Raw genomic sequence first — 108,373 nt, forward strand, 5'->3', positions numbered from 1 at the left:
GGCGGTGTCGAAGAAGTTCACCCCGAGTTCGAGCGCGCGCTCGACGATCGCTTTCCCCTCCTCCTCGTCGAGGACCCACTCGCGCCAATCCGAGTCGCCGAAGCTCATACAGCCGAGACAGATCTTCGAGACCGTCGTCCCGGTGCTTCCGAGCGTCGTGTACTCCATATGGCGAGCAGACAGAGGGGAAATAAAAAGGTACCCGCACCGGGCGGGTTCGCCGCGAGGGCGGCCTAGGCGTTCCGGAACGACGCGGTGTACACGAGGAACGCGCCCGTCAGAAGCACGAACGCGAGGAACGTCACGAGCGCGAGCACGTTCGCGACCGGAGCGAGCGGGTCGAGGAACGACTGCCCGGTCGAGCCGAGCACGAGCACGGCGAGGAGGGCGGCGATCAGACCGAGGAGCCAGTTCGTGAGGATATCGTCCATACCACTCCACTCACCGAGGCCGAGTAAAAAGGAGCGGGTGTTCCGGACGGCAGTCGAAACCGGCGTCCCCGTAGAGCTACGTCGGTCGCGTCCGTGTGGCATCCATGAGCGACGACTCCGTCCTCTGGTTGCTAGGAGACCAGCTCAACCCCGATCTCGACGCGCTCGCCAACGCCGACGAGGTGCTGCTGATCGAGGCGCACGGCTTCGCCGACCGGAAACCGTACCACACCCACAAGCTGACGCTCGTGTTCTCGGCGATGCGACACGCCCGCGACGCGCTCCGCGAGCGCGGCCACGACGTGACGTACCTGCGGGCCGAATCGTTCGGCGACGGGCTGGACACGTTCTTCGACGAGGAGTTCGCTGGCGAGCCGGGCGACGCCGACCTCCGGCTCATGCGCCCCGCGAGCCACGGCGCGGGCGACCGACTGCGCGAGGTCGTTGCCGAGCGCGGCGGAGCGTTGGAGCTACTGGACAACGAGCTGTTCTGGACGACGCCCGACGACTGGCGTGAGTGGACGGGTGAGTCGACGGGTGAGTCGGACGGGGAGGAGACGGAACCGGATCGTCGGCGAGGACGGGAGCGCCGACAGACGCTACCGACAGGAGAACTGGTACCGCCACGTCCGCCGCGAGACGGGCGTGCTGATGGACGGCGACGAGCCGGTCGGCGGCGAGCGGAACTACGACGACCTCAATCAGGAGACGCCGCCGGACGGCTGGGAACCACCCGAGCCGCCGCGGTTCGACCCCGACGAACTCACCCGCGAGACTCACGCGTGGGTCCGCGAGCGGTTCGACACGTGGGGAACCGACTCTCTCGACGAGTTCGCCTGGCCGGTCACCCGCGAGGAGGCGCAGACGGCGCTCGACGCGTTCGTCCGCGACCGGCTCCCGTCGTTCGGGCGGTACGAGGACGCGATGGTGACGGACGAGCCGTTCCTCTCGCATTCGCTGCTGTCGCCCGCGATCAACCTCGGACTGCTCGACCCGCGCGAGCCGGTCCGGGCAGTGGAGGCGGCATACACCGAGCGCGGCGTCGAACCGGGCGCGTACGATCCCGACGAGGACCCCGCCGCCAGCGATTCTGGGACGACGCTGGACGCGTTCGGTAAGGAGGATCCGGGCGACGGAGCCGACGACCGCGGACCCGCTCCCGTCCCCCTCAACGCGGTCGAGGGATTCGTCAGCAGGTGATCGGCTGGCGGGAGTTCACCCGACACGTCTACCGCGAGGCGATGCCGGAGCTGGCGGCGGCCAACCAACTGGACCAGTCGCGGGAGCTCCCGCCGGCCTACCGAGACGGCGACACGGACATGCGGTGTCTCTCCGAGACGGTCGGTCACGTCCGGAAGTACGGCTACGCCCACCACATCGAGCGGCTGATGGTGCTCTCGAACATGGCGCTGCTCTACGGCACCGATCCCGCCGAGCTGAACGAGTGGTTTCACCTCGGGTTCGTCGACGCCTACCACTGGGTGACGACGCCGAACGTCGTCGCGATGGGGTCGTTCGGGACGGACGTGCTCTCCTCGAAGCCGTACGCCGCATCGGGGAGCTACGTGAACCGCATGAGCGACTACTGCGCGACCTGCCCGTACGCGGTCTCACGGACCACGGGCGAGGGCGCGTGCCCGCTCAACGCGCTCTACTGAGACTTCTAAGGGAGAACGGGGAGACGCTCCGCGGAACCGGTCGGATGGGACTGATGTACTCGCACCTCGACAACAAAGCCGAGTCGGAACTGGCCGCGATCCGCGAGCGGGCGGCAGCGATCAGAGAAATGGCGGCGGATGGAGATTTATAAACGCGATTCGCCTTCGACACCCGTGTCGGATCCGCTCACTCGCCGGCGGCGATACGCTGGATCCGGGGGAGCGCCTGCTCGTAGCCGAGCGCAACGACCCCGACGTACAGCGCGAGCAGACCCATTCCGACCGCCCACGCGCCGAGCGCGAGATCGCCGGCGGTGACTGCGGTGAGCCCGAAGCGTTCCAGCACGACGCCGATCGCCGAGGCGGCGCCGGCGCCGACGACGACGGCGAGGAGTTCGATCAGTTCGACGGCGACCGCGGGTACGTCGACCATACCGGTCCGGGGTGGCCGCGAAGTATCACTCTTTCGGGAGCGGGGCCGAGGAACATTCGTCCGTCAGAGACCACAAAACGGACGGTAGCACCTACTTGAGCCCGAACGCCCGCATCGTCGAGTCGGCGACCCCCTTTGCAATCAGCGCGAGCCCGGCTAACAGAACCATGACGCCCGCACCGACGATCGGATCGTGGACGGTTAGAACCCCGACCGCGATGAGGACGATCACGACGCCGGCGATGCCTTCGGACCCGAGGGTGTCGCGCATGTCTCCGATCGCCGCCGTCGAGATTTAAAAAGGGTGTTTCCGTGCGGAGAGCGGCCCTTTTATTTCCGGGAGCGCGTATCACCGCGTACGCATGAGCAATGGAGACGGCGGCGGTCGAAACGATCTCCGGATGCCCGACGAGGACGAGGTGTTCGCGGAGGTCGTCGAGATGCTCGGCGCAAACCGGGTCCGCGTGCGCTGTGCGGACGGGAAAGAGCGGACCGCGCGCATCCCCGGGCGGATGCAGAAGCGCGTCTGGATCCGCGAGGACGACATCGTCCTCGTCGAGCCGTGGGACTGGCAAGACGAGAAGGGCGACATCGCGTGGCGCTACGAGAAGAGCGAGGCCGAACAGCTCCGGGAGGAAGGCCACCTCCAGTGAATCGGGTGCGGCGCGCCCCTCGCGATTTTTAAGTCCGAACGGTCCCGAACAGACGTATGCTCCGGCTCGCGATGACGACGGACGCCGAGACGTTCGAACGCGTGCGCGGGCCGCTCGCCGACCGCGGGATCGCGATCGATCACGTGCAGGCGAAAGAGCGGGCGCTCCGCGTCTCCGGGGGTAGGGAGCGTGAGGGTCCGTCGGACGCTGACGACGAGTTCGACGGCTTCGACGCCGGCTTCGTCTACCCCTCGCGACTTATGGAGGGCGTCGTGGTCGACGCACGGCTGTCGGTCCCGTGGGTGAACGACCGGGAGGCCGTCCTCACCTCCCGGAACAAGGCGGGCGTGCTCGCCGCGCTCGACGCCGCCGGAATTCCGACGCCGCGGACGACGCTGGTGTCGAACCCCGTCGACGAGGCGGTCGTCACCGAGGCCGTCGCGCCGTTCTCTTACCCCGTCGTCGTCAAGCCGAACTCCGCCACTCGGGGCGTGGGTGTCGCGACCGCGACCGATCTCGACTCGCTTCTGGGCGTCGTCGACTATCTCAACCTCGTCCACGACTACCGCGCGACCGGCGACAAGTCGTACCTGATTCAGGAGTTCCTCCCCGACGCGCGCGACTACCGGGCGATGGTCGTCGACGGCGCGTACGTCGGCGCGGTCGAGCGGGAACTCCCTCCGGACGCGGTCGAGGAGGGGCGGTGGAAACACAACGTCCACCGCGGCGCGGCGGCCACCGGTGTCGACCTCCCGGACCGCGCCCGCGAGTTGGCCGAGCGGACCGCGGAGGCACTCGGGATCGACTACCTCGGCGTCGACCTGCTGGAGACGGACGGACGGCTGGTCGTCAACGAGACGAACGCGCGGCCGACCGTCGACGCGGCGACGAAGTACAAGCCCGACTTCTATGACCGGCTCGCAGGGCTGATCGAGCGGACCGCCGCGGGAGAATAAAAAGGAGGCTGCGGCTACTCCAGATCGATCGAGGCGGAGTCGTCGTCGCGGTCGAACACGACCTCCAACACGCCGTTGTTGAACGTCGCGTCCGCCGAGTGCTCGTCGACCGGGACGGGCAGTTCGACGGTTTCGTCGTACTCCCGCCGATCGGACGCCGCAGAGATGGTGAGCGCCTCCCCGTCGCACTGCAGGGAGAGCTCATCCTTCGAGACGGCCGGGAGGTCGGCGACGAGTCGCACGCCGTCGTCGGTGGTGTACGCGTCCACGTGCGTCGCCGAGCCGAAGCCGGCGTCCTCGCTTCCGGGGTTCCCGTTGGCCATCTCGTTCATCATCCGTTCGATCTCCTCGAAGAAGTCGCCGAACGGATCGTCACGGTCGTCTCTATCCATACCTCACGTGAGGTCGCTGACCCCGATAAGCCTTCTGTCCACGACCGTCTTCGCCGCCGTTCGGGGTCGTGCAGGCGGTACGCGGCGACTTTGTCGATTGGCCGACACCTCCGGGATCCGCTCGGCTAGCATGTCCAGACATTGGCAAATCTGCTCGAACAAGACCAAGCCGGACGTAACGAAAACAAACGATAGTGACTGTCTCGCGTTGACTCGGTCGGATTTAAGTATCTGGGCTCGCTTTTTTCGAACATGAGTAAATCATATCTCACCGCGGATGACGACGTGAGCGACGACGAGGTCGTCCGGGTGGGCCTCAACGGCTTCGGTCGGATCGGGCGAAACGTGTTCCGTGCGGTGCTGGAGTCGCCGCGCATCGATCTCGTCGGCATCAACGACGTGATGGACTTCGACGACATGGCGTACCTCGCGAAGTACGACACCGTCATGGGGCGGCTCGACGGCGTCGAGCGCGACGGCGACGCGCTGACGATCGGCGACACCTCAGTTCCGCTGTACAACGTGCAGGACCCCGCGGACCTCCCGTGGGACGAGCTCGACGTGGACGTGGCCTTAGAGTGTACGGGCGTCTTCCGTACCCGCGAGGACGCGAGCGCGCACCTCGACGGCGGCGCAGACACCGTGATCATCTCGGCGCCCCCGAAAGGCGAGGAGCCGGTCAAACAGCTCGTCTACGGCGTCAACCACGACGAATACGAGGGCGACGACGTGATCTCGAACGCCTCCTGTACGACTAACTCCATCACGCCGGTCGCGAAGGTGCTCGACGCGGAGTTCGGCATCGACGCCGGCACCCTCACCACGGTTCACGCGTACACCGGCTCCCAGAGCCTGATCGACGGGCCGAAGGCGAAGACCCGCCGCGGTCGCGCGGCCGCCGAGAACATCGTACCGACCTCGACGGGCGCCGCGGGCGCCGCACAGGAGGTTCTCCCGCAGCTTGAGGGGAAGATCGACGGGATGGCGATGCGTGTTCCCGTCCCGTCCGGCTCGATCACCGAGTTCGTCGTCAGCCTCGATGAGAACGTCACCGCGGACGAGGTCAACGCCGCCTTCCGCGACGCCGCCGACTCCGGGCCGCTCGCGGGCGTGCTCGGCTACACCGACGACGAGGTCGTCTCCAGCGACATCGTCGGCCTCCCGTTCTCCAGCTACGTCGACCTGCAGTCGACGAACGTCATCGCCGGTGGGAAGCTCCTGAAGATCCTCACCTGGTACGACAACGAGTACGGCTTCTCGAACCGGATGCTCGACATGGCCGCGTACGTTCAGGACGAAGCGTAAGCGACTGATCGCAGCTGCGGACGGCTGGTCTGACACCCCCGGCGGCAACGTTGCCCCGGAGAACCACCGCTTAAATATCTCATCGACGACAAGTACCCATGGCCGCTTTCGACACCATCGACGACCTTCCGGCAGACTCGCGCGTCCTCGTTCGGCTCGACCTCAACTCCCCGATCGAAGACGGAAAACCGCAGGACAACCGCCGGTTCGAGCGCCACGCGGAGACGGTCCGCGAGCTCGCCGATGCGGGTCACCGCGTCGTACTCATGGCCCACCAGGGCCGTCCCGGCCGCGACGACTTCACGTCGCTTTCGGGCCACGCCGACATCCTCGCCGACCACGTCGGCCGGGACGTGGCGTTCGTGGCAGACACCTTCGGCGACGAGGCGCTGGACGCCATCGACGCGCTCGGCGCGGGCGAGGTGCTCCTCCTTGAGAACACCCGAATGTGCGACGACGAGCTTCCCGAGGCGGATCCCGAGGAGAAGGCTGAAACGGAGTTCGTTCAGACGCTCGCGCCGCAGTTCGACGCGTACGTCAACGACGCGTACTCGGCGGCCCACCGCAAGCACGCCTCGCTCGTCGGGTTTCCGCTCGTGCTCCCCGCGTACGCGGGGCGCGTGATGGAGACGGAGTACGAGGCCAACACCGCCATCGCGACCCGCGAGTTCGACGGGCCGGTGACGATGGTCGTCGGCGGGACGAAAGCGACCGACGTGATCGGCGTGATGGACGCCTTGGACGACCGGGTCGATCGCTTCCTGCTCGGCGGCGTCGCCGGCGAACTGTTCTTGCGCGCTGCCGGTCACCCGGTCGGTCACGATCTGGAGGGGACGGACCTGTTCGACGAGCAGTGGGAGGAGAATCGCGAGCTGATCGAGTCGGTGCTCGACGAGCGCGGCGACGCGATCCGGCTCGCGACCGACCTCGCGTACGAGGGTCCCGACGGCGACCGCGCGGAGGTCGCCGTCGACGACATCGACGAGAAGACGGACGGGTACCTCGATGTCGGCTCGGAGACGATCGCGGCGTACGAACCGCCGATCCACGAGTCCGACGCGGTGTTCGTGAAGGGTGCTCTCGGCGTCTTCGAGGACGAGCGGTTCGCGGACGGAACGGTGGGCGTGCTCGAAGCGATCGCCGAGACCGACTGCTTCTCGGTGGTCGGCGGCGGCGACACCTCGCGGGCGATCGAGATGTACGGGCTCGACGAGGACGACTTCTCGCACGTCTCCATCGCGGGCGGGGCGTACATCCGCGCGCTGACGGGCGAGCCGCTGCCGGCCGTGGAAGTCTTGGAGGCGGCGGCCGGACGGCAGTAGGGCGTCGGCGGGCCAGTAGACGGAACTGGAGGCGCGCGCGAGCGCAGACAGAGAGGGCAAAGCGAAAGCGCGCGCGGGCTCGAAGGAGCTACTCCTCGTTGAGGTCGAGGTCGAACTGCTCGTTTTCGGTGACGGCGTTGAGGACGACGCTGGTGTTCGACTCGCGGATGTCGGCGTCGGTGAGGATCGACTTGATCTGGGCGTTCATCCCGTCCGTGTCAGTGAACTTCCCGATGGCGATCACGTCGTAATCGCCCGTGACCTCGTAGACGCTCACCATCTGTTTCTCCTGGCGGAGCTTCTCGGTCACGTCGGGGAGCGCGCTCCCCTCGACTTTGAGCTGGAGCACCGCGGTCACGTCGTAGCCGAGCTTGTCGTAGTCGACGATCGGCGTGTACCCTCGGATCACACCCTCTTCTTCGAGATCACGGAGGTGGTTCGACACCGTCGTCACCGATACGTCGAGCTCGTCGCCGAGACTCCTGAGGCTCGCCCGTCCGTTGCTGAGAAGGGAGTTGACGAGTTTCGCGTCGAGGTTTTCGTACGTCATCACACCAATCCACGTCTTCAGGGGTTTATAATTTTACGAACGTCCAGCATTCTTGCGCGACTGGCGGTTCATGCACCAAGCGATAAGGCCTTTATACTGGCAGATAACGAATGATACGTCCAGAACATGACGGACGAACACGCGAAACCGGACGGCGGCCTCACGGCCAAAGAACAGGCGGTACTCGACGAGATCGAAGAAGAGAACGTCGATTTCCTGCGGCTCCAGTTTACCGACATCCTCGGCGTCGTGAAGAACGTCTCCGTGCCCGCTCATCAGGCGGAGAAGGCGTTCACCGAGGGGATCTACTTCGACGGCTCCTCCATCGAGGGGTTCGTGCGAATTCAGGAGTCGGACATGCGGCTCGTCCCCGACCCCGACACGTTCGCGGTGCTCCCGTGGCGCAGCGACGGCGAGGACGGCTCCGCGGCCGCTCGGATCATCTGTGACATCGTCACCACGGAAGGGGAACCGTTCGAGGGCGGCCCGCGCCAGGTGCTGAAGCGCGTCCTCTCGAAGGCCGACGACATGGGGTACACGGTCTCCATCGGACCGGAGCCGGAGTTCTTCCTCTTCAAGACGGACGACGACGGCAACGCGACGACGATCCCCCACGACAACGGCGGCTACTTCGACCTCGCGCCCAAGGATCTCGCGAGCGACGTTCGCAAGGAGATCATCTTCACGTTAGAGGAGATGGGCTTCGAGATCGAGGCGTCCCACCACGAGGTCGCGGAGGGGCAACACGAGATCAACTTCAAGTACGACGACGCGCTCACGGCCGCGGACAACATCGCGACGTTCCGCGCCGTCGTCCGCGCGGTCGCGAGCCAGCACGACCTGCACGCGACGTTCATGCCCAAGCCGATCGCCGACATCAACGGCTCTGGCATGCACAGTCACATCTCGCTGTTCGACGAGGACGGCAACGCCTTCGCCGACGACTCGGACGAGTTCAACCTGAGCGAGACCGCCTACCAGTTCATGGGCGGCATCCTGAACCACGCGAAGGCGTTCACGGCGGTCACCAACCCGACCGTGAACTCCTACAAGCGGCTGGTGCCCGGCTACGAGGCGCCCATCTACGTCGCGTGGTCCGACACGAACCGCTCGGCGCTCGTCCGCGTGCCCGACGCCGCGGGCGTCTCCGCGCGCTTCGAGGTCCGCAGCCCGGACCCGTCGTGTAACCCCTACCTCGGACTGGCGTCGATGATCGCGGCCGGCCTCCACGGCATCGAGACGGAGGCCGACCCGGGCGACCCGGTCCGCGAGGACATCTACGAGTTCGACGACGAGAAACGCCAGGAGTACGGCATCGAGACGCTACCGCCGAACCTCGGCGCCGCCGTCGAGGAGCTGGAGACTGACGAGGTCCTCCAGGACGCGCTCGGCCCGCACACCTCCGAGAAGTTCGCCGAGGCGAAGTCCCAAGAGTTCAGCGAGTACCTCACCCAGGTGTCGCAGTGGGAGGAGGACCGCTACCTGGAGACGTTCTAAGGCGACCGCGCGGTCTCGGTTCTCTCGTCCGATTTCGCTTTTCCACTCATCTCTCCGGCATCGACGTCGCGATCTGCGACGACTGTGTGAACCCGAACGAGCGATAGCGGGAGTAGATAAAACAGAGTTATCGCGCGGTCGATTATAAGTCAAGTTGCGGTGTTGCTGACGGGTATTTCTCGGTGATGCGAGAGCAAAACTCTCGCTTACAGCCGGCGCTTTGCGCCGGCGACGCCACCGCATCGTTTCTTTATAAGTATCTACTGCAGTCGCTCACGGTTTTTTAAATACTACATCGCCAGCGACGAACGTAACACTCACTCTCGCTCTCGATCGCGTTCGGACAAATCGCTATAAAAATCGCACCGCCGACCGCTCGTTACCGACGCCGGCTCGATCCGTCTAACACTCCGACCAGCCGCACGACTCGCACGTCTTGCAGCCCTCGGAGTAGTAGAGGTTCATGCCGCCGCACTCGGGACACTCGGGCGATTCGCCCGCCGCGATGAGTTCTTGCATCGCGTCGTCGGCGCCAGCCGTGTCGTCCGCGGCGTCGGGGGCGTCTGCGGTGGGAGCGTCGGCCGGACCGTCGACCGGAGCGTCGGTCTCGGTTCCGGCGTCGACCGCGCCGCCGTCGGTCTGGCTCGGCGACTCGACGGTGCTCTCCACGTCGTCGAGACTCTGCTGTTGGGGGATCCCCTTATCGACATCGTCGTCGAGGTAGCGCCGAAGCGCGGTGCCGATCGCGTCCGGGATCGACTGGATCTGCTCGCCTTTGTCCCACGCGACTTTCGGGCTCCGGGTACCCTGTAGCTCGTCGACGATCTCCTCGGGATCGACGCCCGAGCGGAGCGCCGTCGAGATGACTTTCGCGAGCGCCTCCGTGAAGGAGTTGGTGTAGCCGCCGGAGTGACCGATGTTCGCGAACAGCTCGAACGGCAGCCCGTTCTCGTCCTCGTTGATGGTGACGTACAGCTTGCCGTAGCCCGTCTCGACCCGCTGGGTGACGCCGTTCAGGGAGTCGGGGCGCGGGCTGCGCTCGCTGTAGTCGATCCGAGGCTGCTCGGTGGCTTCGAGGAGATCCGAAATCTCCGCGTCGATCGCCTGCTGGACGTCCTCGTTGTCGAGGAACGCCTCGACGCCGCCGAACACTTCGCCGATCTGCTCGACGATCGCCTCGGCCGCCTCGCTCTCGTCGGCGAACTCCGCGTTCTTCGCGCGCGTCGTGAGCACCTGCTTCGAGCGGGTTCCGTCGCGGTAGACGGTGACGCCCTTCCCGCCGTGGTCGTAGATGTAGCGGTACACCTCTTCCATCTCCTCGGCGGTGGCATCGTTCGGGAAGTTACACGTCTTCGAGATGGCGGAGTCGACGCCCTCCTGGCAGGCGCACTGGACCGACGCGTGCTGCTTGCCCGAGAGGTCGCCGGTGACGACGAACAACTCGCCGATCGCGTCCGGAACCGTCTCTAGCCCGTCTACGCCGTCGAACTCGTTCGTCGCCATCTGCTCTTGGGCCTCCTGCTTGACGGCGTCGACGTCGACGTCGTTCTCCTCTAAGGTGCGCAGGAAGTAGTCGTCGAACTCGACGAGCATCTCGTCGCCCTGCACGTCGTCGGAGACGTTCTTGTAGTAGGCGACGTTGTAGATGGGCTCACACCCGCCGGTGGTGTTGCCGATCATCGACGTCGTGCCCGTGGGCGCGATCGTCGTCGTGTTGTGGTTGCGGATCGGGAACCCGTCCTCCCACTCGTCCGCGTCGAGCCCGGTATAGTGCTCGAACCAGTCGCGGTACTCGGTGGGGTTCGCGTACTTCGACTCCTCCCAGTCGTTGAACGTCCCGCGCTCCGTCGCGAGCTCGTGGGAGGTCTGCTTCGACGCGTGGTTGATGTGCGTCATCAGCTGGCGGGCGACCTCGTTACCCGGCTCGGTGCCGTACTGGATCCCCAGCTGAATGTACAGCTGCGCGAGCCCCATGACGCCCAGTCCGATCTTCCGCATGTCGCGGACCTTCTGTTCGATCTTCTCGACCGGGAAATCCGACATCGTGACCACGTTCTCTAAGAAGCGGGTGCCGTAGTCGATCCGCTCGTCGAACTCCTCGAAGTCGATCGCCTCCTCTAAGAACGCCGACATGGCGGCCTCCTCGGTGTCGTACTCGTCGGCGTGTTCGTCGGACCAGACGCGCCAGTCCGGCGCGTCCTGCGCCGCGAGCGTCGAGAGGTTGATGTGTCCGAGGTTACAGGCCTCGTACTCCTCCAGCGGCTGCTCGCCGCAGGGGTTCGTCGCGAGGATCCGGTGGTCCGGGTGTTCTTTGGTGTCGAAGGAGTGCTCCTTGTTCACGCGTTCGAGGTAGATGACGCCCGGTTCACCGTTCTCGTGGGCACCCTCGATCATGTCGTCCCAGAGCTCGTCGGCCGGGATCGAGAGGACCTCGCCGACCTCGACGTGCTCGCCGAGGCCGAACATGTCGTAGATCTCCTTCGTCTCGGGGGTCGCGATGTGCGGCTCCTCCGTGCGCGGGTTGGTGAAGGTGAACTCCTCGTCGTTGTACAGCGCCTCCATGAAGTCGTCGGTGACGCCGACGCTGATGTTGAAGTTCGAGAGGTGGCCCTCGACCGCGTTTCGGAGGTGTTCGGGCACCTTTCCATCCTCGTCGATCAGCTCACGCGCCTCCTCCAAGGCGTCCGCGAAGGAGTTGTGCGTGAAGTCGTCGGGGTCGTTCAGGCGCAGCGAGTGAGCAAGGGAGACGTCCTTGTTCTTCGAGTGGATGAACTGGATGACGTCCGGGTGCGAGACGCGCATGACGCCCATCTGGGCCCCGCGGCGCGCGCCGCCCTGCGCGATCGTCTCGCACATCTGGTCGAACGTCCGCATGAACGTGATCGGGCCGGAGGCGATCCCGCCGGTCGAGCCGACCGCGTCGCCGTAGGGGCGGAGCTTCCAGAACGCGTACCCCATGCCGCCGCCGGACTGGAATACCTCGGCCGCCTCCTTGGCGGTCTGGTGGATGTCGGTGATGTCGTCTGCGGGAGAGTCGACGAAGCAGGCGGAGAGCTGCTGGAGCTCGTCGCCCGCGTTCATCAGCGTCGGCGAGTTCGGCATGAAGGAGAGCGACTCCATCCCGTCGCGGAACCGGTCCGCGGTCGCTTCGACGTGCTCGCGCACGCCCTCGGGCAGCTCGGGGACGACGGTGGAGTACGCGAACTTATTGACGTTGTGTGCGGTGAGCGTCGTCTCCACGTCGTCGGTCGCGGTGGTCCCGGTCCCGAACACGTCGGCGGCGAGCTCGTCGCGACGCGGGTGGTCGGGCTTCAGCTGGTCGGGCGTGACGGTGACCTCGACGCCCTGCTTCTCGGCTTCGAAGACGGCCTCCGCGAGCGCGACGTTGCGCGCGACGCGGTCGAACAGCCCCTCGGGATTCTCGATCGGCTCCCCGTCCGCGTTCTTCCGGAGGTAGCGCGCGGGCAGGATGTTGTGATAGGCGTTGGCCGTGAGACGGTCCTCTAGCGTCTCGCCCGTGGTTCGTTTGATCGGCAGTTCGACTTCGTCGGTGGCGACGTCGTCGCTGCTCATTCGACGGCCACCCCGCTCGGTTGGCGTGAGATACGGATCATCTGTAGTGTTGGTGTACTGGCGAGGCGGGCCCTTGTACGTTCGGATATTCGGACCCGACAACATCTATATGTACGATTCGTTATGCAACTTCGTTCCGCACGTCTGACGCTGAATTCGGTACGTCGGTACCGAACGGGTTCCGGACACATAAGCGTAGCCAGACCGGAGTGAAACTGATCAGCGATCGAAAAAACCGCATCAAGGAAGCTCCTCCCCACCGGAACAGAAGGGGGGGTTGTTTGATGAGACTTTTCAGGGGATGGCAGGTGTCGTCACGCTCACAGCCGCCACATCGATGCTCGATCGTCGGAGTCCGTCACAGTTCTTGCCACAGACTTGTCAGAATTCGATAACTGATCGGTCGACCGGCCGACCTCGTCCCCACAAGCTTATGCCCGACCTCACCGTGGGCCCGGACATGACCGCTTCGCTCGCCGCCTTTGCATCGTCGCTGCCGCTTCAGGCCGGACTCCTTGCCAGTCAGGCGGGACAGTTGCTCGTCGCGCTCGTCGCCGTCGCGATCATCATCGTCGTCGGCAAGTTCGTGCTGAAGCTCGCGTGGCGACTGGTCACAATCGGGATCGTCCTCGTCGCCGCGTTCTTCCTGCTGTCGACGGCGGGACTGGTTTAAAAACGACGACGACTGTTCAAAGATTCCCGAGCCGGAACCTTACTGGAACGCGGTGCCGGGTTCGGTCTCCTCGCGATTGACCTCCGACCGCCGGAACTGCTTTTCGATCTCCTCGTAGCGCTCGCGCGTCTCGGGAGTGACGCTCGGGTTCACCTCGTCTAAGGCGTCCTCGAAGTGCTGCATCGTCACGCGGACGTTGCCCACGGACTCGCCCACTTCCTCGCGCGAGACACTGCCGATGAGCTCTCGGGAGGCGTTCATCGACGCCTCGCGGGTCACCGCTTCGATGTCGGCGCCGACGTAGCCCTCGGTCTTCCGGGCGATGGCGTCCAAGTCGACGTCGTCGGCCAGCGGCTTGTTCCGGGTGTGGACTTCCAGGATCTTCCGGCGGGCCTCCTCGTCCGGCACGGGCACGTGCACGTGGCGGTCGAGCCGGCCGGGCCGGAGTAGCGCCGAGTCGATCAGGTCCGGACGGTTCGTCGTCGCGATGACGACCACATCCTCCAGCGATTCGAGCCCATCGAGCTCCGTCAGCAGCTGGGAGACGACGCGCTCGCCGACGCCGGAGTCGCCGGAGTTCTTGCCGCGCTCAGTCGCGATCGAATCGATCTCGTCGAAGAACACGATCGTCGGCGCGTTCTCGCGAGCCTTGCTGAACACCTCGCGGACACCCTTCTCGGACTCGCCCACGAACTTGTTCAACAGCTCGGGCCCCTTGATCGAGATGAAGTTCGACTCGCTCTCGTTGGCGACCGCCTTCGCGAGCAGGGTCTTCCCCGTGCCCGGCGGGCCGTACATCAGCACGCCCTTGGCGGCCTGCATGTCGAGTTCCTCGAACACCTCGGGGTACTCGAGCGGCCACTGGATCGTCTCGCGGAGCCGCTCTTTGGTGTCCTCCAAGCCCCCGACCTGGTCCCAGCTGACGTCGGGGACCTCAACGAACACCTCGCGCAGCGCGGAGGGTTCGATCCCCTTCATCGCCTCCTTGAAGTCGGACTCCGTGACCTGGATGGAGTTCAGCACGTCGGCGTCGATCTCGTCGCTTTCGAGGTCGAGTTCGGGACGGATGCGCCGCAGCGCGTGCATCGCGGACTCTTTCGCCAGCGACTCCAGATCCGCGCCGACGAAGCCGTGGGTGTTCTCCGCGTACTCGTCGAGGTCGATCCCGTCCACGAGCGGCATGTTCCGCGTGTGGACCTGCAGGATCTCCTTGCGCCCGTCGCGGTCGGGGACGCCGACCTCGATCTCGCGGTCGAACCGGCCACCGCGCCGGAGCGCGGGGTCGATGGCGTCGACGCGGTTCGTCGCCCCGATGACGACGACCTCGCCGCGCTCTTCGAGCCCGTCCATCAGCGAGAGCAGCTGGGCCACGACGCGGCGCTCCACGTCGCCGCCGGCCTCCTCGCGTTTGGGCGCGATGGAGTCAAGCTCGTCCATGAAGATGATCGCGGGTGCCTCCTCGGACGCCTCCTCGAACACCTCACGGAGCTTCTCCTCCGACTCGCCGTAGTACTTCGACATGATCTCCGGGCCGGAGATTGTGTGGAAGTTCGCGTCGATCTCGTTGGCGACGGCCTTGGCGATCAGGGTCTTCCCCGTGCCCGGCGGGCCGTGCAGGAGGACGCCCTTCGGCGGGTCGATGCCGAGCCGCTTGAACAGCTCCGGGTGCCGCATCGGCAGCTCGATCATCTCTCGGACCTGTTCGAGTTCGTTGTCGAGGCCGCCAATATCCTCGTAGGTCACGTCCGGTCCATCGCCGGAGCCGCCGGCCTCGCTCGGCCCGGTCAGCTCCTCTGCGGGGACCTCCGAGATTTCGATCTCGGTGTCGTCGGTGATGACGACGGTTCCCGAGGGGGTCGTCGAGGCGACCTTCATCGGCACCGCCTGCGACTGGCCGCCCATCAGCCCGAAGCCGAGCGACGTGCGGATCGTCTGCCCCTCAGTCACCGGCTGACCGGAGAGCTTGTCGCGGATGAACGGAGATATCTGTCCACGCACGCGGAGCTGGCTCGGGAACGCGATCGTCACCGACTCCGCCCGTGAGACGTCGACCGACTCGACGGTCACGCGGTCGTCGATCCCGACGTCGGCCTCCTGGCGAAGCCGACCGTCGATGCGCACAACGCCGGTCCCGTCGTCCTCGGGGTAACCGGGCCAGACGCGGGCGATCGCGGCGCCGTCCGGTCCCTCGACGCGGATGATGTCCCCGCCGGAGAGTCCGAGCTCCTCGGCGGCGATGCGGTCGATCGCCGCGAGGCGGCGCCCGGCGTCCTTCTGTTTTAAGGGCCTGACGGTGAGATTCATCGCTCGCCCTCCACCGTAACCACGCCGTTCGCGACCGCGGTCGACGCGGCCGCCCCCGGCAGTTCGAACTCCGACTCGATCGGCTCACCGTCGCCCTCTATCACGACGATAGCGGTCTCGCCGACGGTGTCGACGGAGACGTTCTCGGCGTCGGCACCAAGATCGGCGGCGACGATCCACCCATCCTCGTACTCGAACCGGCGGAGCAGCGGGCCGTCGCCGGTCGATCGGGTCTGTTGGGGATTCATGCTAACTACAAGTTAGGTGCGAGAGTATATAAACTTATCGCTGAAAATCGCATGACGTGAGATAGCATCGGCGTAGCGGTAGTGTTGCGGTTCGGGGTAATCGCGCCGGCGCCGGGGCGGTTCGGGGTAATCGCGCCGGCGCCGGGGCGCTTCGGGCCGGCAAATTCGCTCAGATCTGACGCCGCGATCAGGAACCCGGAACCGTCGACGACCTTTATAAGCAACGCGCGGGAGCAACGACCATGGAGCGGGTCACGCACCACGACCGCGACACTGCCTACCGAGTCTCCGACCGCGGCGGCGACGGACCGACAGTCTGTTTTATCCACGGGAGCGGGGGGAGCAAAGACGTCTGGAAGGCGCAGGCGCGCGTGAGCGACCGATTCCCGGTCGTCGCGCTCGACCTGTCTGGCCACGGCGACAGCGGCGACATCGACGCCTCCGCCGGTCCCGAGGCGCTCGACGCGTACGCGGACGACGTGGTCGCCGTCGCGGAGGCGACGGGAGCGACCGTCCTCTGTGGCAACTCGCTAGGCGGAGCCGTCGCGCTGCGGGTCGCCTTGGAGCGCGACCTGCCGCTCGACGGGCTCGTACTCGCCGGGACGGGTGCGAAGCTCGCCGTCGCTGAACCCCTCCGCGATGCGCTCGCGACCGACTTCGACCGGGTGATCGAGCTGCTCCACGAGCCCGATCGGCTGTTCCACGACGCGCCACCGGAGTACGTCGAACTGTCGCGCGCCGGGATGCGTGAGTGCGGGCGCGCCGTCACCGAACGCGACTTCCGCACCTGCCACGCCTTCGACGTCCGCGACCGGCTCGACGAGATCGCGGTGCCGTCGCTCGCGGTCGTCGGCGAGCATGACGCGCTCACGCCCGTCGAGTACCACGATTACCTCGCAGACCGGATCGACGACTGCGAGCGCGCAGTGATCGAGGGTGCCGCACATCTCGCGATGCTCGAACAACCGGACGCGTTCAACACGGCGCTGGCGGCGTTTTGCTCGCGGCTCTCGCGAGCGTCGACGTAGCGACGGCTGAGTCAGCTCTCGTCGGCGTCGAGGGTCTTAAAAGGATACGGCGAGCGAAGCGACCGTCCGGGCCGCGCTCTCCTCCGGAGACGCGGCCCGCGTCCGGAGACGCGACCCGCGTCTGGAAGCCGGCTGGACAGAACTCGATGCGGTACCTCCCGATCGTCGATCGCTGTCGGTTTCGGTCTCCGATATCTTCCGTACTCACCTCGTGTTACAAGTTAGCACTCGACACTATTTAAATCGTTCGCCGGGATGCTTCGCCGGTCGCCGGCATACTTTTTAAACGGCAGCCTCGATGGGCGTGCAATGGACGGATCCGGTTTCGACCGCAGCGCCGGTGAAGGCTCCCGCGGCAGCTCCGATCGCTCCGGTTCCCGCGAGGGCGACGCCGCTTCCGACGCCTCACACGATCCCGACGCCTCGACGCACGGCCCCACAGACCCGGACATCAACGACCTGCTCGCGAAACTCGACGCTCTGAGCGACACCGTCGACGGGGACCACGAACGCGAGAAGGTGCGCCAGACCATCTCGCTCGTCGAGCGCATGCCCGGCAGCGCCGCGTTCACCACCCGTATCACGAAGTACACCTCCCGCGACATGGCCGAGTCGTTCGTCGGGGCGGTCCTCTTTTCGCTCCCCCTGCTCGTCGAAGGCGGCGTCTTCGAAATCGCCGGCTGGCTCGCCGGGACCTCCGTCGCGGGCGTCCCCGTCTTCCTGCTCGCGCACGTGGCGTTCGTGCTCGTCATGACCGCCGGCCTGCTCTACGCCGCCGACTTCCGACAGATCGAGATCAGGCACCCGATTTTGGGCGTCATCCCGCGCCGGTACGCCGGGGTGTTGCTCGTCTCGCTTTTCACCTCGGCGTTCATGCTGCTCCTGTGGGGTCGACTCCACGAGGGCGATCCGACGGGCCCCGAGCGAGGGGCCCGCGTGCTCGTCGTCTGGGCCGTGGCCGCGTTCGGCGCCGGGCTCGGTGACATCCTCCCGGGCGAGTCGCAGGGCGAGGACATCGGCGAGATCGACCTCGACTTCGACGACTGATCGAGAACTGTGGCGACCGCCCGCGACGACCGCCCGCACCGACGACTCTAGCCCGAGCGGAACCGTCCCCCCTTTCCACACCTTTTTCGCCGCGGCGACCGTACCCGTGTACATGTCAGCGTTACGCGACGCGCTCCGGGACCTCCCGGACGCGGTGTTTGCGGACCTGCTTGAATCCGACGAGGGCTACGTGCTCGTCGTCGACCTCCCTGGCGCCACCGCCGAGACCACCGAGGTCCTCGCGGAGGACGGCCGAATCGTCATCGAGGGACGCCGTGAGAAGGAGGTCCCCGACGGGTTCCGCTACGTGCGCGAGGACCGACCGCTGTTTCTCGACGCGGAACTTCCCCTCCCGAGCGACGCGGACGGCAGCGGCGCCGACGCTGAGATGGACCGCGGGGTTCTCGAAATGACGATCCCCAAGCGGACCGATGGCGCCTCCCGTACGATCCCGGTCGACGAGGCCGGCGACGACGAAGCCGACGCCTGAGGGGTGGTTACGCTGGTCAATCTCCGTGCCTACTGGCGGTTTTTCGTGGTCATGCGGCGCTTCTCGCCGCTGATCGTCGCCTACTGGCGAGACCGGAAGCGGTACTTCCTGTTCGGCGGGGGCCGCGAGGTCGACGCCGAGACCCAGCGAGAGCGCGCCGCTATTCTCCTCGACATCCTGCTCACGCTCGGCCCCACGTTCATCAAGCTCGGGCAGATCCTCTCGACGCGGCCGGACATCCTCCCGCCAGCCTACATCGACGTGTTGGAGGGGCTCCAAGACGACGTACCGCCGGCTCCGTGGGAGGAGTCGAAGATCGTCCTCGAAGATGAGCTCGGACCGGTCGACGAGACGTTCGACGACTTCGACCGGGAGCCGATAAGCGGCGCGAGCCTCGGGCAGGTGTACACCGCCCGCTACGAGGGGAGCGACGTGGCCGTCAAGGTCCGCCGTCCGAAGATCGAGTCGCTCGTCGAGGCCGACCTCCGGACGATCCGGTGGTCGATCCCGCTGGTCAGGAAGTTCACCGGCAGCGGGCGGGCGTTCTCCTTGGAGAACCTCGCCGACGAGTTCGCGAAGACGATCCGCGAGGAGATGGACTACAACCGCGAACGGGCGATGCTCGAAGAGATCCGCGCCAACTTCGCCGACGAAGACCGGATCCGGATCCCGACCGCCTTCGAGGCAGTCTCCGGCCCGCGCGTGCTCACGATGGAGTATATCCCCGGAACCAAGATCAGCGACGTCGACGCGCTCGACGACGCAGGGCACGACCGGAACGCCATCGCCGAGACGCTCCAGGACGTGTACCTCCAGATGATCATCGATGACGGCGTATTCCACGCCGACCCCCATCCCGGGAACCTCGCCGTCGACGACGACGGTGCCGTGATCTTCTACGACTTCGGGATGGCCGGACGGGTGGACCCGTTCATTCAGGAGAAGATCGTCGACTTCTACGTCGCGGTCGCCCGCCAGGACATCGACGGCATCCTCGACACGCTGATCGCGATGGGCACCCTCTCGCCGGAGGCCGACCGCGAGGTGATGGGGAACGTGATGGAGCTTGCCATCGCGGACGCCAGCGGCGAGGACATCGAGCAGTACCAGGTGAACCAGATCATCGAACAGGTGGAGTCGACCATCTACGAGTTCCCCCTCCGACTCCCGCCGGACCTCGCGCTCGTGTTGCGCGTCGCCACCGTCGTCGAGGGGGTCTGTGTCACCCTCGATCCCGAGTTCGACTTCATCTCGACCGCGACGGAGTATCTCAAAGAAGAGGGGTACTACGAGCAGACCGCCCGAAACCTCGCCGAGGGCGCCGGACAACAGGCCCAGAAAACGGCTGAGGCGCTGTTTACGGTCCCGCCGAAGGCAGACGACTTTCTCGACCGGGCGAACCGCGGTGACCTCCACATCGACGTCACGATCGACGACGGCTCGAACGTCCTCGACAAGCTCGCGATGCGGATCGCTTACTCGGTGCTGCTCGCCGTCGGCGTGCTCTCCTCGACAATCCTCTACTCGTTCGCTCAGTCGTGGCGGCTCGCGGCGGTCGTACTCCTGCTCGCCGCCCCGCTCGCCGTCGCGCTCTACCGCTCGTTCCGGAAGAAGCGCGGGATCCGGACGACGCCTCAGTTTACCAGACAGGGGATGAAAAAGCGGCGCGACGACTGACCGTCAGTCGCACTGAGACCGTCCGGTCTGCCTCCCACGCTGAGACCGTCCGGTCTGTTTCCCACGTCGAGACTGCGTAATGTGGGCCGTTCACGCCGTGATGACTTCGATCGGAACGAGAAGGAAACAGAGCGCCCCGACCGCGAATGTTCCGATCCCAACGGCGAGTCGCGGCCAGCCGAGCCGCTCCTCGTCGGTCGGGTTGGCGGGGCCGTTGAACGCGATCACGAGCGAGAACACGCCCCAAAACGTCCACAGCCCTACCGACTGGTCGAGCCCGAAGCCGCGCCAGAAGTAGAGGTACGCGGCGATCGAAAAGAGGGCACCGGGAACCAGCGCCGCGACCGTCTCCTGTCGCGGGCCGAGCATCGCCCGGACCATGTGCCCTCCGTCGAGCTGGCCGACCGGCAGGAGGTTGAGTAGGGTGAAGAACATCCCAACCCAGCCGCCGATCACTACCGGGTGTGCGGTGAGTCCCGGATCCTCGTACGCCGTCGGCTGCCCGATAAGATCGGCAATAATACCCAAAAGTGGTGGGTTATTGAACCGGATCACCGTCCCCGACGCGTTGGCGATCTCGGCCGGAACGCGGAGCGGGTCGAGAGAGAGCCCGATCGCAGTGACGACGACAGTCGCGATCAGCCCGGCGATCGGGCCGGCGACCCCGATGTCGAACAGGGCCCTCCGTGAGGGCATCCGACCTCGCATCCGGATGATCGCTCCGAGAGTCCCGAACGGGAACACGAACGGGATGACGTACGGCAGCGAGACGTCGACGCCGTGGTACCGCCCGGCGACGTAGTGGCCGAGCTCGTGGGTCATCAAGACGCCGAGCACCGCGGCCGTGAACGGCCACGCCCGCAGCATGGTCAGGGGGTTCGCGGCGATCTCCTCCCATCCGATGTAGTACCACCCGTACGCGCCCACGAACAGCGTCGACAGAACTGTCGCCGCGAACATGCCGATGTTCATCCACGGGATTCCGGCTCGTCCGTGGTCGAACGGAGTTGCGACGACGGTGTGGCCCCCCTCAACCGTCTCTACGTCGACATCGTAGCCGGCGTCTCGGAACTCCGGGACCAGCTTCCGCAACAGCGTGCGCTCCGGAATGTACGACTCTCCGACGTACCGAACGCGGCCGTCCTCCCGGCAGATCTCGTCGACCCGGAAGAACGTCCGGAGCGGCTCCGGACGCGGAACGTCGGACGCCTCCGACGGCTCCACGTCCTCGTGTTCTGGCATCGTCGGTGGTAGCTGGTCGGCGAGTATAAACCCCGCGTCGGGCGAGGCGTCCGGATCGATCGAGAGCGGGGAGAAAGGTTGCGGAACGACGGCTGGTAGGGAAGCCGTCAGAGTGTCAGTGCGAGTGACAGTGTGCGATTGTCAGCGTGGGTGCGGGGACGCGTGTGAACGCGCCGTTCGGTAGTACTTCCAGCGATCAGGCGGGCTCGACGCGCCAGGTCGTCGCGCCCGTGTACGACCACTTCTCGACGGTGAGCTCCGTGGCCGAGTCTCGGAGCTTCAGCATCAGGGCGCCGATCTCCTTCGGCGAGAGATCGACATCCTGGGAGATGAACTTCCCTTTGAAGTACATCTCACCGTCCTCCGCGCGGTCGAGTAGGTACCGCTTCAGCCGCTCTTCCTTGCTGAGGTCGTCGGTCGAGGTCCCGGTCGTGGAGGGGTTTGCAGTCGCGCTCATGGTACACTCTCCGCTTATTCCCGGAGGGTGTTATAAAGGGAAGACCGTTAGAGGGTGTTCAGTGGCTTTCAGGGCGTTTCAGGCCGACCCAACGAGCTAAAAGGTGTCAGACAAACGCTTCATAACCGTTTGATATCCACTTAGACGTTTTATAATATCCTTAAAACGGTTTACTACACCAGCCGGGAACCTCGCCTTCGCCTCACCTCGTCGATGCACGATGCCGCCATTTGTCGGCAACAATCTCTGGATAATTCCGCCCGGGGCGCTCGCTCGCGTCCGGTCGAGGCCCGCGTTCGACAGTTTCTGCGCGCTCCCGTCCGGCTACTCTCTCCGGTGGACCCAGAACTCCTCGGCCTCCGTGGACTCCTTTTTGAATATCGGTACCTCGTCTTTCAGTCGGTCAATCCCGTCCTCGACCGTTCGGAACGCCTCCCCGCGGTGGCCCGCGAGAACGACGATAAACACGATATCTTCGCCCGCCTCGATCACGCCCGTCCGGTGGTGCATCCGAACTTCAAATACTCCGTCGCGCTCGGTCAGCTCGGCGGCGATGGCGTCCATCTGCTCCGCAGCGACCCCCTCGTACTTCTCGAACGCGAGGTGGGTCGTCCGGTCGTCGTTCGGAGCGTCTCGCGCGCGAACTCGCCCGGTGAACGTCGCGATGGCACCGGCGCGGTCTGCGTCCGCTGACGCCTCCACCTGACGCACGAGCGCCTCCCGGGTGACCCACGGCTCCGCGTCGGCCAGATCCGTGACGAGCCCGTCGAGGTCGATCTGGTCGGGTGCGTCGGCGGCGGCGACGACCGATCCGGGAACGTCCGCCGGCTCCGCGTCCGCACCGAGCAGGACCGTCGGGACGCGCAGGCGGGACTCGCCGACCGCGACGAGGTAGTCGTGATCGGGCGCGAGTCCGTCGAGGAGGTCATCGAGTCCCTCGACGCGCCCGCGTCCCGCCCACGAGCCGTCTGCATCGAGCGCGATCGCCGTGTCGGCGGCCCTCTCCGCCGCTCCCTCGTCATCGGAGTCGTCTCGTCTCACCGCGACGCCGCCGTCAGTCACCTCGGACTCGGCGGCTCGACCGGGGGCTTCGCCTCGTTCTCCGTCCTCCCCACCGCAGTCGACGACCGCCACTCGCCCATCGAGCCGGTCTGCGAGCGTCCCCGCGAGGTCGGTCGCTCCGGGGCCGACGATCGATATCGGTTGCATACTCGAAGGCGGACTGCGAGCGGCTTAGGCGTTTCCCGGCGCGGTCGGGATCAACCACCGCTGTTCGAGCTGTCCCGCCTGTGTCGGAACAAACGTTCGCCTGCACCGCTGTCTCCGCCTGTCCCGCTTGATAATCCTTAAGACCGCGACAGGGATATTCGACAGTAATGAGAGTCGTCGTTTCTATCGGCGGGAGCGTGCTCGCGCCCGATCTGGACCCCGACCGGGTGGCCGCGTACGCCGAGGCGATCGAGCGACTGGCGGCCGACGGCTGCGAAGTCGGCGTCGTCGTCGGCGGGGGCGGCGTCGCGCGCGAGTACATCGAGACGGCGCGCGAATTGGGCGCCAACGAGGTCGAACTCGACCAGCTGGGCATCGGGACGACCCGGCTCAACGCCCGCCTGCTTATCGCCGCGCTCGCCGGCGGCGCGAACCTCTCGCCGGCGACGGGGTACGACGAGGCGGCCGCCGCCCTCCGCCGCGGGGAGGTGTCGGTGATGGGCGGCGTGACCCCCGGACAGACTACCGACGCGGTCGCCGCCGCCTTCGCGGAGTCGGTCGACGCCGACCTGCTCGTGTACGCGACGAGCGCGAACGGCGTGTACGATGCCGACCCCAACGTCGACGACGACGCGACCCAGTTCGGGTCGATGTCGCCGGCGGAGCTCGTCGACATCGTCCTTCCGATGAGCCGGAACGCGGGGGCGTCTGCTCCCGTCGACCTGCTCGCGGCCAAGCTGATCGACCGCGCGGGCATCCGCTCGATCGTCCTCGACGGGACGAATCCCGAGGTTGTCGTCGACGCCGTCCTCCGCGGCGACCACACCGGCACCGACGTGATTCCGACTGGGAGCGAGGAGCCGATCTACTGGACGGGGTCGAGCGACGCATGAGCGCCGACGACTCCCCGCACATCCTCTCGGAACAGGCGCGAGACACGGACGGATCGGCGGGCGACGACGACGAGGGGGACGACGGCAAGGGGTTCCGCGCCTTCTGGGCTGACGTGGTCGCCGACGAGATCGAGGCGCGCGACCCGGACGAGCCGATCGTGATCAAGGGCGGCGTCTCTCCTTCGGGGGTCGCACACCTCGGCAACTTCAACGAGATCATGCGAGGGTACTTCGTCGCGGCGGTGTTGCGCGAGCGCGGCCACGAAGTCCGGCAGGTGTTCACCTCCGACGACAAGGACCCGCTCCGCAAGATCCCGCGGAAGCTGGCGAACCCCGACGGGGAGATCGTGGGGCTCGGCGAGGTCGACGCGGGCGCGCTCGGCCGGAACCTCGGGAAGCCGTACACCGCGATTCCGGACCCGTTCGGCGAGCGCGACTCGTACGCCGCCCACTTCGCCGCCCTGTTGAAGGCCGATGCCGACCGATTGGAGATTCCGGTCGAGATGGTCTCGAACACGGAGCTGTACGCCGACGGCGCCTTCGACGACGTGACTCGGAGGGTCCTCTCTGACCTTGACGGCGTTCGCGAGGTGCTCTCGCAGTATCAGGACAAGGTCGACGGCGAGTACGTCCCGTTCAATCCGGTGTGTGGCGAGTGCGGGAAGATCACGGAGACGGTCACGAGCGTCGACCTCGACGCCGAGACTGTCGAGTACGTCTGTACCGACATGGACGTCGGCGACAATACCATCGAAGGGTGCGGCCACGAGGGGACTGCCACGTTCCGCGAGGGGAAGCTCCCGTGGCGGCTGGAGTGGCCCGGCCAATGGGACGTGCTCGGCGTCGACTTCGAGCCGTTCGGCAAGGACCACGCGGAGGGGTCATGGCCCTCCGGCGTCGACGTGGCGCGGAACGTCCTCGGAATCGAGCCGCCGGTGCCGATGGTGTACGAGTGGTTCACGCTCAACGGCGAGCCGCTCTCCTCGTCGGCCGGCAACATCGTCACCGTCTCGGAACTGCTCGACCTGCTCGAACCCGCGGTGCTCCGGTACTTCTTCGCGCTCCACCCGAAGAAGGCACGCGACCTCGACATCGAACGACTCGACCAGCTCGTCGACCGGTTCGACCGGTTCGAGCGCGCGTACTTCGGCGAGGTCGACGACGAGGATCTGACCGCCTTCGCCGAGCGCGCCTACCCGTTCGTCGTTAGGCGCGCGGACGACCCGCCCACCGAGAAGCCCGTGCGGCTCCCGTACACCTTCGCGGCGGTCCTCGGGATGGTCGACGACCCAGCGTTCCGGGAGCGACTCGCCCGTGACGAGGGACACATCCCCGACGACGCCTCCGACGAGACCGTCGAAGCCGCGCTAGCCCGCGTCGAGAAGGCGCGCAACTGGGCGGAGCGCACCGCTAACGAGTACGACTACCGGCTCCAGACGGAGTTGCCCGACGCCGACTTCGACGACGATGTTGCGGCTGCGCTCGACGACCTCGCGGAGTTCGTCGCGGCCGGCCACGACGGCGAGGCGATCCAAGCGGAGATATACGAGACGGCGCGCGCACACGACGTTGAGGTGAGCGACTTCTTCGCCGCGGGCTACCGGCTCTTCTTCGACGACACGCAGGGGCCGCGGCTCGGCGAGTTCCTCGGCGAGTTGGAGCGTGACTACGTCGTGGCACGGCTCCGCCGGGAGGCGTAGATGCCCGAGGACCGCTCGCTCGACGAGTTCGAGGGCTCGGACGATGACTCCGAGGACACCGACGACACCGCGGGCGCTGACGCGTCAGCCGCAGAACCGGATGATACCGTGATCGACGACGACCCGTCCCCCGCGACGGCGACATCAACGTGGACTACCGGCGGCGCCGACTGCGAGCGGTGCGGTGAGCGCGTTGAGCGCCGCTGGCTCGACGACGGAGACCGCGTCTGTCCCGATTGTAAACTCTGGTAGTTCAGTCAAGGTTTAATACGTCTCGGAGACAGCCGTTGCTTACGGCAAAAATCGGCTGAGGTTTAGTGAAATATATATGAAATTAGAATCTGATTTCATCTTCGGCCGGTCTCCGCGGGGGCTCACCGTCGCGTACCTTTGTCTTGGAGCGCTGTTCGTCCTCGCAACCGACCTCGCAGTCGTGTCCATGGTCGGATCGCTTTCGACGTGGACGCCGGTTCACGCCGTTGACGGGTGGCTGTTCGTCAGCATCTCGTCGCTGGTCTTCTACGGCGCGACGGCGTATCAGAAGCGCCGGGCGGCCGCCGCCCGGCGCGAGCTAGAGACGTCGAACCAGCAGCTCCAGGTATTGAGTCGGGTTTTCCGACACAACGTGCGAAACGATCTCAATGTCATTCAGGGGTACACAGACCTACTCGCCGAGCGGGTCGACGACGAACGGAGCCGGGAATGCCTAGAAACGATCCGGGAGACGACCGACGACGTGGTGGAGATTAGCGAGAAGCTGCGCGTCATCGAGGATGCATCACCGACTCCTCCGAGTGGGCGAGTCGACCTCGTCGAGGCGGTTCGCGAGGCTGCCACGGGTGTCGACCGCACAGACGTCTCACTCACCCTCGACGCACCCGCCGAGGCGTGGGTCCATGCGGACGAGTCGATCGAGTATCCGATCCAAGAGGTGTTCGAGAACGCCGTCACCCATAACGACGAGTCGGTGCGCCGGATCGACGCCCGCGTCACGGAGAACGGGTCGACGGCCTGTCTGGAAGTCAGTGACAACGGGCCGGGGATCCCCGCCGACGAGCGAGCAGTGTTGCGCGCCGAAGAGGAGACGCCGCTGTCGCACGCAAGCAGCATCGGGCTGTGGCTCGTCAAGTGGATGTGCGAGACGCAAGGCGGAACGGTCAGGTTCGAGACGACCGACGACGGGACGACGGTCCGGCTTCGATTCGACTCGGTCGACAACAGCTGAACGCGAATCAGACGACAGAGAGGGGAGGACCGATCCGGTGTGCGGACCTACTCGAGTTCTGTGATCGTCACGGCGTACACCGCGCCGCAGTTCCCGCATTCGACGTGGACTCCGCGGCTCGTCTCGCCGCGAGTGAACTCGGATATCTCCTCCGAGCACGAACACTCGAACTGGACTCTCATTGCTTTCGATACGCCGTTCTGATATTTAAAAGAATCCGTCCCAAAACCGCGTTTGAGAACTGGGACGCTTCGCAGTCGATCGTCGCCGACGGTCAATCATCGCTGACGGTCGGTCGTTGTTGACGGTCGGTCGTTGTTGACGATCAGTCGTCGTCGACGATCACTTCGACCGGTTCGTCGCTCGCGTCCGCGTCGTCGTCGTCAGCCGCCCCAGCGTCACCGCCCGACTGCGTCTGTTGATAGTAGAGCCCGCCGGCGATCCCGAGGACGATCCACGACCGCCAGTTCGCGAGGTTCAGCGTGTAGCCGATGCCGAACGGTTTCTCCACTAACATTCCCTTGCCGGGCTGCCAATACGACGAGAGCAGCCGTCCGAGGCTCGGCCGCTCGAAGTTGTACGGGATCCCGAGTATCTCTCCCGAGGACGGTTTGTCTGCCATACCAGTATATCTCACTCCGGGCATATAAAGCGTGGCGCAACTCGGCGTCGTGCGCGAGCCGCCGACAACTCATCAGTCCCGATGCAGACGGCTCACCGGTACCGCCCGCGGCCCTCTACGTCGCGGAGCCGGTCGAGAACGTCGTCGTCGCCGACCGTCGCGTATCCGTCCTCGAACGCCTCGATCAGCGGATCCGGATCGATCGCGGTCGCCCGGACGGACCCCTCGAACACGTGGAGATCCATCGCGTGGTCCTCAACGTGGCCGGTGTGATAGGCGAGCCCGAAGTCGATGAGTGCGGTCCGATCGTCGACGGCCGTCGTACCGTTCGCTTCGCCATCCCCTGTTTGTGTATCGGAATCTCCCACGCCCACCCGCACGTTCCGCGTAGTCGGATCGCCGTGAACGATCCCCGCGTCGTGGAGCCGCGCGAGGTATCGCCCGACTGCCGCCACGCGCTCGGTTCCCCCGTCAAGGGCGGCGGCAAGGTCGCGGTCGCCGACGTACTGGAGCGTCAGCGTCGCATTCGGCACGTCGGCGTCGTACACCAACGGGGTCGTCACCCCCGCCTGCCGGGCCTCGCTCGTCAGCCGGGCCTCCGCGACGGTCCGGTCACGCCTGAGCGTCCGGTCGAGGCCGGGGTGACGGTACTCCTTCGGAACCCGGCGTTTGATCACCCGACGGTCGGCGGCGTCGGGCTCGCCGCTCGGGACAATCTCTACCGTCGCTTCGGCGCCTCGCCGATCCGCGTCCGTCTTGTCGTCGCTCCCGGGAGCACGGCCGCGAGCGACCGACTCACCGCTCCGCCACGTCACGGGCACCTGATCCGGGCGAAAGTTGGGATCGATCGCGGACTCCGAGATGGGGACTGTGTCGCCAGCCTGTGCCATCTTCGCGCCCAACACGGCGATCATCCCGGCGTTGTCGCGGAGGAACCGCGAGTCTGGGGCGTGGAAGCGTGCGCCGCGGGCCGCACACATCGACGCCAGCATCTCGCGAAGCCGATCGTTCTGTGCGACCCCCCCACCCAACACGAGCTCGTCGGCGCCGGTCAGTGAGAGGGCACGCTCCGAAACCTCCGTCAGCATCGCGAACACGTGCTCTTGGAGCGAAAAACAGATTTCCTCGACTGGGACTCCGTCGTCGTACGCGTCGTTGGCGGCGGAGCTGATCCCGGAGAAGGAGAAGTCCATCCCTTTGACGACGTACGGGAGGTCGAGGAGGTCCTCCGGGCCGTCGTTTCCCTCGGCGTACCGCCGCGCCGCCGCCTCGACCTTCGGGCCGCCGGGGTGGTCCCAGCCGACGTGGCGGGTGAACTTATCGATCGCGTTGCCGACGCCGGCGTCCATCGTCTCCCCGAGCACGCGGTAGCGCCCGTCGTGGTAGCCGAGCAGGTGGGCGTTCGCGCCGGAGGTGTTCAGACACACCGGGTTTTCGAAGCCGGACTGATGGCGACCGATCTCTAAGTGCGCCACCATGTGATTGACGCCGACGAGGGGTACGTCGAGCGTCCCCGCGAGCGACCGAGCGGCGGTCCCGACGATGCGGAGACACGGGCCGAGTCCCGGCCCTCGCGAGAACGCGACCGCATCGATTGCGTCGGGACCATGCTCGGCCTCAGCCGTGGTGAGAACCGCGTCGACAACCTCGGGGATCGCCTCGGACATGTGCTCGGCAGCCTCGCGAGGGTGAATGCCGCCGCTGTCCGGCTCGTACGGGTTCGATTCGATGAGAACGGAGTCGGTCTCGGCGTCGTACAGGGCGGCGCTCGCGCACCACGCGGTTCCCTCGATGCCGAGAACGCGCATTCGGCTGGCGTTAGGCTTCCTCGGCGTCCGCCTCGACCTCGCCGCCGATCTTGTTGCGTTCGAGCATGTACTCCTGCTCGACGTCGAGCGCGTCCTCTGCGGTGTCGTACACCTTCGCGTAGCCGATCGTCTTGCGCATGCCGAACTTCGTGTCCAGCTCGTGGACGACGACCTCCTCAGAGGCCTTGTCGAGCTTGGCCGCGAGCGAGTCGCGGACCGACAGACGGGAGGGCGTTGCCTCCTCGTGGGTCGTCTCGAAACGAATGTCCGTGCGGTGCAACATCGGGTTCTCCTCTTCGGAGATGATATCGACGTCCATGGTTCAGTTAGGCGTATATCTCCTCGAAAGCTGTAAAAGGATTTCGAAGCGGGGGTGTCGCCGGCGTCGATCGTTCGGCGGTCTCCGCCCGTATATCACCGATCTCCGTCGGGAACGCGACCGAGCGCCTTGTAGGCCGCCTCGACGTCGCCGTCGAGCGCCTCGAACAGCTCTCGTGCCTCTGTTCGGGACTCCGGCGTAACCGCGACTCGGACCATCCCCTCGCCCGGCTGGCCGTAGACGACGCTCGCGCCGTCGGGCGCGGCGAGGATCGCTGGCAGGGCGGCCAGATCCTCCTCACCGGTTACCTCGATGATGACCGGGTCGGCGTCGGAGAGCGCCTCACTAAGCGCCTCGAGTAGCTCTGCCGACAGCGACGCGGCGGGGTTCTCCACGGAGAGACGGCGGTCGTCCGCGGCCGCAAGCGCGGAGCCGATCTCCGCGTCGACCGTCTCACGCTCGGTCTTTCCGTCAATCAGCGCGACATCGGGGACGCGGCCCGCCTCTCGCAGATGGTACGTGACCACGTCGCCTACCGCGATGATCGGGGCATCGGGCGCGGCCCGCTCACCGCGGGTCTCCGCCGCGGCCGCGAGCAGTTCGTCGGCGTCGATCGTCACTGGGCCCAGTGGCTCCTTGAACGCGTCGCGCAGGGATTCGGGGAGTGTAAGCATGGTAAGGTAGTGGTTGAAACCGGAAACCGTTACGCGAACCGCCGCCCTACCGGACCTTCAGCGCGTACGACCCGGCCTTCGTGACGTTCATCTCCTCCGCAATCTGACTCTCCTCGGGCTGGGTGATGATGACGTAGCCCGCCCAGTCCTCGGTGAGCGACGACGACCCGCAGTGCTCGCACGTCTGGGAGTCCGGGTCGTTGACGTGGTGGCACTCACGGCACGCCAGGCGGTCCTCGGCCATCAGTCGGCCTCCTCACCGGTTTGTTCGCGGTGTTGTCGCTGGCCCTCCAGCCACTCGTGTTTCCCGAGGCCGGGCTGTTTCGCAGTGAGCCCGATCTTCGAGTCGCGCGGGTTGCGCTCGTCAATACTCTTGGTCACCACGCGCACCCGGACAGCGTCGTCGACGCCGAGGGTCTTATCGGAGTCCGAGGAGGCGAGCTGCTGGTTCACCCCGTCGAATGTAAGGTACTCGTCGGTGATCTGCGAGACGTGCAGCAGGCCGTCGACCGGGCCGATACCGACGAAAGCACCGAACTCGACCGTCTCGACGACCGTGCCGTCGGCGACCTCCTGCATGTCGGGATCGTACGTCAGCGCGTCGAACTCTGCCTCGTAGTAGACGCCGGGGCGGTTGTGCAACACCGCTCCGTCGCCGATGTCGTGGACCTCGATGACGCTCACGACGCTACCCACGTCTTCGTCCATTCGTCCTTCCAGTTTGTCTTGGAGCAGGGCTTTCACCCGCTCGTCGGTGACGTCCGCCAGGTGTTTTGGCGGCACCTCGACCGTATCCTTGAGTCGAACTCGTTTGTACATATTCGTTGGTTGTCCGCGTCCGCTAGGGTTCCGTTATCGCCAGTGTGTTCCGACCCCTTAAACCGATTACTGGTGCGCCCGCCTCCAGTACCCGGTTCGCCAGCGGTCGATCGTTGGTGACGACGCCGTCGACCCGGCCCTCGGTGACCAGTTCGACGAGCGCGTCGTCGGCGTACGATTCCTCCGTCTCCACCGTCTCCGCCCGCGTCGCGAGGTCCGAACCCACGCTCGCCGCGGTCGCCTCCTTGCCGTTCCCGCCCTGCAGTCGGTCTAACTCCGACACGACCGCAGCCGGGACGACGGCCTCGTAGCCTCCGAGGAGCCGATCGAGCTCCTCAAACAGCCGCAAGTCCGCCTCGACCGGCGCCATCAGCGCGCTCGCGTCGAGCGCGACGACCGGGGCGTCGTCTCCCGCGAGGTCCTCGGGACGGGCGTCGCCCGCAGAGGTCGACTCCGGGCCATCCGCGCGGGCGTCGTCGGCCACGCTACGACAGCGTTCCGACGCCGATGAGTCGCCAGCGCGCGCCGACGCGCCGGTTGATCGCGATCTGTGCGCCCTTCTCGGCGCAGACTGGCCGCTTGAGGCTCACCTCGCACTCGCCCTCGCGTGCGCTCGTTACCGCGCCGACCGTCGTCGCGGTTCCGACCGTGAGCATCAGCGGCTCGCCCGTGTTGATATCCTCGACGTCGCCGTCGTCACCCTCCTCACTGCCGATGACGCGGTCGAGGAGATCGACTTGCATCTCGAACTCGTTGCGCGTCGGCGGGAGCGTGCCGGGCTCGCCGGCGACCTGTCCCGCGAGCGCGTCGCCCTTCGTCAGACTCGGATCGAGCCCGGTTCCGACGCCGAGCAGCCCGCCCGGTCGGGCGCTCTCGACATCGTTGCTGCCGGCCTGCAGCGATCGCACCGTCGTTTCGAGGGGGCGCCACTCCGTTTGCCCCTCCTCGTCGACCTCGCGACCCGGCCGGATCTCCAGCCCGTCGCCGACGGACAGCTCGCCGCTGACCAGCGAGCCGCCCACGACGCCGCCCTTGAGTTCGGCTGCGGTCGCGCCCGGTCGATTGATGTCGAACGAGCGGGCCGCGTACATGCGGGCGCTCTCGCCGGGATCGCGATCCGGGGTCGGGATCTCCGATTCGATCGCGTCGATGAGGAGGTCCATATTGACCTCCTGTTGTGCGGAGACGGGGACGATCGGCGCGTCCTCCGCAACCGTGCCCTCGACAAACTCCTGAATCTGGCGGTAGTTGTCGACGGCGCGGTCGCGGTCGACCAAATCGACCTTGTTCTGTGCGATGACGATGTTCTCGATCCCGATGAGATCGAGCGCCATCAAGTGCTCTTCCGTCTGCGCCTGCGGGACGTCCTCGGTTGCGCTCACGACGAGCACGGCTCCGTCCATGATCGAGGCTCCCGAGAGCATCGTTGCCATCAGCGTCTCGTGGCCCGGCGCGTCAACGAACGAGACCGTCCGGATCGGCTCGCTCTCTGAACCGTCCTCGCACTCCTCGTCGACGGTGTAACACTCGGGCGCGTCGACGCCGGGACAGCGCCGGAACGTTGCGTCCGCGTACCCCAGCCGGATGGAGATACCGCGTTTCATTTCCTCGCTGTGCTGGTCGGTCCACGAGCCGGACAACGCCTGCACGAGCGTCGTCTTCCCGTGGTCGACGTGACCGACGAGACCGATGTTCACCTCCGGTTGTGTGTTGACTTCAGTCACTGTTGGACCTCCTAACGGAGTAGTCTTACCGAAATTTGCTCCGTGCGAGTGATAAAGTTGCTGTTATACTGGCGGGAGGCGTCCGCGGGCGAGGCGGCGATGCCGGCGACGTGCCGAGAGTGGTGCCCGGTCCGACGCCGCTTTAGGGTTCACTGCCGTAGGTCGCGTCATCATGGGATACGCGTGCCCGGTGTGCGAGACGCCCCAGCGCGACGGTGAACACCTCGCGCATCACCTCGCGTTCACGGCGATGTTACACGGCGGCGACCACGAGGTATGGCTCGACGACCGCGTCACTGACTGGAGCGACCGGGAGCCCGCGGGGCTCGCGGCCGAGGTGACGCCCCACGCCGAGGACGCCGAGTACCACGAGGTGTTCGAGGATACTGTCGGCCACGGGCGGCCCGACGTCGACCTTGGAGCGCACGACCACGCCGGCCACGACCACAGCACCGGCCGCAACCGTGCCGCGTCGGATAGGCCGGGCGCGGGCGATGCAGCCGGCGAGACCGATCCGGAGGTGGCCGCCGCGATCCGCGAGGCCCGAGAGATGGCGCGGGAGGTGGGCGACGGCGACGATGGCACGAGCGTCGAAAGCGACGCGGGCGGCAACGACGGCGAGACCGATTCCGCCGCCAGCGACGACCCCGAGAACCCGTCCGCGTAACGGAACGCCCTTTTTAGTCGACGGCGAACGACGGGTATGGAGACCAGAGGGACGTTCGCCCCGGAGACCCGCGCCGACGCGCTCGAGTACTACGAGGAGGTCGGGCCGGTCGCGCAGGTCGTCGTCCGCGAGGCGACGAAGGCGATGTCGTTCGGCGCTGACGAGTACGACGAGCGGGTCACGCCCGAGGTGATCCGGACCGCGCGCGACGCGACCTTCGCCGAGATGCTCGTGGTCCACGTCGGCGAGGAAGGGGAGTTCGACGACTGGCTCGCCGAAAGCGAATTCGACGAGGACGATGTCGTCCGGATCGGGTCCGACAACGTCGACAACGTGGTGTGGCACCCGATCCCCTTCGCCGACACCGTTATCGCAGCGACGTATCAGGAGGAGCCCGACGCGGCTGCCAGCACCCTCCGCCGGAACGCGTTCGGCCGAGTGTACCGCGAAGAGTTCTACGAGTCCGGCCGGTAGTCAGTTATAGCGGAACGGCTGCCGCTTTCAGGTGAGAAAACGAGAGAAGTCGAAGCCGCGGAGGGGTTATCGCCAGCTCCCGCGAAATCGTCGGCGTCCTCTGGGCTCACCGGCGCGTGCTCCTCGTAGTTCGCGCCGCCCGAGAGCGGTACCCCGCCGAGCGCCTGCGCGCGCCCGGCGATCACGTCGGCGCCCTCCTCGAGGTCAATCGCAATTCAATATACTGAAAATACTTTTTGTATATTTAAAATAGACCAGTGACATCACCGTCGGCTCCGCCTGCGAAGGGAAACGTCTTAATGGACTACGCGCGCAGTTCATGGTGTATGAGCAACGGCGACGACGACCCGGCCGACGCCTCCGGAGAGGCCGACGCCGCGGACGACGCGGAGGAGGCGGGCGGCGCCGGCGAGTCGACGGATGCGGCCGCCGCGCCCACGCTTCCCGACGAAGCGACCGAGGAGTCCTTGAACGAGTACCTCGACGAGATCGCGGAGCGCCTCGACGACGCCGAGACCGAAGCGGACCTCGACGATATCGACGCGCTCCTCGACGACGCCGAAGACGGGCTCGACGAGGCCGACCTCCCCGAGCCGGACGAGGACGACGAGGACGCCGACGACCCGCGCGGCGACCTCGAAGACCGGATCGCGGAGCTCCGTGACGGCGTCGAGGAGGCCCGTGGCCCCTACGCCGAGGACGTGATCGATGCGATCGAGGCCGCCGCGTCGACGCTCGAAGACACCGAATGGACCGCAGACGGGCGCGACGACGCCGCCGACGCTGTCGACGCCTTCGTCGAGGAGGCGTCCGAGTCGGTCGCGGTCGACGCGTTCCCCGAACACGACGACCTCGACGAGCTGATCGCCGCGCTCGACGCGGTCGCCGAAGCGGTCGCTGACGCGGATCTCGATCCCGACGCCGACGCCGAGACGATCGCAGCCCTGATCGACGCGACGGACGGGCTCGAAGCGGGCCTCGACGACGCCGAGGAGTGGGACGACCTCGAGACTCACGAGCAGCTCCGCGCGCAGGGGTACTACGACGTGCTCGGCCACTACAAGGACTTCCCGGTCGAGTGGTCCGCGCTGAAGGAACACGAGGCGCGCGGCAACGTCGACATGATCCTGCTCGCGCTCAACTCGCTGGAATCCGACTTCATGGAGCGCCACTGCCTCGAAGCGTTCGAACGCATGGGCAAACGCGGAAAGACCGAGGCCTCCCTGGAGGAGCTTCTCGGCCGCGCGGAGAAGCGTGATCAGTTCGCGATCCGTATCCTCGGCAAGATGGCGGCCGAAGAGGCGACCGAGACGCTCGTCGAGTTCGTCTCGGAGGACTCGAACCCGCAGCTCCAGAAGATCGTGTTCAAGGCTCTCGGCGAGATCGGCGCCGCGGAGGCGGTCCAGCCGCTCGCGGACCAGCTCGATCCCGAGGGGGACACCGAGGACCTCGTGCGCCCCCACGCCGCCCGTGCGCTCGGACTCATTGGCGACACCCGCGCGATCGACCCCCTCGCCGACGCGCTCGCCGAGGACGATTCCGACGACGTCCGCGCCGCCGCCGGCTGGGCGCTCCGCCAGATCGGCACGCGCGAAGCGATCGAAACGGTCGCCGAGTACGCGGACGAGCACTCCTTCATCGTCTCCACCGAGGCCGAGAAGGCCGAGCAGTCCCTCGACGCGGCGTCGGCGACCGCCTGACGCCGACCGCGGTTCGACCGACCATTCTTATCTAATGCCGCGGGCACGGTCCCCCGTGTCGCCCGCATCCTCCCGTGCCGCAAGCGACTCGACCGCGAGCGTCACCGCCGTCGCGCTCGGGCTGCTCGTCCTAACGACCGTCGCGCCGGTCGCAGCCGTGGGTGACGCCGGGACCGGCTCAGGGGTCGCTGGGGTCGACCCGGAAGGCGCCGTCGCGCAGTCGAACGACGGGACGGAGAACCGGACGCTCGTGGCGGAGCAGCCGCGGATCCTCGAGCTGTTCCCGAACCCGACGGCGGCGGAGAACCGCGGCGAGTACCTCGTCGTCCGGCTCCCCGAGCGCGGGAATTGGTCGCTCTCCGACGGCTACTACGAGGCGGCGGTCCCAGCGAACGCGAGCGGTGTCGTCGCGCTCTCGATGGATCCCGCGAACACGACGCCACTGCTCGACGACGAGACTGCGGTCGCCGGCAGCGGCGGCACCGGCGAACCGGAGCTCCGCGTGCTCGACGGCTACTTCCCGCTTGCCGCCTCCGGCGACCGGATCGAGCTTCGCCGAAATGGGACGGCAGTCGCCGTGGTCGACTACGACCGCGCGCCCGAGGGGCATCGCTGGCGCGCGGACTGGGGCGAGTGGCGACCGCGAGGGTACGACCCGCGGCCCGTGGTCAGAACGGAGAACGCGACCGTGACGCCGTTCGTGCTGCCGGACAGTCCAGAGATTCCGGTCGAGCCGCTCCGCGCGGCCGACGACCGCCTGCTGCTCGCCGGTTATACGCTCGGATCGGAGCGTGTCGCTGACTTGCTGGTCGCGGCCGCCGACCGCGGCGTCGAGGTGCGGGTCCTCATCGAGGGCTCACCGGTCGGTGGGTTCTCCGCGCGGAGCGCCCGGCTCCTTGATCGGATCGTGGCCGCCGGCGTCGAGGTTCGCGTGCTCGACGGCAACCCTGAACGGTTCCGCTTTCACCACGCGAAGTATGCCGTCGCCGACGACCGCGCGATTGTGCTCACGGAGAACTGGAAGGCGTCCGGGACGGGCGGGCGAACCAACCGCGGGTGGGGCGTCGTCACCGGAACATCGCGATCCTCGACCGACGACGGAGCGGTCGCGAACGACCTCGCCGCCCTCTTCCGCGAGGACGCCGCGGCGTCCGACGCTCGGTCGTGGTCGTCGTTCCGGAACGACACCGAGTTCCACGAATCGGGGACGGCGAACGAGTCGTACCCGACGCGATTCGAGCCGCCGGCGGCGACGACGGCGGATGTCGAACTCCTGACGACCCCAGGCAACGCCGCCGATCGCTTGGTCGCGCGGATCGACGCCGCCGACGACCGCGTGCTGGGCGTGGTCCCACGGACCGGCGGGCCGGATAACCGGATCGTCCGCGCACTCCGGCGGGCCGCCGAGCGCGGCGTCGACGTTCATCTCCTGTTGTCCAGCGCGTGGTACGACCGCGAGGAGAACCGCGCGCTGGTCGACGAGCTCGCCGACGAGCCGATTGAGGTGGCCGTCTCCCAACCGCGAGGCCGATTCGGGAAGATTCACGCGAAGGGGCTCGTCGTCGACGACACAGCCGTCGTCGGAAGCCTCAACTGGAACGAGGGCGCGGCGACGGAGAACAGAGAGGTATTGCTCGCGGTCGAGGACGGATCGGTGGCGGACTTCTACGCCCGCGCGTACGCGGCGGACTGGCGCGGTGGCGGGGTCCACCTGCCGATCGGGTTGCTCGGCGGATTAGGAGTCGCTCTCGCGGGAGCGGGGGTCATCGCGCGCCGGGAGGTGGCGTTCGTGTGAGGCGACGCGGCGACCGAACGGGCGTTCGGGTCCGCGTCAGTCGTCGATCGCGACCGTCGACGAGAGCGCCTCGTCGATCTCCGCGTCGGCCATCTTCTCGACGAGCGTCTCGATAACGGCGCTACGGCGGCCCTTCACGAACTTGATCGAACCGACGACGAGGTGACCGCCGCCCGAGACGCCCGCTTCGGGAAGTTCCTCGTTCAGTTCGGTCACCATGTTCGGGATGTCGAGCCGAACGCCATCGGAGCGAAGCACGCAGAAATCGGGACCGTAGCCGATGGTGATGACGGGGTCACCGGTTTCCTTGACGCGAGTGTCGTGGAGCTCGCCGGTCGTCTTCCCGGGCGCGGGGTAGGTGAACCGGTGGGCGTACTCGTCGAGGTCGATGCGGTAGAGGTGCGCGCCGGAGGCGAGCCGCTCGTGTTCGACGTGGTCGTCGACGGCGTCGAGCTGGCGTTGCACGTCGCGGTCGGCTCGCTCGGAGAGGAACTCGACCAGCTCCTCGTGGCGTGCTTCGTCCTCACAGCCCACGTTGAGGGCGTCGTTGACGAGGGTCTTCCCCTCGGAGTAGCGCAGCCAGTGGGCGGCGTAGTCGAGCGCTTCGCCGATGTCGAGCAGGTCGGACTCGTCGTAGCCGGCGCCCTCGGCGAGCGCGACGTAGTCGTCCATCGTCTCCGCCTTCGAGCGGTCGGAGAGCCCGGCGACCGCCGGGACGTGTTCGAGTTCGCCCGTGATCGACGGGTCGATCAGCCGGGCGAGTTCGACGCACATCATCCCCGTGGTGACTCGGTAATCCTCGTCGTGGAGGTACGGGTTGACGTGGGCGTCGAGGAGCGGTTCGACGGCCTCGGGATCGGGGTGGTGGTGGTCGACGACTGCGATGGGGATGTCGTAGTGCGCGAGGTTCTCGTAGGCGGGCACGTCCTCCTCGGTCGAACCGTTGTCGAGCATCAGTAGGAAGGGGAGCTTCTGGCCGTGGCGGGCACGCCCCTCCAGCGCGAAGTTCAGATCGCGGGTCACGTCCTCCATCTCGTAGTACGGCGCCTTGCTCGGGAGCCGCTTGAACAGGTGTTGGGCCGCGTCCGGGTCCTCGTGGACATCGCAGACGAAGTTCTCCAAGGCGAGCTGGACTGGGATCGCGGCACACATCCCGTCGCCGTCGGCGTGGTGTCGGACGCGGATCGGACGGCCGGCGAGCACGGTGCGGCGGAGCAGCCGCGCCAGTTCCCGGAGGTCGTCGTGGATCGGCTCGAACGCCTCCCACTCGACGAGCGGGTCGACGTCGGCGGGCTCGGCGCGCTCGTCGAGAGCCGCCTCGAAGCGCTCGCGGGCTTCGGCCGCTCGCCCCTCGGGGAGCCGCTTCAGCGAGTCGACCTCCAGCTGGAGAGCGTTCTCGCGGGTCTCAACCGTCCCGCTGACGTGGACCATGTCGCCGACCTCGACCTCGGGGTACGCGCGGACGCCGGCCTCCTCGAAGGCGGCACACGAGACGACGCCGGAGGCGTCCGCGACGGCGAAGATCGTCGGCCCACCTGTCTGTTTCGCCTGCACGACCTCTCCTTCGACGGTGACCTCGTCGCCGGGCGTGAGCCCGCGGACGCGGGAGACGGTCGGCTCGTGGACGACCGTCTCCGTGCGGTAGTCGTCGAGGTTCTCGTCGTCGAACGCCACGTCGCCGTTCTCCTTCACCTCGGTCAGCCGGACCACCAGTCGGTCGCCGACGGCGTAGTCACCGTCGAGATTCGACTCGTGGACGAGCCCCGAGAGGGCGTCCGAGACGTCGACGAAGATGCCGTAGTCGACGACGCAGTTGACTTCAGCGTGGTACAGCGCATCGACTTCGGCGTCTTCAAGGGTGCAGTCCGATGCCAGATCGTAGACAGTCGGCCGGTCGTCAGCCGCCCCCTCCGCCGTGTCGGCGTCGGGTTCGGGGCTCGAATCGCCCCGCGTGCCGGAATCCCCGGCGGTGTTATCGCTCATGGACGCTCATCGGGAACGGCCGGTGTTAAGCTTGTTCTCTCGCGTCTCCGGCGCCGACGGGAGCGTGGCTCCGGCGGCGTTTCCAGCGGAGCGACGGGGCCTTCTCCGCGGTCCGGAATCCATATGGGGCGACGGCACCTCCGCTCGCGTATGCGACTGTTCCGCTCGGACGAACTCCTCGGGATCGCCCGGGAGACCATGGAGTTCGTCCTCGAGGCGAGCGAGGAGAGCCACCCCGACGAGTACATGGGGTTCCTCCGCACGGACGACGCCCGGAAGCTCGACCTCGACCGGGACGGGCAGGTGATAACCGATGTGCTCGTCATCCCGGGTACGGAATCGAACCCGACGAGTGCCAGCGTCCGCACCCACATGAAGCCGAACGACATGCGGGCGGTCGGCTCGGTCCACTCCCATCCGAACGGTGCGCTCCGGCCGAGCGACGCTGACCTCGCGACGTTTGGACAGGGACAGATCCATATCATCGTCGGCGCTCCGTACGGGTGGGGCGACTGGAAGGCATTCGACAACGAGGGCCGACAGACGACCCTCGACGTGCTCGACGTGGAAGTGCCCGACGAGCACTTCTTCGATTTTACCCAGGAGGACATCGATCGCGAGATCGGCGAGGAACGACGCGATGACGGTGGCTTCCTCTCGTGGTTCCGATGACGCGGGTCGTTGCACAGGGGACCTTCGACCTACTCCATCCCGGCCACGTCCATTATCTGGAAGACGCGGCGACGTACGGCGACGAGCTTCACGCCATCGTCGCCCGCCGCACCAACGTCACCCACAAGCCGGCACCGATCCTCTGTGCCGAACAGCGCCGCGACATGGTCGCGGCGCTCACCGCGGTCGACGAGGCCCATCTCGGCCACCCCGAGGACGTGTTCGTCCCCATCCAGCGGCTCGACCCCGACGTGATCGTGTTGGGATTCGACCAGCACCACGACGAGGCCGACATCGCCGCCGCGCTCGCAGAGCGCGGTATCGACTGCCGGGTTGAGCGCGCCTCGGGCCGCGATCCACGGTACGAGGACGAACTGCTCTCCAGCGGCGACATCGTCGATCGGATCCTGAAACAGCGCGGATCCGACTGCGACGGCGCCCGCGAGGGACAACGATAGTGATCCCACAGAGCGACGAACGCCACAATACGCCGAAGCGCGGAACCTATATGGGTCGGTTCCTAAAACCGTCCAAGTGACGATACCTGACCGATTCCCCGCGGTTCTCGCGGCGGCGGCGATGGGCGTGTACCTCCTGATCGTCGTCGGCGCTACCACCTCGCTCACGGAGGCGGCCGCGGCCTGCGGCGGCTGGCCCGCCTGTGGGAACGGCGCCGAGCTCCCGACGGCGACCGAGGGCTGGATCGCCCTCGGCCACCGGCTGCTCGCGGTCGTCGTGGGGGCCCTCGTTGCCCTCTCCGCCGTCCTTGCATGGCGCGACGGCGCGAGCCGTCGAATCCGGGCTGCGCTCACCGCCGCGCTGCTCGTGTACCCCGCGCAAGCCGGCGTGGGCGCGCTCGTCGCGGTGGGCAGCCTCCCGGCCGCGCTCGGCTCTCTTCACCTTCTCCTCGGCGTGGCCATCTTCGCGGCCGTGCTCGCCGGGCTCGCGTGGTGGCTGGAAGCCGAGACCGGCGACCCGGACGACGTTCCGGTCGACTTCCAGCCCGGGACTGACGACCTTCCGCCGGTCGAGGACGCCCCCGAACCGGATGTACCGACCGCAACGGTCCCCCGGCTGCGGGCGACTGCGGCGGCGTACTTCCGGCTGATGAAGCCGCGGCTGATGTGGCTGCTCTGTCTGGTCGCCGCCGCCGCGATGGCGCTGGCCGGCGGTTCCGGATTTACCCCCCGCATTGTGGCCGCGACGCTCGTCGGCGGCGCGCTCTCTATCGGCGCCTCCGGCACGTTCAACCACGTGCTCGAACGCGACGTGGACAAGCGGATGCAGCGCACGAACGACCGCCCGCTGGCGACCGACCTCGTGCCGGTGTCCCACGCGCTCGCGTTCGGGGGAACTCTCACGCTCGTCTCGGTCGGTCTGTTCTGGACGGTAAATCCGCTGACAGCGGCGCTCGGACTGATCGCTATCGTGTTCTACAGCGTCGTGTACACCCTCATTCTGAAGCCGAACACGGTGCAAAACACCGTGATCGGCGGGGCCGCCGGCGCGCTCCCCGCCCTCATCGGCTGGGCCGCGGTGACCGGCGAAATCGGCGGCGGCGGGCTGTTGCTCGCACTGGTCATCTTCCTGTGGACGCCCGCGCACTTCTACAATCTCGCGTTGGCCTACAAGGACGACTACGAGCGCGGCGGCTTCCCGATGATGCCCGTGGTTCGCGGGGAGACGACGACGCGCCGGCACATCGTCTGGTACCTCGGAGCGACGCTCGTCGCGGCGGTCGCACTCGCGGCGGTCGCAGAGCCGCTCGGCGCACTCTACGCCGTCGTGGGTGTCGCCGTCGGCGCCCTGTTCCTCTGGATGGTCGTCCGGCTCCACTACGAGCAGACTGAGGACGCGGCGTTCCGGGCGTTCCACGCGTCGAACGCCTACCTCGGCCTCCTGCTGTTCGCCGTCGTGTTCGACGCGCTCGTGGTCTGAGCGCGGTGGTCCAGGAGAGACGTCCCGCCAGACGCCTCTTTTAAGACCGCTCGCGCCCCAACGTTTCTCGTATGACCCGCATCGAAGTCGAGTACTGCGTCCCGTGCGGCATGTTGAACCGCGCCCGAGATGTCTCGGAGGCGATCCTCAAGCAGTTCGGCGAGGAGATCGACGAAGTCGCGTTAGTGACCGGCGACGACGGTGTGTTCGTCGTGCGCGCCGACGGCGAGGTCGTCTTCGACAAGACGGAAGACGAGTACGACGTGGACGCCATCGTGCGCGCGGTGAAACCGTATGTCGGCGCGGCGGCGTAACGGCGTGACCGGCTGACAGCCTCGCAGTCGCCTCCTTCCGCTACTCGCCTTTATAAACGGCTCGCGCGGAGTTCGACACCACGAGGAGGCTGCTCGTCCCCATCGCGACCGCGGCGAAAAGTGGATTGAGGACCCCCGAGACGGCCATAGGGATCGCGACCGCGTTGTAGACGAACGCCCACCCGAGGTTCTGCTTGAGCCGGCGGTTCGTCCCGCGGGTGACTGCGAACAGTTCCGGAATTGCCGACAGGCGGTCCTCCAGCAGGACGGCGTCGGCAGCGTCGGCGGCCAGATCGGTCCCGCTCGCGACGGAGATACCGATGTCGGCCGCCGCGAGCGCGGGCGCGTCGTTGCTCCCGTCGCCGACCATCGCGACGCGCTCGGTCGCGGTCAGGCGCCGAACCGTCTCGGCTTTCGCCTCCGGCGGGACCTCCGCGAACGTCTCGTCGATCGCGGGATGCTCCTCGAACCGGCGGGCCGCGGCCGGGGAGTCGCCGGTGAGCACGACCACCCGGCGCCCGTCCGCCGCGAGGTCCTCGACGACCGCCTCCCAGCCCTCGCGCACCTCGTCGCCGACGACGAGAACGCCTCTGACGGCCCCGTCCCAGCCGACGTACACGGGGACGCGACCCGCCTCGCGAGCGTCCGCGCCGACCGCGTCAAGCGACTCGGACACGGCCCACGCGTCGCCCTCGAACAGCGACCGGTGACCGACGACGACCTCGTCGCCGTCGATCCGTCCGGAGACGCCCCTGTCCGTGACCGTCACGTCCGCGGCCGCGGGCGACGGTTCGGTCGCGGCCCCCGTGCCGTCGTCCCTCGCCGCGCTGCCGTCGATCGCCGTGCCGCCGTCAGTCGCCGCGGCCGGGCGAGCGGCGATCCCGTCGCCTTCCGTCTCTTCTCCGCGCACCCCCGCGACGATCGCCTCCGCGATCGGGTGGACCGAGGCGCGCTCCAGCGCCGCGGCCCGTTTCCGAACGGTCGCCGGGTCCGTTCCGTCCGTCTCGGCCCCGAGCAGCCGCATCTGCCCGTCGGTGAGGGTCCCGGTCTTGTCGAGCACGACCGTGTCGATGTCGGCCGCCTCCTCGAAGACGGCGTCGGAGACGATCACGATCCCGCGCCGGGCCGCGTCGCGGATCCCGGCCGCGACCGCTAGCGGGGTTGCGAGTCCGAGCGCGCAGGGACACGAGACGATGAGCACCGTGAGTCCGACCAGCGCCGCCTCGGTCGGCGAGGCACCGAACGCGAGGGTCGCGCCGGCCGCGAGGACCGCGACCGCGACGACGAGGGGGACGAACACCGTCGCCAGCTTGTCGACGAGCCGCTGGATCCCCGACCGCGAGCTCTGGATCTCCCACAGCATCCGTACGAGCGTGTCGAGGGTACTCTCTGCGTCCTCGCCCACCTCGACGACAATCGGGGCGTCGGTGACGACGGTGCCACCACGGACCGCGTCACCCTCGCGTTTCGTCGCCGGGAGCGACTCGCCGGTGACCAGGGCCTCGTCGACCGCGGCAGCCCCCTCGGCGACGATCCCGTCGAACGGCACGCGCTCGCTGGGACGTACGAGCAGGCGATCGCCGGGGGCGACCGCGTCCGTCGCGACCGTCTCGCCCGCCTCGGTTCGGACCTCGCGGTCGGTCACAGTCGTGAGCTCCGAGAGTGCACCGGTCGCGCGCCGCTTGATCAGCGACTCGTAGTGGTTGCCGGCGGTGACCACCAGGATGACGGCGATCGTCACGTCGAAGTAGAGGTCGGTCCGGCCGAGGAACATCGCGAGGGTGCTGTACGCGTACGAGCTCACCGCCGCGATCGACACCAAGAGATCCATGTTCGGCTGGCGAGCGCGAAGGCTCACGTAGGCGCCACGCAGGATGGGGTATCCCGTATAAAACAGGACAATGGAGGCGAACACCCACACCTGCGTGAACAGGTACAGCCCCGAGACCCCGCCCAGATCGAGGAAGGGCTCGTAGCCGAAGTAGGTGGGATACAGGAAAACGACGTACCACAGCATCGCCATCATCCCGAAGAAGCCGCCGCCGATCAGGAACCGGACGACCGCGTCGTCGCCCTCGGCGTCTGGGTCGGCGCGGTTACTTGCCGAGTACCCCGCGACCGAGAGGCGCTCGGGGAGCTCGTCGGCGCCGACGGCGTCAGGGTCGTAGTCGACCCGGATCGTGTCGGTGGCGTAGCTCGCCTCCGCGGCCGCGACGCCCGCCTGCTCGCCCGCGGTCATTTCTAGGAATGACTCGCAGGTCGCACAGTGCATCCCATCGACGTGGAGGAACGTCGTCTCACCCTCGAAGTCGTCGTCCGGCTCCGCGTCCGGGCGCCGTTCCTCGACCTCGTCGAGCCCGTCGAGCCCTTCCGCGTCACCGAGCGATCTCGCGACGGCGAGACAGCCCCGACAGCAGAACTCGCCGTCGACGTCCGGGGCCGTATGGGGATCGTCCCCGGTCGGCAGGTCACAGAGTGTACAGGGTGGCATGTGTGTTCGCTTCAGAGGGTCCACAGGAGTGGTTCGTGGCTCGGATACGCCGAGTCCTGCTCGGCGCGATCTGGTCGCCGACTACGTCCGGTCCAGTCGACTACGCCTGTTTCGGGTCCGCCGCGCCGTCGTCACCACCGCCGATCCCCGGCAGGCTCCCGCCGGTCGCCACTCGGAGGCTCGCCCAGATGAGCAGCACATTCACCAGCGTGATCGCGACGAAGATCTCCGATCGGTCCGCGATGAACACCGCCGCGGGGACGAGCCCGCCGAGCACTAAGAGTACGGCCTGTTGGAGCGAGAAGTTCATGCCGTAACCAACGGCCGGCCGAACATATATAACACCCGTGTTTTCAGGGTCCGAGAACGGATAGACGTTATATGGTTCCTTATCAATAACGGGGCCCATGGGCCGAAACGAGGCCGCACACGCGCCCGCAGACGACGTGAGCGGTGACACAGTGAGCGGTGACACAGTGAGCGGTGACACAGAGGAGTTCGATCCGATCGGAACCCTCACTCTCATCGGGATATATTTCGTTATCCTGGTGCTTTCGTGGGTGTACATCTACTACATCGAGTTCCTCGGCCGCGATCTGGTCGTTGTGGGGTGATCATTGTATGCACATTCACGCCTACGAGAAGATCTGGCTCGCGGTATCGGTGCTCCTGATACTGTTCCTCATCGGGTCGGTCACGTACGGCGCCGTCGGTCCCGGCGTCGCGATGGTGAGCGACACCGAACCGGCGATCGATTCCGGCGGGCTCGACGAGGACGAGCGGTTCTCGGAGCCCCGTGTCGAACAGGTCGGTGAAAACGAGTACGCGGCGTACGTCGTCGCCCGTCAGTTCACCTTCCAGCCCGACCCGATCGTCGTGCCAGCGAACAGCACCGTGACGTTCTACGTCACCTCCGCGGACGTGATCCACGGCTTCGAGGTCGTCGGAACGAACGCCAACGCGATGGTCGTTCCCGGCGAAGTCTCTGAGCTCACCGTCAAAGTCGAAGAACCGCAGGAGTACGGCCTCATCTGCAACGAGTACTGCGGCGCCGGTCACCACGTTATGGAAGGAAAAGTCAACGTCGTCAGTCAGGCGGAGTACGAGGATCGAACCAGCGGAGGTGATGGCGAATGAGCGAGGCGATCGAAGGCGATCGGACGTTCGTCGACAAGTTCCCCGAAGAGGCGCGGATCGTTCGTGCCGCTCTTCTCAGCTCCTTCTTCGCGCTCACGCTCGGCGCGATCTTCGGGATCATCCAGACGCTCCATCGCACCGACGTCTTCCGGGGAATCATCTCCTCCACCGACTACTACACATCGCTCACCGCGCACGGTGTGTTCCTCGCGCTCAGCTTCACGACGTTCTTCCTCGTCGGGCTGTTCACATGGGCGGTCGTGCGGAGCCTTGATCGGCCGCTGATCAACACCAAAATCACCTGGACGTGGTACGGACTCATGGCTGTCGGGATGACGATGACCGGTATCTCGATCCTCGCCGGATTCGTCGATTCGATCGACATGAGCGCGGACGTGCTGTTCACCTTCTACGCACCGCTACAGGCACACCCCATGTTCTACGCGGGGCTCGCCGTGTTCATCGTCGGGTCGTGGATCGCCGGCGCCGACTTCTTCCGGACGTGGCTCGCGTGGAAGCGTGAGAATCCCGACGAGCGGATCCCGCTGCAGACGTTCATGGTGCTGACGACGATGGCGATGTGGTACATCGCGTCGTCGGCTGTGGCGGCATCGGTGCTCATCTTCCTGCTGCCATGGTCGCTCGGACTGATCGATCAGGTGAACCCGACGCTGACCCGGACGCTGTTCTGGTTCTTCGGCCACCCGGTCGTGTACTTCTGGCTGATGCCGGCGTACCTGCTGTGGTACACCGTTCTCCCGAAGATCGCCGGCGGGCGGCTGTTCAGTGACCCGCTCGCCCGCGTCGTGTTCGTGCTGTTCCTCCTGCTGTCGACTCCGGTCGGGATTCACCACCAGTACCTCGACCCCGGAATCGCGGAGGGGTTCAAGTTCATCTCGATGACGAACACGATGTTCCTCCTGTTGCCGAGCCTGCTCACCGCGTTCACGGTCGTGGCGAGCGTGGAGTACGGCGCCCGCCAGCGCGGTGGGACCGGCCTCCTCGGCTGGCTCACCGACCTCCCGTGGCGGAAGCCCGAGTTCACCGGGATGATGCTGGCGGGCCTGATGTTCGCCGCCGGCGGCTTCTCCGGGATGGTGAACGCCGGGATGAACATCAACTACATGATCCACAACACGATCTGGGTCCCGGGCCACTTCCACCTCACCGTGGGGACCGCGGTCGCGCTCACCTTCATGGCGGCCACCTACTGGATCTGGCCGCAGATCACTAACAAGCCGATCTACAGCCGGTCGATCGGGCTGTTCCAGGTCGTACTCTGGTTTATCGGCATGGCACTGATGTCGAACGCGATGCACGCGCAGGGGATCTTGGGCGCCCCGCGGCGGACCGCAGAGCCGGAGTACTCCGGGTTCGACTACCCGACGATGTTCGGCGGGTTCGAGGAGCTCAATATCCAGATCGCGATCGGCGGGACGCTGCTTTTCGTCTCGACGGTCCTGTTCATCGGGAACCTCGTGCTCACGATGGGGAACCCGAAGGTCTCCGGGCTCGCGGAGTCGCTGCCGCCGGCGCTGTCCGGTCCCGACGACGCGCCGCAGGTGCTTGACAACCTCCGGCTGTGGTTCGGAATCGCGCTCACGCTCGTCGTGCTCGCGTACGCGCTCCCGCTTGCAGCGATCATCAACCGCGGCGGGCTCCTCGGGCCGGGTGTCGGCACGTACCCGGTGTGGCTTGTGCCCGCGCTCGACGCGCTCGCAAACGCGGTGACGCCACTACTCGGCGCAATCGGCGACGCGTCGACCTCGCTCGTCGAGGTGGTTCGATGACCGTCGACGTGAGCCGCGGCGGGCTCTTAGTGACACTCGCGATCTTCAGTGTGATCATCTACGAGCTCCGGACAGTGCTCGACTTCATCGGCATCGAGCTGCCGCTGATTCCGTACATGGCCGGTGTCTTCATCCTCGCCGGCGTGACGGTCTGGTTCATCACGCTCAAGGGAGGCTGGCGAACTGATACCGAGAGCGACGAGCCGACGTAGCGACGCGTCGATACCGCTTCGCTCTATTTCGAGACGGCAATCGGCCGTTTTTTGCGCTTCCGCTGACCTCACCGGTGACCACGGTAGTTATGTATATATAGCGCAAGACACATGCATGGACGGAACACGCGTCACGGTTCAGTGTCGCAACTGTTCGCTCGCGGCGACGTACGACAGGCTCCGAGACGCCCGAACAGCTGTGGACGACCATGAGTCGACGACCGGTCACGACGTCCGGTGGGAGATCGAGTCGCTCGATGCAGGCGTCTCGCAGGCGGGCGCAGACGCAGGCGTCTGCGGTCGTCCGGGGTGCGCGAACGAGGACTCGCCGCTCGTCGACCCGGAACCGCCGGAACCCGAGTCGTAGCCGAAACACCGTCGGAACCGTCGTCAGAGCCGTCGTTAGGATTGTCGACGACCTCACCGCCGAACCCGTGAGTCGATTGTGGTATAAATATGTTCTGAGCATTTCTTTATATTGGAACCACCACACAATATTAACTCCGCGGAGAGCAAAGGATCGCCTGTAACCCATGTCCGATATCGACATCGAACCCACAGACACCGTCGACGCCCGCGGAGCCGCCTGTCCCGGACCGCTCATGGACCTCATCGGTCGAGTCCGATCCGCCAGCTCCGGGGACGTCATCTTGCTCTTGAGCGACAACGATCAGTCGTTGACCGACGTCTCCGAGTGGGTCGACGAGACCGACAACGAACTGCTCGCGGTCGACGAATCGGGCGACGACTACGGCTTCTACGTGGAGGTCGCGTGAGATGACCGACCGTATCGCCATCCTCGGGGGTGGCACGGGCGGAACGGTGCTCGCGAACAACCTCGCGGACCGGCTCGCCCTGGAGATTGACGCCGGCGACGTCGAGGTGACGCTGATCAACGACGACCCGGACCACGTGTACAAGCCGGTGTGGCTGTACGTCCCGTTCGGCCAGCGCGAGCCCGCCGACGGGCGCCGACCCCTCCGCGACCTCGTCGACGACCGGGTCGACGTCGCGATCGACCGGGTGACCGAGATCGACACAGACGCAAAGGAACTCGCGCTCCGTGACGGCTCCGGACCGCTCGGCTACGACCACCTCGTCGTCGCGACGGGCTCGACGCTCGCCGACGACGAGATTCCGGGGCTCGCAGCGGGCGGCCACGACTACTACTCGGAGTCCGGCGCACTGGCGCTCAGAGACGAACTCCTCTCGATGACCGAGGGCCACCTCGTGTTGAGTGTCGTCGGCACGCCGCACATGTGCCCGGCGGCGCCGCTGGAGTTCGTCTTCATGGCGGACAGCTGGTTCCGTCAGCGTGGGCTCCGCGACGACATCGAGATCACGTACACGTACCCGATCAACCGCGTCCACGGCAACCCCCAGATCGGCGAGTGGGCGGACCCGATAATGGCGGAGCGGGACATCAACACGGAGACGTTCTTCAACGCCGAGTCGGTCGACCCGGACGCGAAGACGATCACCTCCATGGAGGGGACGGAACTCGACTACGACCTGTTGGCCGCGATCCCGCCACACCGCGGCGTCGACGTGGTCGACGAGGCAGGGCTGGGCGATCGTGGCTGGGTCGACGTGGATAAACACACCTTAGAGGCCGAGACGGCAGACAACGTGTACGCGCTCGGCGACGCCGCGACGACCGGCGTCCCGAAGGCGGGAAGCGTCGCCCACTATCAGGCAGGCGTCGTGGCACAGCGGCTTGAAAGCGAGATCCGCGGTCGGCCCGCAACCGCGACGTACGACGGAAAGACGCTCTGTTTCATCGAGACGGGGATGGACGCCGCCTCGTTCGTCGAGTTCGACTACGAGAACCCGCCGTCGCCGGCGCCCCCCCTCCGAGAAGCTCCACTGGTCGAAGCTGGCGTACAACGAGTCCTACTGGCTCACCGCACGGGGGTTGCTCTGAGATGACGGGTGACGACCCCGAAAGCGGAGGAGAGGATCTCGACCGCGACGACCTCGAATCGATCGTCGCCGAGAATCCAGAGGCGGTCGCGACGTTCATCGACCGGCTCGATGCGGTCAACGAGTTCCTCGACGTGGTTGCACTCGGTGAGGGCGCGCTCACCGACGAGATGGTCGTCGAACTCGCGGGCACGGCCTCGACGCTCGCGGAATCGGCGGACGGGCTCGCGACCGACGAGACCGTGGCACTCGCCGAGACCGTCGGCGGGAACGGCGCGGAGCTTCGCGAGGCGATGGAGACGCTGATCGCGCTTCAGCGAAGCGGGACGCTGGACGAGCTCGCGGAGGTCGCGGAAGTGGGATCGCTCGCAACCGCCGCGCTCGACGACGAGATGGTCCGCTCGCTGGCCGGAACGGGCTCCGCGCTCGGCGAGGTGGCAGACACCGCCGCGGACGACGACACCCGCGATGGGCTGAAGACGCTGTTGGCGGGGGTCGGCGCCGCCCAACGGAGCGATCCGGAATCAGTGGGCGCACTTGGGCTCGCGCGGGGGATCCGCGATCCGGAGGTCCAGTACGGGCTCGGCTACGTGCTCGCGATCTCGAAGGCGATCGGGCGAGAACGCGCGGAGACCGACGACGACGTGTGAGATCGCTGGTAGCGTCCGCACCGGTCGCCGCACCTCTTTCATCGTTCTCCCTGCTACGCCCGTCACACCGGGTCCGAGCCGTCGACCGCCGCAGTCGAACCACCTGACTTTTTGATCGCTCGGAGCGTCGGCAGAGGCATGACAACTCCAGACAGTCGGCTCACCTTCGGCATCCTCGGGACGGCGGGGATCGCGCGGAAAGCCGTCGTCCCGGCGATCGCGGCGAGCGACCACGCGCTCGGTGCGGTCGCGTCCCGGGACGGCGAGCGCGCCGAGCGGTTCGCCGAGGAACACGCGATTCCGCGGAGCTACGACTCGTACGAGGCGCTGCTCGAAGACGATGAGATCGACGCGGTGTACGTCCCGCTCCCGAACGGGCTCCACGCCGAGTGGACGAAGCGGGCAGCCGACGCCGGACATCACGTGCTCTGCGAGAAGCCGCTCGCGGTCGACGCGGCGGAAGCGCGCGAGGTGACCGATCACTGCGCGGAGCGGGGCATCACCCTGATGGAGGGGTTTATGTACCGATATCACCCGCGCACCGAGCGCGCGCTTGAACTGGTCGAACGGGAGTTAGACGACGTGCGCACCGTGACCGCAACGTTCCGGTTCCCGCTGTACGACCGCCCGAACGACGTGCGGCTGGACCCCGACCTCGCCGGCGGGTCGCTGATGGACGTTGGATGTTACCCCGTTTCAATCGCCAGGGCGGTACTCGGGACGCCTGACCGGGCGTACGCGCACACGCACGACACCCGTGATGCCGGCGTCGACACGGAGCTCGCGGGCGTGCTAGAGTACGAGGACGGCCGGTCGGCGCGCGTCGCCTCCGGCTTCGACACGCAATTGGTCCAGCGCTACCGGATCGACGCGACCAACGGCTGGGTCGCGGTCAAGCAAGCGTTCGACACACCCGCCGACGAACCGGTGGAGCTGACCTACAAGATCGACGGACGGCACGGCGTCGAGACGTTCGATCCCGTTGACCACTACCGGCTGCAGGTAGAGCACTTCGCTGATCGCGTCGCCGACGGCGCTCGCCCGTTGACCGACGGAAAAGAAGCGGTCGCGAGTATGCGAGTTATCGACGCGTTATACGAGAGTGCCGCCGGAAACGGGTCGGTCGCGGTCGAGTAAGAGGGGAATCGGGTCCGCCGTCAGACGAGTAGCTGGATGTCCGCGTCGACCATGTCCTGGAACGCGGAGGCAGCGCCGACGCCGGTCGTGACGCCGTCGTAGAAGTCGTCCTCGTCGTAGCCGAGCAGGTCGATCGTCATCTGACACGCCTGCAGTTCGACGCCGCTCGCGAGCGAGGTCTCGATGAGCTCCTCCACCGTCGCGACGTCGTTGTCGTCGATTTTGTTGCGCATCATGCGCGTCGTCATCCGGTCCATGCCCGGGAGCGCGGCGATCATGTTCGGGACCGGCATGTTCGGGTTCCCCACGGAGCTGAGCTGGAGGTTCTTCGAGTTCTCCTCGTGGAGGATCTCGAGACCCCAGAACGTGTGGAAGATGGTGACGTCGTAGCCGAAGGCGGCCGCGGTGCTCGCGAGGATGAGCGGCGGGTACGCCATATCGAGCGTCCCCTTCGTCGCGATGATGACCATCTTCTGGGGACCGTCGTCGTCGACGTCGGTCCGGAGGTCCGATACCTCGGTCTCGAGTGCGTCGATGCGGGCCTGCAAGTCGGCGACGGCTTCGGGATCGAGATCGTCGTTCGTCGACGCCGGTGTGTCCGCGCTCATCTCACTCGGTCTTCCGGACGTAGTGTTTGTACACGTCCTGGCCGTCCTCGGTCGCCTCTTCCTGATCGACGAGTTCGGCCCCGTCGGTCGATTCCGCCCAGCCCGCGATGTCGCTCATGCTCCCGGAGTCGGTGGCGACGATCTCGAGTACCTCGCCGGCGGCGAGGTCGTCGAACGCGCCTTTGGTCTTGATCACGGGCATCGGGCAGTTCTGTCCTCTCACGTCTAGCGTCTCGGCTGCGGTTTCCGTACTCATGTTGGGTTCCCCGTGTTGGGGTTACTGCACAATACTGGTTCCCGCGGTATAAGTGTGTCGATACTTGTGATTAACCTGAACAACTGAATTATCGAACGCGCACCACAGACGGTGTATCGCCCTACACGTGCGTACAATGGTTTTGAATGAGCTTTCACCACATCATTATATTGTGTGTATAGTGAATTACTATACGAACTCTTAAGTTCCTTCCCTCATTATGAGTGGATGTACATGGACGCAGACGAGATGGACTTTCCGACCCCGGACTCGGACGTCGACTCGATCGAACCCGAATCGCTCAAAGCTCGCATCGACGACGGCGAGTCGGTAACGCTGCTTGACGCCCGGATGTCGAGCGACTACGAGGAGTGGCGGATCGACGGGCCGAACGTCGAGTCGATCAACGTGCCGTACTTTCAGTTCCTCGACGAGGAGATCGACGACGACGTCCTCGCCCGCATCCCCGACGACGAACACGTCACAGTGCTCTGTGCGAAGGGCGGCGCCAGCGAGTACGTCGCGGGCGCGCTCGCCGACCGCGGCTACGACGTCGATCACCTGGAAGACGGGATGAACGGCTGGGCATCGATCTACGAGACTCATGAGGTGACCGACTACGACGGTCCAGGAACGCTCATCCAGTACCAGCGTCCCTCCAGCGGCTGTCTCGGCTACCTACTGTACGACGGCGGCGAGGCTGCGATCGTCGACCCGCTGCGTGCGTTCACCGACCGCTACCTCGCCGACGCCGAGGAACTCGGCGTCGAGCTGACGTACGCCTTCGACACACACGTGCACGCCGACCACATCTCCGGGCTCCGCAATCTCGCCGACGAAGGCGTCGAGGCGATGCTCCCGGCCGCCGCCGCCGACCGCGGCGTCACCTACGCCGACGATGTCACGCTCGTCGAGGACGGCGACGAGTTCACCGTGGGCGACGCGACCGTCGAGACCGTGTTCACGCCCGGACACACGACCGGGATGACATCCTACCTGCTCGGCGACAGCCTGCTCGCGACGGGCGATGGATTGTTCATCGAAAGCGTCGCCCGCCCCGACCTCGAAGAGGGCGACGACGGCGCCCCGGAAGCGGCTCGCATGCTCTACGACTCGCTGCAGACCCGTGTGCTCTCGCTCGACGACAACGTGCTCGTCGGCGGCGCACACTTCAGCGACGCCGCCGAACCGGCGGCGGACGGCACCTACACCGCGCCGATCGGCGAGCTCCGTGAGCGGATGGACGCGCTCTCGGCCGACGAAGACGAGTTCGTCGAGACCGTCCTCGCCGACATGCCCCCCCGCCCGGCCAACTACGAGGACATCATCGCGACGAACCTCGGGCAGAACGCCGTCGACGACGACGAGGCGTTCACCCTCGAACTCGGGCCGAACAACTGCGCCGCGAGCCAGGATGCGCTCACGAGCGACGACTGATCCGACCGTGACCGCACCTCACGATCGGCGACAGACCCACTCGCGCGCCACCATCGGGGGTGACCCGCGGTGATCGACGCCATCTTCGCCGACCTGCTGGGCCCCCAGACCGTCGACGCGCTGTTCCCGAACGGGATCTCCCGGTACGCGATCGGCGGGCTGCTCGTCGGCCTCGGGACCGTCTTGATATACCTCGGCACGGGGATCACGGCGGGCGCGAGCACGTTCCTGGAGTCGACCCTCTCGTACGTTTCCGGGCAGTCCCGATTCGCACAGTACCTCCCGTCCCGTGACTGGCGCGTCGTGTTCACCGTCGGGATCATCGGCGGTGCCGCGATCTACGCGGTGATCTACCAGGGCGACCCGTGGTCGATCGCGGGCAGCGGCTGGACCACCGAGGTATCCGCTTGGCGGCTGTTCGTCGGCGGAATCCTCGTCGGAATCGGTACCCGCGTCGGGAAGGGGTGTACCTCGGGCCACGGGATCTGCGGCGTCGGATCGGTCTCTCGCACGTCGCTGGTCGGCGTAGCGACCTTCCTCCTCGTCGCGATCGTGACTGCGAACGCCGTCTCCGCGTTGGGGGTGGGGCTATGAGCCGGCATCCCCTGTTCATGCCGCTGATCCTCGGCGGCGGGCTCGTCTTCGGCTTCGGGCTCGGGTTCAGCCACATGGCGCGTCCGGAGGTCGTCATCGACTTCCTGACGTTCGAGGACTTCGGGCTCCTGTTCGTGATGTTCGGCGGCTCGATCGTCGCTGGACTCGCGTTCTGGACGCTCCCGAAGCTACGCGACACCGCGCCGCTCACCGGTCGCCCGTACGGCCGTCGCCTGAAGTCGTTCGACCGCAACGTCCTGATCGGCGGCTCCATCTTCGGGGTCGGCTGGGGGCTTTCGGGCATCTGTCCTGGCGCCGCCTACGCCAGCCTCGGTGTCGGCAACTGGCCGATCCTCTACGCGATCGTCGGGATGTTCATCGGCGCCTACGCGCAGGGCGTCTGGCGGAGCCGCGACGCCGACGACCCCGCGGTGGCTCCGAACGACGACTGACGAGCGTCTCCGGACCGCAGATCCGGCCCTCGGCGGCGGACACCCGTCCCCTACTGAGATTCGATTTTCTACGACGACCCGTTCGTCCACCCAGTAACAGTCGCGTTCCGCACCATGACACACAACCCTTCAGATACGAACGAGCCGACCGACGCGACGGCGAACGCCGCCGCTCCCAACGACGGTCCGCCCGTCCCGACCGAGCGCATCATCGACATCGCAACCGACCTACTCGCGATCGATACACAGAATCCGCCCGGCGACGTTCGCCCGGCGATCGCGTATGTCGAGGAGTTACTTTCGACGGCCGGCTTCGACAGCGAGCGCATTGCGACCGACCCGACGAAGCCGAATCTGATCGCGACCGTGTCGGGCGAGTCCGACAGAACTCTGTTGTACAACGGTCACGTGGACACCGTCCCATTCGAGCGCGAAGCGTGGGATCGCGACCCGCTCGGTGAACACGACGGTGACCGGATCTACGGCCGCGGTGCGACCGACATGAAGGGGCCGCTCGCCGCAATGCTCGCGGCCGGCGAGGCGCTAGCCACCGCCGATAGAGACCCCCCGGTGTCGGTCGCGTTCGCGGTCGTAAGCGACGAGGAAACGGGCGGCGACGCCGGCGTCGACACGCTCGTAGAGCGCGGTGCGCTCGACCGACTCGCGCCCGACGGCTGCGTCATCGGCGAGACGACTTGTTCGGGCGGGCGTCACTCCGTCACCGTGGCAGACCGCGGAAGCATTTGGTTGACCCTTCGCGCCTCGGGTACCGCAGCACACGGCTCGCGCCCGTTTCTCGGCGACAACGCGATCGACCGGCTCTGGGAGGCAGTCTCGCTGATCCGGTCGCGGCTCTCCGCCCGTGATCTCCGCCTCGATGCGACACTGCGACCGATCGTCGAGGAGTCCGTCGCGTTCTACGAGCCGACCCTCGGCGCGAGTACGGCTCGCGATCTCTTCGAACACCCGACCGTAAATCTCGGAACGATCGAGGGCGGCGAGACGGTGAACACCGTTCCCGATTCGGCAATGGCCCGCCTCGACGTCCGGCTCACCGCCGGCGTCGACACCGCGGATGTGCTCGCCGACATTCGCGAGTGTCTCGCCGACTTCACGGCCGTCTTCGTCGCCGACGCGAGCTGGTCGCTCGGGAGCCACGAGCCGATCGAGAGCCCGATCGTCGAGGCCGTAACGCAGACCGCCGGCAGTGTGACGGGTGATCGGATATACCGACGGAGTGCGACCGGCGGCGGCGACGCGAAGACGTTCCGACATGCCGGAGTGCCGACCGTCGAGTTCGGATTCGGTACCGACACCGTCCACGCCGTCGATGAGTACACGACCGTCGAGGCGCTACGGCGTAATGCGGCGGTGTACGCTCGCCTCCCGACCGTGTGGAACGCGATGGTCTCGTAGCGGAGAGCGCGAAGCGAGCGGCGATCGGACGGACATTTCATCAGGATATCGTCGATGCGCGTCGCTGGCGGGGAATAAATAAGAGAGCCGACGAGTCGGCTCAAAAAGGCCGCATCGGGGAACGAACGTCGTTCCTACTCGTTGCCGAACATCTGCCGCATCATCGGATGCATCTCCATCAGCTGCTCTTCTGCGATCTCCTCGTACAGCTTGTACGTGATAGAGACCGCGAGCAGCAGCCCGGTTCCGGAGACCTGACCGATGGTGCCGAGCAGGTTCGCCATGACGGCGAGCAGCCCGACGAGGGCGCCGCCGATGACAGTCACCTGCGGGATGTACCGCTCCATGACCTTCTCGACGACCTGCGGGTTCCGGCGGAATCCGGGGATCTGCATCCCGGAGTTCTGGATCTGTTTCGCCGTCGCCTCCGGGCCCATCCCGGTCGTTTCGACCCAGAAGATGGCGAAGATCGCACCGCCGACAACCATGAAGGTGAGGTCGATGATCAGTCGAACCGCGATCATCCACGGCTCGACTGACGCCGGGATCTCACCCAGGAACCACATCCAGTCCGTACGGGCCTGAATCGGGTTCAGGTAGTAGAACAGCCCGGAGAGGGGCTGACCCTGATTGCCGTAGACGCCGAGCCATCCGGGCATCCCCGCCCACTGCGAGGAGAGGAGTTGCCCGAGGAACTGGATGTTCGCCTGCAACGCGCGAACGAGGATCATCGGCAGAACGGACGCGTAGATGAGCTTCACCGGGAAGCGCCCGCGAGCACCCTTCACCCGCGCGTGCGACAGCGGGATCTCGACACGGACCGACTCCGCGTACACGACGATCCCGAAGATGAACAGCGTGGTGAAAAGCGCCAAGATGTTCCCCGGATCGAACAGCAAGTTCTGGAGCCCCTCCGCCGTGAACGGCGACAGCGACACCGGCACGTCGCCGACGATGATGCCGTACCAGCTTGCGAAGAAGCCGGACGCGCCGAGCGCGGAGAAGCTGAAGAACCCGCCGACGATCTGCTGGCTCACCGCCGCGATGATAAACAGCCCGACGCCGGAGCCGACGCCCCACTTGCTCACGATCTCGTCCATGAACAGGAGGAGGACGCCACCGATGAAGATCTGTACGAAGATCAGCGCTTCGACGCCGAACGTCCCGATGCCGAGCGCCTGTCCGACGGCCGGATCCGCGGGCAGGAACTCGCCAGTGAACACCATCGGCGCGGCCGTCAGCGCCGTGACGATGACCACCAGCAGCTTCTGGAGGCCCTGGTACAGGACCTGATCGCGCGGGTCGTCGGTATCGAGCCCCAGCAGGTTCGCACCACCCAACAGCTGGAGGACGATGGACGCCGTGACGATCGGTCCGATACCGACCTGTAACAGCGAGCCGGACGAGCCGGCAAGTACCGACCGGAACTGCCCGAAGAAGTCAGACCCCTGACCGGCTGCCAACCCAAACGGGTTGATGTTGGTCAGGAAGAAGTAGACGACCAAGATGCCGGCCGTCCACATGAGCTTCCGCTTGAACGGAACGTGACCCGCGGGTCGCTCCACGACGGGCATCCGCGTGAGCACCGGTTCAGCGACCTCCTTCCAACTCATTGGTTACGCCTCGTCGTCCTCGTCGTCGGAAGTGTTTTCCGATTCGTCAGCGGCTTCCTCGGCGCGCTCAGAGAGTGTCGCCTCGCCGCCAGCCTCCTCGATAAGTTCGACCGCACCGGCGGTGAACGCGTCGGCGGTGACGCGGAGCTCGCGGCGGACCTGTCCGCCGCCGAGTACCTTCACGACATCGGCTTCGTAGCCGTCCTCGACGACGTCGCGTGCGTCGATGACGTACGCGTCGCCGTCTTCCTCGGCGAGATCGTCTGCGGCGTACAGCGCCGCATCCTCGTCGAGCTTCTGGACGGTGACCTCGAGGACCTCGGTCTGCGCACTCTCGGGTCGTTTGAATCCGTACTTGCCGAGCGGGCCGTAGTTGTGGAACTCGTGTTTCGCGCGACCGGCCGCACCGCGACCGCCGCGGTGACCGGCACCGCGCCGGTTCTTATGCGTTCCGCCGCCGTGCGTGCGAGAACCGCGCTGTCGACGTTTCTTGTTCGTCATCGCATCGCCTCCAGGAGACTGTCGATCTCCTCCGTGGTGTGGCGACCGAGTTCGCCGCCCTCGATCACCGGGTGTTTGATGCCCTCGTGACCGCCGCGGGGGGCGTGGAGTCGGAGCGTCGGCGAGAGGCCCTGCTCGCGCAGGGTCGTCTCCTCGTCGACGAGCGCCTCGGCCAGCGCCTCCAGATCGGCGTAGTCGGTATTGTCGCCGATCCACTCGTCATCGATATCGGCCGAGCCTTCGAGAGGCTCGCCGCGTCGCGCGATGGTGGTCTTGACGACATCCACGCTCGGTTCCCCGAACGCGACGACATCGTTCACCTTGGTGAGCATGCCGCGGTACGAGTCCGTCTCGGGGACGAACGTCGCGTGGTTGACGCGCCCGATATTCAGCATGTCGAGGGTATCCTCGACGCCGTACTCGAGGTTCACGTCGCCGCGGAGCTGTACGATCGCTTGCATCACTCGCTCACCTCGTCGTAGTGGACCTCACGTGCATGCTGCGGCGTTCGGGACTGCGCAGCGTTCTCTAAGGCGTTGAACGTCGCCTTCGCGAGGTTGACGGTCGTCCGGGTGTTGCCGTCGGAGTTCGTCCAAGCGTCTTCGACGCCGGCGAGCTCCAAGATGTTGCGGACTGTCTCCGCCGCGGCCAGCCCGAGCCCCTGCGGGGCGGGCTGGATCTCGACGGTGACGGAGCCGGCCTTCCCCTCGGCCTTGCGGGTGAGGGAGTTCGTGCCGCCGGGCTGGTCCTCCCAGGACCCGGAGCCGCGGTCGACTTCGATGATGTTCAGCTTCGCGACATCGATCGCCTTCTGGATCGCGCCGCCGACCTGATCGTCTCGGGCCTGTGCGTAGCCGAGGTAGCCGTCGCGGTTACCCACGGCGACCACGCAGCGGAACTTCACGCGGCGGCCGGAGTCAGTCATCCGCTGGACCATGTTGATGTCCAGCACTTCGTCTTCCAGCCCCGGGAGGAGCTGGTCGACGATTTCCGCCTCCTTCAGCGGGAGGCCGGAATCGAGCGCCTGTTCCATCGACGAGATGTCGCCGTTCTGTACCTTGCGGCCGAGTCGCGTCCGCGGTTCCCAGCCGTCGTTGTGTCTACTCATGGTCCTCCTGGATTGTCGCGAGCACGTCGTCGAAGTGCTCGGGTAAGTCGGCCGCGTCGAAATCGCCGCTGTACAGCGGCTCGTCGAGCTGCTCGGCGTACGCGGCGATGTGCTCGCCACGCGTACGCGACCAGTCGGCCAGCACGTCATCGTTGTGCGGGATTTCGAGGCCGGCGTCGATCGCTCCTTCCTGTACTGCGAACGTCTTGTTGCCGGGCGTCGCCGTGTTGAGCCCGATGTCGAGGACGGCCTCGTCGAGGCCGGCGTCGACGGCGCGAGCGCCTGCGAGGTACCCGGTGAGGTACGCGCTGGGGAGATTGCCCGTGGGGGCGTCCCAGCCGTACTCGCCGAGCTCCTCGCTGGAGGCGGCCGCGTGGGTCTCGTCGCCGTCAGATCCGGGAGTCACCAGCTGCGCCCTGACGTGAGCGTTGCTCACCCGGGCGACCAGGCGAGGCTTGCCCGATTTCAGCAGGCGCAACCTCTGATGGTAATCCGTCCGGACCTCGCGGCGGCGCCGCATCGGCACCTTGTATCGTGGTCCTGTGGCCATTAGTCCGTCACCTCGTAACCGTACTGCGTCTGGATGTACGCCTCCAGCCGCGCGACGTCCTCGAACTCGCCACCGCTCGACTTGTTGTAGAGCGTGCGGTATTCGCTGGCGTCGAGAACGTCTTCCTCGTCGCGAAGCTCCTTCAGGCGGGCGCGCTGCGCGCGGATCCGCGCCTTCCAGTCATCTTTCGTGTTCTGTCGTGCGCCGGACTTCCCTTTCCGGGTGCCGGCGCCCGACTGGTGACCGTACGAGCGCTTCTCTGCGCGCTCGCGGGCCCGACCGCGGGAGTTCGTCTTCGCATCCTTCGCGCGGATCGTACCCTGGTCGATGAGGTCGCGGACGTCCTCTCGCGTGATGGCGTCCTCGATCTCCTCCTGTGCCTCGGGGTCGAGCCAGATGCGGCCCTTGCCGACGTCGAGCTCGTCCGCTGCGAGCCGTTTTTGCGCCTTCAGATCACTCATCGTTGACCTCCACTTCGACGTAGGTCGGGTTCAGCACGCGGATTCCGCGCTCCTCCGCCTCGTCTTCGATCAGTTCGCGCTTGCGACCGCCGACCTTCGAGGCGATCCGCACCGCCTGCGTGTCGCCGTCGACGCCCTCAAGATCGTCCGTGTTGTGCACGCGGACCTCCTTGAAGCCGCTCGGATGTAGGTCGCGCGACGCCTTCGGCGAACGGAATCCCGCCTCGACGACGGGGCCTTTCGCCTTCATGCGGCGGCGCTGCTTGGAGAGCCCGCCGCGCGGCTTGCGCCACGACGTCGGGATGCGCTTCTTCTTGTGGTAGTCCTGCCGGTTGAACTGCGGTTTCCCCTCGCGGTGCTTCTGTGCGAGCGCGCGAGCGGTCTCGTCGTCCAGTTCCGGCGTCTTATCGGCGTGACCGCGGGGGCGAAGCTCCGTCTCGACGTCCTCGTCGGTGTCAGCCTCGTCGGCCTCCTCCTCCTCGTCCGTCTCGTCTTCGATCTCCGCGTCCGCCTCCTCGTCGACCTCCAGCCCGCCGACATCGGCTTTGATACGCGCTGCGAGCGCGTTACCGACGCCGTCGACCTGGGAGAGTTCCGACTGGGAGGCGGCCTTCACGTCTTCGACCGTCTCGTAGCCGGCCGCGCGAAGGGGGTCCGCCTTCGAGGGACCGACACCGCTGATGTCTTCGAGTTCTTCGGCCATTGGTTAGGCACCTCCGGTGGGCTTCTCGACGATGTACACGCCGTCTTGGAAGACACGCGTGTCCTTGTCGGTCACCTTCGTCAGCTGTTCGATGTCGGCGGCGGTCTGCCCGACGGCCTCCTTGTCGGAGCCCGAAAGCGTGACCGTCTCGCCGTCGATCTGTACGTCCGTGTCCCCGCGGATCGGGGTGCGTCGCTGTGCTCGCTCGCCGAGGAAGTTCTCGATGACGACCTCGTCGCCCTCCACGGTCACCTGCATCGGGAAGTGGGCGTAGTACACTTCCATCGTGTACTCCCATCCGTCGGTGACACCGTGGATCATGTTGGCGACGTGGCTCTCGAAGGTGCCAACCGTGGCGTTCGTCTTCGCGTCCTCGTTCTCGGAAGCGATCGCGACGACACCGTCCTCGACCGTGACCTCGACGTCGGGGTACCAGAGGCGTCGCGTAACGCTCCCGTTGGGACCCTCGACGGTAAGTTCGAGGTGGTCGGTCTCGGCGGAGACGTCGTCCGGAATCTCGATTTCGACTCTGTTCATTGTTAGTAGACGTATGCGATCACTTGGCCGCCGATGCCCTCTTCGCGGGCCTCGTAGTGGCTCATAACGCCGTGGCTCGTCGTGACGATGAGCGTCCCGTAGTCACGGGCGGGGAGGTATCGCTTCTCCCACTTCTCGAACTCGTCGGCACCCGCGGAGTAGCGGGGCTTGACGGCGCCACACTCGTTGATCGCTCCTTTCAGTTCGACCTCAAACTTCCCGGCTTTCCCGTCGTCGACGTACTCGAAGCCGTCGACGTACCCGCGGTCGTAGAGGACCTCGAGGACGGAGCCGATGATGTTGGAGGCGGGCTCAACCGTGTACGACAGGTGGCCAACGCTCTCGGCGTTGTCCATGCCGGCCAGCGCGTTGGTGAATGGATCGTTTCCCGTCATGATCAGCTGTACTTCTCGAATCCCATGTCTCGGGCGACCTCGCGGAAACACTGCCGGCAGAGGTTAATGTCGTACTTGCCGACGAGTCCCTGCTCGCGGTCGCACCGTCGGCACGTGTGCCGGGAGTCGGTGCGTTTCGACGCGTGCTCGCCCGTGTCGTTGTTCGCTTCGCTCATTCCGTTACCTCAACGTCGAAGTTCGTTTCGAGGAACGCGGTCGCGTCCTCGGCGGTCATCCGGTGTTTGGACGGGATCGAGGCGGTTGCCTTGTCCCGCTTCGACACGCGGTAGCCGGGACGGACGATTGTCGTCGTCACGTCGAGGCCGTAGATGCCGATGTTCGGGTCGTATTCCTGGCTCGGGAAGTCGGTATGGTCCTCGACCCCGAAACTCAGGTTCCCCGTGTCGTCGAACTGGCTCTTGGAGATATCGGCCAGTTCCAACGCGGTGTCGAGGAACGCGTGCGCGTCCTCGCCCCGCAGCGTCACCTTGACGCCGATCGGGTCGCCCTTGCGGATCCCGAACTCGGCGATGGTGCGCTTCGAGGTGGTCCGTACCGACTGCTGGTCCGTGATCTCCTCGATGATCTCCTCGGCGTCGGCGAGCGGCTCACCGCCCTGCCCGACGCCCATGTGGACGACGACCTTCTCGAGGTACGGCTCGCGCATCTCGTGGGACGCGCTCTCGGATTCACTCATCCGAATCCACCTCGTCGGCGTCGTCGCCAGTGAAGTTCTCGTCGATGACGACGAGGTACTCCTCGACCGTCTCGTAGCCGTCCTCGTCGTCGCCGACGAAGACCGTGTTCGAGCCGGAGCCGAGCGTCACGTCGATGTCGGCCACCTCGCCGATGCGGCCGGCGTGTTGGCCGGCGACGGCGGTGACCAAGGCGCCCTCTTCGTACTCGAAGTGGGCGACGACATCCTTCGACTCGTTGTCAACGACGATCGAGTCTTTCGTGTCGTACTCGGTGTCGGCGTCCACGAGGACATTCGTCCCGTCGTGGAGTGTTAGCTGAGCGTCGCCACCGGGGACGACGGACTTGTTCGTGATCTTTCCGAGCCGGCTGCCGGCGGCTTCCTCGTCGACGGAGGTCAGCGCGAGCCGACCGCCCTCGTCGGGGAAGACGCGGAAGAACTCCCCGCGCTCGGGGAACGCCAGGATGTCGAACATCCCGATCGGACGCTGCTCGTCCGAGATGGCGTCCCCGTTGACGAGGACCGAGTCGTTGTTCAGCGCGTAGCGCGCCTCCTTCGTCGAGTCGACGTAGCCGAGCACGTCCCGCAGCAGGACGACGAGCGGAACGCCCGCCTCACCGTGCGGGCCGGCGCCGGCCTTGACGGTGAACGTGTTCGTCTTTCGCTCGACCGGCCAGGAGTTCGGTACTGCCAGTCGCTTCTGATGTCGCGTCATTCGTTATCCTCCTGGAGCCGCGCCTCCCGGCGCTCGTCTTCCAGGTCCAGTTCGGCCACCCGGACGTTGCTCGCCGGGATGGGACGGGGAACTTCCTCCCCGTCCGCCTTCTCGACGGTGACGTCCTCGACGGTGATCCGTTCTGCGGACAGGTCGACCGAGATGACCTCGGCCTCCGTGCCGGCCGCGTCGCCGCGAAGTACCTCGACGGTATCTCCGGCGTTGACGCGGACGTTCCGCTGGCCGTACTCCTCACGGAGCTCGTCCGTGAGGGTGGCCCGGACCTGATTCTGCCGCTCGTGGAGCGGCGCGGTCTCCGACCGTTTTCGCTGTTTACGTGGCTGTTTCGTCATGATTAGACGATCATCGTCGCGGTCGAGGCGATGCTCCCGAATCGTTCGGCGACCTCACGAGCGACGGGGCCTTTGATTTCCGTGCCCCGCGGCTCATCGAGGTCGTCGATGATGACGGCCGCGTTATCCTCGAACTTCACGCGCGTGCCGTTCGGACGGCGGATCGGCTTGCGCTGGCGGACGACGACCGCCTCCAGCACCTGCCGCCGCATCTCCGGGGTCCCTTTGGTGACCGAGACGGTCACCTTGTCGCCGATACCTGCCTTCGGGTGGCGATTCTTGGTGCCGGAGTAGCCGGCCACCGAGATCACCTTCAGCTCACGGGCGCCGGTGTTGTCGGCGCACGTGATGAGCGAGCCCTTCGAGAGCCCCTGCGTGACATCGGCCTTGAGTGCCTCCATCACTGATCACCCGACAGGTTCTCGACGACGACGTGGGACTTCGTCTTCGAGAGCGGTCGCGTCTCCGCGATTTTCACTTCGTCACCAACTTCGAGCGAGTCGAGCACGCCCGGCACGTGGGCCGGGATGCGCGACCGACGCTTCATGTACCGATCGTATTTCGGTACGAACACGTCGTATTCTCGCTCGACGATGACGGTCTTTTCCATATCCGTCGACACGACCGTTCCCTCACGGGTCTGGCCGCGGACGGAGAGCTGCCCGTAAAACGGGCACTTCTCGTAGTCGTAATCCTCCGGGTTGTCTGGCTCCGGAGGCGTGGGTACGTCGATTCCTATCGCCATTGTGTGACACCTCGTTCGGTGCGTTCGGCGGGTCGATACCGCAACCGCTCGCCATCCACCGTCGCGTAGACCACGTCTTTGCACTCGCCGTGTTGGCTCGCCGGGCCCGCGCCGTCACCGGTGACGACACTTGTGGACCCGGACGGGCTAGACTGACGGGGGCGAACCCCCGTAGTATCCGACCCGAGTTGGGACGTAGACCCCGACGACTGGCCGTCGTCGGCGGCTTCATCTGTGCGAGCGGTCGGCGTCTCGACGACGCCGAACTCGAACGTCGCGCCCGACTTGGGCACGCGTTTGTCCCCCGACCTCGTTCGCACCACAAGGGTGCCGAACGTCTCGGACAGCACGCGACCCGCGATACCCACGTGGGCATCGCTGTCGGCATCAGCCACCCGAACCGGGAGGCCGATGAGTTCGTGCCGGACGAGTGTGTCGGGGGAGATCATCGTTATTCGTCGAAGTCGCCTTCTTCCGCTTGGATCGTCTTGATCCGCGCGATCGTCTTCTTCATCTCCTTGACACGGCCGGGACTCTCCGGCATACCACCGGCGGCTCGCTGCGCTTTCGAGTTGAGCAGCTCGGTCTCGAGCTCCTCAAGTTCGACCTGACGCTCGGCCGCGGTCATGTCGCGAATCTCGTCGGTGTAGAGGATCGCCATTTATTCGTCCTCCTCGTCTTCGTCTGCCGCTTCCATCTCTGCGACGAGGTCGGCCGCCTCCGATTCGATCTCCTCGTCGAGCTCGTCGATGTCGTCCGCCTCGGCGTCGCCGACAGGTTCTTCGGCGGCGACGTCGGTCGCCTCCGTAGCCGTATCCTGCGTTTCCTCGACGACCTCCTCGACAACCTCCTCGTCGATGGCCTCGGCCGGGTCCTCGTCGGGGATCTCGACATCGTCGTCGGCGCCCACGTCGGGCACCTCCTCGGGTTCCTCTTCGAGGAGCGACTCAACGCCCTCGTCGGCGTCGACATCGACCGCTGCCTGCTCAACCTCCGGGACATCGGCGTCCTCGCGAATGTCGAAGTCGTCCGGGAGCTGCGCGCCCGGCGGGATGATCTTCACGTTGACGCCGATCGTCCCGAGCTTCATCACTGCGACGCCCTGGCCGTGGTCGACGACCTCCTGTGCGGGCTCGCCGTTGTGCTTGATGTAGCCGCGATTGAACTTCTCGACGCGCGATCGCGCGCCGGTAACCTTTCCAGAGAGGACGATCTCGGCCCCCAGCGCGCCCGCGTCCATGATACGGTCGATCGTCGTGTGACCGGCCTTCCGGAAGTACCAGCCGCGCTCCAGTGCGTTCGCGAGACGGTCCGCGACGATCTGGGCGTTCAGGTCGGGCTCGTCGACCTCCTGAACGTCGATCTGCGGGTCGTCCATATCGAAGCGGTCCTCAAGCTCGGTGGTGATCTTACGGATGTTCTTCCCGCCCTTCCCGATCACCATGCCGGGCTTTTCGGCCTTCAGGACGATCTGCGTGCCCATCGGCGTCTTGGCGACATCCATGCCGCCGTAGCCGGCGCGACCGAGTTCGTCTGCGAAGAACTCGTTGATCTGTGAACGGCGCAGGCCGTCCTCGATGAATTGGTGTTCGTCAGCCATTATTCGTCAGCCTCCGGGTCCTCGATAATGAGCTCGACGTCGGCGAGAGTGGTGTTCCACTGGGTGGCGCCCGCAGCTCGCGGGTTCCGCCCGGGTCGCTCACCGACCTTGTGGGGGGCGACGTGTTTGATGACCATCTCGTCGCCGTCGAATCCCTGTTCGTCCGCGTTGTTCTTGACATTCTCCAGGAGCTTCAGGAAGTCCTTGGCGGCCTTCTCGGGGTAGCGCCCCGCGTCCCAGCCGTCGATGTCGGAGCGGTGGCCCGCGCCCGCGCTGTGCTGGCGCATCGGCACCGAGGTCTCCTCGTCGATGACTTCTTGGAGGAACTCCTCGGCGTCGGCGACCGTCTCGCCTTTGATCTCCCGGGAGATCTCCTTGCTGTCCTTCACGCTGATGGGCCGGTCGCGGAGCATTCCCTTGGCGGTGGTCTCCGGGTCGGCCTCGACGCTGTAGTTGATTCCCATGGGTTACTTGAGGGGCACGAACTTCGAGGACCGGGTCGCGCCGATGCCGGCCTGACCGTGTTCGACGGTGCTTCGTGTGAGGTGGAACTCGCCGAGGAAGTGACCGATCATCTCGGGCTCGACCTGCACGCGCTCGAAGCTGTGTCCGTTGTACACGGAGAAGGTAACGCCGACGAACTCCGGAAGGATCGGCATGTCGCGCAGATGCGTCCGGATTGGGTTGTCCGCCGTCGTCTCCTTGTCGCGGCTCCGAACTTTCTCCAACAGCTTCTGCTGTTCGGTGCCGAGGCCGCGAACGATGCTTCGCCGCTGGCGTGCGGGGAGCAGTTCCGCGACTTCGTCTACGTCCATCTCCTGCAGCTCGTCGAGCGAGTGACCGCGGTAGGCAAACTCCTTGCCCTCGCGGCCGGTGCGGTAGTCAGAACTCATTTGTTGCTACCTCGTCCGGTGCGCTTGGATGCGATGTCACCGACCTTTCGTCCCGGCGGGGCGTCCCGCGAGACCGACTTCGGCTGGCCGGGGTGTTGGCGACCGCCCCCACCGAAGGGGTGGTCGACGGCGTTCATCGCGACGCCGCGCACGCGCGGGTATTTGGTCCCGCGCGCTTTCATCTTGTGGTACTTGTTACCGGCCTTGACGAAGGGCTTCTCCGTCCGACCGCCGCCAGCAACCACGCCGATCGTGGCGCGGCACTGCGGGTCGAGCCGCTTTACTTCCCCGCTGGGAAGCTGGACGACCGCGACGTCGCGGTCGTGGGTGAGAAGCGTCGCCGACACGCCGGAGGCGCGCGCGAACTTCCCGCCGTCCCCGCGGTTACTCTCGACGTTACAGACCGGGACACCCTCGGGGATCTCGGCCAGCGGGAGCGTGTTCCCGGGCTTGATCTCCGCCGAGACGCCGACCTGAATCGTGTCGCCCACGCGCACGCCTTCCGGCGCGAGCACGAGCCGACGGTCGTCGTCCTCGAACTCGATCTCCGCGAGCGGAGCCGAGCGGGCAGGGTCGTGTTCGATCCCGACGATCTCGCCGGTGATCGTGTCCACGTCTTCGAGCTTCTTGTGCGACAGTTCCGCCTTGTAGCGGTGCGAGGGGGCCCGGAACGTCGGGCCGCCACGTCCACGCCGCTGTCCTTGAATTCGTCGTCCCATCTTAGAACACCCCGATGCGCGATGCGATCTCGGTCGCGTCGTCGTCCTCGGAGAGCGTGACGATGGCCTTCTTACCGCCCTGCGGGGTCACCTGCGTGTTCACGTCGACGACGGAGACGTCGTACCGGTCCTGCACTTCCTCGCGGACCTCGGGTTTGGTCGCGTCGATGTCGACGAGGAACAGCAGCTTGTTCTTGAAGTCCATCTCGTTCATCGCCTGCTCAGTGACGATCGGATGCTCGATGATGGAGTTCATCGGTCGGCCACCTCCTCGATGGCGCTTTCGGTCCACAGCGTGAGTCGGCCCGGGTGCGCGCCCGGCGCGAGGTCTTCTGCGTTGACCTCTCGCGCGGTCGCGACGTCGACGCCCGAAAGGTTGCGGGCGGCGCGGGACGGCTCCTCGCTGGTGACGACGAGTACGGACTTCGGCTGGCTGTACTTGCGACCGCGGGTCTTCCCGCGGCCGGCTCGGACCGAGCGACCCTCCTCGGCGCGCTCGATGTCGGCGTCGGCGCCGACGGCTTCGAGCACACCCAGGGCCTCCTGGGTCTTGTTGAGGTCCTCGAACTCGTCGCTCACGACGAGCGGTAGGTCGAGGTCCTCGTCGAACGCGTGACCGCGTTCGGCGACGGTCTCGGCGTCCGCGGTGGCCGCGATGGCCGAACGGATGGCGAGCTGTCGTTCCTTGTCGTTGAGGCTCTTCGTCTGGTCCTTCTCGGCCTTCGGCGGGTGCGCGGCGCGGCCCGAAACGGCGTTCGGGACGCGACGGGCGACGTTCTCGGAGCGCGGGATGTGCGCGAGCCCGCGCCCGGAGCCGAATGACTCCGCGGGGGTTCGCAGCCCGGCGAACTCGTCGGCACCGTAGGCCTGTTTCCGGTTAGCCTGTGCGGCGGAGACCGCCCGACCGATAAGGTCCGGTCGGAACGCGGTCTCGAAGATCGCCGGCAGCTCGACGCTGCCTGCGTCCCCGCCGTCCAGGTCGTGTACTGTTGCGTTCATGGATTATCCCTGGTTGGATGCGGTGGATACGTACCGGACCTCGGGATCGAGGCGCGGCTGGTCGTTCGGCCGGATGGCCGGGCGGAACCGAATCAGGCGCTTGTCCGGACCGGGCAGCGAGCCCTTGATGAGCGCGTACTCACCGTCGACTTCGCCGTAGTTGACGAAGCCGCCGTCGACGGAGGCGTCGTCGCCCTCGCCGAAGTCGATGAGGCGCTTGTTGAGCTCGGTGCGCTGGTGGTAGCCGGTCTGCCCCTGCTGGGGAACGGTAGAGCGAACGCGGGAGGGGTTCCACGGACCGAGGTTGCCGATCCGGCGCCGCCATCCCTGGCGGGCGTGTTTGCCCTTCCGCTTTTGAACGCCCCAGCGTTTGACGGGACCCTGAGTCCCTTTCCCCTTCGTGATACCCGATACGTCGGTGTACTGACCCGCGCGGAAGACGTCGCCAAACTCGTGGGCGCCGCCCTCGGCAACGAGGTCGAGCCCGAAGTCGACGCGCTCCTCGAGGGAGCCGCCGCCGACTCGGGTCTCCATCACGTCGGGCTTCTTCTTGGGTACATTCGCGAGCTCCGAGGGGACGGTGTGCGTGATGACGCGGACGTCGTCGACCGCGCCCTCGTCGAGCAGCGCACGCAGTTCGTCGGCGTCTTCCTCGAAGGTATCTTCCGCCGGGAGGTCGAGCGCGCGGTCGAGCTCCTCGTGGAACTCGGTCGCCCAAACCTCTTCGACCGGCTTCTTTCCGTACGGCGTCTGTTCGTAGGCACGCAGGGCCACCGCGTACATCGGCGGCGTCTCGACGACAGTGACGGGAACGGACGTTTCCATCCCCTCACGCGGCGAGTTGGCCTCGTCGTTGACCATAACGACGTGCGTCATTCCGGCTTTGTAGCCGGCGAACCCCTGCAATGCGGGGGCTCCGTCGTCGTCGGGCCACGATCGAATGCGCGGGACCTCTCGGTCTGCGCGGGTACGCGGGCCGTAGCCCAGCGAGCCTTTTCGTGGTCGGCTTGGTTGTGGCATTTGTTTACTCCGTGAGTGTGAGCGAGCCGAGAGTCACGAACAGAGCCTCCTCCGTTCGGACGACCTCGCTCGCCTGTGCCGGGATCGTGTTCAGCCAGAGGTCGAACCCCGGATCGGGTTCGACCGAGCGGCCGTCGGCAACGGCCGCCCGAATGCCGTCGGGCGAAAGCCCGAGCATCTCCGGAAGCCCTCGTTCGGGCGAGCCGAAGGCGACGGTGTAGCCGCCGGCCTTCCGCGCGTCCGAGACGATGTCGCCGAGCCGCGAGACGGAGAGTTCCTCTCCGTGTCGCGACGTCGCGACGGCCAAGCCGTCGCCGGCGAGCGCTTCCGACAGGTCCGCTTCCACGACCTGGAAACCCTCCTCGGGCTTCCCGGTGATGCGGGCGCGGACCGGTTCTCTCGAAGAGACCCTGATGGTGACGCGCTCCCCCTGCTCGACCTCCATTCCGGAGGGGACGAGCAGGGAGATCGGGTGTTCCCGCAGCGGGGAATTGACCCGGACGCGGCCTTCAGGTCCGACCTCGGTCACGAGTCCCTGTGTTTTCGACTCTTCCCCGCTAGGGGTCGAGCCGGTCCGCCACGGCACGCGGAGCGGCGGGAGCACACCGACGTACCGGAGTTCGTCGCGCTCCCCCCAGAGATCCTTCCGGAGCTCCGGCGGGGTCGCAGCGTACCCCAGTACGGTTCGGACGTACTCACCGCCCCGTCGCCGCTCGCCTTCCCTGTCGGGGAAGACGACCAGTCGATCCGCCCGGAACACCGCCGCCGCACGGGCGACGTAGCCGAGTTTGCGAGTCGCCTCGCGAGCATCTTCGGCCTCCCGGACGACCGAAGAGGGAACGCAGATCGTGAGTCCATCTTCGGTACGCATCGTGGCGAGACTGTACCTCTCGATTTCGGACGGCACCGTAAAAGGATAGCGGTCCCGTTTCCGGGCTGTGGCGCGTTCACACGCGGTTTGGCGGGGGTTTGGGTCAGTCGATCGAGAGACAGAGTCACACGATCCGGGACGGGATCGACTGTCCGAGGGTGGGAATCTCCTCAGATCGGATCGATCCGTGCGATCGCGGGCTCAGACCGGAACGATCCGTGCGATCGGCGCATCCGCGTCGTCGACGGCGACGTAGAGGTGGCCCGTGGCCGGTTCGACCGCGAGTGACCGGATCCGCCAGTCGCGGTCGGCGAGGAGGGAGTCGCGTTCGGTCACCGCGGTGTCGGTAGCACCTGCACCCTCGACTGTGAACCGCCCGAGATACCGCCCGGCGAGCGTCCCCGCGAACAGGTCACCGCGCCAGTCGGGGAAGGCGTCGCCATCGTAGAAGACGGCCCCGCTCGGGGGGAAGCCGCCGGAGCCGCATGGCCAGTAGTGAACGGGGGCGACGACATCGCTGCGCTCGCGGTGGCTCGGGGCGACGCGCTCGTCGGTGCCGTACCGACACGCCTCACTGGCGACCGGCCAGCCATAGTTGCCGCCGCGCTCGATCACGTTGATCTCGTCGCCGTCCTCCTCACCGTGCTCGCACTGCCAGATCGCACCCGTCTCAGGGCGCACCGCCATCGCCTGCGGGTTCCGGTGCCCGTAGCTGTAGATCGCGTCCGCCGCCTCCGCGTCGTCGACGAACAGATTATCGGGGTGGGCATCTCCATCGGAAGTGAGCCGAAGAGTCGAGCCGAGCTCCACAGATCGGTCCTGCGAGACGTGGTCCGGGCTGAAATTGGTGTCGCGCCGATCCCCGACTGTGACGAACAGCGCGCCGTCCGGGCCGAACGTCGCCCGCGAGCCGAAGTGGAGATCAGAGTCGACGAACGGCTCCGCGACGTGGAGCGCCTCAAACCCGTCGAGCGCGGGAGAGTCGTCGGCGGCGAGAGAGAGTTGCCCGCTTCCAACGTGCGTCGCCGACTCGCCCGCGTCGTTCGTCGCGGCGTACGTGAGGTACACGCGCGCGCCGCCCGGGAACTCGGGGTGGACCGCGACGTCGAGGAGCCCGCCCTGTCCGGCGGCGTGGACCTCGGGAATCCCCTGGACGGTCGAGCGCGTCCCGTCCTCGGGGTCGACGAGCGAGAGCCGACCGGGGCGTTCGGTGACCAGCAGCCGCCCGTCGTCCGGGAGGAACGCGAGTCCCCATGGGTTCTCGAACCCGTCCGCAACACGCTCCACGGAATACCCGACGTCTTCGTCGTCGATCGCTCCGCCGCTGCCGAGACAGCCGGCAAGCGAGAGCGCCGTGAGGCTACCGGTGGCTCGGAGCACGGTGCGTCTATCGGCGGCGGGATGTGTGACGTGACGCGCCATGGGAGGGAGTGTCTCTATGTCGAGATTGGTCGCGAGGCCGATGACGCTTCCGGCGACTGAGGTAGGAGTTGGCGGGAACCGACGCCACCACGACGACCGTCGTTCGGAACCCTTATATCTTCGACTCGGGCTATGTAGAAATGCGAAGCACGCACCGGTAGTGTAGTGGTATCACGCAACCTTGCCATGGTTGCAACCCGAGTTCAAATCTCGGCCGGTGCATTTTGCGAACGAAGCGAGCAAAATCACCGAGAGGAATTTGAACGCAATCAGCCGCGCGCAGCGAACAGAGTGAGCGAGCACGTCTGATTCTGAGTTCAAATCTCGGCCGGTGCACTTCCGACTGACTTCGTCAGTCGACGTTTACTTCACTTCGTTCAGTAAACTCCTTTCAGTCGTGCACCGCCCTGACTCCCCGCTCGTTTCATTCGCGGGGAGTCTCGGCCGGTGCATTTTCTATTGCCTCTGCCAGGTAGCCTTCGCTTCAACTTCGTTCGACAAACGTCAGAACGACGTGAGCGAGATCACCACGGTCCGTCGTAGTTCACGCGCGGGCGGTCGACGTCGACCCCGATCTCGTGAAGCGCCGCGGTCGCGTTCTGGACGGGCGAGGGCGCCGGGCGGTCGAGCGCGTCCGTCGTCGCCTCGGCGAACCGCACCGTCCAGTCGCCAGCGATGACGACGACCGCCCGGCGCGGAATGTCCGAGTGGCCCTCCCACGAGTCGGCCAGCAGGTCGTACGATTCGGCGATCCCGCCGTGGAAGTCGGAAACGATCGGGAAGGGGAGATCGAACTGATCGGCGTACGCGAACCCCGCGTACAGCGAGTCGCCGGTGAGCGCGACGACGGCAAGGTCGGCCCGATCGTGCCACCCGGCGTCGCGGATCGCGGCGAACGCGGCGGTGCAGGTCGGGACGAACGTCGCGGGCGCGAAACAGAGGACGACCGCCTCGTGTCGGTCGACGAGCCGGAACAGCTCCAGCTCGGTCGCCGTCCCACCGGCGACCGCGGGAGCGATGAAGTCGGGCGCTTTGACGCCGGTGTCGATCATCGGCGGCATCTGCGTGTGCGGCCGATAAATACCCACCCCAACCGATCGTCGCCGGGGGTGCACAGAGAGGGCGGCTCGACGGCGCGAGTCGCTGGTGAGAACAGAATAAGCGGTTTAGCTTCCGCTATGACTCTTGAGAGCATTGTTCATAGTGTAAGAGCTTTACGCATCCGCGACCGAGGTGAGGCGTGTTTGACCCGTCCGTCGCGACCGCGCTCGCCCTCGTCGAGAGCTACGGCGCCGTCGCGGTCTTCGTCGTGTTCGCGCTGGAGGGCGCGCTCGTCGGGAAGGTGCTCCCGGCGCGGACGCTGTTCGTCGCGTCGGTCGTCGCCGTCGGCGTCGAGGCGGTCGCGGTGCTGCCGGTGTTCGCCGCGGCGGTAATCGGCGCGACCGTGGGCCAGTCGGTCGTCTTCGTTGCCGTCCGTCGGTTCGACGCGGATCCCACGTCGCTTGCGGTGGTCCCGGTCGGCAAGGAGCGGCTCGACGGCGCGAGTCGCTGGTTCGACCGATGGGGCCTCCCCGCGGTGGCGGCCTCGAACGCGGTCCCCGGCACGCGCGGGTGGCTCGCCGTCCCCACCGCGAACGCCTCGTCCGTCTCCGCACCGCGGTTCGCCGCCGCGTCGCTGGTCGGATCCGCCGCGTACGTCGGCGCGCTGCTGGCGGTCGGTATCGCGGTGGCCCTCGGGTTCGGGGGCGCTCTCGGGCTGCTCGGCCCCGAGTGGGCTACGGCGCTATAGTCCGGAGAGTCAGAGGATCGTCCCGTGTTTCTTGTCCGGCAGGTCCTTCTCCACGTCCTCGTAGAACGCGAAGCGGGCAGCCAGTTCCTCGCGGAGCGTCGAGGGCGGGACGATCTCGTCGATGACGACCTCGCTCGCCATCCGGTGAATGTCGATATCCTCGCGGTACTCCTCACGCAGGCGCACCTCGGTCTCGGCGCGCTCCTCGGGGTCGTCGATTGCGGCGAGCTTCCGGGCGTACACCGCGTTGATCGCGGCCTCTGGCCCCATGATCCCGATCTCGCCGGAGGGGAGCCCGATCACGCTCTCGGGGTCGTAGGCGGGTCCGCCCATCGCGTAGATCCCCGCACCGTACGCCTTCCGGGTCACGACGGTCTGTTTCGGGACCGTCGCGGAGGAGGTGGCGTAGATCATCTTCTTGCCCTTCTCCAAGATGGCGTCTTTCTCGACCTGCGAGCCGGCCATGAAGCCGGGCGTGTCACAGAGGTACAGCAGGGGGATCTCGTAGGCGTCACAGGTCCAGATGAACTCGGCGGCCTTCTCGGCCGCGTCCGGGAAGATGGCGCCCGAGCGGACGGTCGGATCGTTGGCGACGACGCCCACGGGGCGGCCGTCGATCCGACAAAACGCCGTGACGATCTCCTCGCCGTACCCCCCCTTCAGCTCGAACACCGACTCCGCGTCCGCGATCCGGTCGAGCAGGTCGCGCACGTCGTAGGGGCGGTTCGGCGATTCCGGGATCAGTTCGTCGATCCCGTCAGGCGAGAATTTCGGCGGCTTCGTCTCCCGTTGCGGGGGCTTCTCGCCGGCCTGATCGGGGAGGTAGCCGATCAGGCCGGCCACGAGCTCCCGGGCGTGTTCCTCGTCGCGGGCGACAAGATCGGCGGAGCCGGACTCCTCGGCGTGGACGCGGGGGCCGCCCAGATCCGCCATCTCGATCTCCTCGCCGGTGACCATCTTCACCATCCGCGGGGAGGCGATCGCCATCGCGGACATCCCCTCGACCATCACGGTGAAATCGGCGAAGACGGGCGTGTAGGCGGCGCCGGCGATACAGGGGCCGTACAGCACGCAGATCTGCGGGACTGCGCCGGAGAGCATCGAGTGGTTGTAGTAGTACTTCCCGATCCCCTCACGGTTGGCGAAGAACCCGGACTGCTGGTCGATCCGGCCACCAGAGGAGTCCATCAGGTAGAGCACGGGCTTGCCCGTCTTCAGGGCGCGCTGTTGCATCCGGAGGAACTTCTCGACGCCCTTCGCCGCCATCGACCCCGCCTTCACGGTGAAGTCGTTTGCCATGAAGTGCACGTCGCGCCCCTCGAACTCGGCCGCGCCGGTGAGGAGGCCGTCGCCGGGGAGGCGGTCGTTCTCGTCGTGCGCGTCGCTGTCAGGTGCGTTCGGGTGCCAGTCGTCGAACGCGGCGAACTTCCCGTCCTCGAAGTGGAGGCCGGCAGGGTCGCCGTCAGCCGCGCTCGCGTCGCCCGCGCCGCGCGTCCCGCCCTCACCGCCGAACCAGAGGTCGAGCCGATCGCGGACGAACAGTTTCCCCTGCTCGGGAAGTCGGTCGCGGTACTTCTCCGGGCCGCCTTCCAGAATGTCGTCGATCTCGGCCTGAAGGTCGCGCTCCCGATCAGTCGGGCCGAGGTCGTCGTCGAGGGGGTACTCGATCGCCGGCGGTTCGGCGCTCGCGGCGGGCTCCGCGCTCTCTCCGACGTGGACGTCGACATCGACGCCGAGATGCTCCGCGAGCGATTTCGCTATCGCCTCGGCCTCCTCCGGCGTCGCCGCCGCGCCGACGTGAACGTTCATGGGCGCAAGATTTGCGGTAGATCCTAAACAGTTTTCCATGTAGGTTCCGGCGGGGACCGAGGTGCGATGTCGGTCACCCCCGATCAGCAGTCCGGTCAGCGGTCCGCCTCGCCAAGCAGCGCGTCAAGCTGCTCGGCGACCGAGTCGAGGTGGTGGCGGCCGACGACGGCGACGACATCGCCGTCGTCGCGGAACTCGGCGAGGCGGTCGGCCATGTGCGTCTCGCGCACGTCGTCACCGAACGAAGTCGCCCGAGAGGGCTCGAACGCGTCCATCACGGCGCGAGCGCGGGCGATCTGGTGGCGTTCGTTCTCGGCCTGCCGCCCGGGGCTATCAACTCGATCGATCGCGTACGTGACCGGCGAGTCGACCTCCAGCCGGATCGAGGTCATCGCGGCGAGTGAGCCCGCGAGACGGCATCGGAGCGTGTTCTTCGTCACCGATACGAGGCCGTCGAAGACGCCACGAACCGTCTCGATCGACCCACCCTCGTGATACAGCGTCGCGGCGAGCCGGCGGAGGAAGGGGAGGGTCGGCCCGTCGATCCCGACGACGTGGTCCGCGGTCGACGCCTGGATCGCGGCGCTCGCCTCCCCTCCGAACACCGGCGGAGTGCGAGTATCCTCGGCATACCGCTCGAAAAGCGGGAGCGAGAGCGGCGGCAGTTCGAGCGCAAGGATGTCGGGATCCCGGTCCGTGACCACGGTTCGAACTCGGAAGGCGCTGGCGGGGTGATCGTGGACGACGCCGACCAACGTAACGGTTCCCGTAGGGGTGTCGATCGAACGGAGGTGCTCGCCCGTTATCCGAGGGTCGTCGTAGTGCGCGTCCATGTGGTGGCCGGTAGTAGGCGCATACCGGACTGTACCGACCATCAGGATCCGCTTAATATAAGGATTTCTGTTAGTAACACTACAAATAATTCAGATTATCAGTGAGAGACTTTAAAATTATATGAAATTGGGAGAGATATCTGCACGACTTTTCGATCTTGTTCCAGAATATCCGGAATCAGGTTGTTTCGAGGGTCATGTATTCGTAACACAAAAACGAGCCGCGTTCGGGTGTCGAAGCCGGGTTCCAGTCAGGACAGAGCCGAACTCGTTCGAGACGGAGCTGAGCTATCGGCCGGAGCAGAACGGTCCTATCGGTTGAGTTTGATCTCGTCGTCGTCCATCGACTCGATGTCCGACTCGTCGACGGGATACGTGTCCTCGTCGGCGTCGCCCCAGCCGAGTTTCGATTTGATCGTGTCGGTGATTCCCGGATCCGGATCAACGTAGGCGTGGTTGCCTTCGACTCGGGACACCATTCCAATCTTCTTTCCTGCCTTGTTGACGACGTGTTTGCCTTCGTCTTTGTCTGAGAGTCTCATGTGTGGTTTCCTCCGCACTCGACACTCCGCCGAGACTGGACATTGTAATCAGGTACATAGCCAAGTGTAAGCCCGGTCAAATTCCGGTAACTGCAGCCGACGGGTCGACCCCGTCTCGTTACCGTCGGGTACGGACGGCTTACGGCGTCAGCACGGCTGGGGGATTCGCGGACCGCTTATTCGTCCCGCACCCGAATACCGCTTATGACCGTCCTGCTCACCGGTGCACACGGCACCGTTGGTACCGCGGTAACCGCGACCTCGGCGTACGACCACGTCCTGCTCGATCGGGAGCCGGCCCCCGACGAACTCGGTGACGGGAGCCCGCACCCACACCGCGATCGCGAGACTGTCGTCGTCGACGTGGGCGCAGACGGCGCAGTCGAGGCCCTCACGGACGCCATGACGGAACACGAGGTGGCGGCGATCGTCCACCTGGCCGGCGACCCGACCCTCTCCGCGACGTACGCGAGCGTCGAGCGAAACAACGTCCGCGGGACGCGGAACGTCCTCGAGGCCGCGTCGCGTGCCGGGGTCGGAACCGTCGTCTTCGCCTCCTCGAACCACGTCGTCGGGATGTACGAGACGGAGCACGCGCCTGCGCTGTACGCCCCCGATGAGGGCCCGACCGTCGACCACCGAAGCCCGATCCGTCCCGACTCCGACTACGGCGCGTCGAAGGCGGCCGGCGAGGCGTGGTGCCGGCTGTACGCCGAGCGGGAGGGGATCGACTGCTACGCCCTCCGGATCGGCTCGGTCAGGGGCCCGGCGTTCGACCACCCGTTCGGCGACGCCGAGCGTGCGGTCGCCGCGGGCGACTGCGAGCGCGGCGACGACGACTACGAGACGGCCGTCGCCCGGATGCGCTGTACGTGGCTCTCGCGGCGCGATTGCGCCGCGCTCGTCGACGCGTGCCTCGACGACGGAACCGACGGCGACAACACGTGTGGACCGAACCCCGACACCGTCGCTGGCGGCGCATTCGAAGTGTTCTACGGGGTCAGCGACAACCCGAACGGGTGGTTCGACCGCACCCACGCTCGCGAGCGGGTGGGCTACGAGCCGGCCGACTCCGGGAACGCGATGACCGAGCCGCCGCGATAACCCGACAAAGACGCGGCGAAGTCCCAGAATCGCTGCCGTCTCGGGACCGTCGCCGGGTCACTCGTTTGCGAGCGCGTCCTCAAGCCGCTCGACCAGCGCCTCGTTACCGACGTAGAGCGGGATGCGGTCGTGGACGCCCTCGGACTCGACGTCGAGAATGTCGGTCTCACCGTTCGAGGCCGCCCCGCCCGCTTTCTCGACGATGTACGCGATCGGGTTCGCCTCGAAGGAGAGCCGGAGTTTCCCGTCCGGCGCGTCGACGAGGGCGGGGTACGCGAAGATTCCGCCGTAGGTGAGCACTTGGTTCACGTCTCCGACCATGGCGCCGCCGTAGCGGAGCTTCAGCTCGTCTTCGATCTCACGGGCGTAGGCGGTGAAGTCGTCCGGCCAGTCGGGGACGCGCCCGCCGAACCCGTACACGAGGGGGTCCTCGGGGAGCCGCAGGTCGTCCTCGACGACCGAACGGGAGACGCCGCCGTCACCGTCACCCTCAACTACCTCCTCGCGCACGCCGTCGTCGTCGGCGACGATCATCGTCGTGATGGGGCCGTAGAGCACGTAGCCGGCGGCGACGAGGTCGCGTCCGGTCGCAGGGAGCGGCGCGTCGTATACCCCGACGACGGTCCCCATCGCGTTGTTCGACCGGAGATTCGAGGAGCCGTCGAGGGGATCGATCGCGACCGCGTACGCGTCCTCGCCGACTCCGCCGCCGGCGTCGACGGCGGCCTCGCGCTCCTCACTGACGAACGAGCCGACGCCGTCGACCGCGGTCAGCGCGTCTGCGAGCAGTTCGTCCGCGTAGAGGTCGCCGGCCATGACGCTCTCGCCGGAGGGGTTGTCCGTCCCGCTCTCGACGCGTCGACCGGGGAGCGCGGCGCGGATCTCGGGGGCCGTGACCGCGACCGCGTCGAAGATCGCCTCGACGATCGGGTCAGTCTCTGTCATCAGTCGTCGTCGGCGATCGCGATCGCCTCGTCCAGCTCGACCTCCTCGAAGACCACGGCTTCGAGCGCGTCGAGGATACGCTCGGGGTCGTCGCGCTGGAAGACGTTCCGACCGACCGCGAGCCCGGTCGCACCCGCGTCGATCGCGTCTGCGACGTTCCGGAGGAACGCCTTGTCGTCGCGCATCGTGCCGCCGGACATCACAACTTTCGTGGGGCCGGCCATCCGGACGGCCTCGCCCATCGCCTCAGCGGAGCCGGGGTACTTCACCTTCACCACGTCGGCACCGAGCTCTAACCCGAGCCGGGCCGCGTACGAGATGGTGTCGGGGCTCGTGTCGTTTTTGACGCCCTGCCCGCGCGGGTACGACCACATGACGACGCCCATGTCGTGTTCACGGGCGCCCTCCTGAGCTGCCTTGAACTCCTCGGCCATCTCGACCTCGTGGTTCGAGCCGCCGTAGAGGGTGAAGCCGATCGCGTCGGCGCCGAGGTCGGCGGCGTACTCGGCCGAGCAGTTGACGGGGCTGTCGGGTTCGCCCATCCAGAGGCTCGAGGTACCGTTCAGCTTCAACAGGAGGTTCACGTCCTCCTCGTAGTCGGGGTAGTACGCCTCGGCGATCCCCTTCTGTACGGCCAGCGCGGTGACCGCGTCGTGGCTGGCGAGCTCGAACAACCGTTCCGGGTCCGCGGTCGACGGATTCGGGTCGAAATCGACCGGACCGTGTTCGAGCCCGTGGTCGTACGCGAGGATAAGCGACTTACCGTCCCGTGAGATGGCGTCGTCGGCGTGAGGAAGCATCAGTTCATACTCCAGTTACATCCGTAAAAAAGACTAGGGTCATTCGAGTGGTAGTGACGAACGTTAAACGGGGCTTACCATGCGTCTTTTCCGCACCAAAGGCCAATTCAGTCGTGAACACAATTACTACTCAGATAGTTAATTACCGGCAGCCATCACAGATCGCGGCTCTCCGTTCTCGGAGTCACAATACTTACCACCTCCGGCGCGACAGCCTCCCGCATGCGGGAGCTATCTGACATCGGCGTCGTCGGCGTGGTCGGGGCCGGCACGATGGGCAACGGGATCGCACAGGTCGCGGCGACCGCCGGCTACGAGGTTGTGATGCGCGACATCGAGTCGGAGTACGTCGAGCGCGGGCTCGACAGCATCGACGACAGCCTCGCCCGGCTCGACGAGAAAGGCCGGCTCGACGAGGACCCAGCGGCGATCCGCGACCGGATCGAGGGGACCACTGACCTCGACGCCCTCGCGGCCGCGGACGTGGTCGTCGAGGCCGCCGTCGAGAACCTCGACGTAAAGAAAGACATCTTCGCCGACCTCGACGGGGTGACCGACGACGACGTGGTGCTCGCGACCAACACCTCGACGCTGTCGATCACGACCATCGCGAGCGCCACCGACCGCGCGAGCGACGTGATCGGGCTCCACTTCATGAACCCGGTCCCGATCATGGACGGCGTGGAGGTTGTCGTCGGGGAGCGCACCGCCGACCCCGTCGTCGACTTCGCGCACGCCTTTGCCGAGGACCTCGGCAAGGAGACGTGGGAGGCCGACGACAAGCCCGGCTTCGTCACGAACCGGATCCTGATGCCGTGGATCAACGAGGGCGTCCGCGCGTACGACGAGGGCGTCGCCGACAGGGAGGACATCGACCGCGGGATGACACTCGGCACGAACGTCCCGATGGGACCCCTCGAACTCGCCGACCACATCGGGCTCGACGTGGTGTTGGACGCCAGCGAGACGCTCCATACCGAGCTCGGCGACCGGTACAAGCCGGCGTACCTCGTCAAGCGCAAGGTGGAGGCCGGTGACCTCGGCAAGAAGACCGGGAAAGGGTTCTACGAGTACGAGTAAGCGCGATCAGGCTCCCTTAGCGCCCTCGGCGTCCTTGTCGTTGCTCGCGGTCCACCGACGCGCGCCGGGAAGCAGGCCGACGAGTTTCGTCACGTAGCCGAACTTGAAGAGGCCGAACTGAGAGAGCGCACCGAGCGCGAACACGGCGAGGAACGCGGGCGCGGTCACGTCGAACAGCAGCGGTTCGACCGACGTTTGCGCGGTGGCCGCGTCCAGCGTTGCGGGCGTGATCGACCGCGACGCGAACGCCGCGCCGATGAAGGCCGTCGAGACGACGAGCGTCGTCCGGCTCAACACGAACCCGAACAGCGCGCCGACCGCGACGCCCGCCAGCGTAGCGCCGACGAGGAGGAGGGTCCCCTCGATCCCGGCCGCGTCGGCCGCGTACATCGGGCCGACCGCGAACCGCCCGGCGAAGCCGCCGACGAGCCCACCGATGGCAACGACCGCGAAGGAGAGCCCGGCGTACGCCAGGAAGCCGCCGACTGCGGCGCCGACCGCGACCGCCGCGCCGGTGAGGACCAGCCCGTCGACCGCGATCAGTCCGGCGAGGTTCGGCGCGGCGAGGTAGCCCGCACCGGCGCCGACGAGGACCCCGGTCAGCGCAACGGCGTAGACGGAGACCGCGGCGCCGACGAACGCGAGGAGCAGTCCCGCGACGACGAGTCCGGCAGTGAGTGGCGTAAGCATGTCACCACGTGGAGACCCGTCCGACTTAAAAGGTCGCGGGACTGGACGACGGCGACGCGGGGCCGTCCGTCGGACGCGCTCACCGCCCCCGACGCCCGGCCTGCCGATCGACGTATCGGGTGTAGCCGCCGACGGCGAGGCCGAACCCGACCACGATCAGCCCGAGCCCGAGCATGCGGGTCGTTCCCAGCGTCATGAGTGCGAGGATCACGCCGAAGACGAAGGCGAACACGCCGGCGACGACGACGCCGACGTCGAGGAGCGGCGACGGTTGGACGGTCTCGCAGTGGGGACAGATCTGCGCGTCGCTCGGGATCGGCTCCCGGCAGTCGACGCAGTGGACGCGATCGCGGGACACGCAAGGGCGTTTGCGAGTCACCGACTTATAAGCGATCAAGTACTCGGGAGCGAGCGCTTCCACAGACGCAGCCGGTGTTTTATGAGAAGGAGACCGCGGATCGACGGCGGCTACCTCCAAAGCCCGCACCGCGACCGCACCTCAGGCCTCCCCAGCCTCGGCGGACGGGTCAGCGCGGCGCCGCCCGCGCTGACCCGCCGCCTCCCTCGCGGGCCCCTCGCGGCCGCCAGAGGCGGCCGCTCGGAGGCGCGCCACGAGGTACGGATCTCATAAATCGCGATCGACGGTCGATCGGTGCGCTGCTCAGCCCGCCCTCAGTCCGCCGTCGCCGCGGCCGCGGCGTCCTCGCCCGCGCCGAGCGTCTCCTCGACCTGCGTCACGACAGTCACGAGTGCGACGACGGCGAGCGCGGCGCCGACCGCGAAGGGCACGACGAAGCCGAAGCCGACGAGCCAGCCGGACGCGAGCGGCCCGACCGCGACGCCGAAGCCGAACCCCATCGTGAGCACCGACAGCGTCGTGCCGGACTCGCCCTCCCGCGCGAGGTCGCCCGCGAGCGCCAGCGACGGCGCGAACACGCACGCGACGGCGACCCCCTGCGCCAGCCGGACGAGCGTCATCACCAGCGGGTCGGTGACGATTCCCTGCAGGAGCGTCGTGGGGGCGAGCAGCACGAACCCGGCCAGCAGAAAGGGCCGGCGCCCGATCCGGTCGCTGGCCTGCCCGACGGGCACCTGAAACAGGACGTTCGCGATGGTGACCGCCGCGAACTGGAGGCCGAACCACACCGGCGGCTGGTCGAGTCGGGCGTTCACCTGCGTCTGGAGCGTCGCGTACAGCGCGATACAGATCCCCATCGCGACCGTCGCCAAGCCGAGCGCGAACACCGGGTCGAGCAGGCGGCCCTCACCGCGGACCCGGATCGAGAGGTCGTCGCTCGCCTCGCTCGACTTGGCGGCGTCGCGCACGAGGAGGAAGACGAGGGCGAAGCTGAGATACGCGCCGGCGCAGGCGGCCGCGAACGCGGCGTCGAACCCGTCGAGGACCGGGAGCCCGATCGCGGAGAGGTCGTACGGGCCGCGCTCGACGACGACGCCGGCGAGGACCGGACCGAAGCCGAAACCGATCAGCCGGAACGTGTTGTACACGCCGAAGTTCCCGCCGCGGTCGGCGTCGCTCGCGGCGTACTCGTTGACCAGCGCGACCGTCGCCGGGATGATGAGCGCCGCGCCGAATCCCTGGGCGGCGCGGAGCGCGATCAGCTGCCAGTAGGCGTCCGCGATCATGTAGAGCCCGCTGGCGGTTCCCAAAAGCAGGATTCCGGCCAACACGAAGGGCCGGCGCACGCCCATCCGGTCCGAGAGCCGACCCGTCAGGGGCTGTGAGAAGCTGTTGAGAAAGCCGAACAGCGAGAGTACGACCCCGATGAGCAGCGGCTCGGTTAGGGTCACCGACGCCGCGCCGACCCCGACCGCTGTTCCGAGAAGCGACTCAATATCGATCAGGTCGCTCGCGATATACAGCGGCAGGACGACGATGAGAAAGGAGTTGCCGGCGGCGCCGACCATCCGGGCGAGCGCGAGCACGATCACCCGGCGATCGGTGTCGGCGACGCCCGAGAGCAGTCCCATCGGTCGGGAGTTCGCCCGCGAGGACAAAGGCGTTTGCGAACGGCGGGGATCGATCCGGTTCCGGCGGCGGAGTGCGGTCCCGCAACGACCGATTCCGGTTCCGGCGGCGAGACGCTACTCCGCCGACGCCGGGCGTCTGATCCCCCGGATCTCGAACCGCGCCCCGCCGTCGGCCGCGTCGACCGCCTCGACGGTCCACCCGTGGGCGGTGGCGATCTCTTTGACGATCGCCAGCCCGAACCCGGTGTTCCCGGAGACCGCGCTCGCGCCGGGCTCGAAGAGGTTCTCGCGGACCGTGTCGGGAATTCCGGACCCGTCGTCCTCGACGAAGAACCCGTCCGAGAGGTCACCGACACGGATCTGTACGTCGTCGCCGGCGTGTTCCACGCCATTACGAATGAGGTTCTCGAACAGGTTGCGGAGTCGGTCCGGGTCGGCCAGCGCCTCGCCGTCGACCTCGACTGACAGCGAGGCCGGGCCGGTGTCGACCGTCTCCCAGCTGTCGGCGACAACCTCGGCGACGGCGACCGGCTCCGGGTCGCCGACGGTCTCGCCCTCGCGGGCGAGCGTGAGGGTGTGTTCGACGATCGACTCGATCCGATCGAGCGCGTCGGCCGCGGCGTCGAGATGCGATGAGTCATCGGCCAGCTCCCGCGCGAGCTCGACGCGGCCCTGCGCGACGTTGAGTGGGTTCCGAAGGTCGTGCGAGACGATGCCCGCGAAGGAGTCGAGCCGATCGTTCTGGCGTTCGAGCGCCGCCTCGCGGTCCTTGAACGCCGTGATATTCTCCTGGAAGCCGACCCACTCCGAGACGGACCCGTCGCCGGCGCGGATCGGCGCGACGCTGACCCGGTTCCAGAACGGCGTGCCTTCCTTCCGGTAGTTCAACAGCTCGACGCTTTCCGGCTCCTCGGCGTCGATCGCCTCCCGGAGCCGGGCGACCGGCCTCTCGTCGGTGTCTTCTCCCTGCAGGAACCGGCAGTTGACGCCGACCGCGTCGTCACGGTCGTAGCCGGTCATCTCGACGAACCGGTCGTTGACGTACACCATCGGGTTGTCCGACAGGGCCGGGTCGGAGATCGTGATGCCGACGGGGGCCTCGTCGAGCGCCCGCGTCTTCGTCTCCAGTTCCTCGCGGCGCGCGCGCTCGTCGGAGACGTCTCGGAGGATGCCGACGCTCCCCTCGAACTCCTCGCTCTCGTACGGGAGCGCGGCCATGTGGTCTCGACAGGGGATCGGCTCGCCCGCCTTCGGAACGATATCTACCGAGAAGTGCACCACCTCGGGCCCAGTACTCGAAAGGACCCGACCCAGCCGGTCCTCGGCCTCGTCGACCGCCGCGTCGTCCTTTATCAGTCCCGGGGTGCTGCCGATTATCTCTTCGCGGTCGTAGCCGGTCAGCTCCGCGAACGGCTCGTTGACGAAGCGGAAGACGCCGGTCTCGTCGACGACGTACACGGGGTACCCGAGCGCGTCGATGATCGTCGAGTAGCGGTCGGCGATCTCGCGGGTCCGGTGCTCTTCGACCGCCTGCTCGACCCGGTTCGCGAGCCGGCGGAGCTGCTCGGGACCGCCCTTCTAGAAGTACCCGGTGACTCCCGCGTTAAGCGCTTGGCTGGCGATCTCCTCGGACCCCTTCCCGGTGTAGAGAACGAACGGGAGCCGGCGGTGTGCCGCGTGAACGGCCTCGAACAGCTCCAGCCCGTCCATGCCGGGCATGTCGTAGTCGCTGACGACGCAGTCGAACTCGCCCTCGTCGAGCGCGTCGGCCGCGGCCGACGGCTCGGTGACGCTCGTCACCGCGACGGACGCCAGCTCGCGTTCGAGGAACGCCTCCGTGAGGTCCAGCACGGACGGGTCGTCGTCGACGTGTAACACGTCGATCCGTTCGGACATGGCGCGGTCTTCGGGCCGTCCAGATAAACGGATATCGGCTCAGCTATCAGTTCTGAGGATCGTCGGGCGTCGACGGCCGCGGTCGGAGGCGTTCCGTCCACGAGCGAGGGTCGTTTCACTATCGCCGCGCGTGGCTGGTTCTTAAGGCCGCCCGGCGCGGAGCCTCGGGCGATGGCGGGCGGAACGCTCCCCGGGACCGACGCGGACGACGACGCGGGGAGCGACCGCATCGTGTTTCACGTCGATATGGACTGCTTTTACGCCTCCTGCGAGCGCCTGCGGCGCCCCGAACTGGCCGACGAGCCCCTCGTCGTCGGCATGGGCTACGAGGCGGGAGAGGCGATCGGCGCGGTCGCGACCGCGAGCTACGAGGCCCGCGCGTTCGGCGTCGAGAGCGCGATGCCGATCTCGGAGGCGCTCGATCTGCTCCCCAGGCGGGTGAACGCCGACCCCGACGACCCGGACGCGCCCGACCCCGACGAGGCGGGTCGGTACCTCCCCGTCGACCTCGACTTTTATAAGGAGGTCGCGAGCGACGTGAAGACCGTCCTCCGCGACTGCGCCGACGTGCTCCGCGAGGTGAGCGTCGACGAGGCGTACCTCGACGTCACCGACCGGACGGCGTGGGATGCCGCCGGCGGGGAAAGCACCGCGACCGGCCCCGCCGAGACCCGGACGCTGGCGGAGGGGTACGCCAGACACATCAAAGAGCGCATCGAGCGCGAGGCCGGCGTGCCCGCGAGCGTCGGCGTCGCGCCGAACATGTCGACCGCGAAGATCGCCAGCGACGCCGACAAGCCGGACGGGCTGGTCGTCGTGCCACCGGGCGAGGTGGAGTCCTTCCTCGCGTCGCTGCCGACCGCCGAGATCCACGGCGTCGGCCCGGTGACGGAGCGGACGCTGGCGGAGCTTGGGATCGAGACCGCCGGCGACCTCGCCGCCGCCGATCCCGACCGGCTCGCCGACGAACTCGGCGACCGCGGTCGGGAGCTGTACCGGCGGGCGCGGGGCGACGACGACCGAGAGGTCACGCCCACGGGACTCCCGAAGAGTCTCTCGCGGGAGTCGTCGCTGTCGGCGACCGCCGACGAGGAGCGCAAGCGCGAGACGGTGCGCGCGCTCGCCGCCGACGTGGCCCGTCGTGCCCGCGAGCGGGGCTGTCTGTACCGCACCATCGGGATCAAGGCGGTCGAACCTCCCTACGAGGTGAACACTCGCGCCCGGAGCCTCCCCGGTCCGGTCGACGACCCCGACCTCGTGGAGTCGGTGGCGCTCGACCTCCTCGGCGAGTTCGCCGGTGACCGAGTCCGTAAGCTCGGGGTGCGCGTCTCGAAACTCGACTTCGCCGAGAGCGATCAGGCGACGCTCGGCGGGTTCGACGCGAGTGGGGGCGGCAGGGGCACCGCGGGAGGGGACAGCGGAGCCGACCGCGACCGCGAGTCCGAGGCCCAGTCAGTCGCCACCGACGGCGAGGGCGGGAAGCTCACCGACTGGGTGGGAGGCGAGCCGAACGCCGGGGACGCGGGCGAGGCGGACGAGACCGGAGACCGACCGACGAGCGAGACCGGCGACGGACAGGCATCGCTCGGCGACTGGTCGTGAGCGCTGGCGCGACCTCCTCCGGATCCGAGGGGAGCATTCGCCACCGAGTGCGGGGATTTAGGTGCCCGAGTGTTGACTCCGACGCATGGACGATCTGGCGTGGGAGACGCTCGACACCGACATCGACTACCGCTGTCCCGGCTTCGACGTGCGCCGCGACGAGGTGCGCTTCCCGGACGGCGAGACCGACGGGTACCACTACGTCGACGAGGCGCCGGCGGTCGTGGTGCTTCCGCTGACCCCCGACGGCGACGTGGTCGTCATCGACGAGTGGCGACAGGCCGTCGGTCGGGTCAACCGCGGGCTCCCCGCGGGGTCGGTAGAGCCGGAGGACGCCGACGACCTCGAACGCGCCGCCGCCCGCGAGCTCGCCGAGGAGACCGGGTACGAGGCCGACTCCTTCGAGCGGCTGACGACGGTCGAGCCGACCAACGGAATCGCGGACTCGGTTCACCATCACTTCCTCGCGACGGGGTGTGAGCCCACCGCCGAACAGGACCTCGACCACAACGAATCGATCGCGGTCGAGACGGTGCCGTACGACGACCTGCTCGAAGCCGTCGTCGACGAGGGGCTCCGCGACGGTCGGACCGTGACCGCCGTGCTGTGGTACGAGCTCCTGCATCGGTGAGGTGACGGCCGTCGGAATCCGGCGACCGCGGGGACGACGGACAGGTCTTTGGGCGATCGGTCCGTACGGGTACCAATGAGCGATCCCTCCCGGGGTGATGCGGGCCCCGACGACGACGGCGGGACGGCACCCGACGCGACGACCGCAGCGGATGCGACGGTCGGCGACGGCGGCGAACCGGCCGGCGCCGACGAGGTGGTGGACGCATCGGCGTCCGGATCTCCTGCCGAGGACGACAGTGGATCCCCGCTGCGGGCGATCGGGACAGCGTTCGGGCTCGGTCTTCTCAGTATCCTCATCCTCGTTGTCGTCGCCATCGTGGCCGGTGGAGGACTATCCCTTATCGGGACGGTCACGGACTGGCAACCCCCGTTTGTGGTGCAGGTCATGGTGCCGTTCGCGCTCAGTCAAATCGTCGCGTTCGTCGGTCTCGGCCTCGCGTACCTGCGGTGGCGGGGCCTCGACACCGACGACATCGTCGCGTACCTCGGTATCCGCTGGCCCAGCCCGCTGGAAGCCGTAATTGCCGTCGTCGGGCCGTTCGTGGCGATCGGAGCTGTGTTCATCACCCTTACCGTCGTGACCGGCTTCGTGACCGAGCCGGCCCCGAACCAGGGAGCGCAGGTGGCGCTGGAGAATCCCTCGATCATCCCGGTGATGATCGTGGGAATGCTGCTGGTCGTCGGCCCGTGCGAGGAGTTCCTCTTCCGCGGCGTCATTCAGAGCCGAGCGCGGGAGACGTTCTCCGCGGCCCCCGCCATCGTCCTCTCTGCGGCCGTATTCGCCCCGATCCACATCGTCTCGCTCGCCGGCGGCGGGTTCACGGCGATGCTGGCGACGATCAGCATTCTGTTCGTGCCGGCGCTCTTCTTCGGCGCGGTGTACGAGTACACCGGAAACCTCGTCGTCGTCGCCGTGATGCACGGGCTGTACAACAGCCTGATCCTGACGATGATCTACATCGCCATCACGTACGGCCCCGAGATGGAGGGTGCGGGACAGGCGGGCACAGCGCTCATCGGAGTGTAGGCGGCAGGGCGTCGTCAGTGAACGCGAGAGATGCCATCGCGATCGGTGCTTCCGCCCTTCTTACAACGCCGTTATCTCACGGCCCCGTATATCACGGTCACCGACGGCGGCGACATTGAGAGGCGACGTTAAGGGGCGACCGGTGGCGGCGTGACGCTGTTTCCTTTATAAACGGTCGAGCGGCCGAGTGCGTCCCGAACCGCCGACGCCGACATAGCTGTTTATGACTGAACGAGGCGGTGGCGTGCGCCGGTGAGCGGCCCGCAGGGCCGCGAACCGCGAGGGACCGAAAGTTCCTCTGGCAGACGGTGCTACGCGCCGGCGACGACCGCACGAGGGAGTCGGCCGGCGTTTATAAACGCCGGCCGACGAGGCTGGGGAGGCGCGAGGTGCGGTTGCGGGGCGGTGGGGATGCGGGTGCGGGGCGGTGGGGGTGGCGGTGCTGGTGCGGTCGGGTCGGGACTCAAAGGGGCAGGCGGGAGGCGGGCGCAGACGACGGAAGCACCGTAGGGAGCGAGTGAAACGAGCGACTGAGGAGCGCAACGAGTGTGCGCCCGCCTCCCGCCTGGGGCTTTGGAGGTGCTCGCCGTCGAGCTGCCGGTAGCCATTTATAAGCGAGCGGCTGGAGCCTTCAAACTCACCACCGATACGTCACCGCCGGCCGATAGCGAGAGATCGAACGTCCGCACTCGATCCGACTTATAAACGACGACAGCAACAGCGACACCGTTGACATCCTCCCCGCGCTGAAGCGCGAGGCTTTCTCCTTGATTCTCCGTAACTAACGAGTACGAAAGCGGACTGAGGGGAGTAAGCCCCCTTCGGTTCATCCCGACATTCGGCTAAGCGTCCGCGCCGTGGCCGGACTACCTTGTGGCGCGGACTTGCACCGGCGAGGATTCGCCGTTCCATCCGTTCCCACCCGTCGATCCTCATCGGGTTAACTCCCTTCCCTTGCGGGTCGGTTCGCGCGGTCGCGGGTGATCCCGCGGCCGCCGCGATCGCCGAAGCGATCGCGCGAATCACGGGTCGGGGTGGGGGGTGTCGTTGCTGTTCCAGAGCCAGCCGTCTCCGACTCCGGGCGTGTGCCCGGTCGCCTGTCCGGCCGGTGGGGGGACTTTCCTCATGCCAGAGGCACGGGAGTCGGGCTCCCTCTGTCCGGTCGCGTCTAGCCGACGCCCGCGAATAAGGCGTTCGGTCGTCGAGGGGAGAGATCGACAACCGGAGCGATCGTTCGCCGCTTCGCTCCTCCCGTCGATCGGGTGTGAACGGCCGGGTTCTCAAGGGAAGCGTTCAAGTCGTCAGCAACGTAAGGGTCTATTATGTCCGAGGCCCAGACCGTTCAGCTGTCGTACGACGACGGTGCACGAGCGGTCGAACTCGCGCGGGAGGCGGTCGAGTCGTTCGTCCGACACGGACAACGCGAACAACCCGGGAGCATGCGCGAGGCGTTCTATGCCCGAACTGGCGCGTTCGTCCGGTTGGAGTCCACGAGAGGTCGCGGCCGGCTCCGCGGCTGTGCCGGCGCGTGGGAGACCTCCGATCAGCTCGGTCACGCAATCGTCGAGGCCGCCATCAAGGCCGCCTCCGGCGATTCCTGCGGCTCCGAGGTCGAGCCCAAGGAACTCGACAACATCACCGTCTCCGTGTTCATCGTCTCGAACACGGTACTCACCAACGATCCCCTCGCTGACCTGAAAGTCGGCACCCACGGCGTCGCCGTCGACGGCGGCAACTCCCACGGCTGGCTCTATCCGACGGTCCCCGTCGAGAACGGCTGGTCCGGCGCCGAGTTCCTCTCCCGCGCCTGCCGGAAGGCCAAAATCGCCCCGAACGCGTGGGAAGACGACGAGACGATGGTGACGCTCATCGAGGGACAGGTGTTCCGAGAGCGCGCCGACGGCGGCGCGGTCGAAGAGCTATAACCGCCGAAAGCGACGCTTACTTCTCCGAATAGGCAATTCCTACTCGTTCGCTCCGTAGCCAAGGCCGTCCCTACTCGTTCGTCCCGTAGCCGACGGTCTCAGCGTCCGCAAGCGCGCGCTCCGTCGCGGCCGCGAGGTCGAACGCGTCGTCAGCGACGACCTCGCCGTCGCGGATCACCGGCTCCATGAGCGACTCGGCACCGTCGGGACCCGACCGGTCGGCTAGTCCGACAGCGTGGACGCCGTCAGCGGTGCGATACACGTCCTTCGCGCCGGAGAGCTTGCCGCGCTTGGCGGCCGGCTCCCCCTCGACGGCGACGATGTCGAGCGCGAAGTCGACCGGGTCGGCGTTCGAGACGTACCCGCCCACGCCGAAGCCGTCGACCACATCGCGGAGTTCGCGGAGGTCGGCCGGCCCGAGCCCGCCGGAGACGTACACGTCGACGTCGTCGTGGCCGCGAACGTCCAGCTCCCACTGCACTTCCCGAATGATGTGCCGGAAGTCGCCGCGACGCGAGCCGGTGGTGTCGAGCCGGACGCCGTCGAGCCGATCGCCGAGCGCGTCGACCGCTCGGAGTGTTTCGTCGACCTCGTCGGAGTAGGTGTCACAGAGGGCGATCCGCGGGACCGCCTCGTCGACGGCCTCGTTGAAGGCGCGCCACGCGGCCTCCTGCTCGCCACGGCCGAAGCAGATGGAGAGCGCGTGGGGCATCGTCCCCGAGGCCTCCCGGCCGATCAGGTCGCCGGCGGCGACGTGCGAGAACCCGTCGAACCCGCCAACCAGCGCGGAGCGCTCGACCGCCGCGGTCATCGACGGGTGGACGTGGCGCGCGCCGAAGGAGAGCACCTGCGAGTCCGGCGCCGCGACCCGGCAGTCGAGGGCCGCGGTCGCCATCCCGGAGGCGTGCGAGAGGAAGCCGAGGAGGGAGGTCTCCAGCCGCGCGAACGTGAGGTACGGTCCCTCGATTCGCATCACCGGACCGCCGTCGAATAGGCGGCCTTCCGGAATCGCGTCGACGTCGATATCGCGCCCCTCCAAGAGCGCGACCGCGTCTTTCAGCCCGGCGAACAGCTCGAAGTCGCCGTCGGGGAATTGGTCAGCGGTGACCTCGGCGACGACGCGGGGGTTTCGTCCCGCGTGTTCCAAGGCGGCCTCGGTCCGCTCGAAGTACGCGTCGGTCGCCCGGCCGTCGCGAATCGCGGCCGCGTCGACGATATCGAACTCGGTCATACCCGACGGTTCGGCCGCCGGGGAGGAAAAGCCACCCGGGTCGCGCGGGCGTTCGTCTCCGGTCGGTCAGGGGCGATCACGGGGCGATCAGGGCGATCACGGGGCGATCAGGGCGATCACGGGGCGGTTACGGAGTGTTCAGGGCCGTACGCGGCGCACAAAGAGCGCTACCGTCGCGAGTATGCCGACAAGCGCGACGAGGGGACCGAACCCGGGCACGTCGTCGCCGGTGGCAGCGTCGGAACCGGCGGAGCCGTCGGCGTCATCGCCGTCCGGGTCGATGTCGTCTCCATCGTCAGAATCGGTTCCGTCGTTGGTCCCGTCCGCGTCGTCTCCGTCGGTTCCGTCATCCCCGTCGGTCCTGTTCGCGTCGTCGCCGTCGTCGGTCGAGGAGAGTTCGAGGTCGGCCTCCGGCCGGAGATCGAGCACGTCGGCTGGCTCGGGGGCGTGCGCGATCGTCACCGTGGTCCCGTTTCGCTCGACGCCGTAGGCCCCGCGGAAGTCGCCGTCCGCGATCTCGTACACCTCGCCCGCGGCGTGGTCGTCGCCGCCGTGGGCGGTCAGCATGCGCAGGTACGCCTCGCGGAACTCGGTCGCGTCCGCGGGCGTCTGCCACTCGGTCACCCAGACGTAGCCGTCCTCCCCGTCGGTCGCGCTCGCGTCGTCCCCGTCCGCGTTCCCGTCGTTCCGGTAGGGGTACAGCTCGTCGCCCGCCCAACCGTCGGTCGCCTCGTGGGCGTAGTTGTAGTTCGCACGAGTTCGAAGCCGCTCGTCCGGCTGCGTGTGAATTTGGATATTATCCCGGATCGTCGCGTCCGGGTCCAACACCGCGTGGCGGTACTCGTAGCTCTGGTACCAGAACATCACGAACATCGACGCCTCGCCGGCGGTTTCCGAGCCGTTGACCCCCTGATTCGGATACGTCTCCCACCCGCCGGTGGCCGTGTCCTCGAACGTTACCTCGGTCGTCTCGTAATCGGGGTTGCGGTGGATCACCTCCGAGGTCGCGTTCGGCGGCCGGTTCATGGTCTCGTTGACGGCGCTCCACCCCTCCTCGTCGACGAGCGTCTCGGCGTAGAGCGCGCCATCGGCGTACGGCTGAAGCACGGTCTGGAGGATGCCGAAGTTGTAGTCCGCCGCCGACCCGCCGCCGCCACCGGAGTCGGGCGCGGCGAGACAGCTCCAGTTGCCGGCACAGCGCGCGTCGTACACCTCCTCGATGTGGACCGCCTCGCCCTCGACGATCCCGTCGACCGCGAGGTCGGCGTCCTGCGTAGTGCCGACGTAGCGGGGCCGGGTGAGGTCGTGGTACTGGTCCTGCATCGCGTGGACCAGCTCGTGTGCCAGCGTCGACGGGTTGATCTGCGGGTCCTCTCCCTCCGGGACGACGAGGACGATCCGGTCGTCGGCCGGCGAGTAGAACCCGGAGACTGCACCGCCGTAGACGCTGTCAATCGCGTCGGAGGCGTTCTCGTCCTCGCCGACGACGAACAGGGCCTTCCACACCTGATCGTTCCAGCGGTGGAACTCGGGGTCCGAGCCGCCCGCGCCCGCGCTCGCAGAGTCATTCATGAACGCCGAGCGGGTGACGGTCTCGACCGGCACGTCCTCGCGGAAGGGGCGCTCCCGAACGTGTTCGACGCGGGCCATCGTCAGGTGAGTCAGCTCCTCCAGCTCCGCCTCGGTCAGCCCGTCCGTCTGGTTGAAGGCGAGCTCCTCCTCGTAGTGGGTCCCGTTCCAGCAGCCGACGAGATCGGTTCCGTCGCCGGCGTCGCACTCTGTGGCAGTCGCGCTGGCCGGAGCGTCCCCCGGAATGGCGGCCGTCGACCCGGCGACCGCTGGCCCGGCGGCAACGGCTCCGCCGGCACCGATCGAGAGAAGGGCAATCACGGCGACGATAACCGAGAGGGTGAGAACCCGTCGCATAGGTTCGATTACGGCCGACCCGATAAGTAGTTTGTCGGTGGAGGGGGGTGGGAAGGTGGCGACACGGGGCTGCGAGAGGCGGCGGTGATTTTTGAGCCCAGGCGTCAAACTCCCGCACATGCCGTACGACCCGACCGAGACCGCGGTGATCGTCGTCGACATGCAGAACGGGTTCTGTCACCCCGACGGGAGCCTCTACGCCGAGCCGAGCGAGGCGGCGGTCGAGCCGGTGACGGCCCTCGTCGACCACGCCCGCGACGCCGGCGCGAGTATCGTGTACACCCGGGACGTGCACCCGCCCGAGCAGTTCGACGACACCCACTACTACGACGAGTTCGACCGGTGGGGAGAACACGTCGTCGAGGGGTCGTGGGACGCCGAACTCGTCGCCGAGCTTGACGTGCGAGACGAGGACCACATCGTCGAGAAGCACACGTATGACGCCTTCTACCAAACTGATTTGGAGGGGTACCTCGACACGCACGGCATCGACGACCTGCTGATCTGCGGGACGCTCGCCAACGTCTGCGTGCTCCACACCGCCGGCAGTGCCGGGCTCCGCGACTACCGGCCCGTCGTCGTCGAGGACGCGCTCGGGTACATCACCGAGGACCACCGCGAGTACGCGGTCGAGCACGCCGACTGGCTGTTCGGCGAGACGGCGACTCACGAGTCGATCGGGTTCGAATCGGCCTGAGGACGGGACGATCGACCCCGTTATCAGCCGCGTGAATCGGCGTGTAACCCTTTTTACCACCGATGGGGACCGTCGCGTATGGAACTCTCTCGACGCGGCATGCTCGGCGGGGTCGGGGTCGCGCTCGCAGTCGGGGGCGTCGGGTTCGCCGGCGCCGCCTCGGTGACCGACGGCGAGGCTATCGACGGCGGAACCGGTCCCGACGAAGGTGCGATCGGTGGGGATGCGATCGGCGGGGACGAGCCCGGAAACGACGAAGACGGCCAGACCGGGTCCGTCCCCGTCGATCCGGACGCCCCGTTCGAGGCGCGGCTGCTCCGCGACGGCGACGACGACCGGCGGCTCTTCGGCACCGGCGACTTAGACCGCGTCCAGGGCGTGATCACCGAGGACGACGAACACCTCGTGTACGTCTCGCTCGGCGACGCGGGGATCGACGCGCTACAGACGGGGCTGACGGACGCCGGCGCGACGGACGACCCGGAGGGGTTCACGGTGTCGATGACGCTCGACGAGACCGAGGTCAGGCGGGTCGATCTGGACGAGGCGACCGTGTCGGCGCTGACCGACGAGGAGTGGGGCGGGGTGTTGACGCTCCCGTTCGGCGAGGAGTCGGTCGCGGCGTCGGTGTACGACTCGCTGGCCGACGCCTAACCGGCGCGCCGCTCCGTCGAGGAGAGCGGTTATGTCGACCCAGTCCGTTCGAGGCGATATGAGCGACGCCGAGGGGTGTGTGGACGACGCCGAGGGGGGTATGGACGACGCCGAGGGGGGTATGGACGACGCCGAGGGGGGTATGGACGACGCCGAGGGGGGTATGGACGACGCCGAGGGGGGTGTGGACGACGCCGAAGACGAGGCGGCGATCGGCTCCGGCGGGCGGCCCTGCCCCCTGTGCGAGACGCCGATGTACCACCGCCACTGCAAGTACGTCTGTCCCGCACACGGGGTCGTGTACGACTGCTCGGACACCTTCTACTGACGCCGGCAATCGCGACCCGTGAGCCCGATCGTCGGCGATCGGCGAGCCCGTTCACTTGCGCTCGGCGAGCGCGTTTACCGGGTACCAAACCACGCTGTGCGAACTGTTATGTTCTTGCAGTTCGACTCGTATGTTATGATCGGCGACCCGCTCTCGATCCTCCCTGCCGACTACCAGAGGTCAGCATGGTAGACAAGACGCAGGTTGCCCGAGGAAAGCGGATCCAGCGTCGGACCGGGAAGACGTTCCACGTCGCGACCCGGCTGCTCCCGGAGCGGATCCGGCACCCGACGTACGTGCTGTACGGCTTCTTCCGTGTCGCCGACGAGGTCGTCGACGCTGCGGAGACTGCGCCGCCAGACGAACAGCGGGCGGAGCTCGATCGACTCCGTCGGGCCGCGCTGGCTGAGAGAGACACCGACGACCCAGTGTTGGAGGCGTTCGCCGCGGTCTGTGACGAACACGAGATCCCGGACGAAGACGTGCACGCGTTCGTCGACGCGATGGCGAGCGACATCGAAACCGACCGGTACGAGACCTACGACCAGCTTGAGTCGTACATGGACGGCTCCGCGGCCGCCGTCGGCCGGATGATGACGGCGATCATGGAGCTCGACGAGGAGGCCGAGGTGAAGGCGCTCCCCCACGCGACGAAGCTCGGCGAGGCGTTTCAGATGACGAATTTCATCCGCGACGTGCGTGAGGACGTGGCCGAACGCGACCGGGTCTACCTCCCGCTGGAAACACTTCGGCGGCACGGCGTGAGCGAGGATCAGATCCTGAATCTGGAGTTCGACGACGACGTGGCGGCAGCGATCCGCGAGGAACTCGTCCGGACCGAGCGGCTCTACGAGGAGGGCGTCGCCGGGATCAAGTACCTCCCGGAGGACTGCCAGCTCGCGGTGTTGCTCGCGGCGGTGCTGTACGCGGACCACCATCGGCTGATCCGCGATCTGGGGTACGACACGGTGTCGACGACGCCGGAACTGTCGTTCGTCCGCAAGATCTCGCTGCTCGTCCGGACCCGCTGGAAGTGGCAGTGGAACAGAGACCCCGAAGCGGTGTTTTACGAGATGTGCGGCGGCTTCGACGCCGCCCGCGAACACCGCGAACACGGATCGCACGGACCGGGTATCGCCCAGTCCGACTGACCCGGGGGCATCGTGAACAGATCCCGGTTTGTCGGCCTCGCACTCGCCGCGTTCGGGCTGGTTTTCCTCTCGTTCGTCGTCCGCGGCACGACCCGCCTTGTCGCGCCCTACGAGGTCGCCGTAGCGCTTTCGGCGCCAATTCTCTTCGTCGCCGCCGCGCTGTTGGTCGCGCTGGTCGCGCTCGCGACGCTGGACGTGATTGGGATCCGCCGGTTGGAGTAAGCAAAGTCGGAACGCCCTTTTGACCGCGGCCCCGAGAGCGCGTATGGACGTACGAACCGTCGCTGACCTCTCGCCGGCCGAGCGCCTCGCCTTCTTCGAGCGCGACGCCGGCGTCGACGCGGTCCGCGACGACGTGAGCGAGATCGTCGATCGAGTCCGGACGGAGGGCGACGTCGCGCTCCGAGAGTTCTCCGAGGAGTTCGACGGCGTGGCCGTCGGCAACATCGACATCACCGACGACGCCGAGCGCGCCCACGCCGAATTCGACGACGCAAACGATCCGGTCCTCGACGCGGTCCGCGACGCGGCCGCCAACATCCGCGAGTTCCACGAGCGACAGCACCCCGAGGACTGGCGCGATGAGTTCGGCGACCGCGAACTCGGCCGCCGGTTCCGCCCGATCGACCGCGCCGGGGTGTACGTGCCCGGCGGCGCGGCGGCGTACCCCTCCAGCGCACTGATGGGCGTGATCCCGGCGGCAGTGGCGGGCGTCGACCACGTCTCGGTCGCGACGCCGCCGGCCGAGGAGATCAACCCCGTCACGCTCGCGGCGATCCACGAGGCCGGCGCCGACGCGGTGTATCAGGTCGGCGGCGCGCAGGCGATCGCCGCGCTCGCGTACGGCACGGAGACCGTCACGAACGCCCAGAAGGTGGTCGGGCCCGGCAATAAGTGGGTCACCGCCGCGAAGGCGATCGTGCAGGGCGACGTGGAGATCGACTTCCTCGCCGGGCCGAGCGAGGTGCTCGTCCTCGCCGACGAGACCGCCGACCCCGACCTCGTCGCGAGCGACCTGATCGCGCAGGCCGAACACGACCCGAACGCCTCCGTGGTCGCCGTCACCGACGACGCCGCCCTCGCCGAGGCGGTCGCAGAGGCGGTCGACGAGCAGGTCGCGGGCCGTAAACGCGAGGAGACGATACGAGCCGCCCTCGACAACGACGCCTCCGGGGTCCTTCACGCCAGATCGATGCCCGAGGCGGTGTTGTTCACCGAGGAGTACGCGGCCGAACACCTCTCGATCGCGGCCGACGACGACGAGGCGCTGCTCGCCCGGATCTCGAACGCTGGCTCGGTGTTCCTCGGGGCGTACTCCCCCGTCGCCGCCGGCGACTACGCAACCGGGACGAACCACGTGCTGCCGACGAACGGCGGCGCAAAGCGCTACGGCGGGCTCTCCGTCGACACCTTCCTCCGGTCGTCGACGGTTCAGCGACTCGACCGCGACGCGCTCGACGGGCTCTCAGAGACGATCACGACGCTCGCGGAGGCCGAGGGGCTGGAGGCGCACGCCGAGAGCGTTCGGAAGAGGTTCGAGTAGCTGCGGTTTGAGTAGCGCGGTTTGAGTAGCGCGGTTCGAATGACCGCGGTTCGGTAGATTCGGTCGCCGACTGCCGCCCGCCGTAGAAACGGTTATCTCGCGGAGTCGCATCGAGACGGTATGATCCCGTCGCTGTCCGCGCTGTTCGAAGGACTCTCAGCGGTCGAGGCGACGGTCGCAGTTCTCGTGGTCTCCGTTATCGCCGCCGTGGGGATGGAGTTCATCGTCCTGCGAGTCGCCCGCCGGTATGTCTCGACCACCGACTCCGCGTACGACGACATCGTCATCTCCTCGCTTCGCGCCCCGCTCGTCGTCACCGCCGCGCTCGCCGGCGTCTACGTGCTCACGCAGGTCCCGGCGGTTCGATCGTCCGTGCTCTTGGACCCGCAGCTGCTCGACGCTGTCTTCGGTCGGCCGTCGCTTTCGGTCATCATCCTCGTGTGGGCACATGCCGCCAATACCGTCGTGAATCGGCTCGTCGCCGCCGTCAACGAGGAAGGCACCCGGTTCGACTTCGCGCCCGTGTTCTCGAACGTCTGGACGCTCGCGGTACTTATCGGGAGCGTCGGGACGCTGCTGTGGCTGTGGGGCATCGAGATTACGCCGCTCCTCGGCGCGGCCGGGGTCGCCGGCATCGCGGTCGGTTTCGCCGCGAAAGACACGGTCGCGAACTTCTTCGGCGGCATTGCGTTGTACTTCGACGACACCTACAAAATAAGCGACTACATCGTTCTCGACGACGGTACCGCGGGAACCGTGATCAAGGTCGGCGTGCGCTCGACGACGCTGCTCACCCGCGATGAGGTGCTGGTGACGGTCCCTAACGCGGCGCTCAACGCCGCGAAGGTGACGAACGAGTCCGCTCCACAGAGCCGGCGTCGCGTCCGGGTCCCGATCGGCGTCGCCTACGGGACCGACATCGACGAATTCGAGGCGCTCGCGGTCGAGGCCGCGCTGGCCGAGCCGCTCGTCCTTGATTCGCCGAAGCCGCGGGCCCGGCTCCGGTCGTTCGGGGACTCGGCACTCCAGTACGAGATCCTCTGTTGGGTCAACGGCCCGACGCGTCGCCGGCGCGCGCAACATACACTCAACCGCGCGCTGTACAAGACGCTGTCCGCGGCCGATATCGAGATTCCGTACCCCAAACGCGACGTGACGGTCACCGCGGCGGACGGATCTGCCACCGATGCCGCTAGCGGACAAATGGACACCCCGTCATCCACCGACGACGGGACTGCCGCAGCGACGCGCAACGGCGACCGGGGCCGGTAAACGAGCGCGGTGATCGGACGTCGGTCGGTGGTGCTTCCGGTTCGCCGGCGACCAGAAAGCAGACCCAGCGGCACCGGAACGACCTCAGGATCGGTCGGCGAAGACGACAGCGTCGCAGTCGGCGCAGGCGCGAACGGCACGCTCAGGATTCCCGCTGACGCCGCCCGGCCCACCACAGCAGTTCCGCAGGGTCGTGTCGCGGACCGAACCGTCACAGGCGGGACACGTATCGAGGAACGCGCGGAGCGGTCGCGCCGCCCCTCGGGCGACGCCGTCGTCGACGCCGCGCTCGCGAAGCGTCTCCGCGGCGGCCGTCTCCGCCAGCGCGATCGGTCGGCTCAGCCACGCGTCGCGCTGACCGGCGAGTAGTATCCGTCCGTCGTGGACCTGGCCGTCGGTGTCGGGACCGGCGACCGCTGCTGCACGCTCGGCGAGCGTCTCGTCGGAGCCGCGACGGAGCGCGGCGATCCGGTCGTACATCGCCGTCCGGAACGACTCGTCGAGGCGGAGCGTCTCACCGTCGTCGACGAGGGCACCCGCGTCGATAAGCGTCGCCATGAGCGTCTTCGGGTCGACGGCGTCGCCGTCTCCATCGTCCTCCCCGCCCGCGGCTCCATCGCTCGGCGCGATGCCGGCGTCGTGCCCGGGATCGGAGTCGGTGGCGCGTTCGGGGTCGGCGTCGCGTTCGGGAGGGGTGTCCGGCTCGTCCGCCTCCGGGTCGTCCGTCTCTGCTTGGACCGTCCTCGCGTCGTCTCCAGCCGTTTCGACCGTCCTCGCGTCGTCTTCATCTGCTTCGAGCGTGACCGCGTCGTCGGCGAGCGACCCGGAATCGAGCCCCGCCCGGTGATCGAGACCGATGTCGATCGGGAGCGGAGCGACGAGCCGCGGGGCGAACCGCGGGGTTCCGGGGACGACATAGCCGCGGAGCCAGATCGCCGCGCCGCCGAGGACGCTGGCGAGGAGCCCGAGCGATCGGCGACGGCGCGAGAGCAGGCCGGCGACGACCGCGACGCCGACCGCGTTAACGAGGGTGCACGGGAGACACCGGTTCTCGCCGGTGTGCTCAGGATCGACGAGCGCCGCGGCCGAGTCGCGCAGCACATCGAACGTCGACCGGTCGCCGCTCATAGCTTGGCGGCCGGGGTGTGCTGGAGCGGTTCACCGTGGACGGCGCGGTAGACGCTGGGGAACGCCGCGAGCCCGAGAGGTTGGACGACGCCGCCGAGCAGGGCGAGCCACAGCGACCCGGCCGCCGTCGCTGCCACCGCGATCCCGACGGTCGCAAGCAGAAAGAGGGCGCTGAAGTAGCCGACCCGTAGGGGGAGTGTCGCCAGCTCACCGCGGCGGGGCCACGCGCCGACATCGAGGGCTTTCGCCCGAAACAGGGCGATCGAGACGCTCCCGAGACCGATCGCGAGGAGACCAGCGATCGGGACTGCGTCGGGGTACCGCGTCTGGAGAATGAGTACCGCCACGAACGCGGGCGACGACAGCAGCGAGAGCTCCGCGCCGCCGAAGAACACTCGTTCGAGCCACTGAACCGTCTCGTCTCGTAGTCGTCCCGCGACCGTGCCGGTTGAACCCATGACTGGCACCCACTCGATGCTCGGGGCCCATAGCCGTTCCGACGATATTGGAGGAAGGTACGGCCCGCTTCGAGGACCCCGGATCGCGCGGCTAATCCGATTCTCGCGCGAGCGCGTGCGCCCTATCATGATGAGTGTTAGCATCAATAATTATATACGGGTGTATTTTGTAACAACAGCTGTAATGGTCGACAGCGAATCCGATCGCGAGAGCGGACGTGTGGGGGTATCGCGGCGACAGTTCTTGGAGGTGACGGGCGCAACGGGGGCAGCCGTCGGGCTCGCCGGCTGTTCCGGCGGTGGCGGCGGCGGCGACGGTCCGATCCAGATCACGATGGATGCCGAGTGGGGAGGCATCTCTGACGCCCTCACTCAGAGCCTGTACGACGCGGGTCTCGACGAGTCGATCGAAATCGAGATCCTGCCGGGCGACTTCGAGTCGGGGGCGCGCCGGTCGGAGTTCACGTCGGCGCTCGACGCCGGGCGGGCGAGCCCGGACATCTTCATGATGGACTCAGGGTGGACGATCCCGTTTATCGCGCGCGGTCAGCTCGTGAACCTGAGCGACGAGCTCTCCTCCGAGACGCTCGATTACGTCCAGAACGACTACCTGCCGAGCGCGGTAAACACCGCGAGCGACCCAGAGAGCGGCGACCTGTTCGGACTGCCGCTGTTCCCGGACTACCCGGTGATGCACTATCGAAAGGACCTGGTCGAGGACGCCGGCTACGACCCGGACGGCGAGAACTGGGCGACCGAGCCGATGAGCTGGCAGGAGTTCGCCGAGATGGCCGCCGACGTGTGGGAGCAGAACGGCGGCCCCGGTGGCGACTTCGATTACGGATTCACGACTCAGGGCGACAACTACGTCGGGCTCGCCTGCTGTACGTTCAACGAGACGATGACTTCCTTCGGTGGCGCGTACTTCGGCGACCACGAGAACCTCTTCGGCCCGATCGGCGATCGGCCGATCACGGTCAACGAGGAGCCCGTTCACGACACGATCCGCATGATGCGGTCGTTCATGGAGGGGCCCGACGCCGAGTACGCTCACCCGGACTTCCCGCAGATTTCGACGACAGATCTGCTCTCGTTCACCGAGGAGCCGTCCCGTGAGCCGTTCACGTCCGGGAACGCGATTTTCCACCGGAACTGGCCGTACGCGATCCCGCTCAACCTCGACTCCGAGGAGTTCAGCGCGGAGGATTACGACGTGATGCCGCTTCCGTACGGCATCGAGGCAGGCGAGGGCGAGTACGAGGGCACCGGCGGCGCCGCGGCGCCGCGGCGGCGCTCGGCGGCTGGCACCTCACGATCAACCCGAACACCCCGCGGCTCGACGACTGCGTTCAGGTGCTCGAGGCGTTCGCCAACGAGGAGGTCATGACGACGAACTTCGCCGAGGGAGGGTACCTGCCGCCGGATCCGTCGGTCACCGAGTCGGTTGACCCCGACGACGTAGGCGCGCTGGGCGACTTCCTCGACACGCTGGCAGTCGCCGGCCAGAACACGGTTCCGCGTCCCGTCACTGTGGCGTGGCCCGATCAGAGCCCGCAGGTCGCTTCCGAGGTCTCGGCCGCCTACCAGGGCGAGAAGTCGCCCGAACAGGCCATGTCCGACCTTGAGAGCTCGCTCGGATCGATCGAGTCCGACCTAGCTGAATAACGAGGACCGAGCATGTCAACCGACACGCGAGCGGACAGGGGCGGTTCGCTGCTCGCCCGACCGCTCAACTGGCTGGAGACGCAGAGCGAGGAGGTGTACGCCTACGTCCTGTTAGCTCCTGCATTCCTGCTGCTTGCGCTCGTCGCCTTCTACCCGCTGATAGAGACGTTCCGATTCTCGTTGCTCGCGGACGCCGTCGCGTCAGCCGATCCGTTCGGCGAGTTCATCGGCCTCGACAACTACGTCGACCTGTTGACCGGTGATACGACGTTCACCCAGCAGTTCATCTCGGTATCGACCACGGACTCGTTCCCGTTCGTCGGGTTCGACGCGCCCTTCCTCCAGCAGGCGTTGTTCGTCACGCTGGCGTTCGCAATCTTGAGCGTCCTGTTCGAGACGCTGATCGGGTTCGGACAGGCTCTCGTGCTCGATCAGGACTTCTACGGCCGCCGATGGGTCCGGGTGTCGATCATCATTCCGTGGGCCATCCCCATCGTCATCCAGGGGATGATCTTCTTCCTGCTGTTCAACCCGACCATCGGCTTCGGGACGGAGTTCATGCAGTGGCTCGGCGTGTTCGGCGACAATCCGCTGTCGAGCAGCACGGACTCGTTTATGATCGTGCTCGTCGCCGATATCTGGAAGACGACGGCGTTCATGGCGCTGCTGATACTGGCGGGGCTCCAGAGCATCGACCGCGGACTCTACGACGTCGCGAAGGTGTCGGGCGCCTCGCCGTGGCAGCGATTCCGGTACATCACCCTGCCGCTCGTGGCGCCGGCGCTGCTCGTCGCGATGCTGTTCCGCACGATGGACGCGATGCGGATTTACGGGCTCATCGACGCCACGGCGGGGTGTGAGACCGTGCCGTCGCTGACCTGTCTCGTGATCATTGCGCTCCAGAACAGTCGGCGCTGGGCGACCGCCTCCGCGGTGGCGTTCCTGACCGCGATCGTCATCAGCGGGTTCGTGGTCGTGTACCTGCTTGCGCTGCGCGGAAACGACGGGGGTGTCGCATGAGTACCGACCCCGCCGGCGGCGAGTCGGCCGACGAAGCCGATCCGACCGTCGAGATGGCCGAGCAGGCGGCCCTCGACGAGCCGGAGCTCGACCGCGGCCTCATCGAGGCGTGGGCCGCGAAGATGATCTCCAACCCGGATCGGGCGTACAGGGCGACGTTCTACGTCGCGACGATATTCTTCCTCGTTACGACGCTGTTCCCGTTCTACTGGCTGCTCGTGGTTGCACTGACGCCGCGGAACAACCTCTCCGAGGTCGGCGTGTTCCTTCCGGCGGGGTTCAACCCGGCGGCGTTCATCGAGATCTTCCAGACGCTGCCGTTCCATCGGTACGTGTTCAACAGCTTCCTGATCGCCACGGTTGCGACCGTGGCGGTGCTGCTCGTCGGGAGCCTCGCCGGCTACGTGTTCGGCCGGCTCCAGTTCCGAGGGCGCAACGCGATGCTCCTCTTAGTACTCGTCACGTCCTTCTTCCCGCCAGCCGCGTTCTTCATCCCGCTGAACCGGCTGTTCAACACCAACATCGAGGTGTTGCGGCCGCTGATCTCGGCCGGGTCGCTGTACAACACCCCGTACGCGATCTTCATCCCGCTGTCGGCGATCTTCCTGCCGCTGTCGATATTCATCCTGATGACGTTCTACTCGCAGATCCCCGACGGGTTGGAGGACGCAGCTCGCGTGGAGGGGACGACCCGGCTCGGCGCGCTGTTCCGCGTCATCGTCCCGCTGTCGGCGCCCGGCGTCGCGACCGCCGGCGTGTTGACGTTCATCTCGGTGTACAACGAGTACTTCTTCAGCTCGCTGATGACCGACGGGCAGCCGGGAAGCTGGGCCCCGATGCTCGAAGGGATACTGCGGTTCCAGGGCGAGTTCGAGGTGCTGTACAACCTCATGGCCGCCGCCAGCATCGTCGCGGTGCTGCCGGTCGCCATCCTCGTCGTCGTCGCACAGGAGAAAATCGTGAGCGGACTCACCACGGGGGCGGTCAAGGAGTAATCATGGCATCAGTCAACTTAGAGGGAATTACGAAACGGTACGAGGACGTAACGGCAGTCGACGACATGACCCTGGATATCGAGGACGGTGAGTTCGTCACCTTCGTCGGTCCCTCCGGGTGCGGAAAGTCGACCACGATGGAGACGATCGCCGGGCTCACGCTGCCCACCGAGGGCACCATCGAGATCGGCGGGCGCGACGTGACCAACCTCCCGCCGAAAGACCGGGGGATCTCCATGGTGTTCCAGAACATCGCGCTGTTCCCGCACATGGACGTGTACGACAACATCTCCTTCGGGCTCCGGCTCCGGAAGTACGACCAGGAGGAGGTGGACCGGCGCGTCGAGGAGGCCGCCGACATCGTCCAGCTGGAGGGAATGATGGACCGGATGCCCAAGGAGATGTCAGGGGGGCAGCGCCAGCGCGTTGCCATCGCCCGTGCCATCGTCCGCAACCCGGGCGCGTTCCTGATGGACGAGCCGCTGGCGAACCTCGACGCGGAGCTTCGGGTCCACATGCGCACCCAGCTCCAGCGGCTCCACCGCGAGCTCGACACGACGATCATCTACGTCACCCACGACCAGGCGCAGGCGATGACGATGTCCGACCGCATCGCGGTGATAAACAGCGGCGTGCTCCAACAGGTGGCGCCGCCGCTGGAGTGTTACAACGAGCCGAAGAATCTGTTCGTCGCCGGCTTCATCGGCTCGCCCGCGATGAACTTCATCGCGGGCGAGGTCGTCGACGACGGGTTCGTCTCGACGTACGCAAACGTCGATTTCGACCCGGCGACGCAGGGCGTAACGGCCGGGCAAGAGATCACCGTCGGGATTCGACCCGAAGACATCTACCTGGCAGAAAACGCCGAGAAGGCGGCCTCGCCGACGAAGGCGTTCGACGCCGTCGTCGACGTGATCGAACCGGTGGGCAAGGAGGTCAACGCCTACCTGCTGTTCGACCGCGACGTCGAGGCGAGCGCCGAGGGGCGCGGTGAGGGACAGCTGCTCATCAACCTCGCGCCGGATACCGAGATCGACGAGGGCGACGATATCCAGATCGTGATGGACCGCGAGAACATCCACCTGTTCGACCAGTCGAGCGGCGAAGCGATCACGCACTCGCTGGAGTAGGTGACGCGGTCGCTCGCTCGTGAGAGCGAGCGACTCGGATCCCTTCTTCGACCGACACGCTACGACGAGCGTCGCCTCCGTAAAGTTACTCCACGTCGACGACCGTGATCCGGTGGGCCTCGACGGCCTCGACCATTGCCCCCCAGCCGCCGACTTCGACGGGGCCGTCGTCGGTCTCGACCACGAGAGCGACCCGGCCGCCGTAGCTCGCGATACTCTCGGCGGCCACGTCGCCGTCGCCGGTGACGATGACCTCGGAGAGGGGTCCTTCGACGACACGGTCGGTGCCGGTGTCGGTGTCGGTCCCCTCGATCCGCACCCGGACGGTCGCCCCGTCTCGGAGGAGCGGGGTCACATCACGGACACAGTACCGGATGTCGATGTAGTCGATCGGCGGCTCGTCGTTGTCGAGAGACGTGTAGATCGGCTCCCACGTGTCCCACTGGGTCGTCAGGAAGTACCAGTGGAACACGTAGGTGTGGGTACGGTCATCGACGAGCACGCCGTACTCGTTGGTCGAGCCGGCGTGGGGCGCAAAGCAGGTCCGCGTCCGGTCGACGATCACCACGAACGGGGAGGGGAGCCGCCGGTGGCGCGCCTCCGAACAGACACCCTCGAGGTCTTCGGGGTCGGGCAGCGATTCGGTGTCGCCGTCCGGCGTGTGGATAGAGAGATTGACCCGGACGCCGCGCTCGGTCGCGGCCTGCAACGCGGGACGAAGCCGCTCGAAGTGCTCGGCGCCGACGGAGACGTTCACCTGCGTCTCGGCGTCGCGGATGAACTCGTCGGCGTTCTTGATCACCGTCTCGAAACGGGTGACGATGCTGACGGTGGACTGCTCGACGGACGGCTCGTTCCAGCGGCGCTCGATCTCCTCGGTCGCCTCGGTGAACCGGTTCGCTCTCGTCCGGAGGTCGTCGGTGAGCGCGTCGAGGCTGTTGGCGCGGGCGTACAGCGACTCCTGCTCGTACGTTTCGATGTAGCCGGCGCTCTCCAAGTCGCGCAACACGTCGTATATCCGGGGATCGGGGACCCCGCTGGCGTCAGCGACCCGGGTGACGGGCGCCGCGCCGAGTTCGAGCACGGTCACGTAGGCGTCCGCCTGATACGGCGAAAGTCCGGCGTCCTCCAGCGTCTCTGTGAGATCTGCACGCTCCACGTTTATCCCCCGCGTTCGATCGCGCGGTGGTAGATGTGGTCACGGCAACCCGTGCGATCGCGGTGAGCCGTCGCAGTTCGACCGGTAGGGCCGCCTATCATTCGGTTTCGTCTGATACGTGCTTTTGCCATGGTTTGAACTACCACGGCCGTGATAAAATATTTTATTTCTGTGGCGGGGAGCGCTCGGCGACCCTCTCGTTCCGACTGAAAAAGCTTTATTCGGTCGATGGCGGAGGAGACGTATGCACGAGACGCCGGAGAGCGACGGCGGTCGATCGCGCTCGCGGTGGACTAGAGAGCAGGCCGCGTCGATCGAGCGCCGCCGCGGGAACATCGCCCCGCCGGCGGGTGCCCCCGAGCTCGACCCCTTCCCGGATCTCCACGTCTGGGACACGTGGCTGCTCCGCGACCGACACGGCGAGATTGCCGACGTGAACGGGTACCGACTGGCGTTCTCGCTGACTGCCCCGGCTGACCTGCTCCCCGGAAAACGCCACGATGTGGCCGAGATCCGGTGTTTCTACTCCGCTGACGGGAAGCGATGGCACGACGCCGGACCGGTCTTCGACGGCGGCGCGCTCGGCCAGCGCCAGTGGGCCGGCTCCGCGCTGTACGACGACGGCGAGGTCTACCTCTACTACACCGCCGCCGGCGACGAGGCCGCCGACGAGATGACGTACACTCAGCGGATCGCGGTCGCGCACGGCGGAACGGCGAGCGCCGACGAGGACGGGATCGAACTCTCCGGTCCGTGGACTCACGAGACGCTACTGACGCCGGACGGCGAGTGGTACGAGACCGAGGCACAGTCGCGCGGGATGACCTACACCTTCCGGGACCCGTGGTTCTTCGAGGACTCGGCGACCGGCGAGA

General features: G+C 66.9%; 119 protein-coding genes, 1 tRNA gene, 1 other RNA gene and 5 pseudogenes (2 of these 126 cut by a window edge). 57 read left to right on the forward strand and 69 right to left on the reverse strand.

Annotated features, from left to right (window positions below):
* Positions 1-168 carry the start of an aldo/keto reductase gene (locus HLAC_RS11745; protein WP_015911058.1) on the reverse strand. The gene continues 807 nt to the left of window position 1, outside the view, so the window shows 168 of its 975 coding nt (coding positions 1-168); it begins with the start codon at positions 166-168; its stop codon lies beyond the left edge, outside the window.
* 65 nt (positions 169-233) lie between these two features.
* The gene (locus HLAC_RS11750) at positions 234-431 is read right to left on the reverse strand and encodes a hypothetical protein (protein WP_015911059.1); all 198 of its coding nucleotides are present in this window, start codon (positions 429-431) and stop codon (positions 234-236) included.
* A 104-nt stretch (positions 432-535) separates the two neighbouring features.
* Here HLAC_RS11750 and HLAC_RS11755 point away from each other — a divergent pair.
* Positions 536-2,241: pseudogene (locus tag HLAC_RS11755) on the forward strand (cryptochrome/photolyase family protein).
* 35 nt (positions 2,242-2,276) lie between these two features.
* On the opposite strand, the gene HLAC_RS11760 reads toward HLAC_RS11755, so the two are convergent.
* Positions 2,277-2,522: a DUF8151 family protein gene (locus HLAC_RS11760; protein ID WP_015911061.1), complete on the reverse strand. Its 246-nt coding sequence runs from the start codon at positions 2,520-2,522 to the stop codon at positions 2,277-2,279.
* Positions 2,523-2,613: 91 nt separating this feature from the next.
* Positions 2,614-2,793 (reverse strand): DUF7470 family protein, encoded by a 180-nt coding sequence (locus HLAC_RS11765; protein WP_015911062.1) that lies wholly within the window; start codon positions 2,791-2,793, stop codon positions 2,614-2,616.
* Between the two features lie 91 nt (positions 2,794-2,884).
* On the opposite strand from HLAC_RS11765, the gene eif1A reads away from it, so the two are divergent.
* Positions 2,885-3,175, forward strand: coding sequence for a translation initiation factor eIF-1A (gene eif1A, locus HLAC_RS11770; protein ID WP_015911063.1), 291 nt, complete (start codon positions 2,885-2,887; stop codon positions 3,173-3,175).
* Positions 3,176-3,231: 56 nt separating this feature from the next.
* A complete protein-coding gene (locus HLAC_RS11775; RefSeq protein ID WP_015911064.1) occupies positions 3,232-4,131 on the forward strand; it encodes an ATP-grasp domain-containing protein in 900 nt (299 codons plus the stop codon).
* A 14-nt stretch (positions 4,132-4,145) separates the two neighbouring features.
* Here the strand turns inward: HLAC_RS11775 and HLAC_RS11780 are convergent, their stop codons facing one another.
* On the reverse strand, positions 4,146-4,523 hold the full coding sequence (locus HLAC_RS11780; RefSeq protein ID WP_015911065.1) for an Hsp20/alpha crystallin family protein: 378 nt from the start codon (positions 4,521-4,523) through the stop codon (positions 4,146-4,148).
* Positions 4,524-4,775: 252 nt separating this feature from the next.
* Here HLAC_RS11780 and gap point away from each other — a divergent pair, with 252 nt between their 5' ends.
* On the forward strand, positions 4,776-5,828 hold the full coding sequence (gap, locus tag HLAC_RS11785; RefSeq protein ID WP_015911066.1) for a type I glyceraldehyde-3-phosphate dehydrogenase: 1,053 nt from the start codon (positions 4,776-4,778) through the stop codon (positions 5,826-5,828).
* Between the two features lie 98 nt (positions 5,829-5,926).
* Positions 5,927-7,150, forward strand: coding sequence for a phosphoglycerate kinase (locus tag HLAC_RS11790; protein WP_015911067.1), 1,224 nt, complete (start codon positions 5,927-5,929; stop codon positions 7,148-7,150).
* Between the two features lie 88 nt (positions 7,151-7,238).
* Here the strand turns inward: HLAC_RS11790 and lrp are convergent, their stop codons facing one another.
* A complete protein-coding gene (lrp, locus tag HLAC_RS11795) occupies positions 7,239-7,700 on the reverse strand; it encodes an HTH-type transcriptional regulator Lrp (RefSeq protein WP_015911068.1) in 462 nt (153 codons plus the stop codon).
* A gap of 126 nt (positions 7,701-7,826) precedes the next feature.
* On the opposite strand from lrp, the gene glnA reads away from it, so the two are divergent.
* Positions 7,827-9,197: a type I glutamate--ammonia ligase gene (glnA, locus tag HLAC_RS11800; protein WP_015911069.1), complete on the forward strand. Its 1,371-nt coding sequence runs from the start codon at positions 7,827-7,829 to the stop codon at positions 9,195-9,197.
* A 402-nt stretch (positions 9,198-9,599) separates the two neighbouring features.
* Here the strand turns inward: glnA and HLAC_RS11805 are convergent, their stop codons facing one another.
* Positions 9,600-12,770 carry an adenosylcobalamin-dependent ribonucleoside-diphosphate reductase gene (locus HLAC_RS11805; protein WP_015911070.1) on the reverse strand — a complete coding sequence of 1,057 codons (3,171 nt, stop codon included), beginning with the start codon at positions 12,768-12,770 and terminating at the stop codon, positions 9,600-9,602.
* A gap of 433 nt (positions 12,771-13,203) precedes the next feature.
* Between HLAC_RS11805 and HLAC_RS11810 the strand changes: the two genes are divergently transcribed.
* Positions 13,204-13,443, forward strand: coding sequence for a DUF8029 family protein (locus HLAC_RS11810; RefSeq protein WP_015911071.1), 240 nt, complete (start codon positions 13,204-13,206; stop codon positions 13,441-13,443).
* A 39-nt stretch (positions 13,444-13,482) separates the two neighbouring features.
* Here HLAC_RS11810 and HLAC_RS11815 read toward each other — a convergent pair whose 3' ends face one another.
* Together HLAC_RS11815 and HLAC_RS11820 are read right to left on the reverse strand one after the other, a co-directional pair.
* Positions 13,483-15,747 carry a CDC48 family AAA ATPase gene (locus tag HLAC_RS11815; protein WP_015911072.1) on the reverse strand — a complete coding sequence of 755 codons (2,265 nt, stop codon included), beginning with the start codon at positions 15,745-15,747 and terminating at the stop codon, positions 13,483-13,485.
* Positions 15,744-15,995, reverse strand: a complete 252-nt coding sequence (locus tag HLAC_RS11820; RefSeq protein ID WP_015911073.1) for a DUF7127 family protein — start codon at positions 15,993-15,995, stop codon at positions 15,744-15,746. The genes HLAC_RS11815 and HLAC_RS11820 overlap by 4 nt, the downstream gene beginning before the upstream one ends.
* 242 nt (positions 15,996-16,237) lie before the next feature.
* Between HLAC_RS11820 and HLAC_RS11825 the strand changes: the two genes are divergently transcribed.
* The 4 genes from HLAC_RS11825 to HLAC_RS11840 all read left to right on the forward strand — a co-directional run bounded on the left by HLAC_RS11825 (position 16,238) and on the right by HLAC_RS11840 (position 20,237).
* Entirely contained in the window at positions 16,238-17,023 is a 786-nt protein-coding gene (locus HLAC_RS11825; protein WP_015911074.1) for an alpha/beta fold hydrolase, read from the forward strand.
* A 309-nt stretch (positions 17,024-17,332) separates the two neighbouring features.
* Positions 17,333-18,070 carry a hypothetical protein gene (locus HLAC_RS11830; protein ID WP_015911075.1) on the forward strand — a complete coding sequence of 246 codons (738 nt, stop codon included), beginning with the start codon at positions 17,333-17,335 and terminating at the stop codon, positions 18,068-18,070.
* A 112-nt stretch (positions 18,071-18,182) separates the two neighbouring features.
* Positions 18,183-18,560: an Hsp20/alpha crystallin family protein gene (locus HLAC_RS11835; RefSeq protein ID WP_015911076.1), complete on the forward strand. Its 378-nt coding sequence runs from the start codon at positions 18,183-18,185 to the stop codon at positions 18,558-18,560.
* A 3-nt stretch (positions 18,561-18,563) separates the two neighbouring features.
* On the forward strand, positions 18,564-20,237 hold the full coding sequence (locus HLAC_RS11840) for an ABC1 kinase family protein (RefSeq protein ID WP_015911077.1): 1,674 nt from the start codon (positions 18,564-18,566) through the stop codon (positions 20,235-20,237).
* Between the two features lie 90 nt (positions 20,238-20,327).
* Here HLAC_RS11840 and HLAC_RS11845 read toward each other — a convergent pair whose 3' ends face one another.
* The 3 genes from HLAC_RS11845 to HLAC_RS11855 form a co-directional block, all read right to left on the reverse strand.
* Positions 20,328-21,479, reverse strand: coding sequence for a site-2 protease family protein (locus HLAC_RS11845; RefSeq protein WP_015911078.1), 1,152 nt, complete (start codon positions 21,477-21,479; stop codon positions 20,328-20,330).
* A gap of 196 nt (positions 21,480-21,675) precedes the next feature.
* Positions 21,676-21,936 (reverse strand): DUF7123 family protein, encoded by a 261-nt coding sequence (locus HLAC_RS11850; RefSeq protein WP_015911079.1) that lies wholly within the window; start codon positions 21,934-21,936, stop codon positions 21,676-21,678.
* 324 nt (positions 21,937-22,260) lie between these two features.
* Positions 22,261-23,145: a molybdopterin synthase gene (locus HLAC_RS11855; RefSeq protein ID WP_015911080.1), complete on the reverse strand. Its 885-nt coding sequence runs from the start codon at positions 23,143-23,145 to the stop codon at positions 22,261-22,263.
* Positions 23,146-23,312: 167 nt separating this feature from the next.
* On the opposite strand from HLAC_RS11855, the gene pyrH reads away from it, so the two are divergent.
* The 4 genes from pyrH (at position 23,313) to HLAC_RS11875 (ending at position 26,963) form a co-directional block, all read left to right on the forward strand.
* Positions 23,313-24,038, forward strand: coding sequence for a UMP kinase (gene pyrH, locus HLAC_RS11860; protein ID WP_015911081.1), 726 nt, complete (start codon positions 23,313-23,315; stop codon positions 24,036-24,038).
* Entirely contained in the window at positions 24,035-25,738 is a 1,704-nt protein-coding gene (gene lysS, locus HLAC_RS11865; RefSeq protein WP_015911082.1) for a lysine--tRNA ligase, read from the forward strand. Before pyrH ends, lysS begins: the two co-directional genes overlap by 4 nt.
* Complete coding sequence (locus tag HLAC_RS11870) at positions 25,739-25,990, forward strand: DUF7573 domain-containing protein (protein WP_015911083.1); 252 nt, start codon at positions 25,739-25,741, stop codon at positions 25,988-25,990. It begins immediately after the preceding gene.
* 76 nt (positions 25,991-26,066) lie between these two features.
* Positions 26,067-26,963 (forward strand): sensor histidine kinase, encoded by an 897-nt coding sequence (locus HLAC_RS11875; RefSeq protein ID WP_015911084.1) that lies wholly within the window; start codon positions 26,067-26,069, stop codon positions 26,961-26,963.
* A 47-nt stretch (positions 26,964-27,010) separates the two neighbouring features.
* Here the strand turns inward: HLAC_RS11875 and HLAC_RS19825 are convergent, their stop codons facing one another.
* From HLAC_RS19825 to HLAC_RS11915, 9 genes are all read right to left on the reverse strand, one after another.
* Entirely contained in the window at positions 27,011-27,145 is a 135-nt protein-coding gene (locus HLAC_RS19825) for a hypothetical protein (protein WP_015911085.1), read from the reverse strand.
* A 143-nt stretch (positions 27,146-27,288) separates the two neighbouring features.
* Complete coding sequence (locus HLAC_RS11880) at positions 27,289-27,585, reverse strand: DUF5808 domain-containing protein (RefSeq protein ID WP_015911086.1); 297 nt, start codon at positions 27,583-27,585, stop codon at positions 27,289-27,291.
* Positions 27,586-27,677: 92 nt separating this feature from the next.
* Complete coding sequence (locus HLAC_RS11885) at positions 27,678-29,393, reverse strand: bifunctional N(6)-L-threonylcarbamoyladenine synthase/serine/threonine protein kinase (protein ID WP_015911087.1); 1,716 nt, start codon at positions 29,391-29,393, stop codon at positions 27,678-27,680.
* A 10-nt stretch (positions 29,394-29,403) separates the two neighbouring features.
* The gene (locus HLAC_RS11890; RefSeq protein ID WP_015911088.1) at positions 29,404-29,712 is read right to left on the reverse strand and encodes a 30S ribosomal protein S24e; all 309 of its coding nucleotides are present in this window, start codon (positions 29,710-29,712) and stop codon (positions 29,404-29,406) included.
* 95 nt (positions 29,713-29,807) lie between these two features.
* On the reverse strand, positions 29,808-30,386 hold the full coding sequence (locus HLAC_RS11895) for a GTP-dependent dephospho-CoA kinase family protein (protein ID WP_015911089.1): 579 nt from the start codon (positions 30,384-30,386) through the stop codon (positions 29,808-29,810).
* A 46-nt stretch (positions 30,387-30,432) separates the two neighbouring features.
* Positions 30,433-30,630 carry a transcription elongation factor subunit Spt4 gene (gene spt4 / locus HLAC_RS11900; protein ID WP_008007804.1) on the reverse strand — a complete coding sequence of 66 codons (198 nt, stop codon included), beginning with the start codon at positions 30,628-30,630 and terminating at the stop codon, positions 30,433-30,435.
* Positions 30,630-31,205, reverse strand: coding sequence for a DNA-directed RNA polymerase (locus tag HLAC_RS11905; RefSeq protein ID WP_015911090.1), 576 nt, complete (start codon positions 31,203-31,205; stop codon positions 30,630-30,632). The genes spt4 and HLAC_RS11905 overlap by 1 nt, the downstream gene beginning before the upstream one ends.
* A 22-nt stretch (positions 31,206-31,227) precedes the next feature.
* A complete protein-coding gene (locus HLAC_RS11910; RefSeq protein WP_015911091.1) occupies positions 31,228-31,689 on the reverse strand; it encodes a PIN domain-containing protein in 462 nt (153 codons plus the stop codon).
* Between the two features lies 1 nt (position 31,690).
* Entirely contained in the window at positions 31,691-32,929 is a 1,239-nt protein-coding gene (locus HLAC_RS11915; RefSeq protein ID WP_015911092.1) for a translation initiation factor IF-2 subunit gamma, read from the reverse strand.
* Between the two features lie 172 nt (positions 32,930-33,101).
* Here HLAC_RS11915 and HLAC_RS11920 point away from each other — a divergent pair, with 172 nt between their 5' ends.
* Together HLAC_RS11920 and HLAC_RS11925 are read left to right on the forward strand one after the other, a co-directional pair.
* The gene (locus HLAC_RS11920) at positions 33,102-33,596 is read left to right on the forward strand and encodes a DUF5810 domain-containing protein (RefSeq protein WP_015911093.1); all 495 of its coding nucleotides are present in this window, start codon (positions 33,102-33,104) and stop codon (positions 33,594-33,596) included.
* Positions 33,597-33,632: 36 nt separating this feature from the next.
* Positions 33,633-34,070: a DUF5809 family protein gene (locus HLAC_RS11925; RefSeq protein WP_015911094.1), complete on the forward strand. Its 438-nt coding sequence runs from the start codon at positions 33,633-33,635 to the stop codon at positions 34,068-34,070.
* An 83-nt stretch (positions 34,071-34,153) separates the two neighbouring features.
* Here HLAC_RS11925 and HLAC_RS19555 read toward each other — a convergent pair.
* Positions 34,154-34,285: pseudogene (locus HLAC_RS19555) on the reverse strand (DNA starvation/stationary phase protection protein DpsA); the annotation flags it as partial.
* Between the two features lie 111 nt (positions 34,286-34,396).
* Between HLAC_RS19555 and HLAC_RS11930 the strand changes: the two are divergent.
* On the forward strand, positions 34,397-35,770 hold the full coding sequence (locus tag HLAC_RS11930; protein WP_049933594.1) for a HEAT repeat domain-containing protein: 1,374 nt from the start codon (positions 34,397-34,399) through the stop codon (positions 35,768-35,770).
* Positions 35,771-35,825: 55 nt separating this feature from the next.
* Positions 35,826-37,565: a phospholipase D-like domain-containing protein gene (locus tag HLAC_RS11935; protein WP_049933595.1), complete on the forward strand. Its 1,740-nt coding sequence runs from the start codon at positions 35,826-35,828 to the stop codon at positions 37,563-37,565.
* Positions 37,566-37,601: 36 nt separating this feature from the next.
* On the opposite strand, the gene han is transcribed toward HLAC_RS11935, so the two are convergent.
* Positions 37,602-39,548 carry a Hef-associated nuclease gene (han, locus tag HLAC_RS11940; RefSeq protein ID WP_015911098.1) on the reverse strand — a complete coding sequence of 649 codons (1,947 nt, stop codon included), beginning with the start codon at positions 39,546-39,548 and terminating at the stop codon, positions 37,602-37,604.
* Positions 39,549-39,698: 150 nt separating this feature from the next.
* On the opposite strand from han, the gene HLAC_RS11945 reads away from it, so the two are divergent.
* From HLAC_RS11945 to HLAC_RS11960, 4 genes are all read left to right on the forward strand, one after another.
* Entirely contained in the window at positions 39,699-40,220 is a 522-nt protein-coding gene (locus tag HLAC_RS11945) for a Mov34/MPN/PAD-1 family protein (protein WP_015911099.1), read from the forward strand.
* The gene (locus HLAC_RS11950; protein WP_015911100.1) at positions 40,217-40,678 is read left to right on the forward strand and encodes an FAD synthase family protein; all 462 of its coding nucleotides are present in this window, start codon (positions 40,217-40,219) and stop codon (positions 40,676-40,678) included. Before HLAC_RS11945 ends, HLAC_RS11950 begins: the two co-directional genes overlap by 4 nt.
* Positions 40,679-40,754: 76 nt before the next feature.
* Positions 40,755-42,158, forward strand: coding sequence for a heme o synthase (locus HLAC_RS11955; RefSeq protein WP_049933596.1), 1,404 nt, complete (start codon positions 40,755-40,757; stop codon positions 42,156-42,158).
* Positions 42,159-42,229: 71 nt separating this feature from the next.
* Positions 42,230-42,472 (forward strand): Rdx family protein, encoded by a 243-nt coding sequence (locus HLAC_RS11960; protein WP_015911102.1) that lies wholly within the window; start codon positions 42,230-42,232, stop codon positions 42,470-42,472.
* A gap of 40 nt (positions 42,473-42,512) precedes the next feature.
* Here HLAC_RS11960 and HLAC_RS11965 read toward each other — a convergent pair whose 3' ends face one another.
* Together HLAC_RS11965 and HLAC_RS11970 are read right to left on the reverse strand one after the other, a co-directional pair.
* The gene (locus HLAC_RS11965; RefSeq protein ID WP_015911103.1) at positions 42,513-44,963 is read right to left on the reverse strand and encodes a heavy metal translocating P-type ATPase; all 2,451 of its coding nucleotides are present in this window, start codon (positions 44,961-44,963) and stop codon (positions 42,513-42,515) included.
* Positions 44,964-45,063: 100 nt separating this feature from the next.
* Positions 45,064-45,273 (reverse strand): DUF8131 family protein, encoded by a 210-nt coding sequence (locus HLAC_RS11970; protein ID WP_015911104.1) that lies wholly within the window; start codon positions 45,271-45,273, stop codon positions 45,064-45,066.
* A gap of 97 nt (positions 45,274-45,370) precedes the next feature.
* Here HLAC_RS11970 and HLAC_RS11975 point away from each other — a divergent pair, with 97 nt between their 5' ends.
* The 9 genes and pseudogenes from HLAC_RS11975 (at position 45,371) to HLAC_RS12015 (ending at position 51,812) form a co-directional block, all read left to right on the forward strand.
* On the forward strand, positions 45,371-45,577 hold the full coding sequence (locus HLAC_RS11975) for a hypothetical protein (protein ID WP_015911105.1): 207 nt from the start codon (positions 45,371-45,373) through the stop codon (positions 45,575-45,577).
* A 7-nt stretch (positions 45,578-45,584) separates the two neighbouring features.
* Positions 45,585-46,100 carry a cytochrome c oxidase subunit II gene (locus tag HLAC_RS11980; protein ID WP_015911106.1) on the forward strand — a complete coding sequence of 172 codons (516 nt, stop codon included), beginning with the start codon at positions 45,585-45,587 and terminating at the stop codon, positions 46,098-46,100.
* Positions 46,097-47,890: a b(o/a)3-type cytochrome-c oxidase subunit 1 gene (locus HLAC_RS11985; RefSeq protein WP_015911107.1), complete on the forward strand. Its 1,794-nt coding sequence runs from the start codon at positions 46,097-46,099 to the stop codon at positions 47,888-47,890. Before HLAC_RS11980 ends, HLAC_RS11985 begins: the two co-directional genes overlap by 4 nt.
* The gene (locus HLAC_RS11990; RefSeq protein WP_015911108.1) at positions 47,887-48,102 is read left to right on the forward strand and encodes a hypothetical protein; all 216 of its coding nucleotides are present in this window, start codon (positions 47,887-47,889) and stop codon (positions 48,100-48,102) included. Before HLAC_RS11985 ends, HLAC_RS11990 begins: the two co-directional genes overlap by 4 nt.
* A 115-nt stretch (positions 48,103-48,217) precedes the next feature.
* Positions 48,218-48,469: a DUF7542 family protein gene (locus HLAC_RS11995; RefSeq protein ID WP_015911109.1), complete on the forward strand. Its 252-nt coding sequence runs from the start codon at positions 48,218-48,220 to the stop codon at positions 48,467-48,469.
* Between the two features lie 166 nt (positions 48,470-48,635).
* Positions 48,636-48,878: a sulfurtransferase TusA family protein gene (locus HLAC_RS12000; protein ID WP_015911110.1), complete on the forward strand. Its 243-nt coding sequence runs from the start codon at positions 48,636-48,638 to the stop codon at positions 48,876-48,878.
* A 1-nt stretch (position 48,879) separates the two neighbouring features.
* A pseudogene (locus HLAC_RS12005) lies at positions 48,880-50,026 on the forward strand (NAD(P)/FAD-dependent oxidoreductase).
* 1 nt (position 50,027) lies between these two features.
* Positions 50,028-50,675 (forward strand): helical membrane plugin domain-containing protein, encoded by a 648-nt coding sequence (locus HLAC_RS12010; protein ID WP_015911112.1) that lies wholly within the window; start codon positions 50,028-50,030, stop codon positions 50,673-50,675.
* A 138-nt stretch (positions 50,676-50,813) separates the two neighbouring features.
* Positions 50,814-51,812, forward strand: coding sequence for a Gfo/Idh/MocA family protein (locus tag HLAC_RS12015; RefSeq protein WP_015911113.1), 999 nt, complete (start codon positions 50,814-50,816; stop codon positions 51,810-51,812).
* Between the two features lie 20 nt (positions 51,813-51,832).
* Here HLAC_RS12015 and HLAC_RS12020 read toward each other — a convergent pair whose 3' ends face one another.
* Complete coding sequence (locus HLAC_RS12020) at positions 51,833-52,420, reverse strand: DsrE/DsrF/DrsH-like family protein (RefSeq protein ID WP_015911114.1); 588 nt, start codon at positions 52,418-52,420, stop codon at positions 51,833-51,835.
* Between the two features lies 1 nt (position 52,421).
* The gene (locus tag HLAC_RS12025; RefSeq protein WP_015911115.1) at positions 52,422-52,676 is read right to left on the reverse strand and encodes a sulfurtransferase TusA family protein; all 255 of its coding nucleotides are present in this window, start codon (positions 52,674-52,676) and stop codon (positions 52,422-52,424) included.
* A 234-nt stretch (positions 52,677-52,910) separates the two neighbouring features.
* Between HLAC_RS12025 and HLAC_RS12030 the strand changes: the two genes are divergently transcribed.
* The 4 genes from HLAC_RS12030 to HLAC_RS12045 all read left to right on the forward strand — a co-directional run bounded on the left by HLAC_RS12030 (position 52,911) and on the right by HLAC_RS12045 (position 56,575).
* Positions 52,911-54,113, forward strand: a complete 1,203-nt coding sequence (locus HLAC_RS12030; protein ID WP_015911116.1) for an MBL fold metallo-hydrolase — start codon at positions 52,911-52,913, stop codon at positions 54,111-54,113.
* Between the two features lie 69 nt (positions 54,114-54,182).
* Positions 54,183-54,707: a YeeE/YedE family protein gene (locus tag HLAC_RS12035; RefSeq protein WP_015911117.1), complete on the forward strand. Its 525-nt coding sequence runs from the start codon at positions 54,183-54,185 to the stop codon at positions 54,705-54,707.
* Positions 54,704-55,159: a YeeE/YedE family protein gene (locus tag HLAC_RS12040; protein WP_015911118.1), complete on the forward strand. Its 456-nt coding sequence runs from the start codon at positions 54,704-54,706 to the stop codon at positions 55,157-55,159. Before HLAC_RS12035 ends, HLAC_RS12040 begins: the two co-directional genes overlap by 4 nt.
* 114 nt (positions 55,160-55,273) lie before the next feature.
* Entirely contained in the window at positions 55,274-56,575 is a 1,302-nt protein-coding gene (locus HLAC_RS12045; RefSeq protein ID WP_015911119.1) for a M20 family metallopeptidase, read from the forward strand.
* A gap of 134 nt (positions 56,576-56,709) precedes the next feature.
* Here HLAC_RS12045 and secY read toward each other — a convergent pair whose 3' ends face one another.
* From secY to HLAC_RS12175, 26 genes are all read right to left on the reverse strand, one after another.
* Entirely contained in the window at positions 56,710-58,188 is a 1,479-nt protein-coding gene (gene secY / locus HLAC_RS12050; RefSeq protein WP_015911120.1) for a preprotein translocase subunit SecY, read from the reverse strand.
* A gap of 3 nt (positions 58,189-58,191) precedes the next feature.
* Positions 58,192-58,689 (reverse strand): uL15m family ribosomal protein, encoded by a 498-nt coding sequence (locus HLAC_RS12055; protein ID WP_015911121.1) that lies wholly within the window; start codon positions 58,687-58,689, stop codon positions 58,192-58,194.
* Positions 58,686-59,150: a 50S ribosomal protein L30 gene (locus HLAC_RS12060; RefSeq protein ID WP_015911122.1), complete on the reverse strand. Its 465-nt coding sequence runs from the start codon at positions 59,148-59,150 to the stop codon at positions 58,686-58,688. The genes HLAC_RS12055 and HLAC_RS12060 overlap by 4 nt, the downstream gene beginning before the upstream one ends.
* Positions 59,150-59,797, reverse strand: coding sequence for a 30S ribosomal protein S5 (locus HLAC_RS12065; protein WP_004047210.1), 648 nt, complete (start codon positions 59,795-59,797; stop codon positions 59,150-59,152). The genes HLAC_RS12060 and HLAC_RS12065 overlap by 1 nt, the downstream gene beginning before the upstream one ends.
* On the reverse strand, positions 59,790-60,347 hold the full coding sequence (locus HLAC_RS12070; protein WP_004047211.1) for a 50S ribosomal protein L18: 558 nt from the start codon (positions 60,345-60,347) through the stop codon (positions 59,790-59,792). The genes HLAC_RS12065 and HLAC_RS12070 overlap by 8 nt, the downstream gene beginning before the upstream one ends.
* On the reverse strand, positions 60,347-60,808 hold the full coding sequence (locus tag HLAC_RS12075) for a 50S ribosomal protein L19e (RefSeq protein WP_015911123.1): 462 nt from the start codon (positions 60,806-60,808) through the stop codon (positions 60,347-60,349). Before HLAC_RS12075 ends, HLAC_RS12070 begins: the two co-directional genes overlap by 1 nt.
* Positions 60,801-61,511, reverse strand: coding sequence for a 50S ribosomal protein L32e (locus HLAC_RS12080; protein WP_015911124.1), 711 nt, complete (start codon positions 61,509-61,511; stop codon positions 60,801-60,803). Before HLAC_RS12080 ends, HLAC_RS12075 begins: the two co-directional genes overlap by 8 nt.
* A 3-nt stretch (positions 61,512-61,514) precedes the next feature.
* Entirely contained in the window at positions 61,515-62,048 is a 534-nt protein-coding gene (locus HLAC_RS12085) for a 50S ribosomal protein L6 (protein ID WP_004047214.1), read from the reverse strand.
* Positions 62,049-62,050: 2 nt separating this feature from the next.
* Positions 62,051-62,443 (reverse strand): 30S ribosomal protein S8, encoded by a 393-nt coding sequence (locus tag HLAC_RS12090; RefSeq protein WP_004047215.1) that lies wholly within the window; start codon positions 62,441-62,443, stop codon positions 62,051-62,053.
* Positions 62,444-62,445: 2 nt separating this feature from the next.
* Positions 62,446-62,619 (reverse strand): 30S ribosomal protein S14, encoded by a 174-nt coding sequence (locus HLAC_RS12095; protein ID WP_004047216.1) that lies wholly within the window; start codon positions 62,617-62,619, stop codon positions 62,446-62,448.
* Positions 62,616-63,140: a 50S ribosomal protein L5 gene (locus HLAC_RS12100; protein ID WP_015911125.1), complete on the reverse strand. Its 525-nt coding sequence runs from the start codon at positions 63,138-63,140 to the stop codon at positions 62,616-62,618. The genes HLAC_RS12095 and HLAC_RS12100 overlap by 4 nt, the downstream gene beginning before the upstream one ends.
* Entirely contained in the window at positions 63,133-63,855 is a 723-nt protein-coding gene (locus HLAC_RS12105; protein WP_015911126.1) for a 30S ribosomal protein S4e, read from the reverse strand. Before HLAC_RS12105 ends, HLAC_RS12100 begins: the two co-directional genes overlap by 8 nt.
* Complete coding sequence (rplX, locus tag HLAC_RS12110) at positions 63,852-64,208, reverse strand: 50S ribosomal protein L24 (RefSeq protein ID WP_015911127.1); 357 nt, start codon at positions 64,206-64,208, stop codon at positions 63,852-63,854. The genes HLAC_RS12105 and rplX overlap by 4 nt, the downstream gene beginning before the upstream one ends.
* 2 nt (positions 64,209-64,210) lie before the next feature.
* Positions 64,211-64,609 carry a 50S ribosomal protein L14 gene (locus tag HLAC_RS12115; protein ID WP_008007894.1) on the reverse strand — a complete coding sequence of 133 codons (399 nt, stop codon included), beginning with the start codon at positions 64,607-64,609 and terminating at the stop codon, positions 64,211-64,213.
* Entirely contained in the window at positions 64,609-64,953 is a 345-nt protein-coding gene (locus HLAC_RS12120) for a 30S ribosomal protein S17 (protein ID WP_008001361.1), read from the reverse strand. Before HLAC_RS12120 ends, HLAC_RS12115 begins: the two co-directional genes overlap by 1 nt.
* Complete coding sequence (locus tag HLAC_RS12125) at positions 64,944-65,402, reverse strand: ribonuclease P protein component 1 (RefSeq protein WP_015911128.1); 459 nt, start codon at positions 65,400-65,402, stop codon at positions 64,944-64,946. Before HLAC_RS12125 ends, HLAC_RS12120 begins: the two co-directional genes overlap by 10 nt.
* Before the next feature lie 2 nt (positions 65,403-65,404).
* The gene (gene rpmC / locus HLAC_RS12130) at positions 65,405-65,614 is read right to left on the reverse strand and encodes a 50S ribosomal protein L29 (RefSeq protein WP_015911129.1); all 210 of its coding nucleotides are present in this window, start codon (positions 65,612-65,614) and stop codon (positions 65,405-65,407) included.
* A complete protein-coding gene (locus tag HLAC_RS12135; RefSeq protein WP_015911130.1) occupies positions 65,615-66,553 on the reverse strand; it encodes a 30S ribosomal protein S3 in 939 nt (312 codons plus the stop codon).
* Positions 66,553-67,017 carry a 50S ribosomal protein L22 gene (locus HLAC_RS12140; protein ID WP_015911131.1) on the reverse strand — a complete coding sequence of 155 codons (465 nt, stop codon included), beginning with the start codon at positions 67,015-67,017 and terminating at the stop codon, positions 66,553-66,555. Before HLAC_RS12140 ends, HLAC_RS12135 begins: the two co-directional genes overlap by 1 nt.
* Before the next feature lie 3 nt (positions 67,018-67,020).
* Positions 67,021-67,446, reverse strand: a complete 426-nt coding sequence (locus HLAC_RS12145; RefSeq protein ID WP_015911132.1) for a 30S ribosomal protein S19 — start codon at positions 67,444-67,446, stop codon at positions 67,021-67,023.
* Complete coding sequence (locus HLAC_RS12150; RefSeq protein ID WP_015911133.1) at positions 67,443-68,165, reverse strand: 50S ribosomal protein L2; 723 nt, start codon at positions 68,163-68,165, stop codon at positions 67,443-67,445. Before HLAC_RS12150 ends, HLAC_RS12145 begins: the two co-directional genes overlap by 4 nt.
* A gap of 1 nt (position 68,166) precedes the next feature.
* Positions 68,167-68,421, reverse strand: a complete 255-nt coding sequence (locus HLAC_RS12155; RefSeq protein WP_015911134.1) for a 50S ribosomal protein L23 — start codon at positions 68,419-68,421, stop codon at positions 68,167-68,169.
* On the reverse strand, positions 68,418-69,164 hold the full coding sequence (gene rpl4p, locus HLAC_RS12160; RefSeq protein WP_015911135.1) for a 50S ribosomal protein L4: 747 nt from the start codon (positions 69,162-69,164) through the stop codon (positions 68,418-68,420). Before rpl4p ends, HLAC_RS12155 begins: the two co-directional genes overlap by 4 nt.
* A gap of 3 nt (positions 69,165-69,167) precedes the next feature.
* Positions 69,168-70,184 carry a 50S ribosomal protein L3 gene (locus HLAC_RS12165; RefSeq protein ID WP_015911136.1) on the reverse strand — a complete coding sequence of 339 codons (1,017 nt, stop codon included), beginning with the start codon at positions 70,182-70,184 and terminating at the stop codon, positions 69,168-69,170.
* Between the two features lie 4 nt (positions 70,185-70,188).
* Positions 70,189-71,055, reverse strand: a complete 867-nt coding sequence (locus HLAC_RS12170) for a putative RNA uridine N3 methyltransferase (RefSeq protein WP_015911137.1) — start codon at positions 71,053-71,055, stop codon at positions 70,189-70,191.
* A 201-nt stretch (positions 71,056-71,256) separates the two neighbouring features.
* The gene (locus HLAC_RS12175; protein WP_015911138.1) at positions 71,257-72,477 is read right to left on the reverse strand and encodes a PQQ-dependent sugar dehydrogenase; all 1,221 of its coding nucleotides are present in this window, start codon (positions 72,475-72,477) and stop codon (positions 71,257-71,259) included.
* A gap of 151 nt (positions 72,478-72,628) precedes the next feature.
* On the opposite strand from HLAC_RS12175, the gene HLAC_RS12180 reads away from it, so the two are divergent.
* Positions 72,629-72,699: transfer RNA gene (locus tag HLAC_RS12180), tRNA-Gly, on the forward strand.
* 302 nt (positions 72,700-73,001) lie between these two features.
* Here the strand turns inward: HLAC_RS12180 and HLAC_RS12185 are convergent.
* Positions 73,002-73,529, reverse strand: coding sequence for a redoxin domain-containing protein (locus tag HLAC_RS12185; RefSeq protein ID WP_049933750.1), 528 nt, complete (start codon positions 73,527-73,529; stop codon positions 73,002-73,004).
* Between the two features lie 188 nt (positions 73,530-73,717).
* Here HLAC_RS12185 and HLAC_RS12190 point away from each other — a divergent pair, with 188 nt between their 5' ends.
* The gene (locus HLAC_RS12190; RefSeq protein WP_015911140.1) at positions 73,718-74,266 is read left to right on the forward strand and encodes a DedA family protein; all 549 of its coding nucleotides are present in this window, start codon (positions 73,718-73,720) and stop codon (positions 74,264-74,266) included.
* A gap of 9 nt (positions 74,267-74,275) precedes the next feature.
* Here the strand turns inward: HLAC_RS12190 and HLAC_RS12195 are convergent, their stop codons facing one another.
* The 3 genes from HLAC_RS12195 to HLAC_RS12205 all read right to left on the reverse strand — a co-directional run bounded on the left by HLAC_RS12195 (position 74,276) and on the right by HLAC_RS12205 (position 77,450).
* A complete protein-coding gene (locus HLAC_RS12195) occupies positions 74,276-76,075 on the reverse strand; it encodes an acyl-CoA carboxylase subunit beta (protein ID WP_049933598.1) in 1,800 nt (599 codons plus the stop codon).
* A 95-nt stretch (positions 76,076-76,170) separates the two neighbouring features.
* Positions 76,171-76,950, reverse strand: a complete 780-nt coding sequence (locus HLAC_RS12200; protein ID WP_015911142.1) for a hypothetical protein — start codon at positions 76,948-76,950, stop codon at positions 76,171-76,173.
* A 269-nt stretch (positions 76,951-77,219) separates the two neighbouring features.
* Positions 77,220-77,450 (reverse strand): hypothetical protein, encoded by a 231-nt coding sequence (locus HLAC_RS12205; protein ID WP_015911143.1) that lies wholly within the window; start codon positions 77,448-77,450, stop codon positions 77,220-77,222.
* A gap of 204 nt (positions 77,451-77,654) precedes the next feature.
* Between HLAC_RS12205 and HLAC_RS12210 the strand changes: the two genes are divergently transcribed.
* The gene (locus tag HLAC_RS12210) at positions 77,655-78,554 is read left to right on the forward strand and encodes an NAD-dependent epimerase/dehydratase family protein (protein WP_015911144.1); all 900 of its coding nucleotides are present in this window, start codon (positions 77,655-77,657) and stop codon (positions 78,552-78,554) included.
* A gap of 57 nt (positions 78,555-78,611) precedes the next feature.
* Here HLAC_RS12210 and HLAC_RS12215 read toward each other — a convergent pair whose 3' ends face one another.
* Together HLAC_RS12215 and HLAC_RS12220 are read right to left on the reverse strand one after the other, a co-directional pair.
* Complete coding sequence (locus HLAC_RS12215) at positions 78,612-79,499, reverse strand: class 1 fructose-bisphosphatase (protein ID WP_015911145.1); 888 nt, start codon at positions 79,497-79,499, stop codon at positions 78,612-78,614.
* Positions 79,499-80,299 carry a class I fructose-bisphosphate aldolase gene (locus HLAC_RS12220; RefSeq protein WP_015911146.1) on the reverse strand — a complete coding sequence of 267 codons (801 nt, stop codon included), beginning with the start codon at positions 80,297-80,299 and terminating at the stop codon, positions 79,499-79,501. The genes HLAC_RS12215 and HLAC_RS12220 overlap by 1 nt, the downstream gene beginning before the upstream one ends.
* A gap of 222 nt (positions 80,300-80,521) precedes the next feature.
* Between HLAC_RS12220 and HLAC_RS12225 the strand changes: the two genes are divergently transcribed.
* Positions 80,522-81,379 (forward strand): 3-hydroxyacyl-CoA dehydrogenase family protein, encoded by an 858-nt coding sequence (locus HLAC_RS12225; protein ID WP_015911147.1) that lies wholly within the window; start codon positions 80,522-80,524, stop codon positions 81,377-81,379.
* Positions 81,380-81,385: 6 nt separating this feature from the next.
* Here HLAC_RS12225 and HLAC_RS12230 read toward each other — a convergent pair whose 3' ends face one another.
* Together HLAC_RS12230 and HLAC_RS12235 are read right to left on the reverse strand one after the other, a co-directional pair.
* Complete coding sequence (locus HLAC_RS12230) at positions 81,386-82,069, reverse strand: hypothetical protein (RefSeq protein WP_015911148.1); 684 nt, start codon at positions 82,067-82,069, stop codon at positions 81,386-81,388.
* 79 nt (positions 82,070-82,148) lie between these two features.
* Positions 82,149-82,427, reverse strand: a complete 279-nt coding sequence (locus tag HLAC_RS12235) for a zinc ribbon domain-containing protein (RefSeq protein WP_015911149.1) — start codon at positions 82,425-82,427, stop codon at positions 82,149-82,151.
* Between the two features lie 81 nt (positions 82,428-82,508).
* Between HLAC_RS12235 and HLAC_RS18815 the strand changes: the two genes are divergently transcribed.
* Entirely contained in the window at positions 82,509-82,700 is a 192-nt protein-coding gene (locus tag HLAC_RS18815) for a hypothetical protein (protein WP_154018579.1), read from the forward strand.
* A 41-nt stretch (positions 82,701-82,741) separates the two neighbouring features.
* On the opposite strand, the gene HLAC_RS12240 is transcribed toward HLAC_RS18815, so the two are convergent.
* Both HLAC_RS12240 and HLAC_RS12245 read right to left on the reverse strand, forming a co-directional pair.
* Positions 82,742-84,058, reverse strand: coding sequence for an MFS transporter (locus tag HLAC_RS12240; protein WP_015911150.1), 1,317 nt, complete (start codon positions 84,056-84,058; stop codon positions 82,742-82,744).
* A gap of 114 nt (positions 84,059-84,172) precedes the next feature.
* Positions 84,173-85,954, reverse strand: a pseudogene (locus tag HLAC_RS12245) (hybrid sensor histidine kinase/response regulator).
* A gap of 171 nt (positions 85,955-86,125) precedes the next feature.
* On the opposite strand from HLAC_RS12245, the gene HLAC_RS12250 reads away from it, so the two are divergent.
* From HLAC_RS12250 to HLAC_RS12260, 3 genes are all read left to right on the forward strand, one after another.
* Positions 86,126-87,556, forward strand: a complete 1,431-nt coding sequence (locus tag HLAC_RS12250; RefSeq protein ID WP_015911151.1) for a Y-family DNA polymerase — start codon at positions 86,126-86,128, stop codon at positions 87,554-87,556.
* Positions 87,557-87,641: 85 nt separating this feature from the next.
* Positions 87,642-88,187 carry an NUDIX hydrolase gene (locus HLAC_RS12255; protein WP_015911152.1) on the forward strand — a complete coding sequence of 182 codons (546 nt, stop codon included), beginning with the start codon at positions 87,642-87,644 and terminating at the stop codon, positions 88,185-88,187.
* A 75-nt stretch (positions 88,188-88,262) separates the two neighbouring features.
* Positions 88,263-89,216 carry a CPBP family intramembrane glutamic endopeptidase gene (locus HLAC_RS12260; RefSeq protein WP_015911153.1) on the forward strand — a complete coding sequence of 318 codons (954 nt, stop codon included), beginning with the start codon at positions 88,263-88,265 and terminating at the stop codon, positions 89,214-89,216.
* A gap of 799 nt (positions 89,217-90,015) precedes the next feature.
* On the opposite strand, the gene rnpB is transcribed toward HLAC_RS12260, so the two are convergent.
* Positions 90,016-90,375, reverse strand: an RNA gene (rnpB, locus tag HLAC_RS13650) — RNase P RNA component.
* A 163-nt stretch (positions 90,376-90,538) separates the two neighbouring features.
* On the opposite strand from rnpB, the gene HLAC_RS12265 reads away from it, so the two are divergent.
* Complete coding sequence (locus HLAC_RS12265; protein ID WP_015911155.1) at positions 90,539-91,141, forward strand: TIGR00296 family protein; 603 nt, start codon at positions 90,539-90,541, stop codon at positions 91,139-91,141.
* A 70-nt stretch (positions 91,142-91,211) separates the two neighbouring features.
* On the opposite strand, the gene HLAC_RS12270 is transcribed toward HLAC_RS12265, so the two are convergent.
* Positions 91,212-92,372, reverse strand: coding sequence for a nicotinate phosphoribosyltransferase (locus tag HLAC_RS12270; protein WP_015911156.1), 1,161 nt, complete (start codon positions 92,370-92,372; stop codon positions 91,212-91,214).
* 138 nt (positions 92,373-92,510) lie between these two features.
* Positions 92,511-94,298 carry an Hvo_1808 family surface protein gene (locus tag HLAC_RS12275; RefSeq protein ID WP_015911157.1) on the reverse strand — a complete coding sequence of 596 codons (1,788 nt, stop codon included), beginning with the start codon at positions 94,296-94,298 and terminating at the stop codon, positions 92,511-92,513.
* Between the two features lie 118 nt (positions 94,299-94,416).
* Here HLAC_RS12275 and HLAC_RS12280 point away from each other — a divergent pair, with 118 nt between their 5' ends.
* The 7 genes from HLAC_RS12280 to HLAC_RS12310 all read left to right on the forward strand — a co-directional run bounded on the left by HLAC_RS12280 (position 94,417) and on the right by HLAC_RS12310 (position 99,943).
* Positions 94,417-94,995 carry a cysteine hydrolase family protein gene (locus tag HLAC_RS12280; protein ID WP_015911158.1) on the forward strand — a complete coding sequence of 193 codons (579 nt, stop codon included), beginning with the start codon at positions 94,417-94,419 and terminating at the stop codon, positions 94,993-94,995.
* A gap of 78 nt (positions 94,996-95,073) precedes the next feature.
* Positions 95,074-95,649, forward strand: coding sequence for a hypothetical protein (locus tag HLAC_RS12285; protein ID WP_015911159.1), 576 nt, complete (start codon positions 95,074-95,076; stop codon positions 95,647-95,649).
* A gap of 163 nt (positions 95,650-95,812) precedes the next feature.
* Positions 95,813-95,977 carry an HVO_2523 family zinc finger protein gene (locus HLAC_RS19855; RefSeq protein WP_303645988.1) on the forward strand — a complete coding sequence of 55 codons (165 nt, stop codon included), beginning with the start codon at positions 95,813-95,815 and terminating at the stop codon, positions 95,975-95,977.
* Between the two features lie 185 nt (positions 95,978-96,162).
* A complete protein-coding gene (locus HLAC_RS12295; protein WP_015911161.1) occupies positions 96,163-97,128 on the forward strand; it encodes a phytoene/squalene synthase family protein in 966 nt (321 codons plus the stop codon).
* A 12-nt stretch (positions 97,129-97,140) separates the two neighbouring features.
* A complete protein-coding gene (locus HLAC_RS12300; protein ID WP_015911162.1) occupies positions 97,141-97,350 on the forward strand; it encodes a hypothetical protein in 210 nt (69 codons plus the stop codon).
* A 43-nt stretch (positions 97,351-97,393) separates the two neighbouring features.
* Positions 97,394-98,671 carry a histidinol dehydrogenase gene (gene hisD, locus HLAC_RS12305; RefSeq protein WP_015911163.1) on the forward strand — a complete coding sequence of 426 codons (1,278 nt, stop codon included), beginning with the start codon at positions 97,394-97,396 and terminating at the stop codon, positions 98,669-98,671.
* Between the two features lie 120 nt (positions 98,672-98,791).
* The gene (locus tag HLAC_RS12310) at positions 98,792-99,943 is read left to right on the forward strand and encodes a mechanosensitive ion channel family protein (protein ID WP_015911164.1); all 1,152 of its coding nucleotides are present in this window, start codon (positions 98,792-98,794) and stop codon (positions 99,941-99,943) included.
* Between the two features lie 84 nt (positions 99,944-100,027).
* Here the strand turns inward: HLAC_RS12310 and HLAC_RS12315 are convergent, their stop codons facing one another.
* On the reverse strand, positions 100,028-101,071 hold the full coding sequence (locus HLAC_RS12315; protein WP_015911165.1) for a DUF8054 domain-containing protein: 1,044 nt from the start codon (positions 101,069-101,071) through the stop codon (positions 100,028-100,030).
* Complete coding sequence (locus HLAC_RS12320; protein WP_015911166.1) at positions 101,068-101,529, reverse strand: DUF8215 family protein; 462 nt, start codon at positions 101,527-101,529, stop codon at positions 101,068-101,070. The genes HLAC_RS12315 and HLAC_RS12320 overlap by 4 nt, the downstream gene beginning before the upstream one ends.
* Positions 101,530-101,713: 184 nt before the next feature.
* On the opposite strand from HLAC_RS12320, the pseudogene HLAC_RS12325 reads away from it, so the two are divergent.
* From HLAC_RS12325 to HLAC_RS12340, 4 genes and pseudogenes are all read left to right on the forward strand, one after another.
* Positions 101,714-103,194 (forward strand): annotated as a pseudogene (locus tag HLAC_RS12325) (extracellular solute-binding protein).
* Between the two features lie 12 nt (positions 103,195-103,206).
* Entirely contained in the window at positions 103,207-104,214 is a 1,008-nt protein-coding gene (locus HLAC_RS12330) for a carbohydrate ABC transporter permease (RefSeq protein ID WP_015911169.1), read from the forward strand.
* Between the two features lie 53 nt (positions 104,215-104,267).
* Positions 104,268-105,209 (forward strand): carbohydrate ABC transporter permease, encoded by a 942-nt coding sequence (locus HLAC_RS12335; RefSeq protein ID WP_015911170.1) that lies wholly within the window; start codon positions 104,268-104,270, stop codon positions 105,207-105,209.
* Positions 105,210-105,211: 2 nt separating this feature from the next.
* A complete protein-coding gene (locus HLAC_RS12340) occupies positions 105,212-106,339 on the forward strand; it encodes an ABC transporter ATP-binding protein (RefSeq protein ID WP_015911171.1) in 1,128 nt (375 codons plus the stop codon).
* An 85-nt stretch (positions 106,340-106,424) separates the two neighbouring features.
* Here HLAC_RS12340 and HLAC_RS12345 read toward each other — a convergent pair whose 3' ends face one another.
* Positions 106,425-107,498 (reverse strand): TrmB family transcriptional regulator, encoded by a 1,074-nt coding sequence (locus HLAC_RS12345; RefSeq protein WP_015911172.1) that lies wholly within the window; start codon positions 107,496-107,498, stop codon positions 106,425-106,427.
* 244 nt (positions 107,499-107,742) lie between these two features.
* Here HLAC_RS12345 and HLAC_RS12350 point away from each other — a divergent pair, with 244 nt between their 5' ends.
* On the forward strand, positions 107,743-108,373 hold the 5' portion of the coding sequence (locus tag HLAC_RS12350; protein WP_015911173.1) for a glycoside hydrolase family 68 protein. It continues 785 nt past the right edge of the window; the window shows 631 of its 1,416 coding nt (coding positions 1-631); it begins with the start codon at positions 107,743-107,745; its stop codon lies off the right edge, out of view.

Origin of the sequence: Halorubrum lacusprofundi ATCC 49239, from assembly GCF_000022205.1 — an archaeon.
Classification (GTDB): Archaea; Halobacteriota; Halobacteria; order Halobacteriales; family Haloferacaceae; genus Halorubrum; species Halorubrum lacusprofundi.

What these genes read in the sequence shown, in the direction of transcription:
- eif1A (WP_015911063.1), top strand. Translation starts at nt 2,885, where the DNA reads ATGAGCAATGGAGACGGCGGCGGTCGAAACGATCTCCGGATGCCCGAC.
- HLAC_RS12310 (WP_015911164.1), top strand. Translation starts at nt 98,792, where the DNA reads ATGATCCCGTCGCTGTCCGCGCTGTTCGAAGGACTCTCAGCGGTCGAG.
- HLAC_RS11805 (WP_015911070.1), bottom strand. Translation starts at nt 12,770, where the DNA reads ATGAGCAGCGACGACGTCGCCACCGACGAAGTCGAACTGCCGATCAAA.
- HLAC_RS12220 (WP_015911146.1), bottom strand. Translation starts at nt 80,299, where the DNA reads ATGCTTCCTCACGCCGACGACGCCATCTCACGGGACGGTAAGTCGCTT.
- HLAC_RS12200 (WP_015911142.1), bottom strand. Translation starts at nt 76,950, where the DNA reads ATGGTCGGTACAGTCCGGTATGCGCCTACTACCGGCCACCACATGGAC.
- HLAC_RS12280 (WP_015911158.1), top strand. Translation starts at nt 94,417, where the DNA reads ATGCCGTACGACCCGACCGAGACCGCGGTGATCGTCGTCGACATGCAG.
- HLAC_RS11885 (WP_015911087.1), bottom strand. Translation starts at nt 29,393, where the DNA reads ATGCGCGTTCTCGGCATCGAGGGAACCGCGTGGTGCGCGAGCGCCGCC.
- HLAC_RS12080 (WP_015911124.1), bottom strand. Translation starts at nt 61,511, where the DNA reads ATGGCCGAAGAACTCGAAGACATCAGCGGTGTCGGTCCCTCGAAGGCG.
- HLAC_RS11925 (WP_015911094.1), top strand. Translation starts at nt 33,633, where the DNA reads ATGGAGACCAGAGGGACGTTCGCCCCGGAGACCCGCGCCGACGCGCTC.
- HLAC_RS12205 (WP_015911143.1), bottom strand. Translation starts at nt 77,450, where the DNA reads ATGAGACTCTCAGACAAAGACGAAGGCAAACACGTCGTCAACAAGGCA.
- HLAC_RS12145 (WP_015911132.1), bottom strand. Translation starts at nt 67,446, where the DNA reads ATGAGTTCTGACTACCGCACCGGCCGCGAGGGCAAGGAGTTTGCCTAC.
- HLAC_RS12045 (WP_015911119.1), top strand. Translation starts at nt 55,274, where the DNA reads ATGACACACAACCCTTCAGATACGAACGAGCCGACCGACGCGACGGCG.
- HLAC_RS12040 (WP_015911118.1), top strand. Translation starts at nt 54,704, where the DNA reads ATGAGCCGGCATCCCCTGTTCATGCCGCTGATCCTCGGCGGCGGGCTC.
- HLAC_RS11985 (WP_015911107.1), top strand. Translation starts at nt 46,097, where the DNA reads ATGAGCGAGGCGATCGAAGGCGATCGGACGTTCGTCGACAAGTTCCCC.
- HLAC_RS12335 (WP_015911170.1), top strand. Translation starts at nt 104,268, where the DNA reads ATGGCCGAGCAGGCGGCCCTCGACGAGCCGGAGCTCGACCGCGGCCTC.
- HLAC_RS12285 (WP_015911159.1), top strand. Translation starts at nt 95,074, where the DNA reads ATGGAACTCTCTCGACGCGGCATGCTCGGCGGGGTCGGGGTCGCGCTC.
- HLAC_RS12270 (WP_015911156.1), bottom strand. Translation starts at nt 92,372, where the DNA reads ATGACCGAGTTCGATATCGTCGACGCGGCCGCGATTCGCGACGGCCGG.
- rpmC (WP_015911129.1), bottom strand. Translation starts at nt 65,614, where the DNA reads ATGGCGATCCTCTACACCGACGAGATTCGCGACATGACCGCGGCCGAG.
- HLAC_RS11750 (WP_015911059.1), bottom strand. Translation starts at nt 431, where the DNA reads ATGGACGATATCCTCACGAACTGGCTCCTCGGTCTGATCGCCGCCCTC.
- HLAC_RS12330 (WP_015911169.1), top strand. Translation starts at nt 103,207, where the DNA reads ATGTCAACCGACACGCGAGCGGACAGGGGCGGTTCGCTGCTCGCCCGA.
- HLAC_RS12120 (WP_008001361.1), bottom strand. Translation starts at nt 64,953, where the DNA reads ATGGCGATAGGAATCGACGTACCCACGCCTCCGGAGCCAGACAACCCG.
- HLAC_RS12210 (WP_015911144.1), top strand. Translation starts at nt 77,655, where the DNA reads ATGACCGTCCTGCTCACCGGTGCACACGGCACCGTTGGTACCGCGGTA.
- HLAC_RS12060 (WP_015911122.1), bottom strand. Translation starts at nt 59,150, where the DNA reads ATGCAAGCGATCGTACAGCTCCGCGGCGACGTGAACCTCGAGTACGGC.
- glnA (WP_015911069.1), top strand. Translation starts at nt 7,827, where the DNA reads ATGACGGACGAACACGCGAAACCGGACGGCGGCCTCACGGCCAAAGAA.
- HLAC_RS12170 (WP_015911137.1), bottom strand. Translation starts at nt 71,055, where the DNA reads ATGCGTACCGAAGATGGACTCACGATCTGCGTTCCCTCTTCGGTCGTC.
- HLAC_RS12065 (WP_004047210.1), bottom strand. Translation starts at nt 59,797, where the DNA reads ATGAGTAGACACAACGACGGCTGGGAACCGCGGACGCGACTCGGCCGC.
- han (WP_015911098.1), bottom strand. Translation starts at nt 39,548, where the DNA reads ATGAGCGATAACACCGCCGGGGATTCCGGCACGCGGGGCGATTCGAGC.
- HLAC_RS12085 (WP_004047214.1), bottom strand. Translation starts at nt 62,048, where the DNA reads ATGAACAGAGTCGAAATCGAGATTCCGGACGACGTCTCCGCCGAGACC.
- HLAC_RS18815 (WP_154018579.1), top strand. Translation starts at nt 82,509, where the DNA reads ATGAGAAGGAGACCGCGGATCGACGGCGGCTACCTCCAAAGCCCGCAC.
- HLAC_RS12125 (WP_015911128.1), bottom strand. Translation starts at nt 65,402, where the DNA reads ATGATCTCCCCCGACACACTCGTCCGGCACGAACTCATCGGCCTCCCG.
- HLAC_RS12020 (WP_015911114.1), bottom strand. Translation starts at nt 52,420, where the DNA reads ATGAGCGCGGACACACCGGCGTCGACGAACGACGATCTCGATCCCGAA.
- HLAC_RS12240 (WP_015911150.1), bottom strand. Translation starts at nt 84,058, where the DNA reads ATGGGACTGCTCTCGGGCGTCGCCGACACCGATCGCCGGGTGATCGTG.
- HLAC_RS12105 (WP_015911126.1), bottom strand. Translation starts at nt 63,855, where the DNA reads ATGACGCGACATCAGAAGCGACTGGCAGTACCGAACTCCTGGCCGGTC.
- HLAC_RS12015 (WP_015911113.1), top strand. Translation starts at nt 50,814, where the DNA reads ATGACAACTCCAGACAGTCGGCTCACCTTCGGCATCCTCGGGACGGCG.
- HLAC_RS11820 (WP_015911073.1), bottom strand. Translation starts at nt 15,995, where the DNA reads ATGAATCCCCAACAGACCCGATCGACCGGCGACGGCCCGCTGCTCCGC.
- HLAC_RS11975 (WP_015911105.1), top strand. Translation starts at nt 45,371, where the DNA reads ATGGGCCGAAACGAGGCCGCACACGCGCCCGCAGACGACGTGAGCGGT.
- HLAC_RS12150 (WP_015911133.1), bottom strand. Translation starts at nt 68,165, where the DNA reads ATGGGACGACGAATTCAAGGACAGCGGCGTGGACGTGGCGGCCCGACG.
- HLAC_RS12230 (WP_015911148.1), bottom strand. Translation starts at nt 82,069, where the DNA reads ATGCTTACGCCACTCACTGCCGGACTCGTCGTCGCGGGACTGCTCCTC.
- HLAC_RS11970 (WP_015911104.1), bottom strand. Translation starts at nt 45,273, where the DNA reads ATGAACTTCTCGCTCCAACAGGCCGTACTCTTAGTGCTCGGCGGGCTC.
- HLAC_RS12215 (WP_015911145.1), bottom strand. Translation starts at nt 79,499, where the DNA reads ATGACAGAGACTGACCCGATCGTCGAGGCGATCTTCGACGCGGTCGCG.
- HLAC_RS12250 (WP_015911151.1), top strand. Translation starts at nt 86,126, where the DNA reads ATGGCGGGCGGAACGCTCCCCGGGACCGACGCGGACGACGACGCGGGG.
- HLAC_RS12275 (WP_015911157.1), bottom strand. Translation starts at nt 94,298, where the DNA reads ATGCGACGGGTTCTCACCCTCTCGGTTATCGTCGCCGTGATTGCCCTT.
- spt4 (WP_008007804.1), bottom strand. Translation starts at nt 30,630, where the DNA reads ATGGCCGAGGACCGCCTGGCGTGCCGTGAGTGCCACCACGTCAACGAC.
- HLAC_RS12225 (WP_015911147.1), top strand. Translation starts at nt 80,522, where the DNA reads ATGCGGGAGCTATCTGACATCGGCGTCGTCGGCGTGGTCGGGGCCGGC.
- HLAC_RS12090 (WP_004047215.1), bottom strand. Translation starts at nt 62,443, where the DNA reads ATGACGGGAAACGATCCATTCACCAACGCGCTGGCCGGCATGGACAAC.
- HLAC_RS11845 (WP_015911078.1), bottom strand. Translation starts at nt 21,479, where the DNA reads ATGCCAGAACACGAGGACGTGGAGCCGTCGGAGGCGTCCGACGTTCCG.
- HLAC_RS12070 (WP_004047211.1), bottom strand. Translation starts at nt 60,347, where the DNA reads ATGGCCACAGGACCACGATACAAGGTGCCGATGCGGCGCCGCCGCGAG.
- HLAC_RS11775 (WP_015911064.1), top strand. Translation starts at nt 3,232, where the DNA reads ATGCTCCGGCTCGCGATGACGACGGACGCCGAGACGTTCGAACGCGTG.
- HLAC_RS11870 (WP_015911083.1), top strand. Translation starts at nt 25,739, where the DNA reads ATGCCCGAGGACCGCTCGCTCGACGAGTTCGAGGGCTCGGACGATGAC.
- HLAC_RS11825 (WP_015911074.1), top strand. Translation starts at nt 16,238, where the DNA reads ATGGAGCGGGTCACGCACCACGACCGCGACACTGCCTACCGAGTCTCC.
- HLAC_RS12260 (WP_015911153.1), top strand. Translation starts at nt 88,263, where the DNA reads ATGAGCGATCCCTCCCGGGGTGATGCGGGCCCCGACGACGACGGCGGG.
- HLAC_RS12165 (WP_015911136.1), bottom strand. Translation starts at nt 70,184, where the DNA reads ATGCCACAACCAAGCCGACCACGAAAAGGCTCGCTGGGCTACGGCCCG.
- HLAC_RS12075 (WP_015911123.1), bottom strand. Translation starts at nt 60,808, where the DNA reads ATGAGTGATCTGAAGGCGCAAAAACGGCTCGCAGCGGACGAGCTCGAC.
- HLAC_RS12000 (WP_015911110.1), top strand. Translation starts at nt 48,636, where the DNA reads ATGTCCGATATCGACATCGAACCCACAGACACCGTCGACGCCCGCGGA.
- HLAC_RS11895 (WP_015911089.1), bottom strand. Translation starts at nt 30,386, where the DNA reads ATGCTTACACTCCCCGAATCCCTGCGCGACGCGTTCAAGGAGCCACTG.
- HLAC_RS11875 (WP_015911084.1), top strand. Translation starts at nt 26,067, where the DNA reads ATGAAATTAGAATCTGATTTCATCTTCGGCCGGTCTCCGCGGGGGCTC.
- lysS (WP_015911082.1), top strand. Translation starts at nt 24,035, where the DNA reads ATGAGCGCCGACGACTCCCCGCACATCCTCTCGGAACAGGCGCGAGAC.
- HLAC_RS19855 (WP_303645988.1), top strand. Translation starts at nt 95,813, where the DNA reads ATGGACGACGCCGAGGGGGGTGTGGACGACGCCGAAGACGAGGCGGCG.
- HLAC_RS11950 (WP_015911100.1), top strand. Translation starts at nt 40,217, where the DNA reads ATGACGCGGGTCGTTGCACAGGGGACCTTCGACCTACTCCATCCCGGC.
- HLAC_RS11765 (WP_015911062.1), bottom strand. Translation starts at nt 2,793, where the DNA reads ATGCGCGACACCCTCGGGTCCGAAGGCATCGCCGGCGTCGTGATCGTC.
- HLAC_RS12155 (WP_015911134.1), bottom strand. Translation starts at nt 68,421, where the DNA reads ATGAACTCCATCATCGAGCATCCGATCGTCACTGAGCAGGCGATGAAC.
- HLAC_RS11990 (WP_015911108.1), top strand. Translation starts at nt 47,887, where the DNA reads ATGACCGTCGACGTGAGCCGCGGCGGGCTCTTAGTGACACTCGCGATC.
- HLAC_RS11790 (WP_015911067.1), top strand. Translation starts at nt 5,927, where the DNA reads ATGGCCGCTTTCGACACCATCGACGACCTTCCGGCAGACTCGCGCGTC.
- HLAC_RS12320 (WP_015911166.1), bottom strand. Translation starts at nt 101,529, where the DNA reads ATGGGTTCAACCGGCACGGTCGCGGGACGACTACGAGACGAGACGGTT.
- HLAC_RS11880 (WP_015911086.1), bottom strand. Translation starts at nt 27,585, where the DNA reads ATGGCAGACAAACCGTCCTCGGGAGAGATACTCGGGATCCCGTACAAC.
- HLAC_RS12295 (WP_015911161.1), top strand. Translation starts at nt 96,163, where the DNA reads ATGGTAGACAAGACGCAGGTTGCCCGAGGAAAGCGGATCCAGCGTCGG.
- HLAC_RS19825 (WP_015911085.1), bottom strand. Translation starts at nt 27,145, where the DNA reads ATGAGAGTCCAGTTCGAGTGTTCGTGCTCGGAGGAGATATCCGAGTTC.
- HLAC_RS12115 (WP_008007894.1), bottom strand. Translation starts at nt 64,609, where the DNA reads ATGGAGGCACTCAAGGCCGATGTCACGCAGGGGCTCTCGAAGGGCTCG.
- HLAC_RS11855 (WP_015911080.1), bottom strand. Translation starts at nt 23,145, where the DNA reads ATGCAACCGATATCGATCGTCGGCCCCGGAGCGACCGACCTCGCGGGG.
- HLAC_RS11980 (WP_015911106.1), top strand. Translation starts at nt 45,585, where the DNA reads ATGCACATTCACGCCTACGAGAAGATCTGGCTCGCGGTATCGGTGCTC.
- rpl4p (WP_015911135.1), bottom strand. Translation starts at nt 69,164, where the DNA reads ATGAACGCAACAGTACACGACCTGGACGGCGGGGACGCAGGCAGCGTC.
- HLAC_RS11815 (WP_015911072.1), bottom strand. Translation starts at nt 15,747, where the DNA reads ATGAATCTCACCGTCAGGCCCTTAAAACAGAAGGACGCCGGGCGCCGC.
- HLAC_RS12340 (WP_015911171.1), top strand. Translation starts at nt 105,212, where the DNA reads ATGGCATCAGTCAACTTAGAGGGAATTACGAAACGGTACGAGGACGTA.
- HLAC_RS12255 (WP_015911152.1), top strand. Translation starts at nt 87,642, where the DNA reads ATGGACGATCTGGCGTGGGAGACGCTCGACACCGACATCGACTACCGC.
- HLAC_RS12095 (WP_004047216.1), bottom strand. Translation starts at nt 62,619, where the DNA reads ATGAGCGAAGCGAACAACGACACGGGCGAGCACGCGTCGAAACGCACC.
- HLAC_RS12055 (WP_015911121.1), bottom strand. Translation starts at nt 58,689, where the DNA reads ATGACGAACAAGAAACGTCGACAGCGCGGTTCTCGCACGCACGGCGGC.
- HLAC_RS12185 (WP_049933750.1), bottom strand. Translation starts at nt 73,529, where the DNA reads ATGATCGACACCGGCGTCAAAGCGCCCGACTTCATCGCTCCCGCGGTC.
- HLAC_RS11850 (WP_015911079.1), bottom strand. Translation starts at nt 21,936, where the DNA reads ATGAGCGCGACTGCAAACCCCTCCACGACCGGGACCTCGACCGACGAC.
- HLAC_RS12135 (WP_015911130.1), bottom strand. Translation starts at nt 66,553, where the DNA reads ATGGCTGACGAACACCAATTCATCGAGGACGGCCTGCGCCGTTCACAG.
- rplX (WP_015911127.1), bottom strand. Translation starts at nt 64,208, where the DNA reads ATGACGAAACAGCCACGTAAACAGCGAAAACGGTCGGAGACCGCGCCG.
- HLAC_RS12030 (WP_015911116.1), top strand. Translation starts at nt 52,911, where the DNA reads ATGGACGCAGACGAGATGGACTTTCCGACCCCGGACTCGGACGTCGAC.
- HLAC_RS12100 (WP_015911125.1), bottom strand. Translation starts at nt 63,140, where the DNA reads ATGAGTGAATCCGAGAGCGCGTCCCACGAGATGCGCGAGCCGTACCTC.
- pyrH (WP_015911081.1), top strand. Translation starts at nt 23,313, where the DNA reads ATGAGAGTCGTCGTTTCTATCGGCGGGAGCGTGCTCGCGCCCGATCTG.
- HLAC_RS11965 (WP_015911103.1), bottom strand. Translation starts at nt 44,963, where the DNA reads ATGCCACCCTGTACACTCTGTGACCTGCCGACCGGGGACGATCCCCAT.
- secY (WP_015911120.1), bottom strand. Translation starts at nt 58,188, where the DNA reads ATGAGTTGGAAGGAGGTCGCTGAACCGGTGCTCACGCGGATGCCCGTC.
- HLAC_RS11905 (WP_015911090.1), bottom strand. Translation starts at nt 31,205, where the DNA reads ATGTACAAACGAGTTCGACTCAAGGATACGGTCGAGGTGCCGCCAAAA.
- HLAC_RS12140 (WP_015911131.1), bottom strand. Translation starts at nt 67,017, where the DNA reads ATGGGAATCAACTACAGCGTCGAGGCCGACCCGGAGACCACCGCCAAG.
- hisD (WP_015911163.1), top strand. Translation starts at nt 97,394, where the DNA reads ATGGACGTACGAACCGTCGCTGACCTCTCGCCGGCCGAGCGCCTCGCC.
- HLAC_RS11835 (WP_015911076.1), top strand. Translation starts at nt 18,183, where the DNA reads ATGTCAGCGTTACGCGACGCGCTCCGGGACCTCCCGGACGCGGTGTTT.
- HLAC_RS11830 (WP_015911075.1), top strand. Translation starts at nt 17,333, where the DNA reads ATGGACGGATCCGGTTTCGACCGCAGCGCCGGTGAAGGCTCCCGCGGC.
- HLAC_RS12315 (WP_015911165.1), bottom strand. Translation starts at nt 101,071, where the DNA reads ATGAGCGGCGACCGGTCGACGTTCGATGTGCTGCGCGACTCGGCCGCG.
- HLAC_RS11890 (WP_015911088.1), bottom strand. Translation starts at nt 29,712, where the DNA reads ATGGACGTCGATATCATCTCCGAAGAGGAGAACCCGATGTTGCACCGC.
- HLAC_RS11780 (WP_015911065.1), bottom strand. Translation starts at nt 4,523, where the DNA reads ATGGATAGAGACGACCGTGACGATCCGTTCGGCGACTTCTTCGAGGAG.
- HLAC_RS11945 (WP_015911099.1), top strand. Translation starts at nt 39,699, where the DNA reads ATGCGACTGTTCCGCTCGGACGAACTCCTCGGGATCGCCCGGGAGACC.
- HLAC_RS11920 (WP_015911093.1), top strand. Translation starts at nt 33,102, where the DNA reads ATGGGATACGCGTGCCCGGTGTGCGAGACGCCCCAGCGCGACGGTGAA.
- lrp (WP_015911068.1), bottom strand. Translation starts at nt 7,700, where the DNA reads ATGACGTACGAAAACCTCGACGCGAAACTCGTCAACTCCCTTCTCAGC.
- HLAC_RS11760 (WP_015911061.1), bottom strand. Translation starts at nt 2,522, where the DNA reads ATGGTCGACGTACCCGCGGTCGCCGTCGAACTGATCGAACTCCTCGCC.
- HLAC_RS12010 (WP_015911112.1), top strand. Translation starts at nt 50,028, where the DNA reads ATGACGGGTGACGACCCCGAAAGCGGAGGAGAGGATCTCGACCGCGAC.
- HLAC_RS12025 (WP_015911115.1), bottom strand. Translation starts at nt 52,676, where the DNA reads ATGAGTACGGAAACCGCAGCCGAGACGCTAGACGTGAGAGGACAGAAC.
- gap (WP_015911066.1), top strand. Translation starts at nt 4,776, where the DNA reads ATGAGTAAATCATATCTCACCGCGGATGACGACGTGAGCGACGACGAG.
- HLAC_RS11930 (WP_049933594.1), top strand. Translation starts at nt 34,397, where the DNA reads ATGAGCAACGGCGACGACGACCCGGCCGACGCCTCCGGAGAGGCCGAC.
- HLAC_RS12265 (WP_015911155.1), top strand. Translation starts at nt 90,539, where the DNA reads ATGTCCGAGGCCCAGACCGTTCAGCTGTCGTACGACGACGGTGCACGA.
- HLAC_RS11810 (WP_015911071.1), top strand. Translation starts at nt 13,204, where the DNA reads ATGCCCGACCTCACCGTGGGCCCGGACATGACCGCTTCGCTCGCCGCC.
- HLAC_RS12175 (WP_015911138.1), bottom strand. Translation starts at nt 72,477, where the DNA reads ATGGCGCGTCACGTCACACATCCCGCCGCCGATAGACGCACCGTGCTC.
- HLAC_RS11995 (WP_015911109.1), top strand. Translation starts at nt 48,218, where the DNA reads ATGGACGGAACACGCGTCACGGTTCAGTGTCGCAACTGTTCGCTCGCG.
- HLAC_RS12195 (WP_049933598.1), bottom strand. Translation starts at nt 76,075, where the DNA reads ATGAACGTTCACGTCGGCGCGGCGGCGACGCCGGAGGAGGCCGAGGCG.
- HLAC_RS11960 (WP_015911102.1), top strand. Translation starts at nt 42,230, where the DNA reads ATGACCCGCATCGAAGTCGAGTACTGCGTCCCGTGCGGCATGTTGAAC.